The sequence below is a fragment of the Brevundimonas sp. UBA6550 genome (genome assembly GCF_002434505.1).
Classification (GTDB): Bacteria; Pseudomonadota; Alphaproteobacteria; order Caulobacterales; family Caulobacteraceae; genus Brevundimonas.
On sequence record NZ_DJKE01000008.1, the window covers coordinates 1 to 100,478 of the forward strand.

The following is a 100,478-nucleotide window of genomic DNA, read 5'->3' on the forward strand; positions in this document are numbered from 1 at the left end:
GTCGAGTAATCGACGACACGATCCGGCCCTCGAGCCGAACAGAGTAGCGTACAGAGCGGCCCCCGGAGCGATCCGGGGGCCGCTTTTGCTTTGGGGCGACGAACACCCCAAGACCGTCACCTCCATGCCGTCACCAATCGGGCCGCGTTGCGTGGGAGGCGGCGCATAGCCCGTTCGGCGCCCGATCCTCGGGTCGAGCCCGAGGATGACGGAGAGGTAGGGAAGGCGGGAGGCATAGCGCGGGTCCGCAACGGGTTGCGTGTTCAGGCGTTCGGGTGAACTGCCGAACAGCCAAGGTTCCCGATGCGTCTGATCCCCCTGCTTGCGTGCCTGATGGCGCTGACGGCCTGCGCCACCCATCCCGGCCGGGTCGATCATGTCCTGTTCGCCGGCGATGGGAAGACGGTGCTGGCGTCCACCGAGGACGGGACCGTGCGCGGGGTCGAGGGGGATGGGACGCGGGCGTTTCTGGGCGTGCCCTTCGCCGCGCCGCCGGTGGGCGACGGCCGCTGGCGGGCGCCGCAGCCTGTCGAGCCCTGGTCCGGCGTGCGCGATGCGACGCGGATCGGTTCGGACTGCACCCAGGCCATCGGGCGGCGCGCCATTCTGGGCGGGGGCGGCGGGATTGTGGTGGGGTCCGAGGACTGTCTTTATCTGAACATCTACGCCCCGGCCGGGCAGCCGGAAGAGGCCCGGCCGGTGATGGTCTATATCCCCGGCGGCGCCTTCACCGTGGGATCCGGCGCCAACTACGATCCGTCGAAGCTGGCCCGCGACCAGGGGCGGGTGGTGGTGACGATGAACTATCGGCTGGGCGCTTTGGGCTGGCTGGCCCATCCGGGGTTTCAGGCGACGGGGGAGGGGTTCGGCGGCAACTTCGGCCTGATGGACCAGCAGGCGGCGCTGAAATGGGTGCATCGCAATATCGCGGCCTTCGGCGGCGATCCCGCCGACGTCACCCTGTTCGCCGAGAGCGCAGGGGCCTGGACGGCCTGCTACCTGATGGCGTCGCCGGGGTCGCAGGGGCTGTATCGGCGGGTCATCATGCAGAGCGGTGGATGCCTGGAGCCATCGTCCCTGGTCAGCGCACACGACGCCGCCCAGTCGGGACCGATGTTCGCCGAACGGCTGGGGTGCGACGGGCCGGATCAGGTCGCCTGCCTGAAGGCCCTGCCGGCGTGGCGGCTGTCGCGGGCGCCGTCTTTGAGGGCGGGGATCAACGGGCCGGGGTCGTGGGGGCCGGTGCATACCGATGCGACCGTGCCGGAAAGCCCGGCGGACGCGCTGCGCGACGGGCGGTTCACCCAGGTCCCGGTGCTGGTCGGCACCAATCTGGACGAGGGCCGGCTGTTCGCCAACGAGGTCAAGACGATGGATCGCTATCAGAAGGAGACGATCTGGATGTATGGCGACGAGGGCCAGCGGGTGCTGGACCGCTATCCGGTCGGTGAGGACGGGCCCGCCTACGCCATCGCCACGAACTTCACCGACCAGAGGTTCGCCTGTCCGTCACAGGCCCTGCGGCGGGTGTTGTCGGCCCATGTGCCGGTCTGGGGCTATGAGTTCGCGGATCGCCAGGCGCCGTTCGTGCTGCCGGACTGGATCGTCGGGCTGGACCTGGGGGCGTATCACGCCAGCGAGCTGGCCTATGTGTTCGGGACCAGCTGGGTGTTCGCGGATGTGAAGCGGTTCACCCCGCAACAGAAGGCCTTGTCGGATCGGATGCAGCGTCTTTGGGCGACGTTCGGCACGCAAGCGTTCGCCGCCGAATGGCCCCGCGTCGAGGGTGCGGGGCCGGTGCGGGTGTTCGCGCCCGAAGGCGACCGGATGGACCACGACTTCTTCGACCGTCACCACTGCGCCTTCTGGGACGGAACGTCGTTCGGCGCGGTCCACTGACGCCTAGATGAAGCGCACGGTCACGCCGGGCTTGACCTTGTCGGCCAGGGTCCATGCGTCCCAGTTCGTCAGGCGGACGCAGCCGTGCGAGGCGGTCTTGCCGACCAGTTCCGGGTCGGGCGTGCCGTGGATGCCGTAGCTGGGCTTGTTCAGGTCGATCCAGACGACGCCGACCGGATTGTTGGGGCCGGGCTTGACCACGACCTTTTCCTTGCCGTCGCCGTAGCTGAGCTTGGACGGGTCGTAGGTGTAGTCGGGATTGCGGGCCACGCCGTTGACCTTGACCGTGCCGGTCGGTGTGGGGTTGTCGCCGCTGCCGATGGTGGCGGGGAAGTAGGCGATCAGTTTGCCGTCGGCGTCGAAGGCGCGGACCGAACCCTCGGACTTGTCGACGTCGATATGGTCGACATCGGCCGGCAGGGGCGTGTGATTGACGGCGGGAACCAGCAGCGACTGACCGACGCGGGTGAAGTCGGCGCCGGGGTTCATGGCGCGCAGCAGGGCCTCGGTGACGTGGAACCGCTCGGCCAGCGCCTCCACGACATTGGCATAGCCCATGTGATCCGCCTGGCCCTGAGCCGCCAGATCGGTGGGGACCGTGCCGAGATAGGGGCCGGCGATGTCCTGCTGGGTGATCTGATAGGTGGTGGTGATCGCGCCGGCGCCGGCCGCGCGCAGGCGGCCCATGACCTCGGCGTCCAGCTGGCCGTTGACCGGCAGGCCCTGCGCCTTCTGGAAGGCGGAAATGGCCTGCTTCATGTTGGAGCCGGCCAGGCCGTCGATAGCGCCGGGCGAAAAGCGCGCCCGTTCAAGAAGGACCTGGGCGTGGATCAGGGCGGGATCGGGCTGGGCCGGGGTTTGAGCCGGGGCCGCTCCCTCCTGCGGCGTCGGCTGGGTCGGCGGGGCATAGGCGGCGTTTTCGATGGCGTCACGCGACAGGGGGCCGGTCTGTCCGACCTGGGCGGCGGGGGCCTTGGCCTCCTGCTGGGGCGAACAGGCGGCGAGCGACAGGACGGCGAGGGCGGCAAGATAGGCGGGACGGTTCATCGAATGGCTTTCGGCAGGCGGGCGTAAAGGGGCGTGTTCAGTTCGGCTTGCCCGTGGCGGGATCGGTTTCGGTTTCGCCCGAGTTGGACGAGCCTTTGGACCCCTGGGGTTCGGTGGCGGGGCGAGGCGGCTGGCCGGGCTTGTCGGGGCGAAGGTTTTCGTTCTCGACTTTACGGTCGTCGGGGCGGCTGTCGGTCATGGTCATCTCCCTGGAAGGTCAGGAAACGCACGGGGCGGGCGACGGCTCCGTCAACGCTTGTTCACCATGCCGATCAACCCTGCTGAAACGCGCGCCGTGCAAGGGTAGGCTGTGGAACGGACCTTGCGGCGCACGGTCCGACGAGGATGGGCATGAGCGGAAACCTGCAGGTCGAGATCGTGGAGGCCGGTGCGCTGGATGGCGCCGCCGTGGCCCTGTGGCGCGCCTGGACGGCCGAGAACCCGGATCTGGCCAGCCCCTATTTCCGCTGGGACTATGCCGAGATCGCCAGCCGCGTCTGCCCCGGCGCGGCGATTGCGGTGTTTCGGCGCGACGGCCGGATCGTGGGCTTTTTTCCGCATCAGAGGCGCGGCGGGGCGGTGCAGCCGCTTGGGGCGCCGATGAACGACTATCACGGGGTGATCGCGCCGGTCGGGGAGACGATCGCGCTGGAGGATGTCGCGCGACTGCTGAAGGCGCGCAGTCTGAACGTGCCGGGCTGGATCGGCGCGGGCGAGGCGGGCCAGACGCGCCAGACCGTGCAGGCCGCCATGCCGGAAGAGGGCTATGACGCCTGGTACGCCGAGCGGCGCGCCACCTTCGGCAAATATTTCAAGGACAAGGAACGGGCGCGTCGCAGCCTGGAGGCCGAGCTGGGCCCGATCCGGGTCGAGCGGTGCTTGCGCGACCCGGCGCTGCTGGATCAGCTGATCGACCTGAAGGCGGCGCAGTATCGGCGGTCGGGCCTGCACGACATCTTCGGCTGCGGCTGGACGCGGGATCTGCTGCACGCCCTGATGACCGAGCGGCGGGCGGACTTCGGCGCCTCGATGGCGGCGATGCACGCGGGCGACAAGCTGGTGGCGGTGGAGTTTTCGCTGCACGCCGGGCGGCATTACCATTTCTGGTTCCCGGTCTATGAGCCGGGGCTGGCGCGGTGTTCGCCGGGCATACTGTTGAGCATGGACACGATGCGGCTGGCCTCGGCCGAGGGGTTCCGCGTGTTCGACTTCGGCTTCGAGGGCGAGCCCTACAAGAAGTATTTCGTCAACGCCCGCCAGACGGTGCGCGAGGCCGTGGTGCTGAAGCCGGGGCTGAGCCAGGCGCTGGGCGACATGGCCGTGGGCGCGCTGGCCCAGGTGGGCGAGCGGGGCGAGAAGGTGCGAACCTCGCTGCGCCGCCGCTGGGCCACCATCGAGGCGTGCGAGCCGACGTCGGCCGGACGGCTGAAAGGCACGGCGGTCGCGGCGCGTGCGATGGCGCAGAAACTGGCCGCCCGCAAGAAGACGCCCGCGCGCGTCGCCCATGCGTGAAGGAGAGGCTGTCATGACCGAACGCCGCACCCGCTATCCCGGCCCGATCGCCGAGGCCAGGGATCATCCGCATACGCTGGTGGCGCAGGGCTTCGCCGAGGATGCGGCCCTGGCGGCGGTGCTGGACCGCTATCCGGCCGACTTGTTCGACATCAATCTGTACGACTTCGACGACGCGGGGCAGGTGTCGCTGCGCACCGGCGCGCGCGGGCGGCTGTCGGGAGAGGACCTGCTGGAGGCGATCAAACAGGGCCGGCTGTGGGTCAATCTGCGCGGGGTGGAACGCGGCTGGCCCGAGCTATGGGCGGCGGCGATGAAGGATTTCGCGGCCATCCAGGCGACCTATCCGGGGATGCGGGCCGTGCGGAACGCGGGGCAGTTGATCCTGTCGTCGCCCAAGGCGCGGGTGCCCTATCATTTCGACGCAGCCGGGGTGGTGCTGTTCCATCTGCGGGGGCACAAGCGGCTGTTCGTCTATCCGGGCGACGAGCGGCACCTGCCCGAGCGAAACATGGAACAGGTGGTGACGCGCCAGACGACCGAGGAACTGCCCTATACGCTGGCGTTCGAGGAGGACGCCCAGGTCATGGATCTGGAGCCGGGACGGGCGCTGACCTGGCCGCTGTATGCGCCGCACCGGGTGGAGAATCTGGATCGCTTCTGCGTCAGCCTGTCGATGGATTTCCAGACCTGGCCGTCGCGGTTCAGGAACGGAGCGCTGTTCACCAATGCGGTGATCCGCAGCCGGGGTGGACGGCCGCGTCAGACGGACGGGATGGCGACGCCGGAACTGGCTGCGCGTTGGGCGGCGTCGCTGGCGCTGAAGCGGGCCGGCGCGATGAAGAGCCGGATCGCCCATTTCGAACGCGATTTCGAACCGGAGGTCGGGGCGGCGGACGGGGCGGGAACGCTGAAGCCCGCAGGTTAAATCGCGTTCATGACCTGAAGTTAAAATGACTTCGCGGCGGGCGGCGCGCACCTTTCCTGCATAGACGGGAAGGGAACAGCCGAATGAAGACCGCATTGATCGCCGCCGCCGCAGCCGCCGCCCTGACGGGGATGGCCGCCGCCCCCGCATCGGCCGCCGAGGTCCAGATCCGCAACGCCGTGGCGCGGGTCGTCGTGATCGTGGAGGACCGCCAGGACGTGGGGGTCGAGGTGACGCAAGGCGCCTCGGGCCTGCCGGCCGTCCAGGTGCGCCGCGAAGGGCGCGGCGTCCGCATCGACGGCGGCCTGGGCCGCAACGGCGGATTCTGGGCCAATGGCGGAAATCGCATCCGCGGCTGCAACGCCAGCCGCGCCGATCCGGCCCAGCCGGGCCGTGGCGCGACCGTCGAGGTCAGCAACCTGGGCCGCGTACGCCTGGAGGACGCGCCGATGATCGTGATCCGCACGCCGCGCGACGTGGATGTCAGCGCCGGCGGGGCGGTGTTCGGCTCGGTCGGACGCGGCGCGCGCTCGGTCGAACTGAACAGCGGCGGCTGCGGGGCGTGGAACGTGGCCAATGTCGACGGGCGGGTGTCGCTGGGCGTCGGCGGCTCGGGCTCGATCCGGGCGGGATCCTCGCGGGCGCTGGAAGGCAATGTGGGCGGGTCGGGCAGCATCTACGCCGGTCCCACCGGCGACCTGAAGGCGGCCGTGGGGGGATCGGGCAATGTCGAGGTGGCCAGCGCCGGCGGCGACGGCGACCTGTCCATCGGCGGTTCGGGCGGGATCACCGTGCGCCAGGGGCGGATGGACAAGCTGTCGGTGGCCATCGGCGGATCGGGCGACGTGAACTATGGCGGGGCGACCCGCGACCTGAGCGTGGCCATAGCCGGATCGGGCAATGTCCGCGTCGCCTCCGCCACGGGTTCGGTGTCGCGCACCGTGGTCGGGTCTGGTTCGCTGCAGATCGGGCGCTGAGGTCCGCCTCCTCGTCTGAAAGGCAAGGCCCCCGGTCGTGGAACCCCGGGGGTCTTTTCCCTTTCGCCCATGGAAAAAGCCCCGGCGGATCGCTCCGCCGGGGCTTCTCTGTCTTCCGGCTCTGGCCGGCGGCTCGATCAGAAGCCGCGGATGCCCGGCAGGCCCGCCAGGGTGCGGCCCAGGTTGGCGCCGGCGCGGTCCAGCGTCTGCAGCGCGCCGCCGAAGTTGTAGCGTGCGCCGATGACGAAGTTGTCGGAATCGACGTCCACATCGTTCAGCGAAACGCGCTGCCACGAGCCGAACAGGCTGATCGGGCTGTTGTCCAGCTGGTATTCGGCGCCGACGCCGTAGGCCCAGGCGTCGACCTTGCCGGCCACGTCGGTGTCGATGTTGTTGTACGACACGCCGGCGTTCAGGCGCAGCGACGGGTTGACGTAGTAGGCGTAGTCGCCGCCGAAGGTCCAGGCGTCAGCCCCGTCCAGATCGGTGTAGGCGACAACGCCGGTCAGGGTGGCGGAGGCCAGATACTTCTGCACTTCGCCGCCGACCGAGAAGTAGTTCTCGCCGCCCAGGTCCGAAACGCCCGCGAAGGCGCCGGCGCGCAGGTCCGAACCGAAGGTCTTGGTCAGGTGAGCGGCGGCTGCGCCGACGGTGTCGTCGCCCAGGTCGCTGTCCGAGTAGGCGACCGAACCGTTCAGGGTCACGGTCCATTCCGGGGCGACCTTCATGGCGGTGACGCCGTCCAGGGTGGCGCCGTCGGTCTTGAAGCCCTCGGTGTCGGTGTGGGCGTAGCCCAGGCCGACCGAGCCGATGGCGTCTTGAGCGAAGGCCGGGGCGGCGAACAGGGTGGCGGCGGCGGCCGAGGCGAGGAGGATCGTCTTCATTTTGTCTTGTCCTTAGCAGTCTGGCCCGGATGGGGGTCCGGGGAGGGGCGCCTGCTAACAGCATATGACCCAGGCGCAGCACTAAACCGCCGTTCGATAAGCCGCTGTCGCCAAACTGTTGCGCCACTGTCACGTGGTGCGGCAAGAATGTGTCGTCAACGCGGAGAACCGATGGCGAGCGGTTAACGCCCGCTAAGAATAGAGGCGCGGGCTCTGAACCGGCGAGGGGGGCAGGCAAGCGATTCCCGCTCCGCGCCGCTCGGCGAAATCCGTCTGGTCGTAGATTGATGGGAAGCGCCCTCTATATAAGGTGTGACTCCGGCAGGTCGCGCAGCGCCGATCTGGGGTTCGGTCGGACGCCCGCGAAGGCCTGACGAAATCCTGTCTGCGCCTTGGTTTCGCCGCTTGACGAAATCGGAATCGGTAGGCATAAGCCACCACTCTTGTTGGACCGGCTGTGCACTTCGGTGCAGACGCGGTTCGCAAGAACGACCTAAGTCACTGTTCTTTGCAGCTTCTTGGGACTTCAGCGGCCTTCGCGGGGAACTGCGTGGGCCGATCGTTTTTGCGGATTTGCGTATCCTGAGGGCCTAGCGCCCGAAGGCCTTCGGTCTTTGAAATGGTTCACAGGGACGCGGTCCTCCGACCGCATTGGAAGTAAGCACCGATATGGATCAAAGCATCCGCATCAGGCTCAAGGCCTTTGATCATCGCGTCCTCGATTTCTCGACGCGCGAGATCGTCAATACAGCCAAGCGCACCGGCGCGACCGTTCGCGGTCCGATTCCGCTGCCGACCCTGATCGAAAAGTTCACCGTGAACCGCTCTCCGCACGTCGATAAGAAGTCGCGTGAGCAGTTTGAAATCCGCACGCACAAGCGCGTGCTCGACATCGTCGACCCCACCCCGCAGACCGTGGACGCGCTCATGAAGCTCGACCTGTCCGCCGGCGTGGACGTCGAGATCAAGATTTAAAGTAGAAAGAGGCGGGATCCGATGCGCACGGGCGTGATCGCCAAGAAGCTGGGCATGACCCGCGTGTTCGCCGATGACGGCGCGCACGTACCGGTCACTGTGCTGCAGCTCGACGGCTGCCAAGTCGTCGGCCAACGTACCCAGGAGCGTGACGGCTACGTCGCTCTCCAGCTGGGCGCTGGCACGAAGAAGGCCAAGAACACCAACAAGGCTCAACGCGAGACCTTCGCCAAGGCGGAAGTCGAACCCAAGGCCTATGTCACCGAGTTCCGCGTCGATGCGGACGGTCTGCTGGACGTGGGCGCCGAACTGTCGGCCGAACACTTCCTGGTCGGCCAGAAGGTGGACATCCAGGGCGAGACCATCGGTAAGGGTTTCGCCGGCGCCATGAAGCGCTGGAACTTCGGCGGCCTTCGCGCCACCCACGGCGTCTCGGTCTCGCACCGTTCGCACGGTTCGACGGGTAACCGTCAGGACCCGGGTCGCACGTTCCCCGGCAAGAAGATGGCCGGCCACTACGGCACCGAAACCGTCACCACCCAGAACCTGACCGTCGTCCGCGTGGACGCCGAGCGTGGCCTGATCCTGATCAAGGGCGCCGTCCCGGGTCACGACGGCAGCTACGTCAAGGTTCGCGACGCCATCAAGAAGGCTCGCCCGGCCGACGCTCCGTTCCCCGGCGCGCTGAAGTCGAGCAAGTCTGCTGCTCAACCCGCCTCGACCCCGGCTGAAGAAGCCCCTGTCGAAGCGACCGAAGGCGGTGAAGCGTAATGAAACTCTCTGTCATCCAACTCGACGGCAAGTCTGCTGGCGACGTGGAGCTGTCGGACGCCGTCTTCGGCATCGACGCCATCCGCGGCGACATCCTGGCCCGCACCGTCAACTGGCAACTGGCCAAGCGCCGCGCCGGCACGCACAAGGTTCAAACCCGTAACGAGAACTCTCGCACGGGCAAGAAGATGTACAAGCAGAAGGGCACCGGCGGCGCTCGTCACGGTTCGCGCCGTGCGCCGCAGTTCATCGGCGGCTCGCGCGCCTTCGGTCCGGTCGTTCGCGACCACGGCTTCTCGCTGCCGAAGAAGATCCGCGCGCTCGCTCTGCGTCACGCCCTGTCCTCCAAGGCCAAGTCCGGCGACCTGATCGTCGTCGACACCGTCTCGGTCAAGGAAGCCAAGACGGCCGCCCTGCGCGAGACGTTCGGCAAGCTGGGCTGGACCAAGGCTCTCATCATCGCGGGTCCCGAAGTCGACACGAACTTCGGCCTGGCCGCACGCAACATCCCGCACATCGACGTGCTGCCGAACGCCGGCCTGAACGTCTATGACATCCTGCGCGCGGACAAGCTGGTGCTGACCAAGGCCGCCATCGAGGCGATCGAAGCCCGCTTCAGCGATAAGGAAGCCGCGTAATGGCCGCTCAACCTACCGCCAAGCACTACGACACCATCCTGGCCCCGGTGATCACCGAAAAGGCCACGATCCTGTCCGAGCAGAATAAGGTCGTCTTCCGCGTCGCCGACACGGCGTCCAAGGACGAGATCGCAGCCGCGGTCGAAAGCCTGTTCAAAGTCAACGTCGTCAAGGTCAACACCCTGGTCCAAAAGGGCAAGACCAAGCGCTTCCGGGGCATCCTGGGTCGTCGCGTCGACATCAAAAAAGCGATCGTGACGCTGGCCGACGGCCAGTCGATCGACGTCACCACGGGGCTCTGATCAGATGGCCTTGAAAACCTACAATCCGACTTCGCCGGGCCGTCGCGCCCTCGTGCTGGTCGACCGTTCGGAACTCCACAAGGGCCGTCCGGAAAAGTCGCTGACCGAAGGCCTGACCAAGTCGGGCGGACGCGGGCAGGGCGGTCGCATCGCGGTCCGCTTCCGTGGCGGCGGCGCCAAGACCCTGTACCGCAAGATCGACTTCAAGCGTCGCAAGTGGGACATGGTCGGCACGGTCGAGCGTCTGGAATACGACCCGAACCGCACGGCCTTCATCGCCCTGGTCACCTATGCCGATGGCGAGAAGACCTACATCATCGCGCCGCAACGCCTTAAGGCGGGCGACACGATCATCGCGGGCGAAAAGACCGACGTGAAGCCTGGCAACGCCATGCCGCTGCGTTCGATGCCGGTGGGTACGATCATCCACAACATCGAAATGAAGCCGGGCAAGGGCGCCCAGCTGGCCCGTTCGGCCGGCGCCTACGCCCAGCTGGTGGGTCGCGATCAGGGCTACGCCCAGATCCGTCTTGGCTCGGGCGAGCTGCGCATGGTCCTGGACGGCTGCATCGCCACGGTGGGCGCGGTTTCCAACCCCGATCACATGAACCAGAACCTGGGCAAGGCCGGTCGCAAGCGTCACATGGGCTGGCGTCCGCACGTCCGCGGCGTCGCCATGAACCCGATCGACCACCCGCATGGTGGTGGTGAAGGCCGGACCTCTGGTGGTCGCACCCCTGTCACGCCGTGGGGCAAGGACACCAAGGGCACCCGCACCCGTAAGAACAAGGCTACGGACAAGTACATCATCCGTACCCGCCACGTTAAGAAGGCTCGCTAAGAATGGCCCGCTCCTCCTGGAAAGGCCCGTTTGTCGACGGGTATCTGCTCAAGAAGGCCGACGCCGTTCAATCGTCGGGCCGCAAGGACGTGATCAAGACCTGGTCGCGCCGCTCCACCATCCTGCCGCAGTTCGTCGGTCTGACGTTCGGCGTCCATAACGGTCAGAAGCACGTGCCCGTGTCGGTCTCGGAAGAGATGGTCGGCATGAAGCTCGGCGAGTTCGCCCCGACCCGGAACTTCCCGGGCCACGCGGCGGACAAGAAGGCCAAAAGGAAGTAACCGATGGCCCAGACCAAGAACATCCGTCGGGTCGCCCCGACCGAGGCCCGCGCCAAGCTGGTCAACGTCCGCATCAGCCCTCAGAAGCTGAACCTGGTGGCCGCCTCGATCCGCGGCATGCCGGTGCAGAAGGCGCTGAACGAGCTGGAATTCAGCCGTAAGCGCATCGCCGGCGACGTCCGCAAGGTCCTGTATTCGGCGATCTCCAACGCCGAGAACAACCACAACCTCGACATCGACAACCTGGTCGTCGCCGAGGCCTTCGTGGGCAAGAACCTGGTGATGAAGCGTTTCGCGAGCCGTGCTCGCGGTCGCTCGTCGCGCATCCTGAAACCGTTCAGCGAGATCACCATCGTGGTCCGTGAAGCCGGCGAGGCCGCCTGATGGGACAGAAAATCAATCCGGTCGGTCTGCGCCTCGGCGTGAACCGCACGTGGGACAGCCGTTGGTTCGCCGCCGGCGCCGACTATTCCCGCCTGCTGCACCAGGACCTGAAGCTGCGCGAGTGGCTGAAGGAGCGTCTGGCCGCCGCCGGCGTATCGCGCATCATCATCGAGCGCCCGCACAAGAAGTGCCGCATCACCATCTACGCCGCCCGTCCGGGCGTCGTGATCGGCAAGAAGGGCGCTGACATCGAGAAGCTCCGCAAGGACATCTCGGCGCGCACCGAGGGTGAAGTTCACCTGAACATCATCGAAGTCCGCAAGCCGGAAACCGATGCGCAGCTGATCGCCGAGAACATCGCGCAGCAGCTGGAACGCCGCGTGGCCTTCCGTCGCGCCATGAAGCGTTCGATGCAGTCGGCCATGCGTCTGGGCGCCAAGGGCATTCGTATGAATGTCTCGGGTCGTCTGGGCGGCGCGGAAATCGCACGGATGGAATGGTACCGCGAAGGTCGCGTGCCGCTTCACACCCTGCGCGCCGACATCGACTACGGCTTCTACGAAGCCAAGACGACCTACGGCATCATCGGCGTGAAGGTCTGGGTGTTTAAGGGTGAAGTGCTCGAGCACGATCCGATGGCCCAGGACAAGCGTTGGGCCCAGGAAGCCTCGGGTCCGTCCTCGAACGAAGGCCGCGAACGCGGCGGCCCCCGTGGCGACCGCGGTCCGCGTCGCGACCGGGGACGTGAGAACTAAGTCATGTTGCAACCGAAGAAGACCAAGTACCGCAAGGCCTTCAAGGGCCGCATCCACGGCTCGGCCAAGGGCGGCTTCTCGCTGAACTTCGGGTCGTACGGCCTGAAGACGCTGGAGCCGGAACGCATCACCGCGCGTCAGATCGAAGCGGCTCGCCGCGCGATCACTCGCCAGATGAAGCGCCAAGGCCGCGTCTGGATCCGCGTCTTCCCCGACCTGCCCGTCACGGGCAAGCCGGCCGAAGTCCGGATGGGTAAGGGCAAGGGCGCCGTGGACCACTGGGCCGCGCGCTGCCACCCTGGCCGTATCCTGTTTGAAATCGACGGCGTTCCGGACGATGTCGCCCGCGAAGCGCTCCGTCTCGGCGCAGCCAAGCTGCCGGTCCGCACCAAGGTGGTGACCCGCATCGACGCCGGCGTCGCTCATGTCGAGGTAGCCGCCTAATGACCAAGATCGCCGATCTGCGGTCGCAAACGACCGACCAACTGGCCGACGAGCTGCTGAAGCTCAAGAAGGAACAGTTCAACCTGCGCTTCCAGGCGGCCACCGGCCAAATGGAAAAGACCCACCGCGTGGGTGAAGTGCGCAAAGACATCGCCCGCATCTCGACGCTTCTGCGCGAGAAGCGTGCGGCCTCGTAAGGAAACGAATATGCCCAAGCGAATTCTCGAAGGCGTGGTCGTGTCCGACAAGGGCGAAAAGACCGTCGTCGTGAAGGTGGAGCGCACGCTGCTCCACCCGCTTCTGAAGAAGACCGTCCGGTCCTCCAAGAAGTATCACGCGCACGACGAAGCCAACGCGCTCAAGGTCGGCGACATCGCTCGCATCGTCGAGTGCGCCCCGAAGTCCAAGCTGAAGCGCTGGGAAGTCATCTCCCCGGCCTCGGCCTCGTAATCAGAAGGATCTGATCTTATGATCCAGATGCAAACTAACCTGGAAGTGGCCGATAATTCGGGCGCCCGCCGGGTCATGTGCATCAAGGTGTTGGGCGGCTCCAAGCGCCGCTACGCCTCGATCGGCGACACAATCGTCGCCTCCGTGAAGGAAGCCATCCCGCGCGGCCGCGTGAAGAAGGGCGACGTCGTTCGCGCCATCGTCGTGCGCACCGCCAAGGACATCCAACGCAAGGACGGCTCGGTCATCCGCTTCGACAAGTCGGCCGCCGTCATCGTCAACAAGGCGAACGAGCCGGTTGGCACGCGGATCTTCGGCCCGGTTCCCCGCGAACTGCGCGCCAAGAACCACATGAAGATCATCTCGCTGGCTCCGGAGGTCCTGTAACATGGCCGCCAAGATCAAGAAGGGCGACCGTGTCGTCGTCCTCACCGGCAAGGACAAGGGCCGCACGGGCAACGTGCTGAAGGTCCTGCCTTCCGAAAACCGCGTCGTCGTCGAAGGCGTCAACATGGTTCAGCGCCATACGCGCCCGAGCCAGGCTGACCCGCAAGGCGGCATCAAGAACAAGGAAGCCTCGCTTCACCTGTCGAACGTCGCGATCGCCGACGCCAACGGCAAGGCGACCCGCGTCGGCTTCAAGATCGATGGGGACGCCAAGGTCCGCATCGCCAAGACGACGGGAGACGTCATCTGATGGCGACCGAGAAATACGCTCCGCGCCTCAAGGGCGAATATCACTCGCGCATCCGCCAGGTGATGAAGGAAAAGTTCGGCTATACGAACGAAATGCAGGTGCCCAAGCTGGACAAGATCGTCCTGAACATGGGCATCGGCGAAGCCGTCGCGGACTCCAAGAAGGTGAACACCGCCCTCAAGGACCTGACGGCCATCGCCGGCCAGAAGGCTGTCGCCACCAAGGCCCGCAACTCCATCGCCGGCTTCAAGCTGCGTGAAGGCATGGTCATCGGCGGCAAGGTCACGCTGCGCGGCGACCAGATGTACGAGTTCCTGGACCGGTTCATCACGATCGCGCTGCCGCGCGTGAAGGATTTCCGTGGTCTGAAGGGCACGTCCTTCGATGGTCGCGGCAACTACGCCACCGGTCTGAAGGAACACATCGTGTTCCCCGAGATCAACTACGACCAGATCGATCAGATGTGGGGCATGGACATTGTCGTCTGCACCACGGCCAAGACCGATGAGGAAGCCAAGGCTCTCCTCACCGAGTTCAAGTTCCCGTTCGTGAAGAACTGAGCGGGAAGGGAAGAGCACAATGGCTAAGAAGAGCGCCGTAAACCGCAACGAGGCCGTCAAGGCGTTGGTTGCGAAGTATGCCGCAAAGCGGGCCGCCCTGAAGGCGACCGCCAACGACGAAAACCTGCCGCTGGAGGAGCGCTTCGAGGCGCGCCTGCAACTGGCCGCCCTGCCGCGCAACTCCGCGCCTAGCCGCATTCGCAACCGTTGCGAAGTGACGGGTCGCCCGCGTGCGTTCTATCGCAAGCTCAAGATGAGCCGGATCGCGCTGCGTGAACTGGGCAACCTGGGCCAGATTCCCGGCCTGACGAAGTCGAGCTGGTAAGGGGAGCGAACAGACATGATGATCAACGATCCCCTGAGCGACATGATCGCTCGCATCAAGAACGCGGCGACCCGCAAGCGTTCCAAGGTGCTGACCCCCGCTTCGCGTCTGCGCCAGCGCGTCCTGGACGTGCTGCAGGACGAAGGCTACATCCGCGGCTACAACCTGGTTCAGAACCCGGGTGAGTTTCCGCAGTTCGAGATCGAGCTGAAATACTTCGACGGCCAGCCCGTCATCGCCGAGATCGCGCGCGTGTCCAAGCCGGGCCGCCGCGTCTATTCGGCGATCGGCGATCTGAAGCCGATCAAGAACGGCCTCGGCATCTCGATCCTCTCGACTTCGAAGGGCGTCATGTCCGACGCCGCCGCTCGCGACGCCAATGTCGGCGGCGAAGTCCTCTGCAGGGTCTACTGATATGTCCCGTATTGGCAAGAAAACCATCGCCGTGCCGAAGGGCGTGACTGTCGCGCTCGACGGCCAGAACATCACCGTCAAGGGTCCCAAGGGCGAACGCGCCTGGACGGTCGCCGACGAGATCGAAGTCAAGCAGGAAGGCGACGACCTGTCGCTGACCCCGCGTTCGGACACCCCTCGCGCCCGCGCGATGTGGGGTCTGTCGCGGACCCTGGTCGACAACATGGTCACCGGCGTCACCGAAGGCTTCGAAAAGTCGCTGGAACTGGTCGGCGTGGGTTACCGCGCCGCGATGAAGGGCAACGCCCTGTCGCTGCAACTCGGCTTCTCGCACGAAGTCGATATCGACCCGCCGGCCGGCGTCAGCTTCGCTGTGCCCAAGCAGACCGAGATCAAGATCTCGGGCTCGGACAAGCAGGCTGTGGGTCAGGTCGCCGCGGTCATCCGCAAGCTGCGTCCGCCGGAACCCTACAAGGGCAAGGGCGTCCGTTACGCGGGCGAGAAGGTCCGTCGCAAGGAAGGCAAGAAGAAGTAAGTCATGGCTCTTTCTCTTCGACAACAAGCCAAGCGCCGCTCGGAGCGCACTCGCCGTCGCCTGAAGGCTGTCGCCAACGGTCGTCTGCGTCTGTCGGTCTATCGTTCGGACAAGAACATCTCGGCCCAGATCATCGACGACGCCCAGGGCGTGACCGTCGCGTCGGCCTCGTCGCTGGAAGGCGGCAAGGGCAAGCGCGGTTCGGACACGGCCGCGGCCGCCGCGATCGGCAAGCTGATCGCCGAACGCGCCATCGAGAAGGGCGTCAAGGACGTCGTCTTCGACCGCGGCGAGTACATCTATCACGGACGGGTGAAGGCGCTGGCGGAAGCCGCGCGTGAAGCCGGCCTGAACTTCTAAGGGACGCGACAGATGGCGCAACAACCCCAACGCGGCGGCGGCGGCAACGATCGCAACCGTCGTGACAACCGCAACGCTCCCGCTGTCGATGGCCCGGATTCGGACATCGTCGAGAAGCTGGTTCACATCAACCGCGTCGCCGCCACCGTGAAGGGCGGCCGTCGCTTCAGCTTCGCAGCCCTGATGGTCGTCGGCGACGGCAAGGGCCGCGTCGGCTTCGGTCACGGCAAGGCGCGTGAAGTGCCGGAAGCCATCCGCAAGGCGACGGAAGAAGCCAAGAAGACGATGATCCGCGTTCCGCTGCGCGAGAACCGCACCCTGCACCACGACGGCAACGGCCGTTGGGGCGCCGGCAAGATCATGATGCGCGCGGCCCCTCCCGGCACCGGCGTCATCGCCGGCGGTCCGATGCGTGCTGTCCTCGAAACCCTGGGCGTCCAGGACGTCGTGGGCAAGTCGACCGGCTCGTCGAACCCCTACAACATGATCCGTGCGACGTTCGAGGCCCTGAAGGTCCAGTCGTCGCCGCGTCAGGTCGCCTCGAAGCGTGGCAAGAAGGTCGCCGACCTGATGGGCCGCCGCAACGACGGCGCCTCGACGCCCGAAGCCGTGGAGTCCTGATCATGGCCGAGAAGAAGACCGTCACCGTCAAGCAGACCGGTTCGCCGATCCGCCGCAAGAACGACCAGCGCGCCACCCTGGTGGGCCTGGGGCTGAACCGCCTGGGTCGTGAATCGACCCTGGAGGACACGCCTTCGGTTCGTGGGATGATCGCAAAGGTCGCCCACCTGACCGAGATCGTCGAAAAGTAAGACGTTGCGCCCTCTCCCGAAACCGGGGGAGGGCGTTTCTGCACTTGCAGATACCCGAGGGGCCGCCTAGAAGCGGCCCTTCATTTTTTCACCGCCGAGTCTGGACGACTGTTCCGGGCGCTAGCACCCGAAAGGATCAGGCACATGAAACTGAACGAAATCCGCGACAACGAAGGCGCGCACAAGAAGCGCATGCGTGTCGGCCGTGGCCCCGGCTCGGGCAAGGGCAAGACCGCCGGTCGCGGCGTCAAGGGTCAGAAGTCGCGTACGGGCGTCAGCCTGCTGGGCTTCGAAGGCGGCCAGATGCCGCTGTACATGCGTATGCCCAAGCGCGGCTTCAACAATCCCAACGCCCTGAAGCTGGCTGAAGTGAACCTGTGGCGCCTGCAGGACGCCATCGACGCCGGCAAGCTGGACGCCAAGTCGGAACTGAAGGGCGACGCCCTGGTCGCCGCCGGCGTGATCCGTCGCGTCAAGGACGGCGTGCGTCTGCTGGGCACCGGCGAAGTGAAGCAGGCGCTGAACCTGGTCGTCTGGTCGGCCACGGCCGGCGCCAAGAAGGTCATCGAAGCCGCCGGCGGTTCGGTCGTCGAACAACGCATCGAAGCCGAAGCCAAGGCCGCCGCGCGCGTCGAGAAGCGCAACGCCGCCAAGGGCAAGGCCCCGGCGCCGAAGGCTCCGCGCGGCGACGAGAACAAGATCTCGGCCCGTACCAAGCGCGCCGCCGCCAAAGCCTAAGCAACACGTCGTCGCGGCTATTAGGCCGTGGCCTGATTACACCTGCGACGACGAAAGAACGGAAGCGGCCTCGCAAGAGCGCCGCTTCTCGCCTATCTGACGACTCAATCAGTCGTGGGGACGCATAATGGCTTCGGCCGCAGAACAACTCGCCGCCAATATGAACATCGGCTCGTTCGCGAAAGCGACCGAGCTGCACAAGCGCCTGCTGTTCACGCTGGGCGCGCTTCTGGTCTATCGCATCGGCACCTATGTGCCGATCCCGGGCATCAACTCGCAGGCCTTCCTGCAGTTCTTCCAGGACCCCTCGGGCCAGCGCGGCATCTTGGACATGTTCAACATGTTCTCGGGCGGCGCGGTCGAGCGTATGGCCATCTTCGCGCTGAACGTGATGCCCTACATCTCGGCGTCCATCATCGTGCAGCTGATGGGCACGGTGTATCCGCCCTGGGAGAAGCTGAAGAAGGAAGGCGGCGAAAGCGGCCGCAAGCAGCTGAACCAGTACACCCGCTATCTGACGGTGTTCCTGGCGCTGGCGCAGTCGTTCGGCATCGCCGCCGGCCTGAACAGCACGGCGGGCCTGGTCGACAATCCCGGCGTCTTCTTCATCGCCTCGACGGTCGTGACCCTGACCGGCGGCACCATGTTCCTGATGTGGCTGGGTGAGCAGGTGACGGCGCGCGGCGTCGGCAATGGCATCTCGCTGATCATCTTCGCCGGCATCGTGGCGGTCCTGCCGTCCACCATCGCGCGTCTGCTGGGCCTGGCCCAGCAAGGCCAGATGTCGGCCTTCGCCCTGCTGTTCATCGCCGTCCTGGCCGTGGCCACCGTGGTCTTCATCGTCTTCATGGAACGCGCCCAGCGCCGTCTTCTGATCCAGTATCCGAAGCGCCAGGAAGGCAATCGCATGGCCGGGGGCGAGCGTTCGTTCCTGCCGCTGAAGGTCAACACCGCCGGCGTGATCCCGCCGATCTTCGCCTCGTCGCTGCTGATGCTGCCGACGACGGTTGCGACCATGACGGCCAACGCCGACCTGCCCAGCTGGATGAGCTGGCTGCCGCTGGTGACGGCGCAGCTGACGCATGGCCAGCCGCTGTTCATGGCGCTGTACGCCGCCCTGATCGTCTTCTTCTGCTTCTTCTACACCTCGATCACCTTCAACCCTGAAGACACGGCCGAGAACCTGCGGAAATACGGCGGCTTCCTGCCGGGGATCCGTCCGGGCAAGCGCACGGCGGAATATCTGGACTATGTGCTGACCCGGCTGACGGTGATCGGCGCGGCCTATATCACCGCCGTCTGCCTGCTGCCGGAGTTCATCGTCAGCCAGTTCGGCAACAGCCTGTACTTTGGCGGAACGTCTATCTTGATCGTGGTCTCGGTCACCATGGACACTGTGGCCCAGATTCAGTCCCAACTGCTGGCCCACCAGTACGAAGGCCTGATCAAGAAGGCCAAGCTGCGTGGTCGTGGCGGTCGCGGCGCGCCGACGCCGGTGCGTCGCTAACTTCAAGCCGACAGAGACGCCCAGGGGAGGGCTGATAGCGTGAACTTGATCCTGTTCGGACCGCCGGCGGCGGGCAAGGGCACCCAGGCCAAGCGGCTGGTGGAAGAGAAGGGCATGGTCCAGCTCTCCACCGGCGACATGCTGCGGGCGGCCATCGCCTCGGGCTCGGAGCTGGGCGTCAAGGTCAAGGACGTGCTGGCGCGCGGCGATCTGGTCACCGACGAGATCGTCATCGCCCTGATCGAGGATCGTCTGCCCGAGGCCGAGGCCGCCGGCGGCGCCATCTTCGACGGATTTCCCCGCACCGTGGCCCAGGCCGAGGCCCTGGACGCCATGCTGGCCAAGCGCGACGCGCAGATCGACGCCGTCGTGCGGCTGAAGGTGGACGACGCCGCCCTGACCGAACGGATCGCCAAGCGGTTCGCCGACCAAGGCCGGCCAGACGACAATCCGGAATCGTTCAAGGTCCGGCTGGAGGCCTATAACCGCAACACCGCCCCGCTGCTTCCCTATTACGAAAAGCAGGGCAAGCTGACCGAGGCGGACGGCATGGGCTCTATCGACTCGGTCGCCAAGGCCATCGACGCCGCCCTGGCGTGACCAAAGCCGGCCTCGGGCGTTAGACGTCCGATGATCGACGACGACGCCAATCCCGACAAGAGGCGCGCCCGCAGACGCTGGCGCGCCTTCGCCGTTTTCTGCGCCGTCGCCGGGGCGCAGACGGGGCTGTTCCTGCTGCTAGGCCGGATCGACGGCCGGACGCCGCAGGTTCCGACTGCGCCCGAGCCGCAGCCCTTCGAGGTGGTGCTGTACGATCCGCCGCCGCCGGCGTCCGAACAGCCGCCGGCGCCGCAGACCGGCGGCGGCGCCCCCGCTGCGCCTTCCCGCATCCACACGCCCCCGCCGCCGAAACAGCCGCGAGCGCCCGAACTGCCGGCCCCGCCGAAACAGGCGCCGACCCCTGCGCCCGTCGTCGGCGTCGCGCCCGCGCCCTCGCCCCAGCCGGGCTTCGGCCAGGGCGGGCAGGGGACAGGCAGCGGCTCCGGCGTCGGGTCGGGATCGGGTCCGGGAAGCGGCTCGACAGGACCGCGCCTGTTGACGGGCCCCACGATCGGCCAGATTCGCGCCAACCACCCGCCGGCCGCCCGCAGCCGCTATGGCCGGGCCGAACTGTCGTGCGTCATCCGGCTGGACAACCGACTGGACGATTGTCGCGTCGTGGACGAGACGCCGCCGGGCCTGGGCTTCGGCGCGGCGGGCCTGCAGGTGTCGGGCGTCTTTCGTTTCCAGCCGCCGACCGAGAACGGCCGCCCCGTCGAGGGCCAGCGCGTCACCGTCGGCGTCGATTTCGGCCGCCCGCCGCGTTGATCCACGGCAGACGTTGACGCCCTGTGAATCATCTGTATAAGGGCGCCTTCCCGCGAAGGGCGCCACGCTCCTGGTTTGTTAACCGGAGCGTTTGTTGCGTCTGACTAACGCGTATCTGGAGAATTTCGTGGCCCGTATTGCTGGCGTCAACATCCCGACCAACAAGCGCGTGGAAATCGCGCTTCAGTACATCCATGGCATCGGCCCCGCCGCCGCCAAGGACATCACCGAGAAGGTGGGCATCGAGCCCGCCCGTCGCGTGAACCAGCTGACGGACGCCGAAGTCCTGTCGATCCGCGAAACGATCGACAAGGATCACACCGTCGAGGGCGACCTGCGCCGCGAGACGTCGATGAACATCAAGCGTCTGATGGACCTGGCCTGCTATCGCGGCCTGCGTCACCGCAAGGGCCTGCCGGTCCGCGGCCAGCGCACCCATACGAACGCCCGCACCCGCAAGGGTCCCGCCAAGCCGATCGCCGGCAAGAAGAAGTAAGACAGACACATGGCCAAGGAACCGGGTCGCGTAAAGAAGCGCGAGCGCAAGAACATCACCTCGGGCGTCGCCCACGTGAATGCTTCGTTCAACAACACCATGATCACGATCACCGATGCCCAGGGCAACGCGATCTCGTGGTCTTCGGCCGGTCACATGGGCTTCAAGGGTTCGCGCAAGTCGACCCCTTACGCCGCCCAGATGGCTGCGGAAGACGCCGGCAAGAAGGCGCAGGAACACGGCGTGAAGACGCTGGAAGTGAACGTTTCGGGTCCGGGTTCCGGCCGTGAATCGGCCCTGCGCGCGCTGCAGTCGGTCGGCCTGACGATCACGACCATCCGCGACGTCACCCCGATGCCGCACAACGGTTGCCGTCCGCCCAAGCGTCGTCGCGTCTAATCGCGACTTCGTTCAAGGCACACCCCATCTCCGTCGGCTCCACCATGGCCTCGTCGACAAGGCCGGAGCCGACGAAACCCGTTCGAGGGACAAAATGATCGAAAGAAACTGGCAAGAGCTGATCCGTCCCGAGAAGCCCCAGATCGAGACCGGTTCCGACGCCCAGCGCAAGGCGCGCCTGGTGGCCGAGCCCCTCGAGCGTGGCTTCGGCGTGACCCTCGGCAACGCGCTCCGTCGCGTTCTGCTGTCCTCGCTGCAAGGCGCGGCGGTCACCGCCATCCAGATCGACGGCGTGGTCCATGAGTTCTCGTCGCTGGAAGGCGTGCGCGAAGACGTGGTCGACATCGTCCTGAACATCAAGCAACTGGCGCTGCGCATGCACGCCGAAGGCCCCAAGCGCATGACCCTGCGCGCCACGGGCCCCGGCGCGGTGACGGCCGGCCAGATTGACGTGCCGGCCGACATCGAGGTTCTGAACCCCGATCACGTCATCTGCACGCTGGACGACGGCGCCTCGGTGCGCATGGAACTGACCGTCCAGAACGGCAAGGGCTATGTCGCGGCCGAACTGAACCGGCCGGAAGACGCCCCCATCGGCCTGATCGCCGTGGATGCGCTGTATTCGCCGGTCAAGAAGGTGGCCTATCGCGTCGAGCCGACCCGTCAGGGCCAGTCGCTGGACTATGACAAGCTGCTGCTGGAAGTCGAAACCAACGGCGCGGTGACGCCTGTGGACGCCGTGGCCTACGCCGCGCGCATCCTGCAGGACCAACTGCAGATCTTCATCACCTTCGAAGAGCCCAAGAAGGCTGTCGAGCAGTCGGACGGCAAGCCCGACCTGCCCTTCAACCCGGCGCTGCTGAAGAAGGTGGACGAGCTGGAGCTGTCGGTCCGTTCGGCCAACTGCTTGAAGAACGACAACATCGTCTACATCGGCGACCTGATCCAGAAGACCGAGGGCGAAATGCTTCGCACCCCGAACTTCGGCCGCAAGTCGCTGAACGAGATCAAGGAAGTTCTCGCGACGATGGGCCTCAGCCTCGGCATGGATGTGCCGAACTGGCCGCCCGAAAACATCGAAGATCTGGCCAAGAAGTTCGACGACCAGATCTAAGTTCAACCCTCCGCCCGTCTCCTTTCGAGGAGAATGACGGGGCGGTTAGAAGATTACGGGCCTAGGTCTCCTGTCAGGAGATACCGGGCCCGGAGTAGGAGAGACCCTGATGCGCCACGGCGCCGCCCATCGTAAACTCGGTCGCACGACCAGCCACCGCACCGCCATGTTCGCGAACATGGCCGCCTCGCTGATCAAGCACGAGCAAATCACCACGACCCTGCCCAAGGCCAAGGAACTGCGTCCCTTCGTCGAGAAGCTGGTCACCCTGGCCAAGAAGGGCGATCTGCACGCCCGTCGTCAGGCCATCAGCCAGGTTCGCGACGTGCCGCAGGTCGGCAAGCTGTTCGAGACGCTGGGCCCGCGCTACAGCGAGCGCAACGGCGGCTATATCCGCATCATGAAGGCCGGCTTCCGCCACGGCGACAACGCCCCGATGGCCGTGATCGAGTTCGTCGATCGCGACGTCGAGGCCAAGGGCAAGGACTCCGGTCCGGTCCTGGCCTATGAAGGCGACGAAGACTAAGACCCGGTCGAAAGACCAGACGCCGAAAGGGCGGTCGGAGCGATCCGGCCGCCCTTTTGCTTTGCGACACGCTCCGGTTGAGCCATGCTCTGGTTATGAGCCGCACGATTCCGACCTTGCTCTTCTGCGCCTTGCTTGGCGGATGTATGCCGATCCGGTCGTTTCAGACTGTGACGACTGATGGCCTTTCCGCTGGAGGTATTTTCCAGCGCGGCGAGTTGATCACCGGCGTCAGGAGGGGCGGGGAAAGCGTCAGCTTGGGCGGCGTCGTACCGGCAGGGGATCTGTTGTGCGGCCGTCATCTTGATCCGCCGTGCTTCGCCGCGTCGGATTTGGCTGAGGTGACTGTCGCCGCTCCCTATCAGACCACGGCAAAGGATTTGGCGATTCAGTCCCCGTTGATCGTTTTGGGCGTGGCCTTGTTGCCGCTTTCGCTCCTGCCGACAGCCAAACAGCCAAGTTGGTTGGAACGTGCAGACAATCCTTGTGTGGAAACAGGCGAGGCCGAGCCTTTCACGGTCGAGAACAAAAAGGATGTCAAGGACGAGGCCGTTGCTCTGGCGGGATTGATCGTTCGGCGACATGAACTGACGGGGAGTTGTCTGTTGTTCGTGTCAACTACCAGTCAGTCGAAGGATTTGAATCGGAGGATGGGGTTTACCGCCACGGCACGACTGCGGTTCGAGGAACGAGCCTGTGTCGAAAATGACGGTCAAGCCGAAACGGCATGGCGGTGGAATCTGCCGCGAGAAGACCAGATGGACGAGGCAAGCGTCGTGACTTGGCCTGAAGAGCTTCGGCAAGTTCTGAACGATCCTGCGACGTTCGATTATCCTGGCCTGATGAAGGTCTGCCTCGCGCGAGGCGGCGTCAGGGCTGACCTGACCGATGCCATCCGACGTTCGCGTGAAGCATGGCCGCTGCCAACTGCGCTCTGAGCCGCTAGCTGTCGATCATGGCTGCAAAGGCCGTGAGCCATATGACGAGAATGCACAGGCCGTAGGCGATCTGGTCATGCAGCGGACGGCGAGGCGGGCGGGGCGGCGGATCGAGGTGCGACATCGGCCAGGTTGAAGCCGATAGGCGCGCGCCGGGAAATCGATTATGCGGTCAGGTCTGTGTGAGGGGAGGTCACATGACGGGCCGTGCGCCGCCGCCGTTGAATGCGCTGCGAACCTTCGAGGTCTTTGCCCGCCACGCCAGCATGACGCGGGCGGCGGCCGAACTGTGCGTCACCCATGGCGCGGTCAGCCGCCAGATCGCGGCGCTTCAGGCCGCGCTGGGCGTGCGGCTGGTCAGCGGGCCGCGCCATGCTCTCGTCCTGACGGAGGCCGGCCGTCGGTTGGCGGACGCTCTGACGCCCGCATTTGGCGCGATCACCGATGCGGTGTCTCAGGCGCGGGGCGAGGCGGTGCGCGAGATCGAGATTTCCTGCCTGGGCACCTTTGCGCTGAAATGGTTGATCCCGCGCCTGCCGCACTTTCTGGACGCGCATCCCGAGGTCAGGGTGCGGCTATCGGAATCCTATCTGCCGGTCGACTTTCGCCGGGATCGGTTCGACGGCGCCATCCGCATCGTGGAGCCGGATCAGCGCCATGTCCGCACCGAAAACACGCGGTTTCTGTCCCAGCATCAGGGGCCGGTCGGCGCGCCGGGTCTGATGGCGAAGATGCCCACGCTTCAGGCGGTCGGAGCGGCGCCGCGTCTGCGCTCGGCCACCTTCCGGCAGGCGTGGACGGTGTGGGCGGACCTGGCGGGCGTGACGTTGAAGAGCGACGCGCCGGAGCGGGAGTTCGCTCACAACCATTCGCTGGTCGAGGCCGCCGCATCGGGCCTGGGCGTGGCCATAGCGCCGTGGGCCTTGGTGGCGCCCGACGTCATGGCCGGGCGGCTGGTCGCGCCGTTCGGCTTTGAGGAGCGCGCGTCGTGGTTCGCCTTCCTGCGGCCGGAGGGGCGGCGCGACCCCGCCGTGGACGCCTTCCGCGACTGGCTGGTGCGGGAAGGCGAGCGCAGCCCGCCGCCGCCTATTCCTTCGACAGGTCCTGCTTGTTGAACCAGGCCACGGCGGCGGCGAAGGGAACGACGATCCACAGGGCCAGGCCGAGCACGCCCTTGATCACCGCATGATCCGGCAGGTCCGCCGCCGCCGTCCCGCCCTGGATGACGGCTTTCAGCAGGTCGGTCGCCATGCCGGGCGACAGCAGGGGCAGCAGCCAGCCGTCCGGGGTCACGCCCATCGGCATCAGAATCTGCGGCAGGAAGAACTGGCCGATGCCGATCACCAGCGGCGCGAACAGGGCGGCCAGAAGCGAGCGGGTCAGGACCGCCGCCAACAGGCCCAGCATGGTGAACTGCAGGATGCGCGCCCAGCCGGTCAGGGCCAGAAGGCCGAAGTCTGCGGCCGCCCCGCCCGTCATCGAGAAGGTCAGGGCCCGGCCGAACACGGCCGCCTGGATCAGGCTGGCGATCACGTCGGACACCAGGGCGGCGACGGTGGCGGCGATCATCAACAGGGCGACCACCACGACCTTGCCGGCCAGCAGGTTGGAACGGGTGTTTCGCGCGCTGATCAGCCGCCAGGTCTCCCAGCGATAGTCGCCGGCGTAGATGGTGGCCGCGCCGATCAGGACGAACATCAGGATGGCGGGGTTGGCGAAGTCGCCGGCGCTCTTGACCAAGGTCAGGCCCAGGTCCAGCGGGCCGCCCTTCATCAGTTCCGGCGGCAGCTTGCCGACCAGCTTGGCCTCATTGGCCTTGGCGACCACGAAGCCGATGGTGGCCAGCAGCAGGCCGATGACCGGCACGAACAGCACGCTCCAGAACAAGGCGGTGCGGTTGCGCGACAGGCGATAGGTTTCGGATCGGATCGCGTCAGCCAGCACGGTTTTGCTCCTGCACGCCGGTCCAGCCGGTCTCGCTCATGAAGACGTCTTCCAGGTCGGCGCCGATCCAGCGGGCCTCCTCGATATCGACGCCGTTTTCGACCAGGGCCTTGATCAGGGCGGGGGCCTCGGCGCGGGGCGCCGTGGCCAGAAGGGCGTCGCCGTCCAGCGCGGCGCGCTCGCCCAGCACGGCCATGGCCTTGGCCAGGGGGGTGACGGACAGGCGCAGACGCTCGCCCGAGGCGGTCAGGTCCGAGACCCGGCCCTCGGTGATGACCTTGCCCTTGTTGAAGATGGCCACGCGGTCGCAGACGCGCTGGACCTCCTGAAGCTGGTGGCTGGCCAGGATGACGGTCACGCCGTCGTTGTCGGCCAGGCTGCGGATCAGGGCGCGCATTTCCTGGATGCCGGGCGGGTCCATGCCGCTGGTCGGTTCATCCAGAATGACCAGATCGGGCTTGGTCATCAGGGCGGCGGCGACGCCCAGGCGTTGCAGCATCCCGACGGAAAAGCCGCGCACGCGACGGTTTGCGGCCTCGGCCAGACCGACGCGCTGGAGCCAGTTGTCGATATCGGCCCCGCTGACGCCGCCGTGGGCCTGGGCCAGCCAGACCAGAACCTGGCGGGCGGTCATGAACGGGGGGAAGCGCGGGGTCTCGATCATGGAACCCATGCGGCGCATCGCCGCCGGATCGCCGATCCGGCCGCCCATCACCGTGGCGTCGCCCTCGGTCGGCCGAATCAGGCCCAGCAGGGTGCGGAACAGGGTCGACTTGCCCGCCCCGTTGGGGCCCAGCACCCCATAAACCCCGCCACGCGGGATCGAGAGCGTCAGGCCGTCCAGGGCCTTCACCGCCCCATAGGTCTTGGTGAGGCCGCGGATTTCGATGACGGTGTCCATGATGCAAGCTTGGCGCGAGAACGATGTTCCGACAAGCCGTCGTGGGGCTGTCGCGCATTAAGTTTAGGCAATGGTTTCGTGTCGTATCCGAGGTCGCCCATGTTTCGTTTCCCGCTCGCCGGTCTGATCGCCGCCGGCGCCCTGGCCCTGTCGTCCTGCGCCGGGACGCCGCCCGTGCAGACGTCGCAGGGCGTGGCGGGCGCAGAGGCTCAGGCGGCCCTGCCGGATCGGGTGATCCTGATCTCCATCGACGGGTTCCGGCCGGACTATCTGGGCAAGGGCCAGACGCCGGTGCTGGACGGACTGGTCGCCGGCGGCGCGTTCGGGCCGATGCGGCCGTCGTTCCCCAGCGTGACCTTTCCCAACCACTATACGCTGGTGACGGGTCTGCATCCCGACCATCACGGCGTGGTGGGCAACCGCTTCACGGACGCGCAGCTAGGCGTCTTCACCATGGCCAGCAAGGAAAGCGGCTTCTGGGATCAGGGCGAGCCGATCTGGGTCACGGCCGAGAAGGCCGGGGTGCGCACCGGCACCATGTTCTGGCCGGGATCGGAGGTCGAGATCCACGGCGTGCGCCCCAGCCAGTGGGCGCCATTCGATCAGGGGATGCCGGGCGATGCGCGGGTGGATCGGCTGCTGTCCTGGCTGGACCTGCCCGCGGATCAGCGGCCAAGGTTGGAGACCCTGTATTTCGACATCGTCGATACCGCCGGCCACCGCAACGGCCCGGATGCGCCGGAAACGCGCGCGGCCGCGGCCTCGGTCGATGCGTCGATCGGGCGGCTGATCGAGGGGCTGAAGGCCAGGGGGCTGTATGACCGGACCCTGCTGGTGGTGGTGTCCGATCACGGCATGGCGGCGACCTCGCCCGACCGGGTGGTCTGGATCGACGACATCATCGACCCGGCGGCGCTGAAGATCGGTTACGGCGGGGCGGTGCTGACCGCCGACCCGGCGCCCGGCCGCGAGGCGGAGGTGCAGCAGAAACTGGTCGGCCGGCATCCGCACATGGAATGCTGGAACAAGGCCGACGTGCCGGCGCGCCTGGTCTATGGCTCCAATCCGCGCGTGGCCCAGATCGTCTGCCTGGTCGAGACCGGCTGGCTGACCGCGACGCGCGACCGACCCGTGACCCGCGCGGGCGGGGCCCATGGCTATGACAATCAGGCGCCCGAGATGGTCGCGATCTTCATCGCCCATGGACCGGGCGTGGTTGCGGGACGGCGGCTGAGCGACCTGGACAGCGTGGACGTTCATCCCTTCCTGGCGCGGATGCTGGGTCTCGCGGCGCCGATGGGCGACGGCAGGCCCGAGGATACGCTGGCCGTCACGCGCCCCTGAACGGCTGCGCATTGGCGCGTCCGCGATTTCGGCGCACAATGACCGTCGCAAACGCGGGGAGGCGGCGATGCGCAAGGGTCTGTGGGTCGCGACGGTTTCGGTCGCCTGTCTGATCGTGCCGGTCGCGGTCGCCGACGCCACCGCCACGGCGGCCACCCTGGCCCTGATCGCCAATCCCCAGGTCTGCGGCCGGGTGGGGGCGGTCGGCGACGTCCAGCCGACGGCGGACATGGTCATGGTCCCCGGCTTCGGCAGCGACGGCTTCCCGGTGGATGCCAGGACGCCCGAGGCCCAGGCCTGGTTCGACTATGGCGTGCGGCTGCGCTGGGCGTTCGAACATTCCGAATCGGTGCGGGCGTTTCGAAAGGCGCGTCAGCTGGACCCGTCGTGCGGCATGTGCGCCTGGGGCGAGGCCTGGGCCATCGGGCCGAATCTGAACGGCGGCGGGGGCGATCCTGAATCGATCGCCACGGGCCTGAGGGTCGCGCGCGAGGCGCGTCAGCTGGCCCGCGACGCGACGCCGGTGCAGCGCCAGATGATCGACGCCCTGATCCAGCGTTATTCCGGCAAGGAGGATACGCGCGCCCTGCGGTTCGCCCGCGCCATGGACCGGATCGCCAAACGCCATCCCGACGACGTCTCCATCGCCAGCATCGCCGCCGACGCCTGGATGCTGCAGCCCGAGGGCGAGTGGTGGGACAAGAGCGGCAAGGCGGCCGATCCGGCCGTGACCCGCGCGATGGCGATTCTGGAACACGCCCTGACGGTCAAGCCGAACGACCCCGGCGCCATCCACCTGTATATCCACCTGACCGAATGGTCGGACGATCCGCACCGGGCCCTGGCCTATGGCGAGCGGCTGGTCCTGCTGGCGCCGGGGGCCAGCCATCTGGTGCATATGCCGTCGCACACCTTCTATCGCGTCGGGCGCTACAAGGATGCGATGATGTCCAATGTCCAGGCCGTGGCGCTGGACAAGACCTATGACCGGCTGGTCGGGCCGCCGGGCGGCATTCGCGGCATGAGACTGCACGCCCACAACATCCATTTCGGCATGGGCGGCGCCCTGATGGCGGGCGGGGCCGAAAAGGGGCTGGAACTGGCCGACTGGTATATGGCGACCTATCCGACGCTGCTGGGCGCGCCCCAGGCGGGGGAGGACGATTACTGGGCCTATCGCCAGATCATGGCGGCCGACGCCTATGCCTTGTACGGCCGGTTCGGCACGGCGGCCCAGGTCACGGCCCTGCCGGAGCCGGACGCCGGTCGGCCGCTAATGCGGGTCGGCTGGCGCTATGCGCGGGGCGAGGCGGCGGCGCGTCGCGGCGACGCGCGGGCGGTGCGGGCCGAGGCGGCGGGCATCGCCGCGCTGTTGGCCGACAAGGCGTTCAAGGGGCCGATGGCGGATCGCCAGACCGGCTTTGCCGAACTGTTTCAGAAGGTGCTGGAGGGGCGGGCGGCCATGATCGAGGCCGACTATCCCGCCGCCATCGCCGCCTATGGCCGGGCCGCGCAAATCCAGGCCATGAACCCCGAAGGGGGCGATCCGCCGATGATCTGGTATCCGACGCGCCGCAGCCTGGCGGCCGCCCTGCTGGCGTCGGGCGATGCGGCGGGGGCCAAGGCCAAGGTTGGCGAACTGCTGAAGGACTGGCCGAACGATCCCTACAGCTATTACGTCCTGTATCGCGCCGAACAGGCGATGGGCGACGAGGCGGCCGCCAACGACGCCCTGCGCCATGCGGGCGTCGAATGGATCGGCGGTCAGATGACCTTGGCCGAGGCCTAGGACCAATCGACATTCAGTCGATCTGAGATCGTCATTCCGGGGCGGAGCGAAGCGAAGAACCCGGAACCCAGGGCCTCAACGCCGTTGCTAGACGTAGTTCGCCGGATTGCGAGCCTCCTGGGTTCCGGGTTCGTCCTACGGACGCCCCGGAATGACAATTTGGCGCTGAATGTCGATTAGACCTGACGCCCCAGGGCGAACACGGACGGCACGTCGCAGCGCCAGGTCTTCAGCCGCATCGTAATGGCGAAGGCCTCGATCTGCGACAGCATGCCCAGGCCGAAGGTCAGCCACAGCAGCCAACTCGCCTGGCCAGAGACGAACAACTGAACGAACAGCGCCCACAGACACAGGCAGAACAGTTTGGACAGCCAGTGGTGAGGGGAAGCCTCGCGTCGGAAGCGGGCGAAGCTGACGGCGTGGTTGGCGATCTCCAAGACGAGCAGGATCAAGACCAGCGGCCCCACCATCGCCGCCAGGGCCGTATGCATCAGCCAAAGGGCGAGGGCGGCGCTTAACCAGAAGATCACGTCCGCCCGACCGTCCCAGCGTCGAAGCGTCGGGGTGACCACCTTCAGCCGCCGCGCGATGACCCCGTCGAAGATGTCGGACAACACCGCCAGCGACAGCAGGATCGCGGCGGCCCCGCCTGCCTGAGGCGCCATCAGCGACAGGCCGACCAGCGCAGGCGCGCACAGCAGCCGGAAGACGACCAGAGCCCAGGGCAGGTGGTTCAGCATCGCGGACCTATTTCTTCGCGGCCTCGATCATCTTGCCGATCTCGGCGGGGTCGATGCTGGCGGCGGCCTTGCCGTTGACGAAGAAGGTGGGCGTGCCCTGCAGGCGCAGGGCGGCGGCGATGGTGTGGATGTCGGCGATGTGTCGGGTGGTCTCGGGCGAGGCCAGGGTCGCCTTGGCGCGGGTCATGTCCACCCCGTGCGCGGCCAGGATGGAGTCGATGGATTGAAGGGTCAGGGCGCGCTCGTTCATCAGCGCGTCGTACACCTCCAGATATTTGCCCTGCTGATGCGCGGCCAGGGCGGCGCGGGCGGCGTATTGCGAGGTGACGTCGTCGCCCCGGTCCAGAATGGGCCAGTCCTTGAAGACGAAGCGAACCTCAGGGTGGGCGGCCATCAGGGCGCGGTAGTCGTGGGCCACGGCCTTGCAGCCGGGGCAGCGGAAGTCGAAGAATTCGATCACCGTGACCTTGGCGTCCGCCGGGCCGAAGCTGGGATCGCGGCTGTCGGGGGCCAAAAGGCCCGCGTTCGCGGCGACGGCGGCGTTGGTCTCGTCCACGCGGGCCTGGCCTTCCTTGGCCTGCAGCGCCTGGCTGGCCTCCTGCAACACCTCGGGGTGGTCCAGCAGATAGGCGCGGACGTTGGAGCCGCCGGTGAAATAGGGCGCGGCCGCCAGACCCAGGGCGACGACCGACAGGCCCAGGGCGATGTAGCCGGCGCGCCCGCCGCTCAGCAGCCCCGCCGTCCTGGGCTGGGGGGCGGCGTGGGGTTCGGGCGCAGGCGCGGGGGCGTCGTCGGTCATGAAGGCTCGCAGTCGGGGAAAATCAGTTCAGGGACGTGGGCCGGCGGGCGGCGTCGCGTTGGTCGAGGTCGCGCAGATCGTCGGGCGTGGCGCCCGAGGCCAGGACGATGTCCACCGCCCGGCGCCATTCGATGGAGCCGGGGTCCAGCATGGACCGGGCGCGCAGGGCGAACTGGGTCGCCTGTTTCTCGTCGCCGCCGGCGAAATAGTATTCGGCCGAGGCCAGGCGGGCCTCGCCCTCCTTGCCCTGGGCGGCGTAGGCCTGGGCCAGCAGACGCCAGGCCATGGTGTTGTCCTTCTCGGCGACCACGGCGCGTTTCAGCTGGTCGATGGCCTCGTCCAGATTGGCCTTGTCGTTGGTCTCGATCAGGGCGTGGGCCAGGTTGACGCGCAGCAGGGGGGCGTCGGGCTTCAGCCGCACGGCCTCGCGGTGAGAGGCGACGGCTTCGGCCGGGCGGCCTTCCTCGAACAGGATCTGGCCCTTCAGTTCCTGGAAATAGGGGTTCGCGACATCGCCGGCGATCAGGGCGTCGACGGCCGCCAGCGCCTTGTCCGTCTGGCCGTCGCGATACCAGGCGATGGCGCGGGCGTAGCGGCCGGGCAGGGAGACGTCGGTGGAGGGATAGTCCCGCAGCGTGGCGTTGGGCGCGTCCATGAAGGCGTGAATCTTGGCCAGGATCAGGGCGTGCTGGGCCACCCGTTCGGGGCTGTCGCGATGGTCGTAGTGCGGCTGTTCCTGCACATAGCGGCGCAGGGTCTCGATACGCTGGGAAGACAGGGGGTGGCTGCGGAAATAGGGATAGCGCCGCGCGTCGGAGAAGACCTCCTGCGAGCGGAAGTTGTCGAAGAAGGACACCAGGCCCGCGCCGGATTCGCCAGCCGCCTCCAGGCCGCGCGCCCCGGTCAGATCGGCCTCGCCCTCCTGACCCTGCATGTAGCGCAGGGCGCCCAGAGCGCCGAAATACTGGCTGGATCCCAGCAAGGCCATGCCGGCGTCGGGCGCGCCCGCCGCGATGGCCAGGGCGCCCAGGGCCATGGTCATGAACATCGGCTGTTTGCCGGCGTTCTGGGCGCCGTCGCGCAGGGTGTGACGGTTCTTGATGTGGCCCGCCTCGTGCGCCATCACGCCCAGCAACTCGTTGGGCGTCTTGGTGCGCAGGATCAGGCCGGTGTTGACGCCCATGATCCGCCCGCGCGTGGCGAAGGCGTTCAGTTCGTCGTCATTGACCAGCAAAACCTGGATGTCGGACGGGTTCAGACCCATGGCGGTGAACACCGGGTCGGCCCATTCGCGCACGATGCCCTCGACCTCGGTGTCGCGGATCAGACTTTGCGCGGCGGCCTGGCCGGCGACGGACAGGGCCATCAAGGCCGTCGCCGCCGCCGCCAGAAGACGGGATGCAGAGCGGGGAAGCCACGTCATGGCTGAACTCCAATAGCGACCGGCCCCCGCCTGCATCCTGACAATCTAATCGTGACCGATCAGCGGCGCCACCACCCGCGTTTGGGCTTTTCGGGCGGGGCGACGATCTGGTTGGGATCCTCGGCGATGAGGGCCTCGACGTCGATCTCCGGCGTGGGCGCGACGAAGGGTTCGGCCAGGACGGCGGGCGAGGGCTCGATTGGAGCCGGGGCGGGCTCCGCCGGCTGCTCGACCGGGGCGATCTCGACCGTTTCCGAAACGAGCGCCTCGTGCGGGGTCACGTCAAGGTCGGCCGGTTCGCCTTCCACCGTCGCCTCGTTCGGCTCGATGGCCGTGTCGGGGTGCGGCTCGGTCGCGATCTCGACGCTGGCGCTGGCCGATTTGCGACGCACGCGGCGGCGCTGCGGTTCGGGCGCGAGGGCCGGCGCGGCGGCCTCGACGGTCTCGCTGGTCGGTTCGACCATGACCGCCATCGGCGTCTCGGGCGAACCGTCGGGCGGCATGCCTTCGTTGGTGGCGCGGTTCTCGACCTTGATCTCGTGCAGGGCGCCGGCTTCGCCGCCCCGACCCCGACCGCGACGACGACGGCGACGCGAACGGCCGCCTTCCTCGTTTCCGGCCTCATCGTTGGTTTCGCCGACCGTGACGGCCAGGTTCTCGACGCCGGTGTCGGCGACGGGGCGTTCGGCGCGCTCCGAGCGCTCGCCTCGACCTTCGCCGCGACCGGGGTTCAGCGGGTCGAACCAGACATAGGGATCGTCCAGCGAGGGCGTGCGGCCGCGCACCCAGGTATAGACGTCGCGCTCTCCGTCCTCGCGCATCCGGCGACCGCCGCGACGGCCGCGACGGCGGCGACGGCCGTTCTCGTCTTCCTCGTCGTCCGAGGCGTCATCCACGACGACGGCGTCCACGGCCTCGTCGTCGCGCCGACCGCCGCGACGGCGGCGACGGTTGCGACCGCGGCCGTTTCCGTCGTGACGCTCCGACCGTTCGCGCGGTTCGTCGTCGTCCGTGTCCTCGCGCTCCAGCGAATCCTCGTCTTCGTCGTCGTCGGCGACGATCTCCTCGTCGTCGTCGTCTTCCTCGTCGTCATAGAGGGAGGCGTCGAAATCGTCGTCCAGGTCGGGCATCTCGACCTCGGGCGCCACGAAGTCCTCGTTGGTCTCGGTGCGCTCGATGTTGTGTTCGCCCTGACCCAGGCTGTCGTCGATCTGGACGATGACGTTCAGGCCGCGACGTTCCAGCAGCGCCTGCAGATAGGCGCGCTTGTGGTTCAGGATATATAGGCCGACGGCCGTGCAGACCTTCAGCACCACGACGCCCGCGCCGTTCTTGCCGGCCTCGATGTCGACCGCGCGCAGGGTCATCAGGGCGGCGGACTCGGCGGACCGAATGCGGCCGGTGCCCTGGCAGTGGGGGCAGGCCTCGGTGGCGCCCTCGATCACGCCCAGGCGGCGACGCTGGCGGCTGATCTCCATCAGGCCGAACGGCGAGATGCGGCCCATCTGGATGCGGGCGCGGTCGGACGACAGGGCGTCCTTCAGCACCTTCTCCACGGCGCGGTTATTCTTGCCCTCGTCCATGTCGATGAAGTCGATCACGACCAGGCCGGCCAGGTCGCGCAGACGCAGCTGGCGCGCGGCCTCGACGGCCGCCTCCATATTGGTCTTGAACGCCGTCTGTTCGACGTTGCGCTCCTTGGTGGCGCGGCCGGAGTTGACGTCGATGGCCACCAGGGCCTCGGTCTGGTTGATGACCAGATAGCCGCCGGACTTCAGCGGCACGACCGGCTGGTGGATCTGCGTCAGCAGTTCCTCAATGCCGTTGGCGGCGAACAGGGGCCGCGAGCCGCGATACAGATGAACCTTCTTGGCCTGGGCCGGCATCAGCACGCGCATGAAGTCGCGCGCTTCCTTGAAACCCTCCACGCCTTCGACCTGGATGCCGTCGAAGTCCTTGTCGAACATGTCGCGCACGGCGCGGCGGACCAGGTTCTCTTCCTCGTAGATCACCGAGGGGGCGTGAGAGGCCAGGGTGGTCTCGCGGATCGTCTCCCACAGGCGCAGCAGATACTGATAGTCGCGCTTGATCTCGGCCTTGGTGCGCTTGGCGCCGGCGGTGCGGATGATCAGGCCCATGCCCTTGGGCACGTCCAGGGCCGCGACGGCGCTCTTCAGGCGGCGACGGTCCGAGGTGTTGGTGATCTTGCGGCTAATGCCGCCGCCCTTGCCGGTGTTGGGCATCAGCACGCAGTAACGGCCGGCCAGCGACAGCCAGGTGGTCAAGGCCGCGCCCTTGGCGCCGCGCTCGTCCTTGACGACCTGAACCAGCAGGATCTGGCGGCGCTTGATGACGTCCTGGATCTTGTAGCGCCGCATCAGGCGACGCTTCAGACGCTCCTCGTCGGCCAGGGCGGCGTCGGGATCGACGTCGTCGCCGGTCGATTCGCGATCCAGATCGTCCTCGTCCTCGTCGTCGTGCGCCTCGGCCATGATGGCTTCGCGGTCGGCGACGGGGATCTGGTAATAGTCCGGGTGGATTTCGTTGAAGGCCAGGAAGCCGTGGCGATTGCCGCCGTATTCGACGAAGGCGGCCTGAAGGCTGGGCTCTACGCGCGTGACCTTGGCCAGGTAGATGTTGCCGCGAAGCTGGCGCTTCGCACGGGATTCGAAATCGAATTCCTCAATCTGGCGTCCGTCCACGATGGCGACCCGGGTTTCCTCCGGGTGGGCCGCGTCGATCAGCATTGTCTTTGACATGGATGGTCTCTCTCTGGCGCGCGCAGGCCGACCGTCCCGGATCACGGAACAGGGTCATGGCGGCTCGCCGAATGAAGGTGAGGGCCGGCGCGCGCGACATCCCCTCGCCGAGAACGGCGAAGCGGGCTTGATCAAGCCGTTGGGGTGCGCAGGCGTTAAGGCCCATGGAAGTCGTCGGTCCTGAACCGGGCGCGCCAATCCCTTGGGAAGGCCGCGTCCCTGGTCCGCTCTTCGAATCCTCGGCGATGCCGGGAGATTCTAGGATTGGTGAAAGTCATCGCCGCGAGGAGGGCGCGCCAGGCTTCGCAGGGGGCGAAATCGGCGCGATCGGTTCGCGAGCGGTCACAGCATAGTCACGCAACTCGCGAATTAAAAGGCGTTGGCCTTAACCCCCTGAATACGAGCGTCTGGCATCCTGGGCGCAGAGTAGGCTTTCAGTAGGTTCGTCGGCGCAAATGAGCGGTCGCGTTTTGACAGGTCTGATGCGCTGGGGCGCGAAGGAATGGGCGATGACCGCCCTGGCCTTCGTGGTCATCTGCGCCGTGGGACTGTTCGGCACGCGCGGCTTCGCCTGGGGCGCGCAGGGCGATGTGCTCAGCGTGCGCTTCGGCGCGGACGGCGACCGGACCCGCGTGGTCATCGATCTGGAAAAGGCGGCGCAGGGCCGGGTGGTGGACGCGGGCGGGCAGGGGCGCGTCACCCTGGCGCTGAACGGCGTGGCGCCGGGCCGGGGCCTGAACGGGGACGGATCGGGCCTGGTGCGATCCTACGCCGTGTCGGCTTCGGGCGGATCGTCGCGCATCCAGCTGGAACTGGCGCGCGGCAGCGAGATCGAGCGGCGCTTTCTGCTGCCGCCCGGCGACGGGGTCAGCCACTATCGCTACGTCATCGACCTGAAGGCGGTGGGCGGCGCCGTCGCGGCCGCCCGCGCGCCCTCGCCATCGACCCCGCCGCCCCAGCCGCGCCGGTCGGGAAAGCCGCTGATCGTCATCGACGCGGGCCATGGCGGCAACGATCCCGGCGCGAGCGGGGCCGGCGCGCGCGAAAAGACCGTCACCCTGGCCGCCGCCCTGGCGCTGAAAAGCGAGCTGGAGCGGACCGGGCGGTATCGCGTGCGGCTGACGCGCGAGGACGACCGCTATGTCGATCTGTATCGTCGCGTGGCCATCGCGCGCCAGGCGGACGCGGACCTGTTCATCTCTTTGCACGCCGACGCCGGCGCCGATCCCGCCCTGCGCGGGGCCAGCGTCTATACCCTGTCCGAACAGGGGGCGGGTCGGGCGGTGCGAGAGTTCACGCGCGGCGACAACTGGCACCGCGAGCTGCATCTGCCGGGGCGCGATCCGTCGGTGGACCGCATCCTGCTGGACATGACCCAACGCGCGACGCAGAACCGATCGGCCCAGTTCGCGCGGGTTCTGCTGACCCATCTGGAAGGCTCCGAGACGCCGCTGCTGCGCCGCAGCCACCGCGACGCCGGCCTGGCCGTGCTGCTGGCGCCCGACGTGCCGGCGGTGCTGCTGGAGATGGGCTTCATCACCAATCCCGAGGACGAGCGGATGCTGACCGACGAGCGCGCCCGCCGTCGATTGATGAAGACGGTCGCGGATGGCATCGACCGTTATTTCCGCGAGCCGGCCGCGCCGATGATGACCGCTTCGAACGGTCTGGCCGCCGGGCAACCCTGATCCTCGCAACCAACCGGCGTCCGGCCGGTTGTGAGGCCCATGAAGAAAGCCATCGTCACGGGCGGATCCGGCCTGATCGGATCGGGATTATGCCAGGCCCTGTCGGATCAAGGATGGGACGTCGCCTCGTTCGACCTGAAACCGGGCGAGGGCGCGGCGCGCCACGTCGACTGCGATCTGGGCGACGAGGCCTCGGTCGCGCGGGCCTTCGAGACGCTGGGCTGGTCCGAGCTTGATCTGCTGGTCAACAACGGCGGGGTCGCCGATCCCGTCAATGGGCCGCTGGCCGATCTGTCGCTAGCCGACTGGCGAAAAGTGGTCGACAGCCACCTGACCGGCGCCTTTCTGATGTGCCGATCCGCCATCCCCTTGCTCAGGGACGGCGGCTCCATCGTCAACATGGTTTCCACCCGCGCCTTCATGTCCGAACCCGAGACCGAAGCCTATGCGGCGTCGAAAGGCGCTCTCGTCGCCCTGACCCATGCGCTGGCGATCAGCCTGGGGCCCAGGATCCGGGTGAACGCCATCGCGCCGGGCTGGATTTCCGATGGCGAAGGCCTGCGGCCGGTCGATCACGATCAGCACCCGGTCGGCCGCGTCGGCCGCCCCGCCGACGTCGCCCAGGCCGTCTTGTATCTGGCCGAGGCCGACTTCGTGACGGGGCAGGTGCTGACGGTGGACGGCGGAATGAGCCGCAAGATGATCTACGCGGAGTGACACCGCGACCGCTTGCCGTTGTCGCCTCGATTGTGCCAGTGATGGCCACAGGTTGGGGCAAAGGGGATGGCCATGATCCAGATTTTCGCCGCGATTGCGCTTCTGTCTGTGCCGGACGCGCCGTCGGCGACGGGAGCCTGTGCTTGGTCGCGCCTGCCGGAGGCGGAGCAGCAGGCGGTGATGACCGCCTATGACCGCGGCATGTCGCAAGGGATGCGCGCCCTGTCGCAACGCGGCGCCGACCTTCTGGCGATCTCACAGGACTGTACGGGCCGATCTGATTTGCCGCCGCGCTGGATACATGCCGCGATTGCGTCCCATGTGATCCAACTGGGAGCTTCGGCGCGGGTCGAACGCGAAAAGGGTTTGAGCAGGGCGCGCCTGGATCGGGCTTGGGATGAGGCCAGCGAGGCCGCCCGGAGTTGCGTCTTCAATAACGCCGCCAAACCGTTCGGCATCGAAGGACCGGCCTGCCCTGATCAACGCGCGGGGACGACCTTTCTGGCGTCTCTCGGCCTATCGACGGTGAACCGGGCGGATCGCGTCGCGGCGGAACAGGCGCTGATCTATATGAACGCCAAGGCCCAGCAAATGATCGCGGATCAACTGATCTCCAAGGCGCCGGTCAGGCCCTAAGCCAGGCCGGCCTTCTTCAGCGTCTTCCAGGCCTTGATGACGCGCTGCAGCTTGGCCTCGGCGCCGCGGTCGCCGCCGTTGGTGTCCGGGTGGAAGCGTTTCAGCATCTCGTGATAGCTGGCCTTCACCTTGGCCTTGTCGGCGCCGGGGTCCAGGCCCAGGTCGGCGAGAGCCGCGCGTTCCAACTTGCCCACGCGGCGATCCTCGGTCGGGGACTGCGGCGCCTGATCGCCCTTGCGGCCGAACAGGCCGAAGCTGTCGCGCCACGAGCCGGCGCCGGTGGTGTTGGACGTGCCCATCTTGGAGGCGAAGGCGGCGGCCTCGCGCGTGAACTTGCCGGCCTTCATCTCCCAGGTCGGGCGGCCGCCGGTCATGGCTTCGTTCTCCTGGGCGGCGCGGACCTCGCCCTCGCTCATGCCGGCGTAGAAGTTCCAGCCCTTGTTGTATTCGCCGGCGTGGGGCTGACAGAATTCGTAGAAGTCGTTCAGCCGGTCGCGCGACTTGGGGGCCTTGGCGGTCGCGGCCTTGCGGCAGTCGGGCCATTGGCACGGCTTTTCGCCGGGCTTGAGGTGAAGGACGTCGGCCTTGGCCGCCTCTTCCTCGGGCTTCGGCGGCTTCACGCGGATGTCGGTGAAGCGCGGCTTGTATTGAAAGGAGGCGGACATCAGCCGAAGTGTAGGGCCGAATTGGACGGCATCAAGGAATCGATCATGTCGGAAGGCCCGGTCGCGGCAATTATTCGTGCAAAACTGACGGAGGGCCTGGCCCCCCGGCGGCTGGAGATCGAGGATGACAGCTGGCGGCACGCCGGCCATCACCACGAGGGCGGGATGGACGCCAAGCCTGGCGGAGAGAGCCATTTCAATCTGGTGATCGTGTCCGAGACTTTCCAGGGGCAGTCGCGCGTGGCGCGCCAGCGCGCGGTCAATGCGCTGCTGAAGACCGAACTGGCCGGGCCGGTCCACGCCCTGTCGATCAAGGCCCTGACGCCGGACGAGGCTGGGGAAGAAAAAACAACGTTCACATCGTCTTAGAACCTTCGTCTTAGCGTCACGCGACCAAACAGAAGGTGGGGCTCTGGGCTATGGTGGAATCGGACGGCGTAGCGAAGGCTTTGCCAGGCGATCAGCGCGCCGGGGATGCGTCCCAGGCGCTAACGGCCATCCTGCAGACGCAGTACCTGCGCTATATGATCATCGCCTCCTGGGCCGTGGGGCTGCTGGGGACGGTGGGCTGGCTGCCGGCCGCCCTCTGGTTCGGTGTGACGCTGGCCGCGGGATCGCTGCGCGGCCTGGTGGAGAAACGACTGAGCCATCGTGTGGAAGCCGGCTGGGGCATGGTGTTCCCGATCGTGGCGACCGCGACCACCGGCGCCTGGGCGACCGCGCCCCTGCTGGCGTGGTTCTCGTCGGCGGAATTCGGCCGTCCCCTGGCCTTGGCGCTGATCATTTCCGGCTATGTGCTGGTCTTTGCGCAGTTGCGCAGTTCGCCGCGTCAGGCCCTCATCATCTCCTCGCCCTACGGTGCGGCGGCGGCGGTCATTCTCGGCAGCCTTTGGGGCGGCGACGAGTTCTGGTCCATGCTGGCGGTGGTGCCGTTCACGGCCGCCGGCCTGTTTGTCCTGGTCACCATGACCCTGTTGCGCGAAGAGCGGATACGGGTGTTCCAATCCCATCAGGCGCATCTGATCGAAGAGTTGGAAGCCGCGCGCGACAAGGCCAACGCCGCCAATGACGCCAAGTCCAACTTCCTCGGCGTGATCTCCCACGAACTGCGCACGCCGATGAACGGGGTGCTGGGCGCCGCCCAACTGCTGGGCGCCACGCGGCTGGAGACGACGCAGCGGGAGTATCTGTCGATCATCCGCAACTCGGGCGACAATCTGCTGTCGCTGCTGAACGACATCCTCGACATGACCAAGATCGAGGCGGGCAAGATGAACTTCGAGGTCGTCGATATCTCGATCGACAGCCTGCACAAGCGCATCACCGGCCCGTTCGAGGCCCAGGCCGAGGCCAAGGGGCTGGAGTTCGTCTCCACCTTCGAAGGCGAGATGCCGACCGTGGTGCGCGGCGACCCCTTGCGGGTCTGCCAGGTGGTGCAGAACCTGTTGTCCAACGCCGTCAAATTCACCGAGGCCGGCCGCATCCTCTACACCGTGCGGGCGCAGCGGATTTCGGATCAGCGCGTGCGGTTCCAGTTCGTCGTTCAGGACAGCGGGGCGGGGATCGCCTCGGCCGATCTGGAGCGGCTGTTCCTCCCGTTCACCCAGGTCGACAGCTCGTCCACGCGCCGGTTCGGCGGCACGGGCCTGGGCCTGACCATCGCGCGGCGCATGGCCAACATCATGGGCGGGGACATCACCGTCACCTCCAAACTGGCCGAGGGATCGCGCTTCACCCTGGAGATCGAGGCCGAGGTGGTGGAATGGGCCAAGCCGGTGCTGGCCGAAGAGGTCCATGCCGAGATCGAGGGCGGGGAATCGCTGCGGGTGCTGGTGGTCGAGGACCATCCGGTCAATCGCATGATCCTGGAGGCGTGGATGAGCTCGGCCAGCCATGTCACCGCCACGGCCGAAAACGGTCAGATCGCCATCGACAGCGCCGCCAGCCAGCCGTTCGACCTGATCATCATGGACGTCAACATGCCGGTGATGGATGGATTGAGCGCGACGCGCCTGATCCGTGAAGGCGGCGGTCTGAACGCCGACACGCCCATTGTCGTGCTGTCCGCCTCGGCGCGGTCGGAGGATCATGAGGCGGGCCTGAACGCCGGGGCGGACGCCTATCTGAACAAACCCATCGACTTCAGCGCCCTGGCCCTGCTGATGGGCCGGGTAAGCGGGGGACGCGAGGCTGTCGCGCAGACGTTCAAGCCGCCGTCCGAGACCTCGGCCGCCGCCTGACGCGCGAAGGAATGCGGCCGGGACTTGGCCGCGCGATGAACCTCGACCGAACGGCGCGGTTCAGACTGACCTCAGGCCGGAGCCTCCATAAGGGCGAGACGTCGAATCGTTTCGGCCGCAGATGGAGACACGACCATGAGAAAGACCCTCACCGCCGCGATCGCTGCAGTCATGGCCGCCGGCGCACTGGGTGCCGCAGGCGCGGCCTCGGCCCAGCCCATGCCGCCGCACGGGCCGCATGGCCCCGCCGCGCGCCACGGTCCCGGCCCGGATCACCGCGACTTCCGTCGCGAGCAGCGCCACGAGCGCCGCGACTTCCGCCATGAGCAACGCCGCGAACGCCACGCCTATCGCGAGGAGCAGCGCGCCTATGCCCGCTGGCAGCAGGCGCAGCGCCGCTATCACGCCCCGCGCTATGTGCCGCCGCGCGGCTACGAGGTCCGGTCGTGGCGATACGGCCAGCGGATGCCGTCCTACTACCGCACCAACGACTATGTGGTGCGCGACTACGGCCGCTACGGTCTGCGTGCGCCGCCCCACGGCTATCAATATGTCCGCAGCGGCAACGACGTCGTGCTGGCAGCCGTGGCGGGCGGTTTGATCACCGCCGTGATCGCGGGCCTGTTCAACTAAGCGACCGCATCGGCGAGAAGCGCCCCGGAGGGAAACCTCCGGGGCGTTTTTCGTTTGGAACCAGCGGCGACGGTTGGCGCGCCTGGACAGGGATGGAAATGCGCGCCTTCGCCGAGCTTCTGGATCGCCTGTCCCTGACGGCGTCGCGCAACGCCAAACTGGTGCTGGTGCGCGACTATCTGCGGGCGACGCCCGACCCGGATCGGGGCTGGGCGCTGGCGGCCCTGACCGGCGACCTGACCTTCGACGCCGCCAAGCCGGCCATGATCCGAAAGGCGGTGGAGGGGCGGGTGGACAGCGTGCTGTTCGGCTGGTCCTACGACTATGTGGGCGATCTGGCCGAGACGGTCGCCCTGATCTGGCCCGTGACGCCGGACCGCCGCCCGAACCGCGAACCGGAACTGGCCGAGGTGGTCGAGGCCCTGCGCACCGCCAGCCGGGCCGAGGTGCGGGGTCTGCTGGAAAACTGGCTGGACGCGCTGGAGCCCAAGGGGCGGTGGGCGCTGCTGAAGCTGATGACGGGGGCCTTGCGCGTGGGTCTGTCGGCGCGGCTGGCCAAGACGGCGGCGGCGATGATGCGTCCCGACGTCGCGCCCGCGCCGCCATCGCCGGACGGCGACGAAGGCGAGACGATGCTGGAGGCCCTGGACGCCTCGGCCATAGAGGAGGTCTGGCACGCGGTGGAGCCGCCCTATGCCGACCTGTTCGCCTGGCTGGAGGGGCGGGCCGAGCGGCCCAGCCCCGATGCGCCCGGTCGGTTCCGGCCCGTCATGCTGGCGGTGGCCATCGACGAGGCGGTGGATCTGCCCAAACTGTCGCCCGCCGATTACGCCGCCGAGTGGAAGTGGGACGGCATCCGCGTTCAGGCCGTGCTGGAGGGCGAGGTGCGAAAACTCTATTCCCGCACCGGCGACGAGATTTCGGCGGCCTTTCCCGATGTGATGGACGCCCTGGCGTTCGAGGGCGCCATAGACGGCGAACTGATCGTCTGGCGCGAGGGGGCGGTGGCGCCGTTCGGCGATCTGCAGCAGCGGCTGAACCGCAAGACGGTGGACGCCAAGGCGATGCAGTCCTTTCCGGCGGCGGTGGTGGCCTATGATCTGCTGGCCCAGGACGGCGAGGACCTTCGCAGCCTGCCGCTGCGCCAGCGTCGCGCGCGGCTGGAGACGCTGGTGGCCGACCATGCGGGCGGGCGGCTGCATCTGTCGCCCCTGGTCGACTATGCCGACTGGGAAGAACTGGCGCGGCTGAGAGCCGATCCGCCGGTGGGAGCGGCGGCCGAGGGGCTGATGCTGAAACGCTGGGACAGCGCCTATCTGGCCGGGCGGCCCAAGGGGCCGTGGTTCAAGTGGAAGCGCGATCCGCACGTCATCGACGCGGTGCTGATGTACGCCCAGCGCGGGCACGGCAAGCGATCCAGCTTCTATTCCGACTACACCTTCGGCGTCTGGACCGAGGAGGGGGCGCTGACGCCGGTCGGAAAGGCCTATTTCGGCTTCACCGACGAGGAGTTGAAGCAGTTGGACAAGTTCGTGCGCGACCACACGATCGACCGTTTCGGACCCGTGCGGTCGGTGCGGGCGGAACGGGATTTCGGCCTGGTGCTGGAGATCGCCTTCGAGGGGCTGAATCGCTCGACCCGGCACAAGTCGGGCGTGGCCATGCGGTTTCCGCGCGTCAGCCGCATCCGCTGGGACAAGCCCGCCCGAGAGGCCGACACCCTGGCCAATGTGATGGACCTGCTGGACGCCATAGAAAGCGGCGGCGGACGCATCGCCAAGGCTTGAAAAGCGAAGCCTGAAAATCGCCCTTTCGGGGGTTCCAATCGGCGCGGCAGGCGTTAGACCCGGCCTATGTCCAATACCGCAAGCCCCATCGCAGAAGCTGTAGCCGCAGGACGCCAGGCGGTCGCCGTGGACGCCGCCATGGTCGCCAAGTTGACGGATATGGCCGGCGATTTCGCGATCAATCTGACCATCGCCATCCTGATTTTCATCGCGACCCTGTTCGCGGCGAAATGGGCGTCCAGCGCGGCGCGCAAGACCCTGTCGCGGGTGCGGGGGTTCCGGCACGACCCGACGGTCCTCAGCTTCGCCGTGCAGGTGGTGCGGGTGGTGGTCATCATCGTCGGCATGATCGCTGTGCTGCAGCGGCTGGGCGTGCAGACGACCTCGATCATCGCGGTGCTGGGCGCGGCGTCGCTGGCGGTCGGTCTGGCGTTGCAGGGCACGCTGTCGAACGTGGCGTCGGGGATCATGCTGCTGGTGCTGCGACCCTATCGCGTGGGCGATGTGGTGGACGTGGGCGGGATGTCGGGCACGGTGCAGCGGCTGGACCTGTTCACGACCCAGCTGTCGAACGCCAACAACCACAAGATCGTCATTCCGAACTCCAAGGTCCTGAGCGATTCTTTGACCAATCTGACGGGGCAGCAGACGCGCCGGATCGAGATCCATTTCACCGTCGGCTATGGCGACGACCTGAACCAGGCGCGTCAGGTTCTGGCCGATGTCGCGGGCGGCCACGACAAGGTGCTGCATGATCCCAAGCCGTGGACCGGCGTGACGGGCCTGCTGGACAGTTCGGTTCAGATCACCCTGCACGCCTGGGTCAAGGTCGGCGACTGGTGGCAGACCCAGGCCGATCTGATGCAGGGCGGCAAGGAGGCGCTGGACGACGCCGGAATCGAGATTCCGTTCCCGCATCAGGTGGCCGTGCCCTATGGCGACGCCGATCACCATTCCATCGACGCGCCGGTTGCGGGCAAGGTCGGCTGATGCGTTACGACTTTGGGTCCGACAATACGGCGGGGATGGCGCTGAGCGCCATCGAGGGGCTGGTGCGCGCCAACAAGGGGTTCGCCCGCGCCTATGGCGCCGACGACGTGACGGCGCGCGCCGCCGATCAGATCCGGCAGCGGCTGGACGCGGACGCCGAGGTGCGGTTCGTGTTCAGCGGCACGGCCGCCAACGCCATCGCCCTGTCGATGCTGGCCCAGCCCTATGAGGCGGTGATGGCGCACCATGCAGCGCATATCTGCACCGACGAGACGGGCGCCCCGGGCTTCTTCGGCCATGGCGTCGGCCTGATCGGCCTGCCGGGCTTTTCCGGCAAGATCGACCCTCTGGCCCTGCAGGCGCAACTGGCCGAGGCCGAGGTCGGCCATCGCCAGCCGCCCGCCGCCCTGTCCCTGACCCAGGCGACGGAATATGGCGGGGTTTATACCGAGGAAGACCTGCGCCACCTGATCGAGCCGGTGAAGGCGCAGGGCTATCGCGTCCATATGGACGGGGCGCGGTTGGCCAATGCGGCGGCGGCCGGGTTCGACCTGAAGGACATTCCGCGCCTGGGCGTGGATGTTCTGGTATTCGGCGGGGCCAAGGCCGGGGCCAACTGCGCCGAAGCCATCGTGCTGTTCGACAAGACGCTGGCGCGGCGTTTGGACAACCGGCTGAAACAGGCCGGGCAGACGGCGTCCAAGACGCGACTGCTGTCCGGCCCGATGCTGGGCCTGTTGGAAAGCGGCGACTGGGAAGCCGGCGCCGCCCACGCCAATCTGATGGCGCAGCGGCTGGCGGCGGGCATCGCCACGCGGTCGTCCTTCGTCCTGGCCCATCCGGTGGAGGCCAACGCCGTCTTCGTGCGGATGACGCCAGAGGCGCACGCGCGGCTGACCGACCTGGGCTGGGCCTGCTATCCGTTCGACGACGGTTCGGTGCGGTTCGTCTGTTCCTGGGCCACCCAGACGGCGGCGGTCGACGAGTTGCTGGACGCGATCGTCGGCCTGGATTGACGACTAATCCCCGGTCGCGCGCCAGCGTGGCCTTTCCCCGGTCGCATTGGCTTTCCATATGCGGCCCATGGCGATGCGTGGTGAACGCTCAGGCGGCCGGCGCGACCCGATGGTCAAGGCGCAGCAGGCCGGGAGCATGGATGACAAGACGGACGGACCGGCGACGCTGACGGCGCTCGCGGATCTGGCGCGGTTGGTGGGGCGTTCGGGCGCGCCGCAGCTTCGGCTGCGGCTGATCTCGGCTATCGCCCTGACGCTGGCGGGTAAGGGGCTGGGGGTGCTGGCGCCGCTGGTGCTGGGCGCGGCGGTCAATCGACTGGCGGCGGGGCAGGGCGCGGCGGCGGCCGTCGGCCTGGGGTTCGCCGCCTTCGCGGTCGGTTGGGCCCTGGTGCGGCTGCTGTCGGCGGCCTCGCCGCTGATTTCCGATGTCGTGTTCGCACCCGTGCGCGCCGCCGCCCAGCGCGCCACGGCGGCCGAGGCCTTCGCCCATGCGCTGAGCCTGTCGCTGGATTTCCACCAGACCAAACGCTCGGGCGCCCTGTCGCGCACGATGGATCGCGGGTCGCGCGCCGTGGACTTCCTGCTGCGCATCCTGGCCTTCAACCTGGTCCCGACCGGGGTCGAACTGGTGCTGGCCGCCGCCGTTCTGGGCGGCAAATACGACTGGCGCTTCGCCGCCGTCGCTGTGGCGGTCGTGGCCATCTACACCATCGCCACCTTCGCCATGTCCAACTGGCGGCTGGAGCATCGGCGCATCATGAACGCCGCCGATTCCGAGGCCGCCGGGGTCTCGGTCGACGCCCTGCTGAACTATGAGACGGTCAAGTCCTTCGGCGCAGAGACTCGCGCGACCCGGACCTATGAACGGGCGCTGGGCGACTATGCCCAGGCGTCGCTGAAGGCCAACAGTTCGCTGGCCATGCTGAACGGGATGCAGGCTCTGGTCATGAACCTGGGGCTGGGCGTCATGGCGGTGATGGCCGGGTTCGAGGCGGCGGCCGGACGGATGGGACCAGGCGATGTGACCGCCGCCGTCCTGATCATGATCTCGCTGTATGCGCCGCTGAACATCCTGGGCTTCGCCTATCGTGAAATCCGTCAGTCCTTCATCGACATGGAGGAGATGCTGAAGGTGACGCGCCAGACGCCGCAGGTGGCCGATGCGCCCGACGCCGTCGCCCTGCCGCGCCCGGTCGATGCGCGCGGCGCGGCGGTGCGGTTCGAGCACGTCGGTTTCCGCCACGACGCCCGCGCCAACGGGTTGGAAGACGTCAGCTTCTTCGCCCCGCCCGGCACGACCACGGCCCTGGTCGGTCCGTCAGGGGCGGGCAAGTCCACCATCGTCAAACTGGCCCTGCGTCTGCTGGACCCGCAGGAGGGGCGGGTGCTGATCGACGGTCATGATGCGCGTCAGGTGACCCAGGCGTCGTTGCGGGCGGCGGTCGCCTTGGTGCCGCAGGACGTGGCCCTGTTCAACGACACCCTGGCGGCCAACATCGCCTTCGCCCGTCCAGACGCCGACGAGGCCCAGGTCTGGGCGGCGGCCGAAGCGGCGGAACTGGCCGACTTCATCCGGGGCCTTCCCGAAGGGATGCAGACCAAGGTCGGCGAGCGTGGGCTGAAGCTGTCGGGCGGCGAGCGTCAGCGGGTCGGCATCGCCCGCGCCCTGCTGGCCGATCCTTGCATCCTGATTCTGGACGAGGCCACCAGCGCCCTGGACAGCCGAACCGAGGCGGCGATCCAGAAGACCCTGCGCAAGGCCCGGAACGGGCGCACGACCCTGGTCGTCGCGCACAGACTGTCCACCGTGGCCGACGCCGATCAGATTCTGGTGTTGAAGGCCGGGCGGATCGTCGAACGCGGGGCCCACCATGAGCTGGTGGCGCGTCAGGGCGGGGAATACGCCGCCCTGTGGAAGAAGCAGACCCGCGCCGGAAAGGCAGCTCAGCCCGCCGACTGATCGGCGGCCGGCAGTTTGCGGCGAAGGACTTCGTGCAGATTGGTCAGTATGGCGGTGCGGGCGGCCTGTTCCTCTGGCGGGAGAGACAGCAGCACCTTCATGGCCTGGGCGTGGACGGTGGCGATGCGCCAGTCGAAGCCGCCCTGGCGCGGCGCGGCGTCCAGCAGATCGCACAATCCCTTGGCCGCCGTGCACAGGTCGTCCATCGAAAAGGGACTGGCCGCGTCGATGATCTGGCTGGAGGCCGAATAGGCCGCATCCAGCCGCAACGGCTCGATCAGGTCGGGATCGGGCTTGGCCAGCAGGGCGGCGATGTTCCGGGCGATGATGTCGCGCGCCTGGTCCTGAAGGGCGTCCAGATTGGTCCTGGCCTGGGCCAGGGCGACGCCGACGCTGATCCCGCCGGGTCGATCCATCATCTCGGCCAGGCGCGAGCGTTTCTGATTATGGGTGATGACGGTCATAGCGCCACGCTCTCCATCGCGGTCTTGCGGCGCAACATGTCCGCGCGGCGTTCGACGCCCTCGTAGTCCGTGTGGCGGAACCGGCGATCCGGTCCCAGATAGTCGCCCACTTCCAGGAAGGGACGGCTGTCGCGGGCCACCCAAAGGATGCGCTCCAGCAAGAGCGCGGGGCTGAACGGCTTGGTCACGACGAAGTTGGCCCCGCAGTCGCGCGCCTCGGCCACGCGGCCGCGCCGGATGTGGCTGGCCGTCATGATCACAGGGATGAAGGCGTTGGGGTTGGGGCCGGATCGCCGCAGCCAGCGGATCAGCTCGAAGCCGTCGATGTCGGGCATGTCGGTGTCGATGACCAGCAGATCGATGGTCTTTTCGGCCAGCAGCCGTTTGGCCTCGGCGCCGCTGCCGATGGCGAAGCTGGGTCGGATGCCGAAACCGGCCAGGGCGTTGGCCGTCAAGGTCAGCGAGAAGGGCGAATCATCGACGATCATCGTCACCGCGCCCGTCAGGTTGAAGACGGCGCTTTCGCGCAGGGTTTCGCCGCCGCTCATGCTGCTCGGCCCCGGATCGAACCCGCCGTTGTGATCATGGCCGGCCGTGCGCCCCGTAACCGCTGTGGATAGGGCGTCAGCCTGTCAGACGATGATGGACGCTGCGTTAACGCTGGCGCTCGGCGCCTTACAGGGCGCCGATGGCGTAGAAGCGTTCGGCGCGCTGGGTCTTGATCTGCTGCGGCGACAGGCCGGCGAAACCCTTGAGTTCCTCGGCCAGGACGTCGCCGACCTTGGCGATGGCGGCCTCGCGGTCGGTGTGGGCGCCGCCGGTCGGCTCCTCGATCAGGCGGTCCACGATCTTCAGCTGCATCAGGTCGGGGCCGGTGATCTTCATCGCCATGGCCGCATCCTTGGCCCGCGCGCCGTCGCGCCACAGGATGCCGGCGGCGCCCTCGGGCGAGATGACCGAATAGATCGAATGCTCCAGCATAATCACCCGGCTGGCCGCCGCGATGGCGATGGCGCCGCCCGAACCGCCTTCGCCCGTGATGGTGGCGATGGAGGGCACGCCCAGCGTCAGACAGCGCTCGGTCGAGCGGGCGATGGCCTCGGCCTGACCGCGCTCCTCGGCGCCCAGGCCCGGATAGGCGCCGGCCGTGTCGATGAAGCTGAGAACCGGCAGGCCGAACTGCTCGGCCATGTCCATCAGGCGCACCGCCTTGCGATAGCCCTCGGGCCGGGCCATGCCGAAGTTGTGGGTGATGCGGGTGGTGGTGTCGTGACCCTTTTCGTGGCCCATGATGACCACCGGCCGACCGCGAAACCGCGCCAGACCGCCCAGAATCGCCTGGTCGTCCCCGAACTGACGGTCGCCGTGCAGTTCGTTCCAGTCGGTGAACAGACCCTCGACATAGTCGACGAAGTGCGGACGCTGGGGGTGGCGCGCGACCTGGGTCTTCATCCAGGGGTCCAGACCGGCGTAGGTCTTCTTGCGCAGCTGCTCGGCCTTCTTGCGCAGGGCCTCAATTTCGTTGTCGAAGTCGCCCGAGGTGTCGGACAGCAGCGACAGCTCCTCGATCTTGGCTTCCAGATCGGCGATCGGCTTTTCGAAGTCGAGATAGTGCGTGGCCATCAAGGCGTCCGGGAACTGCAAGCGGGCAAGAGCGCCCTTGGGGAAGGCGGGGGAAACTAGAGAGGTCAACGCCGCCCGGCAAGCGACGGTTCAGAAGGCCTTGGGCAAACCGGCTTGTTTGAGGATAGTGTTGGCGGTGTGTCGGCTCTTGGAGCGCGGAACGATGACGGCGTGCGGTTGATCCGGGTGCTGCCACTTCTCGTGACTACCCTTGGCGTTGATGACGCGACGCCAGCCAGCGGCGAAGAGGAGGGCGGTGAGTTCGGGATAGAAGTCCTTGGGCATTTCCAGATCAATCGTTGTTCTGGAACAATGATGGCGTCACGACGTAAGCGACAGAATGCACCGCTTGTTGTGCGGTGCGGTCGTGACAATATTGAATGTCACGCGGCGATGACGTCAAACCCACCAGCAGCCTCGAATCGCACTGGAACAGGGCCGTGAATGCCGAGGTTTTCCGCCAGAAGCTCCGGCGCGAAATGTCGAGCCAAATTCTCGAACTCACCGAGTGTGGCCGTTTCCAGCACCAGCCCGACAATATTCGATTCGCTGTACCAGACCCCGGCTTCGGGATCCCAGATCGCCTTGACGTAGAACTGTTCAGCCATAGGCCGAATATGCGCTGTCAGTCGTCGCGCGCCAAGGGGTGGTTTTGGTGGACGACCTGGGCCAGGCGGTCGGTGGCGACATGGGTGTAGATCTGGGTGGTGGCGATGTCAGCGTGGCCCAGCAGGGTCTGGACGACCCGCAGGTCGGCGCCGCCCTCCAGCAGGTGGGTGGCGAAGGCGTGGCGCAGGACGTGGGGGCTGACGCGGGCGGGGTCGATTCCGGCGGTGATCGCGGCCTCGTCCAGCAGTTGGGCGAACCGGCGCGGGGTCAGGTGGCCGGTGCGGCCGAAGGAGGGAAAGAGCCAGGGGCTGTCAGGCGTCTCGGGCTTTCGCCCATTCTTGGCCTTGAGTTTGGCGTCGCGGGCGGTCAGCCAGGCCTTGATCGCCTCGCGGGCGGCGGGGTTCAGGGGAGCCAGCCGTTCCTTGCCGCCCTTGCCGCGCACGATCAGATAGGCGGGGTCGCGGCGCACCGCCTCGACCTTGAGCCCCAGCAGTTCGGACACCCGCAGGCCCGAGGCGTAGGCCATCTCTACCAGGGCGACCAGGCGCAGGCCCGCCGCCGCGTCGCGGGCGGCCGAGGCGGCCAGCAGGGCGTCGATCTCGGCGCGGCTCAGGACCTTGGGCAGGGACCGGCCCTGTTTGGGCGCGTCCAAACGGCGCGACGGATCGTCGGCGCGCCAGCCCTCGGCCAGGACGAAGCGATAGAACTGGCGCGCGGAGGATCGGCGGCGGGCGGCGGTGGCGGCCGACAGGCCGCGACGCGACAGGTCGGCGAACCAGGCTTCCACGGCTTCGGCGTCCGCGCCCATCAGGCCGCCGACATCGGACAGCGCCGTCTCGGCGTCGGCCAGATCGCGACCATAGGCCGACAGGGTGTGGGGCGAGGCGTCGCGCTCGACGGCCATCATCTCCAGAAAGGCCTCGATCTGGGGCGTCATCTCACGATCCGCGCGCCGAACGGATGGCGCATGGTCTGGCTTGGTGTAGAGGTTTCAGGGATCATGCCTGCCTGCGCCTTCGCCTTCGCCGTTCCTTCGACCGTCCGTTCCGCCGGAGCCGCCGGATGAGGCGGCGCGCGAATCCGGCGCCGACGCGCACCATAGCCCTGGTCGGGCTGATGGGGGTGGGCAAATCGTCGGTCGGGCGCCGGCTGGCCAATCGGTTGAAGCTGCCGTTTGCGGACGGCGACGTGGAGATCGAGGCGGCGGCCGGCATGACGGTGTCGGAAATCTTCGCAGCCCTGGGCGAGGACGAGTTCAGGGCGGGCGAGGCGCGGGTCATCCGACGCCTGCTGGAAGGGCCGCCCATAGTCCTGGCCACCGGCGGCGGGGCGATGATGAACCCGGAAACACGCGCCCTGCTGAAGGACCGCGCCGACACCATCTGGCTGAGGGCCGATCTGGCCGTGATCGCCGAGCGGGTGGCGCGACGCGACACCCGCCCCCTGTTGCGCGGCAAGGACCCGTTGGAGGTGCTGACCACCTTGGCCGAGGCGCGCTATCCCATCTATGGCGAGGCGGACGTGACGGTGGACGTGGGCCAGGGCTCGCACGGCCAGGCGGTCGACGCCATCCACAAGAACCTGCGCCGCCACTGGCGCAACCGAAGACGCGCGGAGACCCGGACATGACGACCCTTGCCGTGAGCGGCGGCGCCTTCGCCGCCTATGACGTCGTGGTCGGACGTGGCCTGCTGGCCCAGGCGGGCGGGCGCATCGCACCGCTGGCCAAGGGGCGGACGGTCATCGTCACGGACGAGACGGTGGCGGCGATCCACGGCGCGGCCCTGGCCGAATCGCTGGCGGCGGCGGGTGTGAACACTCAGACGGTCGCCGTGCCTGCGGGGGAAGGGTCGAAGTCCTTCGCCCAGCTGGAGCGGGTGCTGGACCGGCTGCTGGAGATCGGGCTGGACCGCAAGGATGTGGTCATCGCCCTGGGCGGCGGGGTCGTGGGCGATCTGGCCGGTCTGGCGGCGGCGCTCTATATGCGCGGCATCGACTTCGTGCAGGTTCCGACGACCCTGCTGGCCCAGGTGGATTCGTCGGTCGGCGGCAAGACGGCCATCGACACGCCGCGCGGCAAGAATCTGGTGGGCGCCTTCCATCAGCCGCGTCTGGTGCTGGCCGACATCGACGTGCTGGCGACCCTGCCGGAACGTCAGGTGCGCTCGGGCTGGGCCGAGGTGCTGAAGCACGGGCTGATCTGCGACGCGGCCTTCTTCGACTGGTTGGCGGGCGAGGGGGCGGTGGGGGCGTCGGGTGATCCGGCGGCGCTGGAGCGGGCGGTAATCCGTTCGGTCGAGATCAAGAGCGCGGTGGTCGGCGAGGACGAGAAGGAGGCGGGACGGCGCGCCCTGCTGAACCTGGGCCACACCTTCGGCCATGCGGTCGAAACCGAGGTGGGGTTCGACGAGGACGCCCTGGCGCACGGCGAGGCGGTGGCGCTGGGCTGCTGCATGGCCTTCCGCTATTCGGCGCGCGAGGGCCTGTGTTCGGCCGCCGATGTCGCGCGGGTCGAGGCGGTGGTCGCCGCCGCAGGCTTGCCGACGCGGCTGGAACAGGCGGGCGCGTTCGCGGCCGACCGGCTGCTGGCCCTGATGGCCGGGGACAAGAAGGCCGAGGGCGGGGCGCTGACACTGATCCTGGCGCGCGGCGTCGGCCAGGCTTTCGTGGCCAAGGGCGTGGATTCGGCCAAGGTGCGGGCCTTCCTGATCGAGGAAGGCGCGACGGCGTGATGCGGATCGGCATGGAGCCGCTGGAGGATCGGTTCGTCCGGCTGGAGCCGTTCGAGGACGGGCTGAAAGCCGAGGTCCGCGCGGCTCTGGATTGCGATCCCGACGCCTGGGCGATCATGGTGGCGCCCGCCTATGGCGACCATTTCGACGGTTGGTGGGAGGCGGCGCTGGCGGCGATGCGGGCCGGGACGCGGATCGCCTATGCGGTGCGGCGGCGCTCGGACGGGGCGGTGGTGGGCACGACCAGCCTGTACGAGATCAATCCCGCCCATCGCCGCTGCGAGATCGGCTCGACCTTCTATCGGCCCGAGGCGCGCGGCGGTCCGATCAATCCGGCGTGCAAGCGACTGTTGCTGGCCCATGCCTTCGCGGCCGGCGCGGTGCGGGTCGAGATCATCACCGACGCCGTCAACGCCCAGAGCCAGGCCGCCATCCTGAAACTGGGCGCCAAGGCCGAAGGCGTGCTGAGAAAGCACAAGACCACCTGGACCGGCCGGGCGCGCGACACGGCCATGTTCGCCGTCATAGACGACGACTGGCCCGAGGTCCGCGACGGCCTGGATCGCCGGTTGGCGGCGTTGGGCTAGACGTCCATCTCCGCGACCAGCGTCGCGATCAGGTCGGCGGCGGGCAGGGTGCGGGCCAGGGGCGCGCCCTGACCGGCCCACTGGGCGCCGAAGCCGAACTCGCCCACGGCCTTGGCGGCGGCGTTCAGCGCCTTTCCGGCGTCATAGGCGACCGGATAGTCGGGCGGGACGGCCGCGGCCGTCGCGGCCCAGGCGGTGAAGCGATTGGCCAGGCAGCGGGCGGGGCGGCCGGATATGGCGCGGGTCATTGTCGTATGGTTCGCGGCGTCGCCGGCCAGGGCGGCGCGGTATCCGGCGTCGGCGGCGCTTTCGGGACAGGCGACGAAGGCGGTGCCCATCTGAGCCGCGACGGCGCCGAGATCCAGTGCGGCGCGGACGCCCCGTCCGTCCATGATCCCGCCGGCGGCGATGACGGGCAGACCCGCGCGGGCGACCAGAAGCCGGGTCAGGGCCATCGCGCCCAGGCGGCTGTCCTCGGCGTCGGGGTCGAACATGCCGCGATGGCCGCCGGCCTCCCACCCCTGCGCCACCACGGCGTCCATGCCGGCAGTCTTGCAGGCCAGGGCCTCGTCCAGCGTGGTGGCGGTGGCCAGCAGCAGGCAACCGGCCGCCTTCAGGGCGCGGATGCGGGCGTCGTCGGGCAGGCCGAAATGGAAGCTGACCACCGCAGGCGGATCGGCCAGCAATCGGGCCAGCATGGCGTCGTCATCGGCGAAGCTGCGATAGATCACGCCCAAGCTGGCCGGCGGCGCGGCGTCGAGGGCCGCGAACTGGGGCGTCAGGGCCTGAAGCCAGGCGGCTTCCCTGGCCGGGTCGCGGCGCGGCGCGGCGTGGACGAACAGATTGACGTTGAAGGGGCGGTCGGTGAGGGCGCGGGTCTCGGCGATCATCCGCCCGGCCCCGTCCGCATCGGTCGCGCCGACGCCGATTGAGCCCAGGGCGCCGGCGTCGGACACGGCGGCCGCCATCTGCGGGGTGGAGACGCCCGCCATCGGGGCCTGGATGACGGGAACGGTCAGGTCGAGGCGGTCGATCAGGGACATGGGCTGCAGCTAGGCGCCCGAAGCGTCCGCCGCAACGGCGTCAGTCGACGGCCCGGCATTCCGTCGGTTGGCGGCCCTCGACCGACCAGGTGGCCAGCACGCCCTTGCCGCGCAGTTCGACGTTGGAGGCGCGATACCAGATGCCGTCGGCGGCGCGTTCCTGATACAGGTCCACCGCCTCGCCGGACGAGTTGCGGACGGTGGCCATCTGGCGCGGATTGTCGAAGTCCACCGACAGGCGCTCGCCGTTGTCGCACAGATAGACCGTGTGGACGACGCGGTTCAGGGTGCGGTCCTGGATTTCGGCGCCGGTGCGCTGGCGCGCCGTCTGGGCGGCGACGGCGCGATCCTTCACCTCGTCGCCGCTGCGGGGCGCCTTGTCGGGGTCCGGGCCGCAGGCGGTCAGCAGGGCCAGGGCGGCCAGGCCGCTGAACACGATCGACTGCGGCAGATCCGGCTTGAACAAGGTCTTTCCCTCCACGGCGTCGCCCAACGGCGCCGCTTTCGCGGCGGTTTAACGTGCGCGGCCTGCCCCCGTTCCCCTCCGTTGGCGGAAGAAGGACCTGAGCAGAGACGACGCCTCCTCGGCCAGAAGACCTGAGTCCGTGGTCGGACGCCAGTGGCAGGTCGGCTGTTCGAACAGACGCGGGCCGTGGAGGACGGCGCCGCCCTTGGGATCGTCGGCGGCCCAGACCACGCGACCGATACGCGCGTGGCTGATGGCGCCGGCGCACATGGCGCACGGCTCAAGCGTCACATAGAGGGTCAGGCCGGTGAGGCGGTAGTTCTCCAGCGCCGTCGCGGCCCGCCGCATGGCCACGATCTCGGCGTGGGCGGTGGGGTCGTGGGCCGAGATCGGACCATTGGCGCCGGTCGCGACGACCTCTCCGGTGGTCGGATCGACAAGAATTGCGCCCACGGGCACCTCTCCTGCGTCCGCCGCCGCTTGCGCTTGGTCCAGCGCCATGCGCATGAACCGCTCATCATGGTCCGCCATACAGACGACAACGACAAGAAGCCCCGCGCCCGTCAAGACGAACGGTCGCCCCGGCCCTTTAAATCCTCCGGTCCCCGCAAGAGCGGCGACGGGACGAAATCATTCGGCGACAAGCCGCGCGGCCCTCGCGACGACGGCGCAAAGCGTTTCGGCGACAAGCCGGATCGGCCCCGCAGCGACCGGCCTCGCAGCGACAAGGGCGGCAAGGACGCCAAGTCGGGCAAGGCGGAGACGCCCCTGCGCGCCGAGCGAATCGCCAAGACCATGGCCCGCGCCGGCATCGCCTCGCGACGCGAGGTCGAGCGGCTGATCGGCCTGGGCAAGGTGGCGGTGAACGGCCGCATCCTGGACACGCCCGCGACCCTGGTGACGCGCGACGACGTGATCACGGTCGATGGCAAGCCCATCGGCTCGACCCAGGCGACGCGCGTGTGGCGCTATCACAAGCCTGCGGGCCTCTTGACCAGCCACAGCGATCCGACCGGACGGCCGACGGTGTTCGACGCCCTGCCGGCCGGCCTGCCGCGCGTGATCTCGGTCGGGCGGCTGGACTTGGCGACCGAAGGCCTGCTGCTGCTGACCAATGACGGCGAGCTGAGCCGGGCGCTGGAACTGCCCTCCACCTCGCTGGTGCGCCAGTACCGGGCGCGGGCGCGCGGCAAGATCACCCAGGACCAGCTGGACGCGCTGAAGGACGGCGTGGTCGTGGACGGCGTGTCCTATGGCCCCATCGAGGCCAAGCTGGACAAGGCCAAGGAGTCGAAGGCCGAGGACGGCAAGGCCCCCGCCAACCTGTGGATCTCGGTCTCGATCACCGAGGGCAAGAACCGCGAGGTCCGCAAGGTGCTGGAATCGGTCGGCCTGACGGTCAACCGCCTGATCCGCCTGGCCTATGGTCCGTTCCGCCTGGATGTGCTGCCCGTCGGGGCGGTCGAGGAGGTCGGGCCGCGCGTGATCCGCGAACTGCTGGCCGACTATATCCGGCCCGAGAACCTGCCCACCGGCAATACGGTCGAGACGCCCGCGCCCATCCCCGGTCGCCGGGTATCGACGCCCATCGTCAAGGGCCGGTCGGGCTCGGCCATGTCGGACCCGTCGCGCAAGCCCAGCCGCGTGCGCGCCGCCGAAACGGCCCAGGCCGACGCCGTCGAACGCCGCGAGCGTCCGGCCAAGAAGGAGGGCTGGGCCAAGGCCGCGCCCAGGTTCGAACATTCCAAGACCTTCAAGCCGCGCGAGCGCACCGCCCCCGCCGGCGACCGTCCGGCGCGCGAGGACGGCGACCGGCCAAAGCGCGCCTTCAAGCCGCGCGACGACCAGTTCATCGACGACCGCAGGAAGCCCGCAGGGGCCAGGCCCGCCGCCAAGCCGGGCGCCAAGCCCGGTGGACGCGCCGGTCCGGGCGCGGGCGCGGGGGGGCGCGACTTCAAGCCGCGTTCCGGCGGCAAGCCGGCGGGTCCATCGGGAACCAGCGGGCGCGGCCCTGGCGGCAAGCCGCGCGCGCCTCGCTGAAACGCGCCGCCGAGGAGAGTTGAGGCATGACGTCTTCTTCCACCGGCCGGTGCCTGTGCGGCGCCGTGACGTTCACCGCCACGCCTAGAGGCGGGATGCACGCCTGCCATTGCGGCACGTGCCGGCGCCTGTCGGGCGGCATCCTGTTCAGCGTGGACTGCGGCGACAGCGTCGCGGTTCAGGGGACGGTGGCGACCTACGCCTCGTCCGACTGGGCGACGCGCCAGTTCTGCCCGGCCTGCGGGACCGGCCTGTTCTGGCGCTCCAACGCCTGGGCCGTGACCATGGTCTCGGCCCAGGCGTTCGACGACCCGTCCGCCTTTAAGCTGGAGGACGAGTTCTGCATCGAGAGCAAGCCCGACACCTACGCCCTGGCGGGGGATCGGCCGCGCCTGACCACGGACGAACTGTACGCCCAGTTCGCTGCGCCCGAAGCCTGATGCGGATCGTCGCCGGAAGCCTGAAGGGCCGCGCCATCGTCGCGCCGGAGGGGCAGGGCACGCGCCCGACCTCGGACCGCGCGCGCCAGGCGGTGTTCAACGTGCTGGAACACGCCGCCTGGGCCGAGAGCCTGCAGGGCGCGCGGGTCATCGACCTGTACGCCGGTTCCGGCGCCCTGGGGTTCGAGGCGGTCAGCCGGGGCGCGGGCTTCTGCCTGTTCGTGGAGACGGACGACGGCGCGCGCGGCGCCATCCGCGAGAACGCCGACGCCTATGGGCTGATGGGGCGCACGCGGGTCCATAGGCGCAGCGCCACCGACCTGGGCGTGCGCCCCGGCCCGGTGGCGGAGGCCTTCGACATCGCCTTCCTGGACCCGCCCTACGGCAAGGGCTTGGGGGAGCAGACGCTGGCTCGCCTGGTCGAAGGCGACTGGCTGAAACCCGGCGCCCTGGTGGTGTTCGAGCGCGGCTCGGATGAACCGGAGATCGACACGCCCGGCTATGAGCGGCTGGACGCGCGCGACTATGGCGCGGCGCGAGTGCTGTTCCTGCGCGCGGGACCGGGCGCCTGAGCCTCAGCCGTCCATTGCACTGCACGATCGAAAACAGTGCGATGTGCAACAAGGTGCAGTTCCAGGCGGCGCCCCTGCACCGTCAGAACAGGCGGCCATTATAGTCTGGCGTCGCCGCACCGTGCGTCGATCAGCTTTGCTTTCAGGCAAGATGCTGATTCAGCGTGCTTTCGTGCGTTCAGTCATGCGCGCAGTTTGATCGCAAGAGTCTGCGCCGCCTGGGTGACCTCGGCCCATGTGACGTCGAAACCGTCGTCCTCGTCGAAATAGGGGTCGGCCACCGCCTGACCCTCGCGGCCCGGCACATGGTCCAGCAGGAGGCTGAGGTCTGCGGTGGCGTCTGCGGGCGCGATTCGGCGCAGATTGGCCAGATTGTCGTGGTCCAGGGCGATAATGTGGGTGAAGCGGCGGAAGTCCGCAGGCTTCACCTGGCGCCCCTGATAGCCGGAAATATCGACCCCATGCCTGCGCGCCACGGCCTGAGCGCGCGGATCGGGCGCCTCGCCGATGTGCCAGCCGCCCGTGCCTGCGGAATCCACGATCAGATCCATCCGCAACCGCTGCGCCTCGGCCCGCAGCGCCGCCTCCGCCAGAGGCGAGCGACAGATGTTGCCGAGACAGACGAAGAGGACGGAAGCCATGGATGGGTTCGTTGCTGTGCCGGGTTAATGCGCGACAGGGTTTGGGGTTTGGGGCCAGGCCTGCCTGTCACGCCCCGTTTCGAGCGCCGACGCCCAGCCGGTTCATCCCATGCTGTTCAGGGTTTCGACGATCTGCTGGCGCGCGCGTTTGGCTTCCGGCCCGAGAAGCAGGGGATAGACATGGATCAGGCCTTCCTCGCGATAGTACTGAACCTGCACACCCGATGTCTTCGCCTTGGCGGCCAGCAGGTCGGTGTCCGGGTTGGTGATGTCGTGTGATCCGCTGAAAAGGGTCAACGGCCCCAGGCCCGCGAGGTCCGCCAGAAGGGGACTGACCTTGGGGTCGTCCACCTTCAAGCCACCCCTCCACATCTCGATAGCCGCCGTCAAACCCCTGCGTGCGAGCCAGGGATCCAGCTTTTCGACACGGTCCAGGGCTGGATTGTTCAGTCGGAGATCCAGAGCAGGAGAAATGAGAATCGTTCTCGCCAGCGTCTCGTTTCTGGTCCGCAGAAGGTGAAGCGCCGTGGAGAGCGAGATTTGTCCGCCCGCCGAATCGCCCATGATGAATGTGCGGTCGGAGCCAATCCGATCGACGATGCCGCCGACAAGCCGGCTTACCTGGTCGACGACAGGTTCCGCCGTTCCCAGAGGCGCCAGGGGATAGATGGGGACATAGACCGCCGCTTTGGACTTCACGGCCACCTCAGCCGCCAACTGCCACTGAGGCGCGACGATTTCGTTGATCCAGGCGCCGCCGTGGACATAGACGCCCTCGCGCTTCACGTCGCCATCCGTCGGCGCCAGTCTGTAGACCGGCCATCCCGAGGAATAATCCACCGAAACGTCCACAGGGTCGCGCCAGCGCGATGGCGGCGAGAACGAGGTCGGCCTGATCAGGCGCTCCGCAACCTTGGCTCTGACGAGGTCAGGGTCCGAGAAACCCGCCTTCCGCCCCGATTTCTCAATATAGAAGGCGATGAGCTTCGCAGTAATGCTTGGCATGGGGCGGCTTTCTCTGGTCGTCGTCTGTCCAGCTTTCAATACCACCCCAAGCTATGGATGAATGTCGCGAGCGGCTCAACCCGTTACGCTGACGCAGCCTGGACGATATCGCCATCCGGTATGTCGCCAGTCTTAACTGGTGATCTATCTGGCGAGGTAACGACCAGGCGGTTGGCCGACGGCCTTGCGAAACATGCTGACGAAACTGCTGGTGCTTTCGTAGCCCAGGTCGAGGCCGACCGACTGGACGGATCGCCCGGAAGCCAGCCAGCGCAGCGCCAGCAGGATGTGAAGCTGGCGTCGCCAGCGGCCGAAACCCATGCCGATTTCCGACGACAGTCTGCGGTTGAGCGTGCGTTCGCTCATGCCGACGCCCGCGGCCCATTGCGCCACGGTCGATGAGGCGGCCGGATTGGCGATCATGGCTTCGGCCAGAGCCTTCAAACGAGGGTCGGAGGGGATCGGCAGGCGGAAATTCTCGATGGGCGCCGTGGCCAGTTCGTCGAGGATGACCGAGGCGATGCGGCCCTCGGGTCCGTCAGGGTCGTACTGGGCGGGCATTTCACTGGCGCGCATCAGCAGATGGCGAAGCAGGTCTGAAATCAGGATGGCGCAACCGTGTGGCGGCAGTCGCGCGGCAGGCGTCGCGTGGATGAACAGACAGACGCATTCCACGTCGCCCGATCCGAACACGGTATGGGGCGTATCGCCGGGAATCCAGATGGCCGAGCCGGGCGGTACGATCCACACAGCCTCTTCCATTTCGCAGTTGATGGCGCCGCGAACCCCATAGAGAAGCTGGGCCTTGCGGTGTCGGTGACGTTGGGACTGCTCGACCGTTTCCAGACGGCCGACGCCGGCCGCGACGACCATATCGCGCGCGTCGTCATCAATGGCGGTCGGCCAGTCGGCGCGCACGTCCAGACGCATTCGCCTGAGCCTCTCGCTGAAATGGCCGATTTGAAACACGGAATGGCGATTGTGCGCAATGACGCCATTCAACGCCTCGGTTATCCTCGTGGTCGGCCATCAGATTCCTGGCTGAAAGGATGTTTCGTCATGTCCATGGACAGTTCAGGCTTTCCCTACGTCTGGTTCAGCTATGCCGACGGGTTCGGCGATGACGAGGGCATGGCCGAGTTCGAGCGCAACCTTGCCCGCCACAAGCCTTTCGTGATCCTTTCGGACTCCGCCCCCGATGAGAACAGGCAGCCTTCGCACGAGGAGCGGAAACGCCTGTCCCTGTGGATGAAGGCGCACAAGGCCGATTTGCGTCGGTTCGTGCTGGCGATGGTCGTGGTGGAGCCAAGCGCGGTTAAGCGGCTGGCCTTCGCCGCCTTTGGCGTGATTTTCGAGAAGTTCTGGGGCTATCCGATGGTCATGGTCGAATCGCGCGACGCCGCCATGGCCCAGGCCGAGACGCTGCTGGCCAAGGTCGGGCGTTAGGCCGTCGTTGGCTCAACGCCGCCCGAACAACTTCTCCAGATCGTGCAGCTTCAGCTCCACATAGGTCGGGCGGCCGTGGTTGCATTGGCCGGAGTGGGGGGTGGCTTCCATCTGGCGGAGCAGGGCGTTCATCTCGGGGGCCGAGAGGACGCGGCCTGAGCGGACGCTGCCGTGGCAGGCCATGGTGCCGCAGATGGCGGCCAGGCGTTCCTTGAGCGACAGGGCCTGGCCGTGCTCGGACAGGTCGTCGGCGATGTCGCGGATCAGGCCCTGAACATCGGTATCGCCCAGCATGGCCGGGGTCTCGCGCACCAGGACGGCGCCGGCGCCGAAGGCCTCGACGATCAGGCCCATCTCGGCCAGTTCCTCGGCGCGCGAGGCGACGCGCTCGGCCTCGGCGGGGTCCAGATCGACCACCTCGGGCGTCAGCAGGGCCTGGCGGGTCACGGACCCCTCGGCCATCTGGGCCTTCATCCGCTCATAGACCAGCCGTTCGTGAGCGGCGTGCTGATCGACGATGACCAGACCGTCGCGGGTCTGGGCGACGATATAGTTGGCGTGGAGTTGGCCACGCGCGGCGCCCAGGGGGTAGTCGAGGGGGTCCGTGGGGGTGTGAGGCGTGAAGGGTGAATCGTGATTGGCGGGCGCGGCCGCTTGCTGGGGCCATGAAGGGGCGTTCCCAAACGCGGGCCAGCTGGGTTCGACGCGGGCGCTGCGTTCGTTCAGGCCGGGCAGGACCTGGGCGGCGGCGGCGGGCTGGGACCAGCCGGTCCAGCCGCTGAACCCTTGCGCGGACGGGGCGCTGGGGCTGTAGGCGGGGCTGGATGCGACGCCGGTGTGGGGCTGGAACCCCGACAGGGCGTCGGCGGCGACGGTCGTTGAGGCGCGGTGGCCTGCGGCGTGCAGGGCGTGACGCAGGGCGCCGACGATCAGGCCGCGCACCAGGGCCGGATCGCGGAACCGGACCTCGGCCTTGGCCGGGTGGACGTTGACGTCGACATAGAGCGGATCGATGTCGAGGAAGAGGACGGCGGCCGGGTGGCGGTCGCGCGCCAGGAAGTCGGCGTAGGCGCCGCGCAGGGCCCCTTGCAGCAGCCGATCCTTCACCGGGCGGCCGTTGACGAACAGATACTGATGCGCCGCATTGCCGCGCGAATAGGTGGGCAGGCCCGCATAGCCCGACAGGCGCACGCCATCCCGCTCCTGATCGATCAGCAGGGCGTTGGCCTCGAAGTCGCGGCCCAGAAGGGCGGACAGGCGCTTCAGGCGGCCCTCGTCGCCGGGGTGTTCGGCGGGCAGGCGCAGGGTGACCTTGCCGTCCAGCGACAGGGTGAAGGCGACGGCCTCGTGCGCCATGGCCTGACGCTTGATCTCTTCGGAGATGGCCATGGCCTCGGACCGTTCGGACTTCATGAACTTGAGCCGGGCGGGGGTGGCGTAGAAGAGGTCGCGCACCTCCACCCGCGCGCCGTGCGGGCCGGGGAAGGGGGCGGGGGCCAGGGGGCGGGTCTCGCCGCCCTCGACAGTGATGGCCCAGGCGTCGGTTTCGTCACGGGATCGGGTGGTGATCGACAGGCGGGCGACCGAGCCGATGGAGGGCAGGGCTTCGCCCCGGAAGCCCAGGGTGTGGATGCGCAGCAGGTCCACGTCGCCGGCGTCGTCGGGCTCAAGCTTTGACGTCGCGTGGCGTTCGATGGCCAGGGGCAGTTCCTCCCGCGGAATGCCCTTGCCGTCGTCGGCGATCAGGATGCGCGACAGGCCGCCGCCGTCGGCCTGAATCTCGATATTGCGACCGCCGGCGTCCAGGGCGTTCTCGACCAGTTCCTTGATGGCGCTGGCCGGTCGCTCGACCACCTCGCCGGCGGCGATGCGGTTGACGGTTTCGGGGGAGAGGCGACGGATGGGCATGAGCAGTCCAAGATAGGGCGCGCGGGGGATTCGCGCCATGCGGCGTTCGACGGGCGGGGAACGCGACGACAGCTTGGCCGTTCAGACGGCTGCGCGCCTTGATCCAGCCCGAAACCCGGTGCGGAATGGCGTGGCTGACCGCCTGACCTTTCTCGGATGACCATGAAGACCCGATCGATCGTGCTCGCCGCCGCCCTGGCCCTGTCGGCTTGCGGCAATCCCAATAGCTCCAAGGCGCAGGAGGGCGAATTCGCCCAGCCGACGCGAAACGTGCCCAGCGACGCCGGGGGCATGAAGTCCAGCTTCGCGCCCGTGGTCCGCTCGGCGGCGCCGGCGGTGGTCAATATCTCGGCGCGCAGCGTGCAGCGTGTGCAGGCCGATCCCTTCTTCCAGCTGTTCGGCGGCGGAATTCCGCAGGCGCGGGTGGCGGAATCGGTGGGGTCGGGCGTGATCGTGCGCTCGGACGGGATCGTGGTGACCAACAACCACGTCATCCAGGGCGCCCAGCAGATCAAGGTCGTGCTGAACGACCGGCGCGAGTTTCCCGCCACCGTCATCCTGGCCGACGAGCGCAGCGATATCGCCGTGCTGAGGCTGGAAAACGTCAGCGACCGGCTGCCGGTGCTGGCCATCGACGACCGCGAGCAGCAGCAGGTGGGCGACCTGGTCCTGGCCATCGGCAATCCGTTCGGCGTGGGCCAGACGGTGACCAACGGCATCATCTCGGCCCTGAACCGCACCGAGACCGGCATTTCCGACAGCGGCTCCTTCATCCAGACCGATGCGGCCATCAATCCCGGCAACTCGGGCGGGGCGCTGGTGGACATGGACGGCGACCTGATCGGCATCAACACGGCGATCTTCTCGCGATCCGGCTCTTCGGCCGGGGTCGGGTTCGCGGTGCCCGCCGCCATGGTCAAGCGGGTGGTCGACAGCGCTTTGGGCGGGGCGAAACAGGTCGTGCGACCCTGGCTGGGCGTGAAGGGCGACACGGTGACGGGCGACATCGCCGGCAGCCTGGGTCTGAGCCGGCCGCAAGGGTTGGTCGTCACCGAGGTTTACGCCAATGGGCCGGCGGCGCGGGCGGGCGTGCGCCAGGGCGATGTGATCACCGCGGTCGACGGCCAGGAGATCAACGACCAGGGCGGGCTGAACTACCGCGTCGGCTCGCGCAATCCCAACGATCAGGTGCAGGTGGCCATCCTGCGCGACGGTCGGGCCCAGACCCTGACGGCGCGGGTCCAGCCCCTGCCGGGCGACGCCGATCCCAGCGGCGGCGTGACCATCGCGTCCGGTCCGTTCGCGGGCGCCGAGGTCGTGGCCCTGAACCCGGCCCTGGCCGACCGTCTGGGCGGCGATCCGTTCGCGACGGGGGTGATCGTCACCGGCGTGTCGGGACGCGGCTATGCGGCGCGGGCGGGCTTCCGCCAGAACGACCTGATCGTCAGCATCAACGGCCGCGCCATCGCCTCGGCCCGCGACATAGAGGCCGCCGGCGCCGGCCGGGGTCCGTGGGAGGTCGTCATCAATCGCGGCGGCCGTCAGATTCGCGGCGTGCTGAGGTAAGGGAAGGGCGCTTCAGCCCTTCTTGGGCCCGCCGATGGACCAGGTGTGACCGAAAGGGTCGCGGAGCTGGCCGTAGCGGTCGCCCCAGAACTGGTCGGCCATGTCCAGAACAGGCTCGGCGCCGCCGACGACCAGGGCGCGGGTCCACCAGGCGTCGGGATCGGCGACCTGAAGGTGCAGGGTCACGCCGGTGGGGCGCACGTCCTGAAGGCCGGTGTATTCCGGAAACTCGTCGTTCAGCATGACGCTGGCGCCGTTGATCTTCAGATGGGCGTGGATCAGCCGTTCGCCGTCGTCGGCCAGCCTGCGGTCCAGCACCTCGGCACCGAAGGCGATGATGTAGAAATCGACCGCCGCCGAGGCCCCGCGCGAGGGGATGGTCAGGTGGGGCGTCACGCCGGAAGTCGGCCCTTGGGCGGGATTGGCGTCGGTCATCAAGGCGGTCTCCGTGGCAGGGCGCCATACTAGCGCGTGAAAAGCCTTTGGCGAACGCCTACATAGGTCGCACTCATGAGCGATCTGTTCGAAGCCTCCGGCATTCTGCCCCCCGACGCCCCCCTGGCCGACCGCCTGCGTCCGCGCACGCTGGACGAGGTGGTGGGACAGGACCATCTGCTGGGCCCCGGCGGGCCGATCCGGCGCATGATCGAGGCCGGACGGCTGGGTTCGATGATTCTGTGGGGACCGCCAGGCACCGGCAAGACCACCATCGCGCGGCTGCTGGCCCAGGCGGCGGGCTATGAATATCAGGCGATCAGCGCGGTGTTTTCGGGCGTCGCGGACCTGAAGAAGGCGTTCGAGGCGGCGCGGATGCGGCGGGCGGCGGGGCAGAGCACCTTGCTGTTCGTCGACGAAATCCACCGCTTCAATCGCGCCCAGCAGGACGGCTTTCTGCCCTTCGTCGAGGCGGGGGTTGTGACGCTGGTCGGCGCCACGACCGAGAACCCCAGTTTCGAGCTGAACGGGGCCTTGCTGTCGCGCAGCCAGGTCTATGTGCTGAAACGGCTGGACGATGCGGCGCTGGATCAGCTGCTGAGTCGGGCCGAGGCGCATATGGAGAAGGCTTTGCCGCTGACGCCGGAGGCGCGACAGGCGATGCTGGCCCTTGCCGACGGGGACGGGCGGTATCTGCTGACCATGTCGGAGGTGCTGTTCGACCTGCCCGACGGCGAAATGCTGGACGTGCAGGGCCTGGCCGGGGTGCTGCAACGCCGGGCGCCGGCCTACGACAAGTCGCGAGAAGAACACTATAACCTCATATCCGCCCTGCATAAATCGGTGCGGGGGTCGGACCCGGATGCAGCGCTGTATTGGTTGGCGCGGATGCTGAACGGGGGCGAGGACCCGCTGTATCTGGCGCGGCGGATCGTGCGGATGGCGGTTGAGGACATCGGCGAGGCGGACCCGCTGTCGATCTTGGTCGCCAATGCCGCCAAGGACACTTACGACTTCCTGGGCAGTCCAGAGGGCGAACTGGCGCTGGCCCAGGCGGTGGTGCATCTGGCGACCGCGCCCAAGTCGGTCGGGGTTTACGAAGCCTTCAAGGCGGCCAAGAAGGCGGCCTATGAGACCGGCTCGCTGATGCCGCCCGCCCACATCCGCAACGCCCCGACCAAGCTGATGAAACAACTCGGTTACGGCAAGGGCTATCAATACGATCCCGACACGCCCGAGGGTTTCTCCGGCGCCGACTTCTTCCCCGACGAAATGGAGCGCCGAACCTTCTACAAGCCCAAGGGCGAGGGGCACGAGGAGAAGGTCAAGGCGCGGCTGGAACGCTGGGCCGCGATGCGGGCGCGGATGGCGGTGGACGGCGCTGTGGACGCGGCGGGCGACTGACCTCTAGAAGCCCCGGATGACCGACCGCCAGCCCGTCGCCCTGTCCGATGACGAAATCGCCGCCGTCCGTTCGTGGGTGATCCACGAGGATGCGCACGTCATCGCCTTTTCAAAGCCCAGCGGCCTGTCCAGCCAGGGGGGGCGGATAAAGGCGCATACGCTGGACGATCTGCTGTGGGCGTTCGCGCGGTCGAACGGCAAGCGGCCGGAGCTGGTGCATCGGCTGGATCGCGACACCTCGGGCGTGATCCTGGCGGCCAAGACCAAGCCGGCGGCGGGGTTCCTGGGCAAGGCGCTGCAGATGCGGCGGTTCGGGAAGCAATATCTGGCCTTGCTGTCGGCGGCGCCCGAGCCGCGATCCGGCACGGTGGATGCGCCGCTGCGCCGCGAAGAGATCGGGCGCGAGAGCTATATGCGGGTCGTCGCCTTCGATGCGCCGGGCGCGCAAGGGTCGCAGAGCCGATACCGCACCCTGGCCGCCAGCGATCACGGGGCGGTGGTGGAGCTGGAGCCGCTGACCGGACGGATGCACCAACTGCGGGTGCATATGGCGCATCTGGGGCGGCCGCTGATCGGGGATGTGCGCTATGGCGGCGCCCTGACCACGCCGGTCGGGGCCGCGCCGCGCCTGATGCTGCACGCCGCCAAGCTGAGCTTTCCGCATCTCGAGGGCGGGACCACGACGGTCGAGGCCCCGCCGCCCGAAGATTTCCAGACGCTGCGGAACGCCCTGGGTCTATAAGACCCGTCGAACCTGGGAGAGCCGCCTATGATCGCGACCGTGCTGATCGTCATCGTCGCGCTGATCCACGCCTATATCGTGGTGCTGGAGATGGCGCTGTGGACCACGCCGCGCGGGCGCAAGGCCTTTGGCATGAGCGTGGAAAAGGCCGAACTGACCAAGGTGCTGGCCGCCAATCAGGGCCTCTACAACGGCTTTCTGGTCGCCGGTCTGGCCTGGGGGCTGTGGCTGGGCGAGGGTGGCTTTCAGATCAAGGTCTTCTTCCTGGCCTGCGTGCTGGTCGCGGGGCTTTACGGGGCGGCGACGGTCAGTCGGAAGATCCTGCTGGTGCAGGCGGTTCCGGCGGCCCTGGCTCTGATCGCGCTCGCCCTGCGTATATGAGGGAACGCCAACCCCGTTGCGACGCTATGTCGTTGAAAGGATTCATCCGATGAAGCGTCTCGCCATCGCCCTGACCGGCTTGTCCGCCCTGGCCCTGACCGCCTGCGCCAGCCTTGCGCCTTACGCGGCCCAACGCGGGTCGGGCGGGCAGGGGTATTCCGAGCAACGCATCGAAACCAACCGATATCGCGTGACCTACAATGGCGTGGGCGCGGCCGGTCGCGTGGCCGACTGGGCGTTGGTGCGCGCGGCGGACCTGACGACCGAACAGGGCTATGACTGGTTCGAAGTGACGCAAAGCTGGACCGACGGCCGTCCCGGCGGCGCGGGCGGCGTCAGTCCCAGCGTCTCCATCGGCGGCGGGAGCAGCCGTTACGGCGGCTATTCCGCATCGGGCGTTGGCGTTGGGGTCGGTCTGAACTTCAGCGGGCCGCAGCCGACATCGACCACGCTGGAGGTCGTCATGGGCCGGGGCGCCAAGCCCGACAGCCCCTACGCCTATGATGCGCGCTCGGTGCAGGGTTCTATCCCGCGCTGACCATCGCTTTCGCTGCGGACCGCGTATAGAAGGCCGCACGATGACACGTATTCTTCTCGTCGCGGCCGGCGGCGCCATCGGATCGGTGGCGCGCTATGGGCTGGGCGTCGCGGCCGGCCGGTGGGCGCCGAACGCTGGATGGCCGGCAGGCACCTTCGCCGCCAATGTCGCCGGCGGCCTGTTGATGGGGCTGCTGGTCGGCTGGCTGGCGTTCCGGGGCGGGGCGCAGCAGGAGGCGGTGCGCCTGTTCGCCGCCGTGGGCGTGCTGGGCGGGTTCACGACCTTTTCGTCCTATTCGCTGGAGGCGGTGCAGATGATCGAGCGCCGCCAGATCGGCCTGGCCGCCGCCTATGTGATCGGGTCGGTGGTCTTGGCCATCGTGGCCCTGTTCGTCGGCCTGATGATCGCCCGCCGCTCCTTTGGAGTCCCCGCTTGACCGACCAGCCGCCCGAAGCAGACGCCCCGAAGCGTGAAGTCCTGACCATCTATGTCGCCGAGGACGAGGACGGCATCCGCCTGGACCGCTGGTTCCGCCGACGCTGGCCACACCTGTCCAACATCCAGGTGCAGAAGATGGCCCGCAGCGGTCAGATCCGCGTGGACGGCGCCCGTATCAAACCCGAAGGCCGTCTGACCGCCGGGGCCGCCGTGCGCGTGCCGCCGATCCCGGACGACACCTCGCGCCAGGCGGGCGACGTGCATACGCTGTCAGAAAAGGACATCGCCTTCGCCAAGTCGCTGGTCCTGTACGAAGACGACATGGTGATCGCGCTGAACAAGCCGCACGGCCTGGCCGTGCAGGGCGGGACCAAGACCAGCCGCCACGTCGACCGTCTCCTGTCGGCCTGGGGCGAGGGGTTGGAGCGCCCGCGTCTGGTCCACCGGCTGGACCGCGACACATCCGGCGTCCTGCTGCTGGGCAAGGGGCCGGAAGCGGCAAAGCGGCTGGCCGGCGCCTTCGCGCGGCGTCAGGCCAAGAAGACCTATTGGGCCATCGTCATCGGCAATCCGAAACCCTATTCGGGCCAGATCGACATGCCGTTGAAGAAGACCGGCATCAACGACTTCGAGATGATGCGTCCCGCCGAGCGCAAGGACCCGCGCGCCGAACCGGCCGAGACGGCGTTTTCGACCATCAGCCGGGCCTCGCACCGCGCCGCCTGGATGGCGCTGCGTCCCTTCACCGGGCGGACGCACCAGTTGCGTGCGCACATGGCGGGGATCGGCCATCCGATCCTGGGCGATCCCAAATACGGCGACGATAAATCGCGCGAACTGTCGGGGCCGCTGAAGCTGCAACTACACGCGCGCAGCATCGAGCTGGATCACCCGCGCGGCGGCGTCCTGAAGGTCACGGCGCCGTTGAGCCCCGAGATGAAGGCCGGCTTCGCCCACTTCGGCTTTTCCGAGGACGAGGCCGAGGACGACCCGTTCCTGGGCGTGAAGAGGATCAGGTGACCGTCGGCGCCCAGGCCGAGGTCGAACGCGCCCAGGCCCTGGCCCGATCCGGTCGGCAGGAAGCGGCGCTGGCGGTGCTGGCGGCCGTGACGCAGCGGCCGGATGCCCCGTGGCAGGCCCTGTCCATCCATGCCGACATGGCCAAGCAGGCCGGGCGGCTGGAGGACAGTCTGGCGCTGTCGCGGAGGCTGATCGCGGTGCGCCCAAACAGCGTGCCGGCGCGGCATAACCTGGCCTCGACGCTGGGCGACCTTGGGCGAGCTGCCGAGGCGGAGGCGGTCTGTCGCGAGGCCATGGCGCTGGGCGGAGATGCCCCGGAGACCTGGCTGGTGCTGGCCCGCGCGCTGCAGTCCCAGAACCGCTTCGAAGCGGCCGAGGACGCCTATCGCCAGGCCTTGTCGCGCCGGCCCGGCTATGGCGAGGTCTTGAGGGATCTCAGCCAGTTGATCTGGATGCGCGACGCCGACGTTGCGGCCGCCAGCGCGCCGGTGGATCTCGCCATCGCGGCGGCGCCGGGCGATGCGGGGCTGCGCCGGATCAAGGCGCGGTTGCTGGAGTATGCGGGCGACGCGAAAGGGGCGTATCGCACCCTGGTCGCGGGGGCGCTGGACGCGCCGGGCGAACTGGCGGCGGCGCAGGCCTGTATGGGGCTGGACCCGCGGCGGGCGCTGAACCATGCGAACCGGGCGGCGGCGCTGGCAGGCGCGGCCGTGCCGGCGGTGATGACGACCCAGGCGGAATGTCTGCTGGCGCTCGGCCGACCCGAGGCGGCGCTGGAGCCGATCACGGCGCTCAGGGCCCGGGAGCCGCTGAACCAGCACGTCCTGGCGCACCAGGCGACGGCGTGGCGAATGCTGGGCGATGCACGCTATGCGCAGCTCTATGACTATGACGCCTTCGTGCGGCCCTATCGGTTGGAGACGCCGGACGGGTGGGCGACGTTGGCGGACTATCTGGGCGATCTGGCGGCCGGGCTTAACCGGCTGCACAGGTTGAAGACCCATCCGGTCGGACAGTCGTTGCGCGGCGGATCGCAGACGGCGATGTCGCTGACGCAGAGCGACGATCCGGCGATCCGCGCCTTCTTCGCCGCCATCGAAGCGCCGATCCGGGCCTATATGGCGGCGCTGGGCCAGGGCGACGATCCGTTGAGGGCGCGCAACACCGGCGACTATCGCGTCAAGGGCAGTTGGTCGGTGCGGCTGCGCCCCAACGGGTTTCACGCCGACCATATCCATTCGGACGGCTGGCTGTCCTCGGCGTGTCATATCGAGGTTCCGCCGTCGGTCGAAGGCGAGGGGCGCGAGGGCTGGCTGCGGTTCGGCGCGCCGCCCGGCCTGCCGCACCTGACGGCCCAGCACCATGTGCGACCGCAGGCGGGGACGCTGGTGCTGTTTCCCTCCTATATGTGGCACGGCACCCAGCCGTTCGGCGGCGAGGCGTCACGCCTGACGCTGGCGTTCGACGTCGTGCCGGCCTGATCTTCGACGGAGCTTCCATGACCGACCAGCCCGCCCCGCATCGCCCGCGTTTCGTGGAGCTTTCGCCCGATCGCATCGCCCGCTTCTGGACCGAGGCCGGCGTGGGGGCGCACACCGAGGGGGGCTGGGCCGTGCTGCTGGACGGGCGCACGCCAAAGACGCCGGACAAGGCGCCGCTGGTGCTGCCCACCGAGGCGGCGGCGCGCATGGCGGCGGACGAATGGGCGGCGCAGGAACAGTTTCTCGATCCCTCGACCATGCCGGCGACCCGGCTGGCGTCGACCGCCATCGACCGGATCGGCGGCGCGCGCGAGGCGGTGGCCGACGAGATCGCGGCCTATGCCGGATCGGACGTGGTCTGTTACCTGGCCGAGCATCCTACGGCGCTGGTCGAACGACAGGCGCGCGAGTGGGGGCCGTGGCGCGCCTGGGCCGCGCGGGAGATGGGGATCGTGCTGGAGCCGACCAGCGGCATCGTCCACCGGTCCCAGTCGCCCGAGGCCATCGCGCGGGTGAAGGCCCACGCCCTGACGCTGGATGACTTCCGCCTGACGGGCTTGGCGACGGCGGTGCCTCTGTTGGGGTCGGCGGTGCTGGCGCTGGCGGTCGAGCGGGGCGCGCTGACGGGCGGCGAGGCCTTCGACCTGTCGCGGATCGACGAGGCGTTTCAGGAAGATCAGTGGGGCGTGGACGCCGAAGCGGCCGAACGCACCCAGGCGCGCCGCGCCGAGGCGGAAATGCTGGATCGGTGGTTCAGGGCGCTCGATTAGGGCGTCAGGCCGAGGCCGTGGACGCGGCGATCAGGGCCGTGCGTTCCTGATCGGTCAGATGGCGCCAGCGCCCCTCGGGCAGGTCGCCCAGCAGCAGCGGACCGATGCGGATGCGGTGCAGGTCCACGACCTCCAGCCCGACCAGTTCGCACATCCGGCGGATCTGGCGATACTTGCCCTCGGTCAGGATGAACCGCAGGCCCTGCGGCCCGGTCTGGGTGACGCGGGCGGGTTTCAGCGGCTTGTCGTTCAGCGACAGGCCGTGACGCAGCAGACCCAGTTTGTTCTCGGTGATCTGGCCATCGACGACAACCAGATATTCCTTGTCCAGTTCGGACGACGGGCCGATCACCGCCTTGGCCACCACGCCGTCGGACGACAGCAGCAGAAGCCCTCGCGAATCCTCGTCCAGCCGACCGATGGGGGGCAGGGAGGCGTCGCGGGCGGGTGTCTCGCCCTCGCCGATGCGATTGGGCGTCTTCAACAGGCGCACGGCGGGGATTTTGCCGGGATCGGGCTGGCCCGAGACGTATCCGACCGGCTTGTGCAGCACCAGGGTCATGCCCGACGCCAGGGCCGCCTGGGCCGTGTCGTTCAGGGTCAGAGTCTCGCCCGGCTGAATCTTGCGGCCCGCGTCGCCGATGGTTTCGCCGTCGATGGAGACCAGGCCGTTGGCGATCAGACTGTCGGCCTCGCGCCGGGAACAGACGCCGGTCTGGCCCAGCCATTTGTTCACGCGAACGGGTTCGTCGCCGTCATAGGTGCGGGTGAAGGCCATGCGATTCCGTCGTCCAGTCGATGCCGCTGTCTAGAGCCGGTCAACAGGGCGGGCAAGCCGGCCATCATTTTCAGAAAATGAAAGCGCCTGATTTGCAGGCGCGCGGGTTGATGCGGATTGTTTCGACACTATATCCGTCCGCACACCCCAAATAAGCCAGAGTGCGGGACGACGCCGGTCGAACCCGTCGATTTTCATTTTTCTGGCGTCGTGGGTGAAGGATTTGCGCGCCCGAGGCGGTGAATCTGAGACATTATTGAAACCGACAAAGGATACGTCTTGTACGCTCAAAACAAATCTTCCGCTGGACCCCGCCGCACTGGATACAACCGCCCCGTTCCCACCCGTCTGCGCATGGGGCTGGTGATGCGGCGCAATATGGAGTTCGGACCGCTGGGCGATGTGGAGGGCGCGTTGCGGGCCGAGGGCGTGGGACTGGCGCCGATGTCGACCGGCGAGGCCAGTCTGGTGTCGGGCGGCGTGACCGTGCTGGCGACCGCCACGGCCAAGGACATCGCGGAAGGCCGGCTGAAGGGGCTGGTCGTTCCGGGCGGATCGACCGACGAGGCGTCGCTGGCCGTCGTGCGTTCGCTGATCGACCTGGCGCGCGCCAACGACCTGACTATCATCGCCTTCGCGGACGGCGTCGCCCTGACGGCCGAACGGTTCGGCGCGACGGTCGAGGCGGAGGCGGCGATCTTCAGCGGCGGTCAGCCGACCGTGCTGAACGAGCGCACGGACCTGTCCAAGGCCGTCGCCGCCCTGTCCTGATCAGGCGGCCCTGAACAGAAGCATCAGGTTCTCGGCCGGCATCCGCACCCTGAGCGTGGCGACCAGGCCATGCGCGCGGGCCAGGGTCTGGACAGCGTCGCGGTCGCGCAGGCCCCAGTCGGGATTGCGCGACTTCAGGCTGTCGTCGAAGGCGGCGTTCGACGGCGCCAGCGCGACCTCCGCCTCGCGATAGGGGCCATAGAGAACGAGCAGCCCGCCCGGACGCCGCAGGGTTCGGCCGGCCAGATCCATCAGCCCCTCGGTCGCCGACCAGGGGCTGATGTGCGTCATGTTCGCGCAATATAGGGCGTCGAAAGGCCCTGTCGGCCAGGTCGTCGGGTCCTGCGCGTCAAGGGCGAGGGGCGGCTGGAGATTCGGCAGGGACGCCGTGCGGCTCCAGGCGGCGATGCTGTCGCGCGCCTGGGCGCTGGGGTCGCTGGGCGTCCAACGCAGGGCCGGTAGGGCGGACGAAAAGGCGACGGCGTGTTCGCCCGAACCCGAGGCGACCTCCAGCACCGATCCGGCAGCCGGCAGATGGGCGCGCAGGACCCGCAGAATGGCCTGGGCGTTGCGCCGGGCGGCCGGCGAAGTCAGGGCGCCGTCGGGCAGGGCGGCGATGGAATCCAGGCTGTTCATACGTCCTGATACTCCGGGACGGCGGCTTGGGCATCTGCGATTTCTTGCCGCGAAAGCCGAATGATACGTCCATTTCTTGCGCAATTTGACGATGAAACCGCTGGGGCGCATTGCGCCTGTAACAGTGCGTGATCGTAGTGTTTTCGGGTCATGGCGGCGTCAGATCGCCAGACCTCCTTTGCTCAGGAGACGTCCATTGTCCATGTCCACCACGCCCGGATTGCGTCCGGCGCCCACCCATCATGCCGGGCTGATCGCCTGGGTCGAGCAGATCGCCGCCCTGACCCGGCCCGCCCGCGTTCATTGGTGCGACGGATCCGAGGCCGAGAAGCAGGCTATCGTCGCCGACCTGCTGGCCAAGGGCACGCTGAAGGCGCTGGATCAGGACAAGCGGCCGGGATGCTACTACGCCGCCTCCGATCCGCGCGACGTCGCGCGGGTGGAGAGCCGCACCTTCATCTGTTCGGAAGATGAGGCGGACGCCGGTCCGACCAACAACTGGGCCGATCCCATCGCGATGCGCGAGCGTCTGGCGGGGCTGTTCGACGGCTGCATGGCCGGGCGGACCATGTATGTCGCGCCCTTCTGCATGGGGCCGCTGGGTTCGGAGATCAGCGCCCTGGGCGTCGAGATCACCGACAGCGGCTATGTCGCCCTGTCGATGGGCGTGATGACCCGGATGGGCAAGCCGGCGCTGGATCAGTTGGGCGACAAGGGCGTGTTCGTGCCCGCCGTCCATACGCTGGGCGCGCCGTTGGCCCAGGCGCAGGCCGATGTGCCGTGGCCCTGCAACGACGACAAATGGATCGTCCATTTCCCCGAGACGCGCGAAATCTGGTCCTATGGCTCCGGCTATGGCGGCAACGCCCTGTTGGGCAAGAAATGCTATGCGCTGCGGATCGCCTCGGTCATGGCCCGCGACGAGGGCTGGCTGGCCGAACATATGCTGATCCTGAAACTAACCGATCCCAAGGGACGCGCCAAATATGTCGCCGCCGCCTTCCCCTCGGCCTGCGGCAAGACGAACCTGGCCATGCTGCAGCCGAGCCTGCCGGGCTGGAAGGCCGAGACCATCGGCGACGACATCGCCTGGATGCGGTTCGGCGATGACGGACGGCTGTATGCCGTGAACCCCGAGGCTGGCTTCTTCGGCGTGGCGCCCGGCACCAGCCGTGACACCAACCACAATGCGCTGGAGACCCTGGCGACCAACACCATCTTCACCAACACCGCCCTGACCGAAGACGGCGACGTGTGGTGGGAGGGGATGACCAAGACCGCGCCCGACGGTCTGACCAACTGGAAGGGTCAGCCGCACGATCCGGCGTCGGGCGAGCCGGCGGCCCATCCGAACGCCCGCTTCGCCTCGCCCGCCGGCCAATGCCCCGCCATCGCGCCGGAGTGGGAGGACCCCAGGGGCGTGCCCATCGACGCCATCCTGTTCGGCGGACGTCGGGCCAGCGCCGTGCCGCTGGTGACGGAGGCGTTCGACTGGGAGCACGGGGTGTTCATGGGATCGACCGTGGCGTCGGAAGGCACGGCGGCGGCCGAGAACAAGGTCGGGGAACTGCGCCGCGACCCGTTCGCCATGCTGCCCTTCTGCGGTTACAATATGGGCGACTATTTCGCCCATTGGCTGAAGATGGGGCAGGGGCGCGACGCCGCGAAACTGCCGCGCATCTTCTTCGTCAACTGGTTCAGGAAGGATCAGGACGGCCGCTTCGTCTGGCCGGGATTCGGCGACAATGCGCGCGTGCTGAAATGGATCAGCGAGCGGATCGACGGCGAGGCGACGGCCGTGGACACCGCCGTTGGTCGGGTGCCGTCGCCCGAGGCGCTGGACCTGTTGGGTCTGGACCTGACGGCGGCGCAGTTGTCGATCCTCTTGGATGTGGACGCCGGCGTCTGGGCCGAGGAGGCGGCGCTGATCCCCGACTTCTATCGCCGGTTCGGCGAGCGACTGCCGGCCGCATTGTGGGACCAGCACGCGGCTCTGGTCGCGCGGCTCGACCGGGCCGCAGGGGCCTCGATGGCGGCGGAATAGGCCGCCGACACTTGCATTGAGGACGTCGCGGGTCGATCAGACGGGCCGTGACGTCTTCCTCCTCCATCGTGATCGTCGGCGCCGGCGTGCTTGGCCTCTGCACGGCGTTCGAACTGCATCGGCGCGGGCGCTCCTTTTTGGTGGTCGATCCCGGCGAAGCGAACGCGTCTGCGGTCGCGGCGGGCATGATCGCCCCGGCGATGGAGGCGGCGATAGACGACGCCTCGCCGGAACGGGCCGCCCTGTTCCGCGAGTCCCGCGACCTGTGGCCGGATTTCGCCCAGGCCGCCGGAATCGCTTTGGCGAGGCGACCGGCGGAATGGCGCGGCGGGGACGCGGCGGTGATCGCCGCGCGGATGCGGGCGCTGGGGTTTCAAGCGTCGTTGAACGGCGACCGAGTCGTCACGGACGAGGACTATCAGGTCAATCCAGGCCAGGCGCTGGCGGCGATGAAGGCGGCCTTGAGCGATGCGGTCATGACCGGGCGTGTGGAGGCGGTTCGTCGCACGGGCGGAGGATGGCGTGTGCAGACGGATCGCCGCGCGCTGCAGACCGACGCCGTGGTGCTGGCGACGGGCGCTGAGGGGGCCGTTCTCGGCCTGCCCCAGGCGGTGCGCCAACAGGTGGCGGCGATCCAGCCCATTCGCGGTCAGATCGGCACGATGACGCAGGCTTTGGCGGCCCATGTGGTGCGCGGGCCCGGCGCCTATGTCGCGCCGATGGGGACGGGCGTGGTCGTGGGCGCGACGATGGAGCCGGGGCGTCGCGACACGGCGCCGGACGCGGCGGCGGGCGAGCGCCTGGTTCAGGCCGCGTGGCGGGTGTTGGGTCGGACGCTTGAGCCGCTGGAGATCGAATGGCGCGCGGGCGTGCGCGGGGCCACGGCGGATGGTCTGCCGCTGGCGGGCGCGGCGCCGGGGGGGCCGGGGCTATTCATGGCCTTGGCGCCGCGCCGCAATGGTTGGCTGCTGGGGCCGCTGGTCGGCCAGGTGGTCGCCGATGCGATCGAGGGGCGGGCGGCGTCGCTGCACGCCCGCGCCCTCGACCCCGGTCGGTTCTAGCCCTCCATCGCGAAGCGGACGGTGAAGTTGACCGTGGCCCCGTCGACGGGGCGGCCGTCAACGGTGCGCGGATTCATGCGGAAGTCGCGCGTCAGGCTCTGCGCCGCGCGACCGAAGCCCTGACCGCTGGGCGTTTCGCCCACGACGCGACAACCAGTCAGACCGCCGTCCACCCGCACCATGCACGAAAGGCTGGCGGAACCCGGCGTGCCGTTGTCCGCCGCGCGAGACGGATAGGCCCGCGCCATCTGCGCCGCGGACGGACGGCTGGCCCAGGTCGGATTGTTGATCACCGAGGGCGCGCGGGGCGGGGTCTCGACCGTGGCCGTGCCGCCTTCGACGCCGGTTGGGGCGACGCTGATGATCGGCAAGCCCGGTTGAGCGGTAGCGACACCGGGCTCAGGCGGGGTCAGCGGGATCGTTTCCACGGTATTCGGCGCAGGAAGCGGTGAGTTATGAACAGGCGTCGGCGGCGCCGCTGTTTCCGGGGTCGGTAATGGCTTGGGTTTGGGTGGCGTTTCCATCGTGACCCTGAAGATCGGCTCATCTGGGATCGGATCGCTTATTCCGCTCAGCTCGAACCGTTGATTGTAAAGCACCACGCCCGCCGCGACGTGCAGGATCACCGAGACGCCGATGGCGGTTAGCATCCAGCGCGGGATGGGTTTCTTGCGTTCCCCGAAGTCGATGGGGCTGATCAAGCCGGGTCCGCCGGCGGTTTGCATCATCATGGCCTAACTCCCTCGTTCACCGCCCCCGCAGCGCCCGTAAGGTGAAGTTGAGCGCGCAGGTTGTGGCGGCTTTGCGGCAAGCCGAGCGCGTTCGACCAACGTCGATCCGTTAACGCCGCCGTCAAGGATTAGGGATTGGTTAACCACGTTCGCCGACCATTGCGCGCATGGGCATCGGAGCGATTCCATCGGCAGGCGGGGTTGAGGCGGCGATCAGGCGCGCCTCGGCGGCCGTGGGCGTGGACTATGACTTCATGGTCAAGACCGCGCGGCGCGAAAGCGCGATGAACCCCTCGGCCAAGGCCCCGACGTCTTCGGCGGCGGGCCTGTTCCAGTTCATCGAACAGACCTGGCTGGGCACGGTCAAGCAGCATGGCGCCCAGCATGGCTATGGACAATACGCCGACCTGATCCATCGCGGATCGGACGGCCGCTGGCGGGTGGAGGGGTCGGCGCGCAATGTGGTGCTGGACCTGCGTTTCGATCCGCACGCCGCGTCGACCATGGCGGCGGAGCTGACGGCGTCCAACGCCGCCTATCTGCGCGGACGCACGGGCAAGGAGCCGGGGGCCGGCGATCTCTATGCCGCACACTTCCTGGGACCGGCGGGGGCGGCGGACCTGATGCAGGCGATGGATCGCAATCCGGGCGGCAGCGCGGCGGCCCTGTTCCCCCAGGCGGCGCGCGCGAACCGCAGCATCTTCTATCGCGACGGTCGCGCGGCCACAGTGGCCGAGGTTCACGCCAATCTGCAGCGCACGGCGGGCGAGGGCGCGCCGGCGGCCGGAGCGGGCGAGCCGCGCTATTTGACGCCCAATCTGAGCGACCAGGACCAAATGCTGGCCGCGCGGCTGGACCGGCTGAAGCAGGACCAGGGGCTTCTGGCCCTGTTGCTGGGCCAGGACGGATCGTCCAGCAGCGGCTTCGGCGGCGCCTTCTCGCCAATGGGCAAGGAAACGACCTGAGTTCTGTGAACTTCAACCGGTGGTAAACCGCCCGTTAAGCATGGCAGTCTCATTTTGGGATCAACGCCCGATTCCCTGACGAGCCGTCCATGACCGCCTATCGCGCACGCCTGACCGAAGTGGACATTCGTCGCCTGATCAAGGCGGCGGACGACGACGAGCGCGCGGAGGCGGCGCACAAGCTGTGTCGCAACATGGAGCGCGCGGAACTGGGCGAGGAGGACCGTGCGGCGGCGCAGAAGATTCTGCGGATGCTGGCTAACGACGCCGCCGAACTGGTGCGGCGCGCCATGGCGGTGACGCTGAAGGCGTCGGACCTGATCCCCAACGATGTGGCGCGAAAGCTGGCCGGGGACCTGGACAGCATCGCCCTGCCGATCATCGCCGCCTCGCCCGCCTTCAGCGACGAGGATCTGATCGAGATCGTGCGCGCGGGCTCGACCGTGCGGCAGGTGGCGGTGGCGGGTCGGACGCGGGTGTCGCGCGACGTCGCCGACGTTCTGGCCGGCGAGGGCTGCGAGCAGGCGGTGCGGGTTCTGGCGGCAAACGACAACGCCGATCTGTCCGAAGGCTCGCTGGCCGTCGTGGTCGAACGGTTCGCCGAGACGCCGGAGGTGCTGACCGCCGTCGCCTATCGCCAGGTTCTGCCGTTGCAGGTCACCGAGCGGCTGATCCAACTGGCCAGCGACACGGTGCGCGAACATCTGATCAGCCGCCATGCCGTGGCGCCCGAAACCGCCATCCGCCTGGCCCAGTATGCGCGCGAGCGCACGACCGTCGATCTGGTCGATCAGGCGGGCGTCAGCGCGGATCTGGCCGCCTTCATGACCCAGCTGAATGCGCGCCGGGTCCTGAACGCCTCCCTGCTGCTGCGCGGATTGGCGCGGGGGCAGATGGCGATGTTCGAATATGGTCTGGCCGAGTTGGCCAATACGCCCCATCACCGCGCCTGGTTGATGGTGCATGACGCCGGGCCGCTAGGGTTGAAGGCCATCTATGATCGGGCGGGCCTGCCGCCGCGCCTGTTCCCCGCCTTCCGCGCCGGCGTGGACACCTGGCGCGCACTGGCGGCCGAGGGGATCGACACGTCCAGCACCCTATTCCGCGAACAGATGCTGGAGCGATTCCTGACGCAGCGCCCGAATGTGCTACGCGACGACCTGGCCTATCTGATGGAGCGACTGGATCAGTCGCCCGCCGCCGGCCACGCCGCCGCCAACGCGGCCTGATCGCCAAACGAGAAAAGGCCCGCCGAACGGCGGGCCTTTTTCCTTGCGGTCTTCAGCCTGGTTCAGCCCGCCAGATGCTGGGCGACCCGTTGCTCAAGCGTTTCCGCCAGGGCGCGGCCGGTGGGGTGTTCGTCGGTCTTGATCTGGTCGCGGACCACTGCGCGAATGGCGTCGATATGGGCGTCCAGGATCGGCAAGGGCGCCGACATCCGGCGTTCGGCGTCGTCCAGCATCTTGCACAGCGAACCGGCGATGCGCGTCACCAGCGGATACTCATAGGTCGTGCCCAGGCCCTTCAGGTCATGGGCGCGGAAATACAGGGCCTCGGCGGTGGCGGGGGTGTAGCCCTGCTCGCGGATGTCGGCCTGGGCCTTGTCCAGTTTGACGATCTCGTCGTTCAGCCACTGGCCGAACTGGGCGGACATGGCCTTCAGCGCTTCTTCGGCCTTGGCGATGGCGTCGGCGTTGATGCCGAAACCGCCGCCGACCTTCATGCGCAGAGCGTTGGTCGGAGGGGTGATTTGCGCCGGGTTGCTCATGGCGGGCTCCATAGGTCTTTCGCGAAAGCTAGACGGCTTGGCTTAAGAAGCCGTGACCAGTCAGTTGGCGAACTGTTCGGCGATCACGCGCTCGTCGAACGACCGGCCGGCGTCGAACAGCATGGTCAGGGCCACGTCGCGCCGTTCGCGCACCTCGACCCTGGCGACGCGCCGGACCTCGAAATTGTCGGCGGTGGCCGAGACGGGGCGTTTGTCGGCCTCCAGCACATCGAAGCGCACCCGTGCGCCGTGCGACAGCAGGGCCCCGCGCCAGCGGCGGGGGCGGAAGGCGCTGATCGGCGTCAGGGCCAGGATGCGGGCGTCCAGCGGAATGATGGGGCCGTGGGCCGACAGATTGTAGGCGGTCGATCCGGCGGGCGTGGCCACCAGACAGCCGTCGCAGGACAACTCCTCCAGCCGCACCCGGTCGTCGACCGTGATCCTGAGCTTGGCGCTCTGGCGGGTCTGGCGCAGCAGGGAGACCTCGTTGATGGCCAGGCCCATGTGGACCTCGCCCGCCTCGGTCCAGGCGTCCATCTGCAGGGGGTGGATGACGGTGCGTTCGGCGGTTGTGATCCGCTCCAGCAGGCCGTCCTCCTCGTAGTCGTTCATCAGGAAGCCGACCGAGCCGCGGTTCATGCCATAGACCGGGGTGCGGCGGCGCATATTGCCGTGCAGCGTCTCCAGCATCTGGCCGTCGCCACCCAGGGCCACGATGACGTCGGCCTGCTCTTCAGCCACGGCGCCATAGCGCGCGATCAGGGCCGCCCGGGCGTCCTGCGCCTCTGGTCGGTCGCTGGCGACAAAGGCCAGGGCGGGCGTGGTCGTGATCTGGGAAGGCCGGGTCTGGGTCACGGGGCGACGTGAGCCGAGCTTTGAGGCGAAGTCAAACGATCGCGGGGTTTTGCATCATCTGACGGAAGGCGCGCGCGGCGGAATGGGCGTTCATCGGCGTGGCGGTCCAGCCGCCGTCGCCGGGCAGACCGCCGGTCAGTTTGCGCACCTCGACCAGCAGGGAGGCGAAGACGGCCTTGTCCACCCCGACCGCAATACAGGCCAGATAGAGGGCCTCGGCCGTGGGCGCGCGCACCGCCTGGCGAACCTGGGCGTCGCTGAAGCCGCCTAGTGCGGCCAGGGCCTGCTCGAACAGTTCGAAACGCTGCTCGCGCAGGGCGCGGACCAGAAGGCCGGGGCGCAGTTGGCCGGCGGCCTGCAGCTTGTCCACCAGGCGGCGCTCCATCTCGGCGCGCTCTCGATTCTCGGCCAGGCGGCTGGTTGGAGCGGCGCGCCACTCCGGCGTCCCGACGGCGACGGCGGCGGACTGCTGCACGGCGGCGTTCAACCGGGCATCGTCGATGCGGAAACGTTCGCCGATGGATTGGCGCAGGGCCTGGCCGACCCATTGATAGAGTTCCTGCGCCAGATCCTGGTTCAGGCGGGGATGGCGCGTCAGTGGCGCGCGCAGGCCCGCGACGCGGCGCGACTGATCGACCAGGCGGCGCATGGCCGCATCGCTGATCTGGGCGGTGCGGTTCGAGGCCAGGGCGGTCATGGTCACCGCCTCGCCGCGGTCGATGATGGCGTCGCACACGGCGTCCGACAGGCGCGGACGGCGGGCCACGGCGATCTGATGCTCCAGCGTCGCCTCGATCAGCAGGCGGATCAGGTCGGCGTCCTTCAGCAGGTTGCTGGCGGTTATGACGGGGCGGGCGATCTCGATCTCGTCCAGCGCCAGCATATTGACCAGGGCGGCCGGCGCCCAGTCCGCGCCGGCGATCCGTTCGGCCAGGGCCAGCCGGATGTCGCGCTCGGCCTGGGCGGTCAGGGTCAGGAAGATGTCGGCGAGAAGGGGCGCGACGGTGGGCGGCGGCGCGCCGGCCTCGCACAGGCCGGTCACCTTGAGCAGAAGGCGCTGGCGATCCTCGGCCGAGCGGCTGCTGGCCAGGGTCAGCATCTGCGCCACGGTGCGGTCGTCCCAGCCATCGCGGGCCGGCTCCAGTTGAACGACAGACACAGCGGCTCCCCGAACCGTCGATGGACCCGCATACCCTTAAGCCGGCGTCGTAAAGACCGGGTTAACCACGTCCGGGCGGGCAAGATGACGCTGCGTCAGCCTTGTCCTTCGCGCTTGACGCCGCCCCCTGCGAGGGAGACGGTCTGTGCAAACGCCCATCCAGAGGCAGGAGGAAATCATGGCGGACGGTGCAAACCCCTCGATCAAGTCCCGCGTGTCAGAGGCCGAATGGCAGACGCGCGTCGAGCTGGCGGCCCTGTATCGGCTGGTCGCGCTGCACGGGTGGGACGACATGATCTTCACCCATATCTCGGCGCGGGTTCCGGGGCCGGAACATCATTTCCTGATCAATCCCTATGGCTTCTACTTCGACGAGATCACGGCCTCGTCGCTGGTGAAGGTCGATCTGGAAGGCAATATCGTTCAGGACACGACCCACTTCATCAATCCGGCGGGCTTCACCATTCACTCGGCGGTCCATGCCGCGCGCGAAGACGCCAAGTTCGTCATCCACCTGCACACCGTCGGCGGCGTCGGGGTGGCGGCCCAGGCCGAGGGTTTGCTGCCGATCAGTCAGAACGCATGTTTACTGCAGCATCAGGTTGCGTATCATGGATACGAGGGGTTGGCCCTGCACCATGACGAGCGCGAACGTCTGGTCGCCGACCTGGGGGACAAACCGCTGATGCTGCTGCGCAACCACGGCACGCTGGCGGTCGGGGAGACGGCGGCGCAGGCATGGATCGGCATCTTCTTCCTGGAACGGGCCTGCGCGCAGCAGGTGGCGGCGCTGTCGGGCGGACGCGAGCACGTGCTGCTGGCTCCCGATGCGGCGCAGGAGGAGACCAAGGAGCAGGGACGGGGGATCGGCTTTATTTCGGCCCTGGCATGGCCGGGCGCGCTGCGGCAGCTGGAGCGCAAGTCGCCGGGCTACGACGCCTGATCCTGGCGGCGGCGGGGGGCGTTCTGTCCCTCGGCGTCGCTGAGACGGCCCAGGCCGGCGCCTGGGTCCAGCCCAGGGGACAGGGCCAGGCCATCGTCAAATACGAGCGTCTGAAGGCCGACAGCGGTTTCGATCCGTCCGGCGAAGAGACGGCCTTGCCGGCCGTGCGACGCGATGCGCGCCTGGGCCTGTTCGCCGAATACGGGGTGACGGATCGGCTGACCCTGCAGCTCAAGGCCGACTGGCAGAAGGGCGAGGACGCCTTCGTCGAGTACGAGGGACGCGGTCCCATCGAGATCGGCGCGACCTGGCAGGTGTTTCGCGACGACCGAAACGCCGTCAGCCTCTATGGCGGCTACGGCCGGGCGGGGGAGGGGCGAAATGCGGACTATGCGCCGCCGGGCGTGGGCGACCACGACTGGGAGGCGCGGTTGTCGGCGGGCCGGTCGCTGGGGCCGCGATGGGGGATGGACCGATCCTTCGTGGAGGTTCAGGCCGCGCGGCGTCTGCGCGACGGCCTGCCCGACGAGACGCGGATCGACGCTACGGCGGGCGCGCGGTTCGGCGGCGGCTGGATGGCGCTGGGCCAAGCCTTTGGCGGCGCGGCGGACGGCGGCGCCCGTTGGCTGTCGGTGGAGGCGTCGGTGGTGCGCGACCTGGGGTCCTGGAGCCTGCAGACCGGGTGGAGACAAACGGTCGCAGGGCGAGAGACGCCTGCGGCCCATGGGCCCGTCATCGCGATCTGGCGTCGGTTCTAAAGCGGATTTCCGCGACGGAAATCTCCGCCCAGCGCGTTAGTGTCGGATTACGTTGCGCAAGCCGCATTAGCCGGTAATGCATGCGGCGTCCCCTGACCGAGAGTTCCGCCGCGTGATCAAACGTCACTTCTTCCTCGTCGCCGCCGCGATCCTTCTGGCGCTGATGGTCGTCGCCGCCGTGGTCAAGGTGGCCGCCCCGAACGACAAGTCGGCCCAAGGGCCGGGCGCGGGCGGCGGACGGCGAGGCGGGCAGCAGGTGTCGGAAGCGGTGGTGGCCCAGCGTCCGTTCTCGGATCAGATCCGCGTGCTGGGCGTGGCGCGCGGCCAGCGGTCGGTCAATGTCACCTCGTCGACGACGGAGCTGATCACCCGCGTCCTGTTCACCGATGGCCAGCTGGTGTCGGCCGGGGCGCCGCTGGTCGAACTGCAGGCGCGCGAAGAGGACGCCGCCATCATCGAGGCGCGCGCCAACGTCAACCAGGCCCAGCGCGAATACGACCGCTACAAGGCCCTGGCCGACCGCGGCGTGGCGCCCCAGGTCATGCTGGAGCAGGCCGAGACGGGGCTGGAGACCGCGCGCGCGTCGCTGCAGGCGGCGCAGGCGCGGCGCGGCGACCGTGTGATCCGCGCCCCGTTCGCCGGTCGGATGGGCCTGACGACCGTGACGCCCGGCACCCTGATCAATCCGGGCGCGGTGATCGCGACCCTTGACGACACCTCGACCATCCGCGTCGATTTCCCCTTGCCCGAGCGGTATCTGAACCTGCTGCAGCCGGGCGCGTCCATCACCGCGACGGCCGACGCCTATGGCGATGCGCCGTTCCAGGGGCGGATCGCCCTGATCGACACCCGCGTCAACGAGGCGACCCGCGCCGCCACCGCCCGCGCCGAATTCCCCAATCCCGGCGGCCGCATTCGGCCCGGAATGCTGCTGCGCGTCGTGGTGCAGCAGGGCCAGCGCCAGACGGCGGCGGCCCCGGAATCGGCCGTACAATACGAGGGCGCCGGCGCCTTCGTCTATCGCATCGCGCCCGGTCAGAACGGTTCGACCGCCCAGCGTGTCGAGGTCGAGACGGGCGCGGTCGAGAACGGCTTCGTCGAAATCCTGTCGGGGGTCGAGCCTGGCGAGCGGATCGTGGGGTCCGGCCTGAACCGCATCCAGCCCGGCGCGCCCGTCAGCGTCGCCGGGGCCCAGCGCAAGTCGGGCGCCGCCCAATGATGCTGTCCGATGTCTCGGTCCGGCGGCCGGTCTTCGCCGCCGTCGCCGCCATCGTGCTGTGCGTGATCGGCGCGGCGGCCTTCTTCTTCCTGCCGGTGCGCGAACTGCCCGACGTCGATCCGCCCATCGTGTCGGTCAACACCAGCTACGCCGGGGCCTCGGCCGAGGTCATCGAAAGCCGGATCACCGAGCCGGTCGAGCAGCAGATCGCCGGCATCCAGGGGGTCGAACGGATCACCTCCACCAGCCGCGACGGCCGTTCCAGCGTCAACATCGAGTTCTCGCTGGACCGCAACATCGACGACGCCGCCAACGACGTGCGCGACCGCGTCAGCCGCGTGGTCGGCCGCCTCCCGGATCAGGCCGATCCGCCCGAGGTGGCCAAGGCCGATTCCGACAGCCAGCCGATCATCATCGTCTTCCTGCGCTCGACCAGCATGAACCGGCTGCAGCTGACCGACTACGCCGACCGTTATCTGGTCGACCGGATGGCGACCGTGCCGGGCGTGGCCCAGGTGAACATCTATGGCGAGCAGCGCTATTCGATGCGGATCTGGCTGGATTCGGCGGCGATGGCGGCGCGCGGCCTGACGGTCAACGACGTCGAGACGGCGCTGAACAACCAGAACGTCGAGCTTCCGGCCGGGTCGCTGGAATCCACGGCCAAGAACTACACCGTGCGCGTGGCGCGCACCTACGCCCGGCCCGACGACTTCCGCCAGCTGCCCATCGGCACGCGCGGTTCGGCCTCGGCCTCGACCTCGGTCGCGACCGGCACCGGCAGCGGTTCCTCGGCCATCATCCAGGGCCAGCCCACCTATGTGACGCGCCTGGGCGACATCGCGCGGGTCGAGGAGGCGCCGGAAGAGGATCGTCGTCTGTTCCGGGGCAACGGCATGGACCAGATCGGCCTGGCCGTGACGCGCCAGGCCCAGTCGAACGACCTGGCCATCTCCGATGGCGTTCACAAGATGATCGACGAGATCCGGCCGACCCTGCCGCCCGGCGTGACCATCGAGATCGGCTCGGACAACTCGGTCTTCACCTCTCACGCCATCGACGAGGTGTGGATCACCATCGGCATTTCGATGGCCGTGGTCGCCCTGGTCAACTTCATCTTCCTGGGCAGCCTGCGGGCGGCGCTGATCCCGTCGATCGTGGCGCCCATCTGCCTGCTGGCGACCTTCATCGTGCTGGCGCCTCTGGGGTTCTCGCTGAACCTGCTGACGCTGCTGGCGCTGGTGCTGGCCATCGGCCTGGTGGTGGACGACGCCATCGTGGTGGTCGAGAACATTCAGCGACGGCTCGACCACGGGGAGCCGCCGCTGGTGGCGGCCGAGCGCGGGGCGCGTCAGGTCTTCTTCGCGGTCGTGGCCACGACCATCGTCCTCTTGTCGGTGTTCGCGCCGCTGCTGTTCCTGCCGGGGTACGTCGGGCGCCTGTTCGTGGAGCTGGCGGCGGCCATCGCGGCGGCCGTGGCCTTCTCGGCCTTCCTGGCGCTGAGCCTGTCGCCCATGCTGGCGTCCAAGATCCTGAAGCCCGCCCACACCGGCGGCTGGATCGCGCGCCGGGTCGACTGGGGCATGGATCGGCTGAAATCGTCCTATTCGCGGTCGCTGGACATGTTGCTGGGGCGTCGGATCGCCGTGATCGGCGTGGGCGCCCTGATCCTGCTGGTGGCGGCGGGGGCGGGGGGCATCTTCCTGGTCCTGCCGAACGAACTGGTGCCGGACGAGGATCGCGGGCGTGTCACCGTGCGCGTCGCCGGGCCGGAGGGCGCGGGCTTCGACTACACCCGGAAGATCATGCTGGGGCTGGAGCCGCTGCTGGCGGAATACAAGGCCAGCGGCGAGGCGGACAGCTATCTGGTGTCCGCGCCCGGCTTCGGCGGCAGCGGGTTCAACTCGGGCAATGCGGTGCTCACTCTGGCCGACTGGTCCAAGCGCGACCGCACGGCCGCCGAGATCGCGCAGGAGCTGAACGGCAAGCTGCGCGGCCAGACGGACGCCCAGGTCAACGCCTCCACGCCCGGCGCCTTCCAGCGCGGCGGCGGCAACTCCAACTCCATCGAGCTGATCGCCACGGGCAGCGACTATCAGCAGATCTACAACTGGCTTCAGCCGATCCTGACCGCGGCCCAGGCCAACCCCGGCTTCTCGCGCCCGCGTCTGAACTACGAACCGAACTCGCCCCGCCTGCTGGTCGACGTCGATCCGCAGAAGGCGGCGGCGCTGGGCGTCTCGGCCCAGTCCATCGGCCGCACGCTGGAGACCATGTTCGGTTCGCGCCGCGCCACCACCTACATCAAGGGCGGGCAGGAGTATGACGTCATCCTGCAGACCGAGCGCGACAACCGGCGCGAGGTTTCGGACCTGGAGGCCCTGTATGTCGCGACCGGCGGCGGGCAGCTGGTGCCGCTGTCGGCCGTGGTCACGACCAAGACCAGCGGCGACACCCCGGACCGGCGGCGTCTGGATCGCCAGCGGTCGATCTCGCTGCAGGCCGACCTGAACCCCGGCATGACCATCGACGACGCCGTGCAGTTCCTGCGCGCCGAGACGGCCAAACAGCCGCAAGGGGGCGTGGTCGTTCAATGGGGCGGGGCGGCGCGCGACCAGCAGGAGGCGGGCGGCGCGGTCGTCGCGGCCTTCGGCCTGGCGCTGCTGCTGGTCTTCCTGGTGCTGGCGGCCCAGTTCGAAAGCTGGATCACGCCGGCGGTCATCATGCTGACGGTGCCGCTGGCGGCGGCGGGCGGCCTGTTCGGCCTGCTGATGGCAGGGTCCAGCCTGAATATCTACAGCCAGATCGGCCTGATCATCCTGATCGGGGTGGCGGCCAAGAACGGCATTCTGATCGTGGAGTTCGCCAACCAGCTGCGCGACCAGGGGCGGTCGATCCGCGAGGCGATCATCGAGTCGTCGTCGCTTCGTCTGCGCCCGATCATCATGACGTCCATCGCAACCGCCTTCGGCGCCTTGCCGCTGGTGCTATGGCAGGGGGCGGGCGCCGGCAGCCGCCAGACCATCGGCGTGGTGATCTTCACCGGCGCCATCTTCGCCACCGTCCTGACCCTGTTCGTGGTGCCGGTGATCTATGGCGTCCTGGCGCGCTTCACCAAGTCGCCCGAATGGACCGCCCGCAAGATCGAGGAGTGGGAAGCGCAGGAGATGCGAGACGGCGGCGAAAAGCCGATCGCCGAGGCCTGACCGATCAGGAGGCGGGGGCAGGCTCCGGCTTGTAGCCCGTCTCCACCTTCAGGAAGGCGATGACGTCGCGGCGATCCTTGGCGTCGGGCAGGCCGGGGAAGGTCATCTTGTTGCCCGGCAGGAAGCCGCGCGGGTTCTGCAGCCAGTGGTCCAGCCGCTCGGCGTCCCAGACGAAGTCGGCGTTCCTGAGCGCATTGGAATAGCTGTAGCGCGGCCGCTCGCCCACCTTGCGGCCGAACACGCCGTAGAGGTTGGGCCCGGTCATGTCGGCGCCGCCCTCGCCGATGGTGTGACACGACCGGCATCGGGCGAAGGCGCGACGCCCGTTCTCCAGATCGCCGGTGTCATAGGGGGCGGGCAGGGCGGCCAGCAGACTGGCCTTTTCCGCATCCGTCAGCACGTGCGCCGGCTTAGACGGCGCCGTCGAGGCGGGGGCGTCCTGTCCGCAGGCGGCCAGGCCCAGGATCGGGGCCAGAAGAAGCGGGGCGGCAAGGGCGAGGCGGGACATGGACGGCTCCTGTTCCAGGGTCTGATAGCGCAATGCGCCCGCGCGGCAATTGGTCAAGCTGTCCCGCTGGACGCGGGGCGTCCGCACCTGATAATCACTGTCAAAGAAACGCGGAGCCGCTGGGGAGCGGCCTCGCCCGTGCGAGCGTAGATTTTGACCGACACCATAAAGCTGAGCCAGGCCCGACGCGGCGATCGCGGCGTCATCGCCCAAGTGGGAGCCCATTGCCATCACCAGAACGAGGCCGTGGAGCTGGAGCGCCGCCTTCTGGAGCTGGGCTTTGTCGAGGGCGCGCAGATCGAACTGCTGCACGAAGGCCTGTTCGGTCACGATCCCATCGCCATGAAGGTGGACGACATGCGCGTGGCGCTGCGTCGGCATGAGGCCGAGAGCCTGACCATCAAGCTCGACCAGCGGGGCGTCGCCTGATGGACATCGCCCTGAAGACCGCCCGCGTCGCCCTGGTCGGCAATCCCAACAGCGGCAAGACCGCCCTGTTCAACGCCCTGACCGGCGCGCACCAGAAGGTGGCCAACTACGCCGGCGTCACGGTGGAGCGGAAGGAGGGTCTGATCCGCGCCACGTCCGGCCGCACGATGTCGGTGCTGGATTTGCCCGGCACCTATTCCCTGCGCGCCCGCAGCCCGGACGAAGAGGTCACGCGCGACGCCGTGCTGGGGCGCCTGGCCGGAGAGACGCCGCCGGACGTGGTGGTCTGTGTCGCCGACGCCACCAACCTGCGCCTGGTGCTGCGCCTGATCCTGGAACTCAAGGCCGTCGGTCGGCCGATGGTTCTGGCGCTGAACATGTACGACATCGCCCAGCGTCAAGGCCTGCGGATCGATCTGGAGGCGCTTCGCGCCGAACTGGGCGTGCCGATCATCACCACGGTCGCCACGCGCAAGCGCGGCATCGACGATCTGATCGCCGCCGTCGAGGTTCAGGCCGACGCCGCTGCGCTCGGCGAAAACTCCTGGCATACGCCCGACGCCGCCGAACTGCGCAGCGCGGCGCGCGAGGCCGAGCGGATCATGAAGGCCTGCGTCCGCCCGCCCGAGCGGCCCGACACCCTCACCGGCAAGATCGACTCTGTCCTGCTGCATCCGGTCGGCGGCCTGCTGATCCTGCTGGCCCTGCTATTCGTGATGTTCCAGGCGGTGTTCAGCTGGGCGGCGCCCCTGATGGACGGCATCGAGGCGGGCATCGGCTGGTTAGGCGGCCTGGTGGCCAATGTGCTGCCGGACGGCCTGCTGCAAAGCCTGATCGTGGACGGGATCATTTCCGGGGTCGGCAGCGTGCTGGTTTTCCTGCCCCAGATCCTGATCCTGTTCCTGTTCATCATCGCGCTGGAGGACTTCGGCTATATGGCCCGGGCGGCCTTCCTGATGGACAAGATCATGGGCGGGGCGGGGCTGCATGGCCGCGCCTTCATTCCTCTGCTGTCCAGTTTCGCCTGCGCCATTCCCGGCGTGATGGCCGCGCGGGTGATAGATTCCAAGCGCGACCGCCTGACCACCATCCTGGTCGCGCCGCTGATGACCTGCTCCGCGCGCATCCCGGTCTATACGCTGATCATCGCCGCCTTCATTCCGAACGAGCGCGTGTGGGGCTTCGCCAATCTGCAGGGACTGGTGATGTTCGGCCTCTATGCGGCGGGCATTCTCAGCGCGCTTCTGGTCTCGCTGGTGATCCGCAAGGTGTTCTGGCGCGGCGCGGTCGAGCCCTTCATGATGGAGCTGCCGACCTACAAGGTCCCGGACCTGAAAAGCGTCGGCTTCAACCTGTGGCTCCGCGCCAAGATATTCCTGAACCGGGCCGGGCGGATCATCCTGCCCGCCGTGATCATCCTGTGGGTGCTGGCGACCTTCCCGTATCCGCCCGAGAACGCGACCCTGCCGGCCATCGACTATTCGTTCGCCGGCATGATCGGCCGCGCGCTGGAGCCGATCTTCGCGCCCATCGGCTTCAACTGGCAGATGGTCATCGCCCTGATCCCCGGCATGGCGGCGCGCGAGGTGGCGGTGGCGGCGCTGGGCACCACCTACGCCATTGCGGACGCAGAGAATGCGACGGGCCTGCTGGCCTCCACCCTCGCCACCCACTGGTCCTTGGCCACGGCCCTGTCCTTCCTGGCCTGGTACATCTTCGCGCCCCAGTGCGTGGCGACCCTGGGCGTGGTGCGGCGCGAGACCAACTCGCTGAAATGGACCTGGATCATGATCGGCTACATGTTCGGTCTGGCCTATCTGGCGTCGCTGGTGACCTATCACGTGGCGGTGGCGCTCGGGGGCGGCTGAGCCTGATCGGGTGAGGAGAAATCGCTTCGCGATTTCGCCGATGCCGTGAATCAAGCTCCTGCTTAATGCGAGAGCATGATTCACGCTTCTGTCGGAACCGCGAAGCGGTTCCTCAAGAAACGATCATGCTCTAAGCCGGTGCGGTTCGCCGCCGTCTGGACGTCCTGATGAACCCTGTGATCGCCGGTGCCGTCATGGGCGGCCTGGGCCTGGTTTTCGGTAGCTTCATCGCCGCCGTCAGCGTGCGCCTGCCGCGTGACGAGGACATCGTCATGGCCCGCTCGCGCTGCCGGGGCTGCGACCAGCCGCTGCGTCCGTGGGAACTGGTTCCGCTGTTCAGCTGGTTGGCCTTGCGCGGCCGTTGCGCGCGCTGCGACACGCGGATTTCAAGGCGCTATCCGCTGATCGAACTGGCGGCGGCCGGCATCGGCGCGTGGGCGGCGCTGTGGGGCATTGGCGGGGGGGCGTCGCTGTTCACGATCGCGGCGACAGCGGTGCTGGGCTGGCAGTTGCTGCTGATCGCCATCGTCGACGGCGAGAACTTCTGGCTGCCGGACATCCTGACCCTGCCGCTGATCGCCACCGGCCTTGTCGTGGCCATGGGCGCCAGCTGGGATGTCGCCGTGTCGCATCTGATCGGGGCAGCGGCCGGGTTCGGCGGGCTGTGGCTGGTGGGCTGGCTGTATCAGGCCGTCCGCAAGCGCCAGGGGCTGGGGGGCGGCGACCCCTTCCTGTTCGCAGGCGCCGGGGCCTGGGTGGGCTGGGTCGGTCTGCCCAGCGTCCTGCTGTGGGCCTGCGCGGTGGGCCTCAGCCTGGTGTTCGCAATGCTAGTGGTGCGCAGGTCGATCAGCGCGACGGACAGGCTGCCGTTCGGCGTCTTTCTGGCGGTGGGGATCTGGCTGACCTGGCTCTACGGCCCGCTGGGGCTCTAACGCCCGGTCGTCAGCTTGACGACGATGATCGCCGCCGTATCCAGAATGGCCTCCGGCGTATCGGCGCGGCGCAGCAGATCGAAACTGGCCGCCGTCGATTCGGCGATGGAGGCGATCTGGTACGAGGCCAGGCGGGGGTTGTATTCCTTGGGGTGCAGGCCGCTGGCATGGGCCTGGGCCACGCGGCGTTCGATGGCCAGGTGCAGACGGCGCAGACGGCGCACGCGGCTTTCGACGAAGGCGGCGTCGCCATTGTCCGCCAGCATATGCTCGACCCGCAGCACCTGGCCGTGGCTGCGCCAGATCGCCATCACGTCCAGGATGAAGGCGCGGGCGATGACGAAGGCCTTGTCGCCCGGCCAGTCCGCCTGAAAATGCGTCGCCAGTCCCTGGAAATCGGCAGCCGCGACCTCGCACAAGGCCAGAACAGGTTCTTCGACCGTCTTGAAATAAGTATAGAAATTCGACGGAGACACGCCGGCCGTCGAGGCCAGGTCGGCGACGCGAATCTCGCCGTAATGCCGCGCGTTCAACAGGCGCCGGGTCGCGTCGAGGATCGCCTGGCGGGTTCTGCCTCCGCGCGCGCCGATCTTGTGACCCAGCTTGTTGGTGGTGTCGGGCATCGCCCCATTGGTCGAAAGAGGGTGGTGCCGGCTGCAGGAATCGAACCCGCGACATCCAGTTTACAAAACTGGCGCTCTACCAACTGAGCTAAGCCGGCCCGCATGTGCGGTTTCGCCCTTATGTCCAGACCGAAGCCGCGACGCAAGACGACCCTGCGCCGTAAACGGACAAATTGCGCCTGCACACCGGCACATTCGCACGCGGCGAAGTCGAGACATCATCGAGTCAGAGGATGGCGGAGGGGGTGTCCGCTTCGACGATTGAATAAATAAAACAACAATGGGCTGTGGTCACGCTATCGATTCATCCCACATCGGTACCCACGTTTCGGATCGCGCCGGCTAGACCAAACCGCTCCCGGTTCGAAGATCGAGTCAGCAGCCAAGCCGTTCTGTGCGCGATCATGCATAATGTTCGTCAATGATGCCACATTTCAGATTCAGCGAGCCGCATCGGCAGGTGCTGGAAGCCATCCGGCGCTGGCAACCCGTGGCGCGGGCGGAACTGGGACGTCGCTTGGGCATTGCGTCGGGCCCCATGAGCCAGTTGACGCGCGATCTGCTCAAGGCGGGCGTGATCATTGAGGGCGATCCCTTGCGAGGCGGACGAGGACAGCCGTCGCGACCGCTTTCCGTCAATCCGGCAGGAGGCCTCAGTTTCGGGGCGAGCCTGTCGCCCGGCATGATGCGAACAGTGGCGCTGGATTTCGCCGGAACCGTCATTCAGGAACGCGCCCAATCGATCGAGGACGGGGCGCCCGAGCGTGTCGCCGGGCTTCTCAGCGAACACATCGCGGCGATAACCCAGACCGTTCGGCTGGACGAGCCGTCCCGGATCGTGGGAGTGGGCCTAGCCGTGCCCGGCTTCTTCTTTCAGGATTCCTCGAAGATGCGGACGGTCAGCGAACACGCGGCCTGGCGTCAGCATGACCTGAAGGTCTGGTTTCAGGCGCGGCTCGGTTTGCCGGTACGCATCGAGAATGATGCGACCGCCGCCGCCATGGCGGAGGCCTTTTCGTCCGAAGGACGAACGGCGCGATCGCTTGTGCTGTTGCTGATCAACTACGGCATCGGCGCCGGCGTCGTTATCGACGGTCGCCCCTTGCGCGGCGCGCACGGGAATGTGGGGGAGATCGGCGCTTACTATCCGCTGGGACGACCGCGTCCATCCGGCAGCGATCTGCTGGCTTATCTGGCTGAAAAGGGCATGGGCGAAAAGTCTCTGGAGCGGGCCGATTTCCAAACGGCCGGTATGGACGCTGTGCTGCGGCAATGGGTGGATCGCGCCGCCCCGCAGTTGGAAACGGTGCTCGAGTCCGCATGGGCCTGGCTTGATCCCGACCGTCTGGTGATCGGAGGCGCGCTGCCTGCACGCCTGCTTCAGGCCTTGGCGGAGGCCCTGCCAACCCGTCTGTTCGCACTTCACCCGGAACGTCCGCGTCCAGTGATCGCCGCCTCCACACTTGGACCTGCCGTGGCGGCTATCGGGGCGGCCTGCCTTCCGCTGCACGCCGTGACCCATCCTGAGCCGACAACCATTTCACGCCCCCAATTAAACTCGTCTTATTAGGTTAATCAGAGCGCCCTATCGCCTGTCCGCGCCAGCCGCAGGCGGCCGCGACATCGGGGGATTTCATGGGCAGAACATCATTCAAGGCGCATCTGGCGTCGACCGCAGGGTTTGCAGCGATTTTGATCGCGCCCACCGCAATGGCGCAACAGTCGGCGCCCGCCGCTCAACTGGACGACATCACCGTGGTCGGGGCTCGGGCCGAAGCCCTGGGCATCGTGACCCAGAAGCGTCGCACGGATGGGATCGCCGATTTCCTCAGCGAGGACGAGGCGGGTCAGCTTCCCGACCTGAACATCGCCGAATCGCTGCGTCGTATTCCGGGCGTCACCGCCATCTTCGATGAGGATCGCGGGCGTTTCGTTACCGTGCGGGGTCTGAACGCCAATCTGAACTATGTGGCGATAGACGGTCTGGGCGTCGCCACGACGGACGAGTTCGGCGGAACGGGGCGCAAGGTCAACCTCGAGGTCATCCCCTCAGGCGCAGTGGGATTGCTGGAGGTGCGAAAGACCTTCACGCCGGACATCGACGGCGGCGCAATCGGCGGCTTCGTGGATCTTCACACCCGCAGCGCCTTCAAGGGACGCGCGCCCTTCATCGTGGCGGAAGGCGGCCTGAACCTGCAGACCTATCAGGACGTGCCCAACGGCAACAGCGGCAAGGGACCGATCCGTTCGCCCGTCGGCGGACAGTTCAGCGTGACCTATGCCAATCGGTTCGGGGCCGCCGAACAGTTCGGCATGGTCGCCGCCGCCCACCTGTCGCAGGATCAACGCGACGAATCCAAGAACATTCAGGCCGGCGAGGCCTACTATACGGCGGCCGGCGCGAAGGTCGATCCGATACTGGCCGATGGGACTGTGAACCCTGCCTGGAACGGATTCGTCGCCCCGGACCAGGTCCGCAGTTACGACTACACCAATCGCGTCCGCGACTACGGCGCGAATCTCAAGCTGGAGTATCGAACGCAGCAACTCTATGCGTCGGTTCTTGGCTACTATTATGCGGAAGGTCAGCAGGAAACCCGAAACGCCGTCCAATATCTGAACATGGATAGGGCGACGAACCAGACCCAAGATTCAGGAACGCTTCGTCTCGGGCAGGTTCGCATTGGGTGGAACTTCAATCCCCTAGATCGCCAGAACATCGGAGCCATCCTAAGTTCGCGCTACACCTTCGATAACGGTCGCTTCCTCAGCCTCAAGGCCGGCTGGTCATACAATGATTTCGACGATTTGCAGCCGCTTGTGGAGTTCCGCGGCCTGCCTGCGAACCGATCGGTGTCGTACGAAGTTGTCGAGCGTGGACCAGCCGTGAACCGTTACGCCTTCGCCGACCCTGTCGGCCTGCTCAACCCGGCGCGCTACACCCTTAATCAGTATTCGGTGCAAAGCCGCCATTCCGACGAGAACGTCTTCGATGTGAAACTAGATCATGGATTCAATCGCGACGGCGCGCGACTGGGTTGGGGTTATCAGGTGGGAGTTGAACTGCGGAGGCTGGACCGCCGGCGTGACAACAATCGCACCGATTATGTCAGCAATAGCGTGGCGCTGACGGACTATGCATTCCAGACCGATTTCCAACCCGGCTGGCTCAATGTGCCGCTGTTGTGGGTGGACGGGCCGAAATTCCTGCGAGATGTCGCCCCGACCCTGAAGGTCAATGCGGCCTCGACCGCAGAGCGCGAGATCATAGAGGACTATCGCTACGTCGAAGACACACGTGCGGCATATGGACTGACGACCTACACGGGGCCGAATTACAAGTTTGTGGGCGGCCTGCGCTATGAGGATGTGGGCACCGAGGCTACAACCCCAGGCGAGGTGCTGGCCGATGGATTTTCGAAGCGCAAGGGCGGTTATGACCAGCTTCTGCCGTCCGCGACCTTCGCCTATGACCTGGCTTCGGACCTGCGGCTAAAGCTCGGCGCCAGTCGATCTTTGGGCAGACCCAACCCGGGCGACATCGCCCAACGCGAACGCCGCAGCGACACCAACGCCACAATCAGCCGCGGCAATCCGGATCTTCGTCCGCGTGTTTCGACCAATCTGGATGTGGGGCTGGAATACTATCTGCCGAACCGCAATGGCCTGATCTCGGCGGCCCTGTTCTCGAAGGCAATCGACGACGAAATCGTCACCCGCAAGACCGAAGAGATCATAGACGGCGTCACCTACCTCGTAACCCAACCGCAGAACGCTGAAGGCGCGGACGTCTGGGGCGTCGAGTTGGGGGTGATCGCCAATCGTCTGACCTTCCTGCCGGAGCAGTTCCAGGGGTTCGGCGTCTCGGGCAATCTGACCTATGTCAACGGCCGGATCACTTATCTGGACGACGACGGTCAACGGGTGACTTCGGATCGGCTGGTGGATCAGTCCCGCTGGTTCGGCAACGCCGCCCTGTTCTACGCCGGGCGAAACTATGAGGCCCGCGTTACCTATAATCACTGGGGCGGCTACATCGACGCCCTGACGCCGCAGCCTTGGCTGGCGCAGGGATGGGACGGTTTCGAGACCATCGATCTCTCCGTGCGCTACGATCTGAGCCGGCAATGGAAGCTCAAGTTCAAGGCGCGAAATCTGCTGAACGAGAATCGCACGCGCGTCCGAGGCCTCGCCTTGTCGGATTTGTACGAGCAGGTGGAGTTCGGCCAGTCCTTCTATCTGAACCTCAGCTATAAATACTGACCATGGACATCCTGGCCTCTTCAGCATTCGCCGCGCTGAGCCTTCTCGCCACGCCCTGCGCCGCCTTCCAGGACAACTCGACGGTGCTTGCGCCGTCTGGCTCCATCGCCGCCTATGCGCCCCTGACCAGTGGATCGGCGATCCAGGATCAGAACTTCTATCTGTTGACGGTGCTGGACCAGGACCCGCTGTCTCGACAGGCCCTGCAAGCGTCTCAGACGATACGCGCCCTGGCGCAAGCCAGGGCCAGCCGCATCCGAAACGCCTTGTCGCATTGCAACGAAACCGCATCGTGTCGGGTGCTGGCCCTGCTTTGGACGCCCCAGGATATCGCCGCTTTCGAGAACGCCTTGGCGGCCGAGCCGGGCCTCAGCGATGTCGCGGTTCGCCACCTGCGCCCGTCCTCCGCCTTCGCCCTTTATGAAAGCCAGTCCGACGAGGCCATGTTGAGAACCGCATGGAAAGATGCGGCAGAGGGCATGAATCGCATCCTGCGCGTCTATGGTCTGGGCGAAGCGCCGCGTTATCCGCAGATCGACGCCATCAGTTTCGAGCCCGAAAGCCGCCGCTTCCAAGGTTTGGTGGACGAGACAATAGACGTGCTGAGCGTCGGCGACGGCGGTCGCGCCTTCTACGCGGATACGCTCCGCTTCTCGCTGATGCTTCTCTATCTGAACGATCGCGAGACCGTCCGCGTCAGCGACGTATTGGAACGATGCGAGAACGCGGCGGCAGCCGCGGCGGCACAGCGGACGGATTGGTCCAAATGGCGCTATCCAGCCATTCTTGTCCCCGGCGACGGGCCCGACACGCCAGGAGAACGCCTGGGCGAGATCGGCAAGCTCAGGGTCATGCGGGCCGCCGAACTCTATCACGCGCAATTGGCGCCCTTTCTGATCGTATCCGGCGGCGCCGTCCATCCTGCCCACACGTCCATCATTGAAGCCGAAGAGATGAAACGCGAACTGATGGACCGCTATGGGGTGCCAGAGTCCGCGATCTTCATCGAGCCGTCGGCGCGCCACACCACGACAAACTTCCGCAATGCGATCCGGTTGATGCTGCGCTACGGGCTGCCGATCGACCGATCTTACGTTGTGACTTCCACTCGCAGCCAGATCAGCAAGATCGCAGATGATGCATTTCGTGTTCGGTTGAACACCGAGCTTGGTTACGCGCCGATCGCCGACCTGAGAGCATTGGGCCCGCACGAGGTCGTGTTCCAGCCTTCTGCGATCGCCACCCACAGGGATGCGCGCGACCCGCTCGATCCCTGACGATCCTGCGGGCCGCGCTTCATCGTCGTGTCGTGTCTGCGGCTTATTCGCCCATGATGCACAGGAAGGCGCCTATCGCATTGGGTCGATCGGGATTTAGGGGGCTGACGCTGGTCTATGGGCTGGCGCATCTGGGCAAGAGCCTGTTCTGGTATGCATCGGAACTTTTGCTGGCCTTCTATCTCACCGAACTGGCGGGGCTTTCGCCGCACCAGATGGGCCTTGTCCTGTGCGCGGGGCTGGTCGTCAGCGCCGTGATCGACGTCGTCGTCGGTGCGCGTCTGGGCCGAGTCATGCCGGACGCGCGGTCTGCAGGGCGGCTCCAACTGTTTGGGGCGGCCGCATGCGCCGCAGCCTTTCTGGCCATCACGGCTGGCGTGTGGGCGCCGATCGAGTGGCGCTTCGCCTACATCCTGACGGCTGGGCTGGCCTTTCGCATCGCCTACGCCCTCTATGATGTGCCGCAGAACGCCCTGATGTCGTTGGGGGTATCCGACGCCGCAGCGCGAAATCGTGTCGCGGCGACACGGATTTGGTTCAGCGGCCTGGCTGCGCTGATCATCACGGCCGCCGTGGCGCCCCTGCTTTCCGCCGGTCAGGACGACCTTCCGACCTATTTCTGGGTGACGTTCGGCGGATCGGCGTTTGCGGTCGCGGCGGCTGCGGGCCTTTCCATCGCCTTGGCGCGCGTCGAGGAGCCCGCGAATCGGAACCCAGCGTTTGTCCCTGCGGCGCGCTGGCGGCCTTCGAATACATTCTGGCTGATCACGGCCTTGATGGCCGTCACCTCGATAGCGACCCCGCTCTTCGCAAAGACCGCGCCCTTCTTCGCCGCCAATGTGCTGAAGTCTCCCATTTGGGGCGGCGCGGTCGCGTCTGGCATGGCGGTCGGCATCCTCGCCGGCCAGCCGATCTGGCCGCTGATCTCGCGCCGGTGGTCGCTGGCAGCCACTTTGGCCGTCGCCGCCGTCATCCAGCTTGTCGGACTGTCGGTGATCGCCCACGCGACGACCAGGCTCGCTGAGACGACATTGCATACGTTCGTGCTCGCCGCCTTCCTGTTCGGGCTCGGCAACGGCGGCGTGGGCATGGCGCTGTGGGCCGGTTTCAGTGCTGTCACGGCGCGCCAGGCGCCTGGATACGAGGGGCTCGCCTTTGGCCTATTTTCCGCGGTGGCGAAGTTGGGATTGTCTATCGGGGCCATCTCGCTCAGCGCCGTCCTGGGAGGGCTTCGTCACGAAAGAGGCGACGCTGTGACTTTGACTGCCCTGATGGCGGGCGTGCCTGCGGGAGGTGCCCTAATCGGCCTTGTGATCGCGTGCGTCTGGACACAAACTGCGACGCATCGCAATAGAATTTCCCCGTAATGGGTTGACTTTGTTGCTTTTTAAGGGGCTGGCGGAGAGGGTGGGATTCGAACCCACG

110 protein-coding genes and 2 tRNA genes (1 of these 112 running past the window's edge) are annotated in these 100,478 nt (G+C 67.7%); 78 read left to right on the forward strand and 34 right to left on the reverse strand.

The features are described from left to right. Nucleotides 1-303 precede the first annotated feature (303 nt). The gene (locus B3Z70_RS07810) at nt 304-1,899 is read left to right on the forward strand and encodes a carboxylesterase/lipase family protein (protein ID WP_292045312.1); all 1,596 of its coding nucleotides are present in this window, start codon (nt 304-306) and stop codon (nt 1,897-1,899) included. A gap of 3 nt (nt 1,900-1,902) precedes the next feature. Here B3Z70_RS07810 and B3Z70_RS07815 read toward each other — a convergent pair whose 3' ends face one another. Further along, complete coding sequence (locus tag B3Z70_RS07815) at nt 1,903-2,946, reverse strand: L,D-transpeptidase family protein (RefSeq protein WP_292020077.1); 1,044 nt, start codon at nt 2,944-2,946, stop codon at nt 1,903-1,905. A gap of 37 nt (nt 2,947-2,983) precedes the next feature. Next, nucleotides 2,984-3,145, reverse strand: coding sequence for a hypothetical protein (locus tag B3Z70_RS07820; RefSeq protein WP_292020075.1), 162 nt, complete (start codon nt 3,143-3,145; stop codon nt 2,984-2,986). 152 nt (nt 3,146-3,297) lie between these two features. Between B3Z70_RS07820 and B3Z70_RS07825 the strand changes: the two genes are divergently transcribed. The 3 genes from B3Z70_RS07825 to B3Z70_RS07835 all read left to right on the forward strand — a co-directional run bounded on the left by B3Z70_RS07825 (nt 3,298) and on the right by B3Z70_RS07835 (nt 6,363). Further along, nucleotides 3,298-4,458: a GNAT family N-acetyltransferase gene (locus tag B3Z70_RS07825; RefSeq protein ID WP_292020072.1), complete on the forward strand. Its 1,161-nt coding sequence runs from the start codon at nt 3,298-3,300 to the stop codon at nt 4,456-4,458. 13 nt (nt 4,459-4,471) lie between these two features. Next, nucleotides 4,472-5,386, forward strand: coding sequence for a transcriptional regulator (locus B3Z70_RS07830; RefSeq protein ID WP_292020070.1), 915 nt, complete (start codon nt 4,472-4,474; stop codon nt 5,384-5,386). A gap of 83 nt (nt 5,387-5,469) precedes the next feature. Next, nucleotides 5,470-6,363, forward strand: coding sequence for a DUF2807 domain-containing protein (locus B3Z70_RS07835; RefSeq protein ID WP_292020068.1), 894 nt, complete (start codon nt 5,470-5,472; stop codon nt 6,361-6,363). A 137-nt stretch (nt 6,364-6,500) separates the two neighbouring features. Here B3Z70_RS07835 and B3Z70_RS07840 read toward each other — a convergent pair whose 3' ends face one another. Continuing rightward, nucleotides 6,501-7,247, reverse strand: a complete 747-nt coding sequence (locus tag B3Z70_RS07840; RefSeq protein ID WP_292020067.1) for an outer membrane beta-barrel protein — start codon at nt 7,245-7,247, stop codon at nt 6,501-6,503. Nucleotides 7,248-7,916: 669 nt separating this feature from the next. Here B3Z70_RS07840 and rpsJ point away from each other — a divergent pair. The 30 genes from rpsJ to B3Z70_RS07990 all read left to right on the forward strand — a co-directional run bounded on the left by rpsJ (nt 7,917) and on the right by B3Z70_RS07990 (nt 24,992). Beyond that, nucleotides 7,917-8,222: a 30S ribosomal protein S10 gene (rpsJ, locus tag B3Z70_RS07845; RefSeq protein ID WP_003164367.1), complete on the forward strand. Its 306-nt coding sequence runs from the start codon at nt 7,917-7,919 to the stop codon at nt 8,220-8,222. 21 nt (nt 8,223-8,243) lie between these two features. After that, on the forward strand, nt 8,244-8,993 hold the full coding sequence (gene rplC / locus B3Z70_RS07850; protein WP_055753390.1) for a 50S ribosomal protein L3: 750 nt from the start codon (nt 8,244-8,246) through the stop codon (nt 8,991-8,993). Further along, nucleotides 8,993-9,631, forward strand: coding sequence for a 50S ribosomal protein L4 (gene rplD / locus B3Z70_RS07855; protein WP_292045314.1), 639 nt, complete (start codon nt 8,993-8,995; stop codon nt 9,629-9,631). The genes rplC and rplD overlap by 1 nt, the downstream gene beginning before the upstream one ends. Next, nucleotides 9,631-9,933, forward strand: coding sequence for a 50S ribosomal protein L23 (locus B3Z70_RS07860; protein ID WP_017506057.1), 303 nt, complete (start codon nt 9,631-9,633; stop codon nt 9,931-9,933). Before rplD ends, B3Z70_RS07860 begins: the two co-directional genes overlap by 1 nt. 4 nt (nt 9,934-9,937) lie before the next feature. Beyond that, entirely contained in the window at nt 9,938-10,774 is an 837-nt protein-coding gene (gene rplB, locus B3Z70_RS07865) for a 50S ribosomal protein L2 (RefSeq protein WP_248117208.1), read from the forward strand. A 2-nt stretch (nt 10,775-10,776) separates the two neighbouring features. Further along, entirely contained in the window at nt 10,777-11,055 is a 279-nt protein-coding gene (rpsS, locus tag B3Z70_RS07870) for a 30S ribosomal protein S19 (RefSeq protein WP_017506055.1), read from the forward strand. A gap of 3 nt (nt 11,056-11,058) precedes the next feature. After that, entirely contained in the window at nt 11,059-11,439 is a 381-nt protein-coding gene (gene rplV, locus B3Z70_RS07875) for a 50S ribosomal protein L22 (protein ID WP_292020062.1), read from the forward strand. Further along, nucleotides 11,439-12,194, forward strand: a complete 756-nt coding sequence (gene rpsC, locus B3Z70_RS07880) for a 30S ribosomal protein S3 (RefSeq protein WP_248117204.1) — start codon at nt 11,439-11,441, stop codon at nt 12,192-12,194. Before rplV ends, rpsC begins: the two co-directional genes overlap by 1 nt. A 3-nt stretch (nt 12,195-12,197) precedes the next feature. After that, nucleotides 12,198-12,638, forward strand: coding sequence for a 50S ribosomal protein L16 (gene rplP, locus B3Z70_RS07885; protein WP_087119314.1), 441 nt, complete (start codon nt 12,198-12,200; stop codon nt 12,636-12,638). Further along, nucleotides 12,638-12,835 (forward strand): 50S ribosomal protein L29, encoded by a 198-nt coding sequence (rpmC, locus tag B3Z70_RS07890; RefSeq protein ID WP_054765463.1) that lies wholly within the window; start codon nt 12,638-12,640, stop codon nt 12,833-12,835. The genes rplP and rpmC overlap by 1 nt, the downstream gene beginning before the upstream one ends. Nucleotides 12,836-12,845: 10 nt before the next feature. Next, nucleotides 12,846-13,088: a 30S ribosomal protein S17 gene (gene rpsQ / locus B3Z70_RS07895; RefSeq protein ID WP_087119313.1), complete on the forward strand. Its 243-nt coding sequence runs from the start codon at nt 12,846-12,848 to the stop codon at nt 13,086-13,088. An 18-nt stretch (nt 13,089-13,106) separates the two neighbouring features. Then, nucleotides 13,107-13,475, forward strand: coding sequence for a 50S ribosomal protein L14 (gene rplN / locus B3Z70_RS07900; RefSeq protein WP_248117202.1), 369 nt, complete (start codon nt 13,107-13,109; stop codon nt 13,473-13,475). A 1-nt stretch (nt 13,476) separates the two neighbouring features. Next, complete coding sequence (gene rplX / locus B3Z70_RS07905; RefSeq protein ID WP_292020060.1) at nt 13,477-13,785, forward strand: 50S ribosomal protein L24; 309 nt, start codon at nt 13,477-13,479, stop codon at nt 13,783-13,785. Then, nucleotides 13,785-14,345, forward strand: a complete 561-nt coding sequence (rplE, locus tag B3Z70_RS07910; protein WP_292020058.1) for a 50S ribosomal protein L5 — start codon at nt 13,785-13,787, stop codon at nt 14,343-14,345. Before rplX ends, rplE begins: the two co-directional genes overlap by 1 nt. A 19-nt stretch (nt 14,346-14,364) precedes the next feature. Then, nucleotides 14,365-14,670, forward strand: a complete 306-nt coding sequence (gene rpsN, locus B3Z70_RS07915) for a 30S ribosomal protein S14 (RefSeq protein WP_017506048.1) — start codon at nt 14,365-14,367, stop codon at nt 14,668-14,670. Nucleotides 14,671-14,685: 15 nt separating this feature from the next. After that, entirely contained in the window at nt 14,686-15,084 is a 399-nt protein-coding gene (gene rpsH / locus B3Z70_RS07920) for a 30S ribosomal protein S8 (RefSeq protein WP_219895805.1), read from the forward strand. Between the two features lies 1 nt (nt 15,085). Further along, nucleotides 15,086-15,619 carry a 50S ribosomal protein L6 gene (gene rplF, locus B3Z70_RS07925; protein WP_292020056.1) on the forward strand — a complete coding sequence of 178 codons (534 nt, stop codon included), beginning with the start codon at nt 15,086-15,088 and terminating at the stop codon, nt 15,617-15,619. Between the two features lie 3 nt (nt 15,620-15,622). Beyond that, nucleotides 15,623-15,979, forward strand: coding sequence for a 50S ribosomal protein L18 (gene rplR, locus B3Z70_RS07930; protein ID WP_154726238.1), 357 nt, complete (start codon nt 15,623-15,625; stop codon nt 15,977-15,979). 12 nt (nt 15,980-15,991) lie between these two features. Continuing rightward, nucleotides 15,992-16,600 (forward strand): 30S ribosomal protein S5, encoded by a 609-nt coding sequence (rpsE, locus tag B3Z70_RS07935; RefSeq protein ID WP_248117194.1) that lies wholly within the window; start codon nt 15,992-15,994, stop codon nt 16,598-16,600. A 2-nt stretch (nt 16,601-16,602) separates the two neighbouring features. Further along, complete coding sequence (rpmD, locus tag B3Z70_RS07940; protein ID WP_184277823.1) at nt 16,603-16,791, forward strand: 50S ribosomal protein L30; 189 nt, start codon at nt 16,603-16,605, stop codon at nt 16,789-16,791. 144 nt (nt 16,792-16,935) lie between these two features. Then, the gene (gene rplO / locus B3Z70_RS07945; RefSeq protein WP_292020054.1) at nt 16,936-17,529 is read left to right on the forward strand and encodes a 50S ribosomal protein L15; all 594 of its coding nucleotides are present in this window, start codon (nt 16,936-16,938) and stop codon (nt 17,527-17,529) included. Between the two features lie 127 nt (nt 17,530-17,656). Continuing rightward, complete coding sequence (gene secY, locus B3Z70_RS07950) at nt 17,657-19,036, forward strand: preprotein translocase subunit SecY (RefSeq protein WP_292020052.1); 1,380 nt, start codon at nt 17,657-17,659, stop codon at nt 19,034-19,036. A gap of 39 nt (nt 19,037-19,075) precedes the next feature. After that, complete coding sequence (locus tag B3Z70_RS07955) at nt 19,076-19,636, forward strand: adenylate kinase (protein ID WP_292020051.1); 561 nt, start codon at nt 19,076-19,078, stop codon at nt 19,634-19,636. Nucleotides 19,637-19,666: 30 nt separating this feature from the next. After that, the gene (locus tag B3Z70_RS07960; protein WP_292045317.1) at nt 19,667-20,404 is read left to right on the forward strand and encodes an energy transducer TonB; all 738 of its coding nucleotides are present in this window, start codon (nt 19,667-19,669) and stop codon (nt 20,402-20,404) included. 127 nt (nt 20,405-20,531) lie between these two features. Next, nucleotides 20,532-20,900 (forward strand): 30S ribosomal protein S13, encoded by a 369-nt coding sequence (gene rpsM / locus B3Z70_RS07965; protein WP_026108555.1) that lies wholly within the window; start codon nt 20,532-20,534, stop codon nt 20,898-20,900. Nucleotides 20,901-20,909: 9 nt separating this feature from the next. After that, on the forward strand, nt 20,910-21,299 hold the full coding sequence (gene rpsK / locus B3Z70_RS07970; RefSeq protein WP_013268944.1) for a 30S ribosomal protein S11: 390 nt from the start codon (nt 20,910-20,912) through the stop codon (nt 21,297-21,299). Nucleotides 21,300-21,393: 94 nt separating this feature from the next. Next, nucleotides 21,394-22,413, forward strand: a complete 1,020-nt coding sequence (locus tag B3Z70_RS07975) for a DNA-directed RNA polymerase subunit alpha (RefSeq protein WP_087119302.1) — start codon at nt 21,394-21,396, stop codon at nt 22,411-22,413. A 109-nt stretch (nt 22,414-22,522) separates the two neighbouring features. Beyond that, the gene (rplQ, locus tag B3Z70_RS07980; protein WP_087119301.1) at nt 22,523-22,939 is read left to right on the forward strand and encodes a 50S ribosomal protein L17; all 417 of its coding nucleotides are present in this window, start codon (nt 22,523-22,525) and stop codon (nt 22,937-22,939) included. A gap of 95 nt (nt 22,940-23,034) precedes the next feature. Beyond that, nucleotides 23,035-23,877, forward strand: coding sequence for a hypothetical protein (locus tag B3Z70_RS07985; protein WP_292019863.1), 843 nt, complete (start codon nt 23,035-23,037; stop codon nt 23,875-23,877). A gap of 197 nt (nt 23,878-24,074) precedes the next feature. Beyond that, entirely contained in the window at nt 24,075-24,992 is a 918-nt protein-coding gene (locus B3Z70_RS07990) for a LysR substrate-binding domain-containing protein (RefSeq protein WP_292019866.1), read from the forward strand. Here the strand turns inward: B3Z70_RS07990 and B3Z70_RS07995 are convergent. Beyond that, nucleotides 24,964-25,821 (reverse strand): ABC transporter permease subunit, encoded by an 858-nt coding sequence (locus B3Z70_RS07995; protein ID WP_292019869.1) that lies wholly within the window; start codon nt 25,819-25,821, stop codon nt 24,964-24,966. The genes B3Z70_RS07990 and B3Z70_RS07995 overlap by 29 nt on opposite strands. Further along, entirely contained in the window at nt 25,811-26,722 is a 912-nt protein-coding gene (locus tag B3Z70_RS08000) for an ABC transporter ATP-binding protein (RefSeq protein ID WP_292019871.1), read from the reverse strand. Before B3Z70_RS08000 ends, B3Z70_RS07995 begins: the two co-directional genes overlap by 11 nt. Nucleotides 26,723-26,821: 99 nt before the next feature. Between B3Z70_RS08000 and B3Z70_RS08005 the strand changes: the two genes are divergently transcribed. After that, nucleotides 26,822-28,066 carry an ectonucleotide pyrophosphatase/phosphodiesterase gene (locus tag B3Z70_RS08005; RefSeq protein ID WP_292019872.1) on the forward strand — a complete coding sequence of 415 codons (1,245 nt, stop codon included), beginning with the start codon at nt 26,822-26,824 and terminating at the stop codon, nt 28,064-28,066. Between the two features lie 67 nt (nt 28,067-28,133). Continuing rightward, nucleotides 28,134-29,855, forward strand: coding sequence for a hypothetical protein (locus tag B3Z70_RS08010; protein WP_292045319.1), 1,722 nt, complete (start codon nt 28,134-28,136; stop codon nt 29,853-29,855). 176 nt (nt 29,856-30,031) lie between these two features. On the opposite strand, the gene B3Z70_RS08015 is transcribed toward B3Z70_RS08010, so the two are convergent. The 4 genes from B3Z70_RS08015 to B3Z70_RS08030 are packed head-to-tail and all read right to left on the reverse strand — an operon-like array spanning nt 30,032 to nt 35,576. Further along, nucleotides 30,032-30,595: a CDP-alcohol phosphatidyltransferase family protein gene (locus B3Z70_RS08015; protein ID WP_292021670.1), complete on the reverse strand. Its 564-nt coding sequence runs from the start codon at nt 30,593-30,595 to the stop codon at nt 30,032-30,034. 7 nt (nt 30,596-30,602) lie between these two features. After that, entirely contained in the window at nt 30,603-31,394 is a 792-nt protein-coding gene (locus B3Z70_RS08020) for a thioredoxin domain-containing protein (protein ID WP_292021671.1), read from the reverse strand. Nucleotides 31,395-31,416: 22 nt separating this feature from the next. Next, the gene (locus tag B3Z70_RS08025) at nt 31,417-32,817 is read right to left on the reverse strand and encodes a M48 family metalloprotease (RefSeq protein WP_292021673.1); all 1,401 of its coding nucleotides are present in this window, start codon (nt 32,815-32,817) and stop codon (nt 31,417-31,419) included. A 59-nt stretch (nt 32,818-32,876) separates the two neighbouring features. Further along, on the reverse strand, nt 32,877-35,576 hold the full coding sequence (locus tag B3Z70_RS08030; protein ID WP_292021674.1) for an Rne/Rng family ribonuclease: 2,700 nt from the start codon (nt 35,574-35,576) through the stop codon (nt 32,877-32,879). Nucleotides 35,577-36,085: 509 nt separating this feature from the next. Here B3Z70_RS08030 and B3Z70_RS08035 point away from each other — a divergent pair. The 3 genes from B3Z70_RS08035 (at nt 36,086) to B3Z70_RS08045 (ending at nt 38,617) form a co-directional block, all read left to right on the forward strand. Continuing rightward, nucleotides 36,086-37,264, forward strand: a complete 1,179-nt coding sequence (locus B3Z70_RS08035) for an N-acetylmuramoyl-L-alanine amidase family protein (protein WP_292045321.1) — start codon at nt 36,086-36,088, stop codon at nt 37,262-37,264. Nucleotides 37,265-37,303: 39 nt separating this feature from the next. After that, nucleotides 37,304-37,981 (forward strand): SDR family oxidoreductase, encoded by a 678-nt coding sequence (locus tag B3Z70_RS08040; RefSeq protein WP_292021416.1) that lies wholly within the window; start codon nt 37,304-37,306, stop codon nt 37,979-37,981. Nucleotides 37,982-38,053: 72 nt separating this feature from the next. Continuing rightward, nucleotides 38,054-38,617, forward strand: a complete 564-nt coding sequence (locus tag B3Z70_RS08045) for a hypothetical protein (RefSeq protein WP_292021417.1) — start codon at nt 38,054-38,056, stop codon at nt 38,615-38,617. Here the strand turns inward: B3Z70_RS08045 and B3Z70_RS08050 are convergent. Beyond that, nucleotides 38,614-39,282, reverse strand: coding sequence for a J domain-containing protein (locus tag B3Z70_RS08050; protein ID WP_292021420.1), 669 nt, complete (start codon nt 39,280-39,282; stop codon nt 38,614-38,616). The two genes, B3Z70_RS08045 and B3Z70_RS08050, sit on opposite strands and share 4 nt — an antisense overlap. 45 nt (nt 39,283-39,327) lie before the next feature. Between B3Z70_RS08050 and B3Z70_RS08055 the strand changes: the two genes are divergently transcribed. The 7 genes from B3Z70_RS08055 to B3Z70_RS08085 all read left to right on the forward strand — a co-directional run bounded on the left by B3Z70_RS08055 (nt 39,328) and on the right by B3Z70_RS08085 (nt 47,908). Next, nucleotides 39,328-39,651: a BolA family protein gene (locus B3Z70_RS08055; RefSeq protein ID WP_292021422.1), complete on the forward strand. Its 324-nt coding sequence runs from the start codon at nt 39,328-39,330 to the stop codon at nt 39,649-39,651. 50 nt (nt 39,652-39,701) lie between these two features. Beyond that, on the forward strand, nt 39,702-41,522 hold the full coding sequence (locus tag B3Z70_RS08060; protein ID WP_292045323.1) for an ATP-binding protein: 1,821 nt from the start codon (nt 39,702-39,704) through the stop codon (nt 41,520-41,522). Nucleotides 41,523-41,657: 135 nt separating this feature from the next. Then, on the forward strand, nt 41,658-42,155 hold the full coding sequence (locus B3Z70_RS08065; RefSeq protein ID WP_292045327.1) for an RcnB family protein: 498 nt from the start codon (nt 41,658-41,660) through the stop codon (nt 42,153-42,155). 98 nt (nt 42,156-42,253) lie between these two features. Further along, nucleotides 42,254-43,942, forward strand: coding sequence for a cisplatin damage response ATP-dependent DNA ligase (locus tag B3Z70_RS08070; RefSeq protein ID WP_292019856.1), 1,689 nt, complete (start codon nt 42,254-42,256; stop codon nt 43,940-43,942). 66 nt (nt 43,943-44,008) lie between these two features. Beyond that, nucleotides 44,009-44,932 (forward strand): mechanosensitive ion channel family protein, encoded by a 924-nt coding sequence (locus B3Z70_RS08075; RefSeq protein ID WP_292019854.1) that lies wholly within the window; start codon nt 44,009-44,011, stop codon nt 44,930-44,932. After that, nucleotides 44,932-45,948 carry a threonine aldolase family protein gene (locus tag B3Z70_RS08080; protein ID WP_292045329.1) on the forward strand — a complete coding sequence of 339 codons (1,017 nt, stop codon included), beginning with the start codon at nt 44,932-44,934 and terminating at the stop codon, nt 45,946-45,948. Before B3Z70_RS08075 ends, B3Z70_RS08080 begins: the two co-directional genes overlap by 1 nt. A gap of 109 nt (nt 45,949-46,057) precedes the next feature. Continuing rightward, complete coding sequence (locus B3Z70_RS08085) at nt 46,058-47,908, forward strand: ABCB family ABC transporter ATP-binding protein/permease (RefSeq protein WP_409410570.1); 1,851 nt, start codon at nt 46,058-46,060, stop codon at nt 47,906-47,908. Here B3Z70_RS08085 and B3Z70_RS08090 read toward each other — a convergent pair. From B3Z70_RS08090 to B3Z70_RS08115, 6 genes are all read right to left on the reverse strand, one after another. Beyond that, nucleotides 47,893-48,372 (reverse strand): chemotaxis protein CheE, encoded by a 480-nt coding sequence (locus B3Z70_RS08090; RefSeq protein WP_292019848.1) that lies wholly within the window; start codon nt 48,370-48,372, stop codon nt 47,893-47,895. The genes B3Z70_RS08085 and B3Z70_RS08090 overlap by 16 nt on opposite strands. Beyond that, nucleotides 48,369-48,920, reverse strand: a complete 552-nt coding sequence (locus tag B3Z70_RS08095) for a response regulator (protein ID WP_292019846.1) — start codon at nt 48,918-48,920, stop codon at nt 48,369-48,371. The genes B3Z70_RS08090 and B3Z70_RS08095 overlap by 4 nt, the downstream gene beginning before the upstream one ends. 127 nt (nt 48,921-49,047) lie before the next feature. Beyond that, nucleotides 49,048-49,995, reverse strand: coding sequence for an acetyl-CoA carboxylase carboxyltransferase subunit alpha (locus tag B3Z70_RS08100; protein WP_292019844.1), 948 nt, complete (start codon nt 49,993-49,995; stop codon nt 49,048-49,050). A 90-nt stretch (nt 49,996-50,085) separates the two neighbouring features. After that, complete coding sequence (locus B3Z70_RS08105; protein WP_292019842.1) at nt 50,086-50,280, reverse strand: type II toxin-antitoxin system HicA family toxin; 195 nt, start codon at nt 50,278-50,280, stop codon at nt 50,086-50,088. Between the two features lie 98 nt (nt 50,281-50,378). Then, complete coding sequence (locus B3Z70_RS08110; protein ID WP_292019840.1) at nt 50,379-50,603, reverse strand: DUF1902 domain-containing protein; 225 nt, start codon at nt 50,601-50,603, stop codon at nt 50,379-50,381. Between the two features lie 17 nt (nt 50,604-50,620). Then, entirely contained in the window at nt 50,621-51,541 is a 921-nt protein-coding gene (locus tag B3Z70_RS08115) for a site-specific tyrosine recombinase XerD (protein ID WP_292019838.1), read from the reverse strand. 125 nt (nt 51,542-51,666) lie between these two features. Between B3Z70_RS08115 and B3Z70_RS08120 the strand changes: the two genes are divergently transcribed. Genes B3Z70_RS08120 through B3Z70_RS08130 form a run of 3 tightly spaced genes read left to right on the forward strand, consistent with a single transcriptional unit; the run spans nt 51,667 to nt 53,923 of the window. Continuing rightward, nucleotides 51,667-52,233: a shikimate kinase gene (locus B3Z70_RS08120; protein ID WP_292019834.1), complete on the forward strand. Its 567-nt coding sequence runs from the start codon at nt 51,667-51,669 to the stop codon at nt 52,231-52,233. Beyond that, nucleotides 52,230-53,336, forward strand: a complete 1,107-nt coding sequence (gene aroB / locus B3Z70_RS08125) for a 3-dehydroquinate synthase (protein ID WP_292019832.1) — start codon at nt 52,230-52,232, stop codon at nt 53,334-53,336. Before B3Z70_RS08120 ends, aroB begins: the two co-directional genes overlap by 4 nt. Beyond that, nucleotides 53,336-53,923, forward strand: coding sequence for a GNAT family N-acetyltransferase (locus B3Z70_RS08130; RefSeq protein WP_292019861.1), 588 nt, complete (start codon nt 53,336-53,338; stop codon nt 53,921-53,923). Before aroB ends, B3Z70_RS08130 begins: the two co-directional genes overlap by 1 nt. On the opposite strand, the gene B3Z70_RS08135 is transcribed toward B3Z70_RS08130, so the two are convergent. The 3 genes from B3Z70_RS08135 to tadA are packed head-to-tail and all read right to left on the reverse strand — an operon-like array spanning nt 53,920 to nt 55,939. Further along, the gene (locus B3Z70_RS08135; RefSeq protein WP_292019830.1) at nt 53,920-54,966 is read right to left on the reverse strand and encodes an NAD(P)H-dependent flavin oxidoreductase; all 1,047 of its coding nucleotides are present in this window, start codon (nt 54,964-54,966) and stop codon (nt 53,920-53,922) included. The genes B3Z70_RS08130 and B3Z70_RS08135 overlap by 4 nt on opposite strands. Nucleotides 54,967-55,006: 40 nt before the next feature. Further along, nucleotides 55,007-55,459 carry an MliC family protein gene (locus tag B3Z70_RS08140; protein WP_292019827.1) on the reverse strand — a complete coding sequence of 151 codons (453 nt, stop codon included), beginning with the start codon at nt 55,457-55,459 and terminating at the stop codon, nt 55,007-55,009. A gap of 21 nt (nt 55,460-55,480) precedes the next feature. Next, nucleotides 55,481-55,939 carry a tRNA adenosine(34) deaminase TadA gene (tadA, locus tag B3Z70_RS08145; protein ID WP_292019824.1) on the reverse strand — a complete coding sequence of 153 codons (459 nt, stop codon included), beginning with the start codon at nt 55,937-55,939 and terminating at the stop codon, nt 55,481-55,483. Between the two features lie 12 nt (nt 55,940-55,951). Between tadA and B3Z70_RS08150 the strand changes: the two genes are divergently transcribed. The 3 genes from B3Z70_RS08150 to rsmD are packed head-to-tail and all read left to right on the forward strand — an operon-like array spanning nt 55,952 to nt 58,484. Further along, nucleotides 55,952-57,472 carry a pseudouridine synthase gene (locus tag B3Z70_RS08150; RefSeq protein WP_292045331.1) on the forward strand — a complete coding sequence of 507 codons (1,521 nt, stop codon included), beginning with the start codon at nt 55,952-55,954 and terminating at the stop codon, nt 57,470-57,472. 26 nt (nt 57,473-57,498) lie between these two features. Beyond that, nucleotides 57,499-57,912: a GFA family protein gene (locus tag B3Z70_RS08155; protein ID WP_292045334.1), complete on the forward strand. Its 414-nt coding sequence runs from the start codon at nt 57,499-57,501 to the stop codon at nt 57,910-57,912. Continuing rightward, a complete protein-coding gene (rsmD, locus tag B3Z70_RS08160; protein ID WP_292045336.1) occupies nt 57,912-58,484 on the forward strand; it encodes a 16S rRNA (guanine(966)-N(2))-methyltransferase RsmD in 573 nt (190 codons plus the stop codon). Before B3Z70_RS08155 ends, rsmD begins: the two co-directional genes overlap by 1 nt. A 182-nt stretch (nt 58,485-58,666) precedes the next feature. Here rsmD and B3Z70_RS08165 read toward each other — a convergent pair whose 3' ends face one another. From B3Z70_RS08165 to B3Z70_RS08175, 3 genes are all read right to left on the reverse strand, one after another. Next, entirely contained in the window at nt 58,667-59,125 is a 459-nt protein-coding gene (locus B3Z70_RS08165) for a low molecular weight protein-tyrosine-phosphatase (protein WP_292045337.1), read from the reverse strand. A 102-nt stretch (nt 59,126-59,227) separates the two neighbouring features. Then, nucleotides 59,228-60,130, reverse strand: a complete 903-nt coding sequence (locus B3Z70_RS08170) for an alpha/beta hydrolase (protein ID WP_292020728.1) — start codon at nt 60,128-60,130, stop codon at nt 59,228-59,230. A gap of 144 nt (nt 60,131-60,274) precedes the next feature. Further along, nucleotides 60,275-61,060 (reverse strand): AraC family transcriptional regulator, encoded by a 786-nt coding sequence (locus B3Z70_RS08175; protein WP_292020727.1) that lies wholly within the window; start codon nt 61,058-61,060, stop codon nt 60,275-60,277. 129 nt (nt 61,061-61,189) lie between these two features. Here B3Z70_RS08175 and B3Z70_RS08180 point away from each other — a divergent pair, with 129 nt between their 5' ends. Then, nucleotides 61,190-61,576: a hypothetical protein gene (locus B3Z70_RS08180; RefSeq protein ID WP_292020726.1), complete on the forward strand. Its 387-nt coding sequence runs from the start codon at nt 61,190-61,192 to the stop codon at nt 61,574-61,576. 12 nt (nt 61,577-61,588) lie between these two features. Here the strand turns inward: B3Z70_RS08180 and mutL are convergent, their stop codons facing one another. After that, complete coding sequence (mutL, locus tag B3Z70_RS08185) at nt 61,589-63,484, reverse strand: DNA mismatch repair endonuclease MutL (protein WP_292020724.1); 1,896 nt, start codon at nt 63,482-63,484, stop codon at nt 61,589-61,591. Between the two features lie 162 nt (nt 63,485-63,646). Here mutL and B3Z70_RS08190 point away from each other — a divergent pair, with 162 nt between their 5' ends. Beyond that, the gene (locus tag B3Z70_RS08190; protein WP_292020722.1) at nt 63,647-65,050 is read left to right on the forward strand and encodes a Do family serine endopeptidase; all 1,404 of its coding nucleotides are present in this window, start codon (nt 63,647-63,649) and stop codon (nt 65,048-65,050) included. A 12-nt stretch (nt 65,051-65,062) separates the two neighbouring features. Here the strand turns inward: B3Z70_RS08190 and B3Z70_RS08195 are convergent, their stop codons facing one another. Continuing rightward, entirely contained in the window at nt 65,063-65,485 is a 423-nt protein-coding gene (locus tag B3Z70_RS08195; protein ID WP_292045340.1) for a VOC family protein, read from the reverse strand. A gap of 75 nt (nt 65,486-65,560) precedes the next feature. Here B3Z70_RS08195 and B3Z70_RS08200 point away from each other — a divergent pair, with 75 nt between their 5' ends. Genes B3Z70_RS08200 through B3Z70_RS08235 form a run of 8 tightly spaced genes read left to right on the forward strand, consistent with a single transcriptional unit; the run spans nt 65,561 to nt 72,259 of the window. After that, complete coding sequence (locus B3Z70_RS08200; RefSeq protein ID WP_292020718.1) at nt 65,561-66,889, forward strand: replication-associated recombination protein A; 1,329 nt, start codon at nt 65,561-65,563, stop codon at nt 66,887-66,889. Between the two features lie 16 nt (nt 66,890-66,905). Beyond that, nucleotides 66,906-67,631, forward strand: a complete 726-nt coding sequence (locus B3Z70_RS08205) for an RluA family pseudouridine synthase (RefSeq protein WP_292020715.1) — start codon at nt 66,906-66,908, stop codon at nt 67,629-67,631. A 27-nt stretch (nt 67,632-67,658) separates the two neighbouring features. Continuing rightward, nucleotides 67,659-68,012: a DUF1304 domain-containing protein gene (locus B3Z70_RS08210; RefSeq protein ID WP_292020713.1), complete on the forward strand. Its 354-nt coding sequence runs from the start codon at nt 67,659-67,661 to the stop codon at nt 68,010-68,012. 49 nt (nt 68,013-68,061) lie between these two features. Next, nucleotides 68,062-68,550, forward strand: a complete 489-nt coding sequence (locus tag B3Z70_RS08215) for a CC0125/CC1285 family lipoprotein (protein WP_292020711.1) — start codon at nt 68,062-68,064, stop codon at nt 68,548-68,550. Nucleotides 68,551-68,590: 40 nt separating this feature from the next. Beyond that, on the forward strand, nt 68,591-68,986 hold the full coding sequence (gene crcB / locus B3Z70_RS08220; protein ID WP_292020709.1) for a fluoride efflux transporter CrcB: 396 nt from the start codon (nt 68,591-68,593) through the stop codon (nt 68,984-68,986). Continuing rightward, on the forward strand, nt 68,983-70,008 hold the full coding sequence (locus B3Z70_RS08225; RefSeq protein ID WP_292020707.1) for an RluA family pseudouridine synthase: 1,026 nt from the start codon (nt 68,983-68,985) through the stop codon (nt 70,006-70,008). The genes crcB and B3Z70_RS08225 overlap by 4 nt, the downstream gene beginning before the upstream one ends. Continuing rightward, nucleotides 70,005-71,489 (forward strand): putative 2OG-Fe(II) oxygenase, encoded by a 1,485-nt coding sequence (locus tag B3Z70_RS08230; RefSeq protein WP_292045341.1) that lies wholly within the window; start codon nt 70,005-70,007, stop codon nt 71,487-71,489. Before B3Z70_RS08225 ends, B3Z70_RS08230 begins: the two co-directional genes overlap by 4 nt. A 17-nt stretch (nt 71,490-71,506) precedes the next feature. Then, nucleotides 71,507-72,259, forward strand: a complete 753-nt coding sequence (locus B3Z70_RS08235) for an ATP12 family chaperone protein (RefSeq protein ID WP_292021481.1) — start codon at nt 71,507-71,509, stop codon at nt 72,257-72,259. 4 nt (nt 72,260-72,263) lie between these two features. Here the strand turns inward: B3Z70_RS08235 and B3Z70_RS08240 are convergent, their stop codons facing one another. Continuing rightward, nucleotides 72,264-73,037, reverse strand: coding sequence for a pseudouridine synthase (locus B3Z70_RS08240; RefSeq protein WP_292021483.1), 774 nt, complete (start codon nt 73,035-73,037; stop codon nt 72,264-72,266). A gap of 279 nt (nt 73,038-73,316) precedes the next feature. On the opposite strand from B3Z70_RS08240, the gene B3Z70_RS08245 reads away from it, so the two are divergent. Next, complete coding sequence (locus B3Z70_RS08245) at nt 73,317-73,808, forward strand: hypothetical protein (protein ID WP_292045343.1); 492 nt, start codon at nt 73,317-73,319, stop codon at nt 73,806-73,808. Here the strand turns inward: B3Z70_RS08245 and B3Z70_RS08250 are convergent, their stop codons facing one another. Further along, nucleotides 73,809-74,444, reverse strand: a complete 636-nt coding sequence (locus B3Z70_RS08250; RefSeq protein ID WP_292021487.1) for a DUF938 domain-containing protein — start codon at nt 74,442-74,444, stop codon at nt 73,809-73,811. It abuts the gene before it with no gap. A gap of 202 nt (nt 74,445-74,646) precedes the next feature. Here B3Z70_RS08250 and B3Z70_RS08255 point away from each other — a divergent pair, with 202 nt between their 5' ends. Then, nucleotides 74,647-76,488, forward strand: a complete 1,842-nt coding sequence (locus B3Z70_RS08255; RefSeq protein ID WP_292021489.1) for a phosphoenolpyruvate carboxykinase (GTP) — start codon at nt 74,647-74,649, stop codon at nt 76,486-76,488. 47 nt (nt 76,489-76,535) lie between these two features. Beyond that, entirely contained in the window at nt 76,536-77,549 is a 1,014-nt protein-coding gene (locus B3Z70_RS08260; protein ID WP_292045345.1) for an NAD(P)/FAD-dependent oxidoreductase, read from the forward strand. On the opposite strand, the gene B3Z70_RS08265 is transcribed toward B3Z70_RS08260, so the two are convergent. Continuing rightward, nucleotides 77,546-78,250 carry a TonB family protein gene (locus B3Z70_RS08265; RefSeq protein WP_292022308.1) on the reverse strand — a complete coding sequence of 235 codons (705 nt, stop codon included), beginning with the start codon at nt 78,248-78,250 and terminating at the stop codon, nt 77,546-77,548. The two genes, B3Z70_RS08260 and B3Z70_RS08265, sit on opposite strands and share 4 nt — an antisense overlap. A gap of 197 nt (nt 78,251-78,447) precedes the next feature. On the opposite strand from B3Z70_RS08265, the gene B3Z70_RS08270 reads away from it, so the two are divergent. Continuing rightward, entirely contained in the window at nt 78,448-79,245 is a 798-nt protein-coding gene (locus B3Z70_RS08270) for a transglycosylase SLT domain-containing protein (RefSeq protein ID WP_292022306.1), read from the forward strand. Nucleotides 79,246-79,334: 89 nt separating this feature from the next. Then, nucleotides 79,335-80,474: a DUF2336 domain-containing protein gene (locus tag B3Z70_RS08275; RefSeq protein WP_292022305.1), complete on the forward strand. Its 1,140-nt coding sequence runs from the start codon at nt 79,335-79,337 to the stop codon at nt 80,472-80,474. A 62-nt stretch (nt 80,475-80,536) separates the two neighbouring features. Here the strand turns inward: B3Z70_RS08275 and B3Z70_RS08280 are convergent, their stop codons facing one another. Genes B3Z70_RS08280 through B3Z70_RS08290 form a run of 3 tightly spaced genes read right to left on the reverse strand, consistent with a single transcriptional unit; the run spans nt 80,537 to nt 83,027 of the window. After that, nucleotides 80,537-81,013 (reverse strand): Hpt domain-containing protein, encoded by a 477-nt coding sequence (locus B3Z70_RS08280; RefSeq protein ID WP_292022303.1) that lies wholly within the window; start codon nt 81,011-81,013, stop codon nt 80,537-80,539. A gap of 60 nt (nt 81,014-81,073) precedes the next feature. After that, nucleotides 81,074-81,868 carry an NAD kinase gene (locus B3Z70_RS08285; protein ID WP_292022301.1) on the reverse strand — a complete coding sequence of 265 codons (795 nt, stop codon included), beginning with the start codon at nt 81,866-81,868 and terminating at the stop codon, nt 81,074-81,076. Nucleotides 81,869-81,899: 31 nt separating this feature from the next. Continuing rightward, nucleotides 81,900-83,027 (reverse strand): DUF2336 domain-containing protein, encoded by a 1,128-nt coding sequence (locus B3Z70_RS08290; RefSeq protein ID WP_292045347.1) that lies wholly within the window; start codon nt 83,025-83,027, stop codon nt 81,900-81,902. A 178-nt stretch (nt 83,028-83,205) separates the two neighbouring features. Between B3Z70_RS08290 and B3Z70_RS08295 the strand changes: the two genes are divergently transcribed. From B3Z70_RS08295 to B3Z70_RS08310, 4 genes are all read left to right on the forward strand, one after another. Further along, nucleotides 83,206-83,970, forward strand: coding sequence for a class II aldolase/adducin family protein (locus B3Z70_RS08295; RefSeq protein WP_292022297.1), 765 nt, complete (start codon nt 83,206-83,208; stop codon nt 83,968-83,970). Then, on the forward strand, nt 83,916-84,728 hold the full coding sequence (locus B3Z70_RS08300; RefSeq protein WP_292045349.1) for a hypothetical protein: 813 nt from the start codon (nt 83,916-83,918) through the stop codon (nt 84,726-84,728). The genes B3Z70_RS08295 and B3Z70_RS08300 overlap by 55 nt, the downstream gene beginning before the upstream one ends. 112 nt (nt 84,729-84,840) lie before the next feature. After that, nucleotides 84,841-85,947 (forward strand): efflux RND transporter periplasmic adaptor subunit, encoded by a 1,107-nt coding sequence (locus B3Z70_RS08305; RefSeq protein WP_292022521.1) that lies wholly within the window; start codon nt 84,841-84,843, stop codon nt 85,945-85,947. Continuing rightward, nucleotides 85,947-89,153 (forward strand): efflux RND transporter permease subunit, encoded by a 3,207-nt coding sequence (locus tag B3Z70_RS08310; RefSeq protein ID WP_292022542.1) that lies wholly within the window; start codon nt 85,947-85,949, stop codon nt 89,151-89,153. Before B3Z70_RS08305 ends, B3Z70_RS08310 begins: the two co-directional genes overlap by 1 nt. Nucleotides 89,154-89,157: 4 nt before the next feature. Here B3Z70_RS08310 and B3Z70_RS08315 read toward each other — a convergent pair whose 3' ends face one another. After that, nucleotides 89,158-89,661 (reverse strand): c-type cytochrome, encoded by a 504-nt coding sequence (locus tag B3Z70_RS08315; protein ID WP_292022523.1) that lies wholly within the window; start codon nt 89,659-89,661, stop codon nt 89,158-89,160. A 153-nt stretch (nt 89,662-89,814) separates the two neighbouring features. On the opposite strand from B3Z70_RS08315, the gene B3Z70_RS08320 reads away from it, so the two are divergent. The 3 genes from B3Z70_RS08320 (at nt 89,815) to B3Z70_RS08330 (ending at nt 92,890) form a co-directional block, all read left to right on the forward strand. After that, entirely contained in the window at nt 89,815-90,090 is a 276-nt protein-coding gene (locus tag B3Z70_RS08320; protein ID WP_292022525.1) for a FeoA family protein, read from the forward strand. Then, entirely contained in the window at nt 90,090-91,958 is a 1,869-nt protein-coding gene (feoB, locus tag B3Z70_RS08325; RefSeq protein WP_292022527.1) for a ferrous iron transporter B, read from the forward strand. Before B3Z70_RS08320 ends, feoB begins: the two co-directional genes overlap by 1 nt. Nucleotides 91,959-92,125: 167 nt before the next feature. After that, nucleotides 92,126-92,890 carry a prepilin peptidase gene (locus B3Z70_RS08330; protein WP_292045350.1) on the forward strand — a complete coding sequence of 255 codons (765 nt, stop codon included), beginning with the start codon at nt 92,126-92,128 and terminating at the stop codon, nt 92,888-92,890. Here the strand turns inward: B3Z70_RS08330 and B3Z70_RS08335 are convergent. Next, a complete protein-coding gene (locus B3Z70_RS08335; protein ID WP_292022532.1) occupies nt 92,887-93,513 on the reverse strand; it encodes a TetR/AcrR family transcriptional regulator in 627 nt (208 codons plus the stop codon). The genes B3Z70_RS08330 and B3Z70_RS08335 overlap by 4 nt on opposite strands. A gap of 22 nt (nt 93,514-93,535) precedes the next feature. Continuing rightward, a tRNA-Thr gene (locus B3Z70_RS08340) sits at nt 93,536-93,611 on the reverse strand. A 362-nt stretch (nt 93,612-93,973) separates the two neighbouring features. Between B3Z70_RS08340 and B3Z70_RS08345 the strand changes: the two genes are divergently transcribed. The 4 genes from B3Z70_RS08345 (at nt 93,974) to B3Z70_RS08360 (ending at nt 100,420) form a co-directional block, all read left to right on the forward strand. Further along, nucleotides 93,974-95,083 carry an ROK family protein gene (locus tag B3Z70_RS08345; protein WP_292022534.1) on the forward strand — a complete coding sequence of 370 codons (1,110 nt, stop codon included), beginning with the start codon at nt 93,974-93,976 and terminating at the stop codon, nt 95,081-95,083. A 65-nt stretch (nt 95,084-95,148) separates the two neighbouring features. Continuing rightward, entirely contained in the window at nt 95,149-97,776 is a 2,628-nt protein-coding gene (locus B3Z70_RS08350; RefSeq protein ID WP_292045352.1) for a TonB-dependent receptor, read from the forward strand. 2 nt (nt 97,777-97,778) lie between these two features. Further along, nucleotides 97,779-99,053: a YdcF family protein gene (locus B3Z70_RS08355; protein WP_292022538.1), complete on the forward strand. Its 1,275-nt coding sequence runs from the start codon at nt 97,779-97,781 to the stop codon at nt 99,051-99,053. 56 nt (nt 99,054-99,109) lie between these two features. Further along, nucleotides 99,110-100,420: an MFS transporter gene (locus B3Z70_RS08360; RefSeq protein WP_292045354.1), complete on the forward strand. Its 1,311-nt coding sequence runs from the start codon at nt 99,110-99,112 to the stop codon at nt 100,418-100,420. A 29-nt stretch (nt 100,421-100,449) separates the two neighbouring features. Here the strand turns inward: B3Z70_RS08360 and B3Z70_RS08365 are convergent. Then, nucleotides 100,450-100,478, reverse strand: a tRNA-Ser gene (locus B3Z70_RS08365); it runs 163 nt beyond the window's last position.

Coding starts and splice junctions, on each gene's coding strand:
- B3Z70_RS07810 (WP_292045312.1), top strand. CDS start 304: ATGCGTCTGATCCCCCTGCTTGCGTGCCTGATGGCGCTGACGGCCTGC.
- B3Z70_RS07815 (WP_292020077.1), bottom strand. CDS start 2,946: ATGAACCGTCCCGCCTATCTTGCCGCCCTCGCCGTCCTGTCGCTCGCC.
- B3Z70_RS07820 (WP_292020075.1), bottom strand. CDS start 3,145: ATGACCGACAGCCGCCCCGACGACCGTAAAGTCGAGAACGAAAACCTT.
- B3Z70_RS07825 (WP_292020072.1), top strand. CDS start 3,298: ATGAGCGGAAACCTGCAGGTCGAGATCGTGGAGGCCGGTGCGCTGGAT.
- B3Z70_RS07830 (WP_292020070.1), top strand. CDS start 4,472: ATGACCGAACGCCGCACCCGCTATCCCGGCCCGATCGCCGAGGCCAGG.
- B3Z70_RS07835 (WP_292020068.1), top strand. CDS start 5,470: ATGAAGACCGCATTGATCGCCGCCGCCGCAGCCGCCGCCCTGACGGGG.
- B3Z70_RS07840 (WP_292020067.1), bottom strand. CDS start 7,247: ATGAAGACGATCCTCCTCGCCTCGGCCGCCGCCGCCACCCTGTTCGCC.
- rpsJ (WP_003164367.1), top strand. CDS start 7,917: ATGGATCAAAGCATCCGCATCAGGCTCAAGGCCTTTGATCATCGCGTC.
- rplC (WP_055753390.1), top strand. CDS start 8,244: ATGCGCACGGGCGTGATCGCCAAGAAGCTGGGCATGACCCGCGTGTTC.
- rplD (WP_292045314.1), top strand. CDS start 8,993: ATGAAACTCTCTGTCATCCAACTCGACGGCAAGTCTGCTGGCGACGTG.
- B3Z70_RS07860 (WP_017506057.1), top strand. CDS start 9,631: ATGGCCGCTCAACCTACCGCCAAGCACTACGACACCATCCTGGCCCCG.
- rplB (WP_248117208.1), top strand. CDS start 9,938: ATGGCCTTGAAAACCTACAATCCGACTTCGCCGGGCCGTCGCGCCCTC.
- rpsS (WP_017506055.1), top strand. CDS start 10,777: ATGGCCCGCTCCTCCTGGAAAGGCCCGTTTGTCGACGGGTATCTGCTC.
- rplV (WP_292020062.1), top strand. CDS start 11,059: ATGGCCCAGACCAAGAACATCCGTCGGGTCGCCCCGACCGAGGCCCGC.
- rpsC (WP_248117204.1), top strand. CDS start 11,439: ATGGGACAGAAAATCAATCCGGTCGGTCTGCGCCTCGGCGTGAACCGC.
- rplP (WP_087119314.1), top strand. CDS start 12,198: ATGTTGCAACCGAAGAAGACCAAGTACCGCAAGGCCTTCAAGGGCCGC.
- rpmC (WP_054765463.1), top strand. CDS start 12,638: ATGACCAAGATCGCCGATCTGCGGTCGCAAACGACCGACCAACTGGCC.
- rpsQ (WP_087119313.1), top strand. CDS start 12,846: ATGCCCAAGCGAATTCTCGAAGGCGTGGTCGTGTCCGACAAGGGCGAA.
- rplN (WP_248117202.1), top strand. CDS start 13,107: ATGATCCAGATGCAAACTAACCTGGAAGTGGCCGATAATTCGGGCGCC.
- rplX (WP_292020060.1), top strand. CDS start 13,477: ATGGCCGCCAAGATCAAGAAGGGCGACCGTGTCGTCGTCCTCACCGGC.
- rplE (WP_292020058.1), top strand. CDS start 13,785: ATGGCGACCGAGAAATACGCTCCGCGCCTCAAGGGCGAATATCACTCG.
- rpsN (WP_017506048.1), top strand. CDS start 14,365: ATGGCTAAGAAGAGCGCCGTAAACCGCAACGAGGCCGTCAAGGCGTTG.
- rpsH (WP_219895805.1), top strand. CDS start 14,686: ATGATGATCAACGATCCCCTGAGCGACATGATCGCTCGCATCAAGAAC.
- rplF (WP_292020056.1), top strand. CDS start 15,086: ATGTCCCGTATTGGCAAGAAAACCATCGCCGTGCCGAAGGGCGTGACT.
- rplR (WP_154726238.1), top strand. CDS start 15,623: ATGGCTCTTTCTCTTCGACAACAAGCCAAGCGCCGCTCGGAGCGCACT.
- rpsE (WP_248117194.1), top strand. CDS start 15,992: ATGGCGCAACAACCCCAACGCGGCGGCGGCGGCAACGATCGCAACCGT.
- rpmD (WP_184277823.1), top strand. CDS start 16,603: ATGGCCGAGAAGAAGACCGTCACCGTCAAGCAGACCGGTTCGCCGATC.
- rplO (WP_292020054.1), top strand. CDS start 16,936: ATGAAACTGAACGAAATCCGCGACAACGAAGGCGCGCACAAGAAGCGC.
- secY (WP_292020052.1), top strand. CDS start 17,657: ATGGCTTCGGCCGCAGAACAACTCGCCGCCAATATGAACATCGGCTCG.
- B3Z70_RS07960 (WP_292045317.1), top strand. CDS start 19,667: ATGATCGACGACGACGCCAATCCCGACAAGAGGCGCGCCCGCAGACGC.
- rpsK (WP_013268944.1), top strand. CDS start 20,910: ATGGCCAAGGAACCGGGTCGCGTAAAGAAGCGCGAGCGCAAGAACATC.
- B3Z70_RS07975 (WP_087119302.1), top strand. CDS start 21,394: ATGATCGAAAGAAACTGGCAAGAGCTGATCCGTCCCGAGAAGCCCCAG.
- rplQ (WP_087119301.1), top strand. CDS start 22,523: ATGCGCCACGGCGCCGCCCATCGTAAACTCGGTCGCACGACCAGCCAC.
- B3Z70_RS07985 (WP_292019863.1), top strand. CDS start 23,035: ATGAGCCGCACGATTCCGACCTTGCTCTTCTGCGCCTTGCTTGGCGGA.
- B3Z70_RS07990 (WP_292019866.1), top strand. CDS start 24,075: ATGACGGGCCGTGCGCCGCCGCCGTTGAATGCGCTGCGAACCTTCGAG.
- B3Z70_RS08000 (WP_292019871.1), bottom strand. CDS start 26,722: ATGGACACCGTCATCGAAATCCGCGGCCTCACCAAGACCTATGGGGCG.
- B3Z70_RS08005 (WP_292019872.1), top strand. CDS start 26,822: ATGTTTCGTTTCCCGCTCGCCGGTCTGATCGCCGCCGGCGCCCTGGCC.
- B3Z70_RS08010 (WP_292045319.1), top strand. CDS start 28,134: ATGCGCAAGGGTCTGTGGGTCGCGACGGTTTCGGTCGCCTGTCTGATC.
- B3Z70_RS08015 (WP_292021670.1), bottom strand. CDS start 30,595: ATGCTGAACCACCTGCCCTGGGCTCTGGTCGTCTTCCGGCTGCTGTGC.
- B3Z70_RS08020 (WP_292021671.1), bottom strand. CDS start 31,394: ATGACCGACGACGCCCCCGCGCCTGCGCCCGAACCCCACGCCGCCCCC.
- B3Z70_RS08025 (WP_292021673.1), bottom strand. CDS start 32,817: ATGACGTGGCTTCCCCGCTCTGCATCCCGTCTTCTGGCGGCGGCGGCG.
- B3Z70_RS08030 (WP_292021674.1), bottom strand. CDS start 35,576: ATGTCAAAGACAATGCTGATCGACGCGGCCCACCCGGAGGAAACCCGG.
- B3Z70_RS08035 (WP_292045321.1), top strand. CDS start 36,086: ATGACCGCCCTGGCCTTCGTGGTCATCTGCGCCGTGGGACTGTTCGGC.
- B3Z70_RS08040 (WP_292021416.1), top strand. CDS start 37,304: ATGAAGAAAGCCATCGTCACGGGCGGATCCGGCCTGATCGGATCGGGA.
- B3Z70_RS08045 (WP_292021417.1), top strand. CDS start 38,054: ATGATCCAGATTTTCGCCGCGATTGCGCTTCTGTCTGTGCCGGACGCG.
- B3Z70_RS08050 (WP_292021420.1), bottom strand. CDS start 39,282: ATGTCCGCCTCCTTTCAATACAAGCCGCGCTTCACCGACATCCGCGTG.
- B3Z70_RS08055 (WP_292021422.1), top strand. CDS start 39,328: ATGTCGGAAGGCCCGGTCGCGGCAATTATTCGTGCAAAACTGACGGAG.
- B3Z70_RS08060 (WP_292045323.1), top strand. CDS start 39,702: ATGGTGGAATCGGACGGCGTAGCGAAGGCTTTGCCAGGCGATCAGCGC.
- B3Z70_RS08065 (WP_292045327.1), top strand. CDS start 41,658: ATGAGAAAGACCCTCACCGCCGCGATCGCTGCAGTCATGGCCGCCGGC.
- B3Z70_RS08070 (WP_292019856.1), top strand. CDS start 42,254: ATGCGCGCCTTCGCCGAGCTTCTGGATCGCCTGTCCCTGACGGCGTCG.
- B3Z70_RS08075 (WP_292019854.1), top strand. CDS start 44,009: ATGTCCAATACCGCAAGCCCCATCGCAGAAGCTGTAGCCGCAGGACGC.
- B3Z70_RS08080 (WP_292045329.1), top strand. CDS start 44,932: ATGCGTTACGACTTTGGGTCCGACAATACGGCGGGGATGGCGCTGAGC.
- B3Z70_RS08085 (WP_409410570.1), top strand. CDS start 46,058: ATGGTCAAGGCGCAGCAGGCCGGGAGCATGGATGACAAGACGGACGGA.
- B3Z70_RS08090 (WP_292019848.1), bottom strand. CDS start 48,372: ATGACCGTCATCACCCATAATCAGAAACGCTCGCGCCTGGCCGAGATG.
- B3Z70_RS08095 (WP_292019846.1), bottom strand. CDS start 48,920: ATGAGCGGCGGCGAAACCCTGCGCGAAAGCGCCGTCTTCAACCTGACG.
- B3Z70_RS08100 (WP_292019844.1), bottom strand. CDS start 49,995: ATGGCCACGCACTATCTCGACTTCGAAAAGCCGATCGCCGATCTGGAA.
- B3Z70_RS08105 (WP_292019842.1), bottom strand. CDS start 50,280: ATGCCCAAGGACTTCTATCCCGAACTCACCGCCCTCCTCTTCGCCGCT.
- B3Z70_RS08110 (WP_292019840.1), bottom strand. CDS start 50,603: ATGGCTGAACAGTTCTACGTCAAGGCGATCTGGGATCCCGAAGCCGGG.
- B3Z70_RS08115 (WP_292019838.1), bottom strand. CDS start 51,541: ATGACGCCCCAGATCGAGGCCTTTCTGGAGATGATGGCCGTCGAGCGC.
- B3Z70_RS08120 (WP_292019834.1), top strand. CDS start 51,667: ATGAGGCGGCGCGCGAATCCGGCGCCGACGCGCACCATAGCCCTGGTC.
- aroB (WP_292019832.1), top strand. CDS start 52,230: ATGACGACCCTTGCCGTGAGCGGCGGCGCCTTCGCCGCCTATGACGTC.
- B3Z70_RS08130 (WP_292019861.1), top strand. CDS start 53,336: ATGCGGATCGGCATGGAGCCGCTGGAGGATCGGTTCGTCCGGCTGGAG.
- B3Z70_RS08135 (WP_292019830.1), bottom strand. CDS start 54,966: ATGTCCCTGATCGACCGCCTCGACCTGACCGTTCCCGTCATCCAGGCC.
- tadA (WP_292019824.1), bottom strand. CDS start 55,939: ATGCGCATGGCGCTGGACCAAGCGCAAGCGGCGGCGGACGCAGGAGAG.
- B3Z70_RS08150 (WP_292045331.1), top strand. CDS start 55,952: ATGGTCCGCCATACAGACGACAACGACAAGAAGCCCCGCGCCCGTCAA.
- B3Z70_RS08155 (WP_292045334.1), top strand. CDS start 57,499: ATGACGTCTTCTTCCACCGGCCGGTGCCTGTGCGGCGCCGTGACGTTC.
- rsmD (WP_292045336.1), top strand. CDS start 57,912: ATGCGGATCGTCGCCGGAAGCCTGAAGGGCCGCGCCATCGTCGCGCCG.
- B3Z70_RS08165 (WP_292045337.1), bottom strand. CDS start 59,125: ATGGCTTCCGTCCTCTTCGTCTGTCTCGGCAACATCTGTCGCTCGCCT.
- B3Z70_RS08170 (WP_292020728.1), bottom strand. CDS start 60,130: ATGCCAAGCATTACTGCGAAGCTCATCGCCTTCTATATTGAGAAATCG.
- B3Z70_RS08175 (WP_292020727.1), bottom strand. CDS start 61,060: ATGCGTCTGGACGTGCGCGCCGACTGGCCGACCGCCATTGATGACGAC.
- B3Z70_RS08180 (WP_292020726.1), top strand. CDS start 61,190: ATGTCCATGGACAGTTCAGGCTTTCCCTACGTCTGGTTCAGCTATGCC.
- mutL (WP_292020724.1), bottom strand. CDS start 63,484: ATGCCCATCCGTCGCCTCTCCCCCGAAACCGTCAACCGCATCGCCGCC.
- B3Z70_RS08190 (WP_292020722.1), top strand. CDS start 63,647: ATGAAGACCCGATCGATCGTGCTCGCCGCCGCCCTGGCCCTGTCGGCT.
- B3Z70_RS08195 (WP_292045340.1), bottom strand. CDS start 65,485: ATGACCGACGCCAATCCCGCCCAAGGGCCGACTTCCGGCGTGACGCCC.
- B3Z70_RS08200 (WP_292020718.1), top strand. CDS start 65,561: ATGAGCGATCTGTTCGAAGCCTCCGGCATTCTGCCCCCCGACGCCCCC.
- B3Z70_RS08205 (WP_292020715.1), top strand. CDS start 66,906: ATGACCGACCGCCAGCCCGTCGCCCTGTCCGATGACGAAATCGCCGCC.
- B3Z70_RS08210 (WP_292020713.1), top strand. CDS start 67,659: ATGATCGCGACCGTGCTGATCGTCATCGTCGCGCTGATCCACGCCTAT.
- B3Z70_RS08215 (WP_292020711.1), top strand. CDS start 68,062: ATGAAGCGTCTCGCCATCGCCCTGACCGGCTTGTCCGCCCTGGCCCTG.
- crcB (WP_292020709.1), top strand. CDS start 68,591: ATGACACGTATTCTTCTCGTCGCGGCCGGCGGCGCCATCGGATCGGTG.
- B3Z70_RS08235 (WP_292021481.1), top strand. CDS start 71,507: ATGACCGACCAGCCCGCCCCGCATCGCCCGCGTTTCGTGGAGCTTTCG.
- B3Z70_RS08240 (WP_292021483.1), bottom strand. CDS start 73,037: ATGGCCTTCACCCGCACCTATGACGGCGACGAACCCGTTCGCGTGAAC.
- B3Z70_RS08250 (WP_292021487.1), bottom strand. CDS start 74,444: ATGAACAGCCTGGATTCCATCGCCGCCCTGCCCGACGGCGCCCTGACT.
- B3Z70_RS08255 (WP_292021489.1), top strand. CDS start 74,647: ATGTCCACCACGCCCGGATTGCGTCCGGCGCCCACCCATCATGCCGGG.
- B3Z70_RS08270 (WP_292022306.1), top strand. CDS start 78,448: ATGGGCATCGGAGCGATTCCATCGGCAGGCGGGGTTGAGGCGGCGATC.
- B3Z70_RS08275 (WP_292022305.1), top strand. CDS start 79,335: ATGACCGCCTATCGCGCACGCCTGACCGAAGTGGACATTCGTCGCCTG.
- B3Z70_RS08280 (WP_292022303.1), bottom strand. CDS start 81,013: ATGAGCAACCCGGCGCAAATCACCCCTCCGACCAACGCTCTGCGCATG.
- B3Z70_RS08295 (WP_292022297.1), top strand. CDS start 83,206: ATGGCGGACGGTGCAAACCCCTCGATCAAGTCCCGCGTGTCAGAGGCC.
- B3Z70_RS08300 (WP_292045349.1), top strand. CDS start 83,916: ATGGCCGGGCGCGCTGCGGCAGCTGGAGCGCAAGTCGCCGGGCTACGA.
- B3Z70_RS08310 (WP_292022542.1), top strand. CDS start 85,947: ATGCTGTCCGATGTCTCGGTCCGGCGGCCGGTCTTCGCCGCCGTCGCC.
- B3Z70_RS08315 (WP_292022523.1), bottom strand. CDS start 89,661: ATGTCCCGCCTCGCCCTTGCCGCCCCGCTTCTTCTGGCCCCGATCCTG.
- feoB (WP_292022527.1), top strand. CDS start 90,090: ATGGACATCGCCCTGAAGACCGCCCGCGTCGCCCTGGTCGGCAATCCC.
- B3Z70_RS08330 (WP_292045350.1), top strand. CDS start 92,126: ATGAACCCTGTGATCGCCGGTGCCGTCATGGGCGGCCTGGGCCTGGTT.
- B3Z70_RS08335 (WP_292022532.1), bottom strand. CDS start 93,513: ATGCCCGACACCACCAACAAGCTGGGTCACAAGATCGGCGCGCGCGGA.
- B3Z70_RS08350 (WP_292045352.1), top strand. CDS start 95,149: ATGGGCAGAACATCATTCAAGGCGCATCTGGCGTCGACCGCAGGGTTT.
- B3Z70_RS08355 (WP_292022538.1), top strand. CDS start 97,779: ATGGACATCCTGGCCTCTTCAGCATTCGCCGCGCTGAGCCTTCTCGCC.
- B3Z70_RS08360 (WP_292045354.1), top strand. CDS start 99,110: ATGCACAGGAAGGCGCCTATCGCATTGGGTCGATCGGGATTTAGGGGG.